General features: G+C 69.6%; 95 protein-coding genes, 2 tRNA genes and 4 pseudogenes (2 of these 101 cut by a window edge). 52 read left to right on the top strand and 49 right to left on the bottom strand.

Translation table 11 applies throughout. From position 1 onward, the window contains the following. From kdpE to ACQ859_RS21020, 5 genes are all read left to right on the top strand, one after another. Nucleotides 1-161 carry the 3' end of a two-component system response regulator KdpE gene (gene kdpE, locus ACQ859_RS21040; protein WP_431262598.1) on the top strand. The gene continues 547 nt to the left of window position 1, outside the view, so 161 of the gene's 708 nt are visible here — the last part of the coding sequence; its start codon lies off the left edge, out of view; its stop codon occupies nt 159-161. Between the two features lie 120 nt (nt 162-281). Continuing rightward, nucleotides 282-554 carry a hypothetical protein gene (locus tag ACQ859_RS21035; RefSeq protein WP_431262597.1) on the top strand — a complete coding sequence of 91 codons (273 nt, stop codon included), beginning with the start codon at nt 282-284 and terminating at the stop codon, nt 552-554. Continuing rightward, nucleotides 551-1483, top strand: coding sequence for a TIGR03571 family LLM class oxidoreductase (locus ACQ859_RS21030; RefSeq protein ID WP_431262596.1), 933 nt, complete (start codon nt 551-553; stop codon nt 1481-1483). Before ACQ859_RS21035 ends, ACQ859_RS21030 begins: the two co-directional genes overlap by 4 nt. A 499-nt stretch (nt 1484-1982) precedes the next feature. Next, on the top strand, nt 1983-2963 hold the full coding sequence (locus ACQ859_RS21025) for an RNA ligase family protein (protein ID WP_431262595.1): 981 nt from the start codon (nt 1983-1985) through the stop codon (nt 2961-2963). Between the two features lie 26 nt (nt 2964-2989). After that, entirely contained in the window at nt 2990-4132 is a 1143-nt protein-coding gene (locus tag ACQ859_RS21020; RefSeq protein ID WP_431266616.1) for an AAA family ATPase, read from the top strand. On the opposite strand, the gene ACQ859_RS21015 is transcribed toward ACQ859_RS21020, so the two are convergent. The 4 genes from ACQ859_RS21015 to ACQ859_RS21000 all read right to left on the bottom strand — a co-directional run bounded on the left by ACQ859_RS21015 (nt 4114) and on the right by ACQ859_RS21000 (nt 7665). Beyond that, nucleotides 4114-4845, bottom strand: a complete 732-nt coding sequence (locus ACQ859_RS21015) for a glutamine amidotransferase (RefSeq protein WP_431262594.1) — start codon at nt 4843-4845, stop codon at nt 4114-4116. The genes ACQ859_RS21020 and ACQ859_RS21015 overlap by 19 nt on opposite strands. A 148-nt stretch (nt 4846-4993) precedes the next feature. Then, nucleotides 4994-5503, bottom strand: coding sequence for a hypothetical protein (locus ACQ859_RS21010; RefSeq protein ID WP_431262593.1), 510 nt, complete (start codon nt 5501-5503; stop codon nt 4994-4996). A 146-nt stretch (nt 5504-5649) separates the two neighbouring features. Next, nucleotides 5650-6798, bottom strand: coding sequence for a serine hydrolase domain-containing protein (locus ACQ859_RS21005; RefSeq protein WP_431262592.1), 1149 nt, complete (start codon nt 6796-6798; stop codon nt 5650-5652). A gap of 147 nt (nt 6799-6945) precedes the next feature. Beyond that, on the bottom strand, nt 6946-7665 hold the full coding sequence (locus tag ACQ859_RS21000; protein ID WP_431266615.1) for a type 1 glutamine amidotransferase: 720 nt from the start codon (nt 7663-7665) through the stop codon (nt 6946-6948). Between the two features lie 132 nt (nt 7666-7797). Here ACQ859_RS21000 and ACQ859_RS20995 point away from each other — a divergent pair, with 132 nt between their 5' ends. From ACQ859_RS20995 to clpB, 5 genes and pseudogenes are all read left to right on the top strand, one after another. Further along, nucleotides 7798-8310, top strand: coding sequence for a molybdenum cofactor biosynthesis protein MoaE (locus ACQ859_RS20995; protein ID WP_431262591.1), 513 nt, complete (start codon nt 7798-7800; stop codon nt 8308-8310). After that, nucleotides 8307-8687 carry a fluoride efflux transporter CrcB gene (gene crcB / locus ACQ859_RS20990; protein ID WP_431262590.1) on the top strand — a complete coding sequence of 127 codons (381 nt, stop codon included), beginning with the start codon at nt 8307-8309 and terminating at the stop codon, nt 8685-8687. Before ACQ859_RS20995 ends, crcB begins: the two co-directional genes overlap by 4 nt. Nucleotides 8688-8763: 76 nt before the next feature. Next, nucleotides 8764-9102 (top strand): annotated as a pseudogene (locus tag ACQ859_RS20985) (LD-carboxypeptidase); the annotation flags it as partial. A 21-nt stretch (nt 9103-9123) separates the two neighbouring features. Next, nucleotides 9124-9693 (top strand): hypothetical protein, encoded by a 570-nt coding sequence (locus ACQ859_RS20980; protein WP_431266614.1) that lies wholly within the window; start codon nt 9124-9126, stop codon nt 9691-9693. 86 nt (nt 9694-9779) lie between these two features. After that, on the top strand, nt 9780-12392 hold the full coding sequence (clpB, locus tag ACQ859_RS20975; protein WP_431262589.1) for an ATP-dependent chaperone ClpB: 2613 nt from the start codon (nt 9780-9782) through the stop codon (nt 12390-12392). Nucleotides 12393-12434: 42 nt separating this feature from the next. On the opposite strand, the gene ACQ859_RS20970 is transcribed toward clpB, so the two are convergent. Both ACQ859_RS20970 and ACQ859_RS20965 read right to left on the bottom strand, forming a co-directional pair. Beyond that, complete coding sequence (locus tag ACQ859_RS20970) at nt 12435-13145, bottom strand: DUF599 domain-containing protein (protein ID WP_431262588.1); 711 nt, start codon at nt 13143-13145, stop codon at nt 12435-12437. 38 nt (nt 13146-13183) lie between these two features. Continuing rightward, the gene (locus ACQ859_RS20965) at nt 13184-13906 is read right to left on the bottom strand and encodes a pirin family protein (protein WP_431262587.1); all 723 of its coding nucleotides are present in this window, start codon (nt 13904-13906) and stop codon (nt 13184-13186) included. A 133-nt stretch (nt 13907-14039) separates the two neighbouring features. Between ACQ859_RS20965 and ACQ859_RS20960 the strand changes: the two genes are divergently transcribed. The 4 genes and pseudogenes from ACQ859_RS20960 to ACQ859_RS20945 all read left to right on the top strand — a co-directional run bounded on the left by ACQ859_RS20960 (nt 14040) and on the right by ACQ859_RS20945 (nt 16738). Next, the gene (locus ACQ859_RS20960) at nt 14040-15002 is read left to right on the top strand and encodes a LysR family transcriptional regulator (protein WP_431262586.1); all 963 of its coding nucleotides are present in this window, start codon (nt 14040-14042) and stop codon (nt 15000-15002) included. Next, nucleotides 14999-15904 (top strand): tRNA glutamyl-Q(34) synthetase GluQRS, encoded by a 906-nt coding sequence (gene gluQRS / locus ACQ859_RS20955; protein WP_431262585.1) that lies wholly within the window; start codon nt 14999-15001, stop codon nt 15902-15904. The genes ACQ859_RS20960 and gluQRS overlap by 4 nt, the downstream gene beginning before the upstream one ends. A 108-nt stretch (nt 15905-16012) precedes the next feature. Continuing rightward, nucleotides 16013-16357: pseudogene (locus ACQ859_RS20950) on the top strand (FKBP-type peptidyl-prolyl cis-trans isomerase); the annotation flags it as partial. Continuing rightward, nucleotides 16331-16738 carry an FKBP-type peptidyl-prolyl cis-trans isomerase gene (locus ACQ859_RS20945; protein WP_431266613.1) on the top strand — a complete coding sequence of 136 codons (408 nt, stop codon included), beginning with the start codon at nt 16331-16333 and terminating at the stop codon, nt 16736-16738. The pseudogene ACQ859_RS20950 and the gene ACQ859_RS20945, both read left to right, overlap by 27 nt. 428 nt (nt 16739-17166) lie before the next feature. On the opposite strand, the gene ACQ859_RS20940 is transcribed toward ACQ859_RS20945, so the two are convergent. The 6 genes and pseudogenes from ACQ859_RS20940 to ACQ859_RS20915 form a co-directional block, all read right to left on the bottom strand. Continuing rightward, complete coding sequence (locus ACQ859_RS20940) at nt 17167-17412, bottom strand: hypothetical protein (protein ID WP_431262584.1); 246 nt, start codon at nt 17410-17412, stop codon at nt 17167-17169. A 30-nt stretch (nt 17413-17442) separates the two neighbouring features. Further along, nucleotides 17443-17649: pseudogene (locus tag ACQ859_RS20935) on the bottom strand (transposase domain-containing protein); the annotation flags it as partial. 190 nt (nt 17650-17839) lie between these two features. Beyond that, a complete protein-coding gene (gene mnmH / locus ACQ859_RS20930) occupies nt 17840-18907 on the bottom strand; it encodes a tRNA 2-selenouridine(34) synthase MnmH (protein WP_431262583.1) in 1068 nt (355 codons plus the stop codon). Between the two features lie 35 nt (nt 18908-18942). After that, nucleotides 18943-21597 (bottom strand): [protein-PII] uridylyltransferase, encoded by a 2655-nt coding sequence (locus ACQ859_RS20925; RefSeq protein ID WP_431262582.1) that lies wholly within the window; start codon nt 21595-21597, stop codon nt 18943-18945. A 16-nt stretch (nt 21598-21613) separates the two neighbouring features. Next, a complete protein-coding gene (map, locus tag ACQ859_RS20920; RefSeq protein WP_431256685.1) occupies nt 21614-22432 on the bottom strand; it encodes a type I methionyl aminopeptidase in 819 nt (272 codons plus the stop codon). Nucleotides 22433-22532: 100 nt separating this feature from the next. Continuing rightward, nucleotides 22533-23360 carry an undecaprenyl-diphosphate phosphatase gene (locus ACQ859_RS20915; protein WP_431262581.1) on the bottom strand — a complete coding sequence of 276 codons (828 nt, stop codon included), beginning with the start codon at nt 23358-23360 and terminating at the stop codon, nt 22533-22535. 343 nt (nt 23361-23703) lie between these two features. Between ACQ859_RS20915 and ACQ859_RS20910 the strand changes: the two genes are divergently transcribed. The 6 genes from ACQ859_RS20910 (at nt 23704) to ACQ859_RS20885 (ending at nt 29028) form a co-directional block, all read left to right on the top strand. Continuing rightward, nucleotides 23704-24408: a TetR/AcrR family transcriptional regulator gene (locus tag ACQ859_RS20910; RefSeq protein WP_431262580.1), complete on the top strand. Its 705-nt coding sequence runs from the start codon at nt 23704-23706 to the stop codon at nt 24406-24408. 82 nt (nt 24409-24490) lie between these two features. Further along, on the top strand, nt 24491-25144 hold the full coding sequence (locus ACQ859_RS20905) for a protein-L-isoaspartate O-methyltransferase family protein (protein ID WP_431262579.1): 654 nt from the start codon (nt 24491-24493) through the stop codon (nt 25142-25144). Between the two features lie 236 nt (nt 25145-25380). Continuing rightward, nucleotides 25381-26751, top strand: a complete 1371-nt coding sequence (locus ACQ859_RS20900) for a TolC family outer membrane protein (protein ID WP_431262578.1) — start codon at nt 25381-25383, stop codon at nt 26749-26751. 97 nt (nt 26752-26848) lie between these two features. Continuing rightward, the gene (gene yaaA / locus ACQ859_RS20895) at nt 26849-27634 is read left to right on the top strand and encodes a peroxide stress protein YaaA (RefSeq protein WP_431262577.1); all 786 of its coding nucleotides are present in this window, start codon (nt 26849-26851) and stop codon (nt 27632-27634) included. Nucleotides 27635-27738: 104 nt separating this feature from the next. Further along, nucleotides 27739-28611, top strand: coding sequence for a 2OG-Fe(II) oxygenase (locus tag ACQ859_RS20890; protein ID WP_431262576.1), 873 nt, complete (start codon nt 27739-27741; stop codon nt 28609-28611). A gap of 87 nt (nt 28612-28698) precedes the next feature. Then, the gene (locus ACQ859_RS20885; RefSeq protein ID WP_431262575.1) at nt 28699-29028 is read left to right on the top strand and encodes a hypothetical protein; all 330 of its coding nucleotides are present in this window, start codon (nt 28699-28701) and stop codon (nt 29026-29028) included. 99 nt (nt 29029-29127) lie between these two features. Here ACQ859_RS20885 and efp read toward each other — a convergent pair whose 3' ends face one another. Beyond that, nucleotides 29128-29682, bottom strand: coding sequence for an elongation factor P (efp, locus tag ACQ859_RS20880; protein WP_088383725.1), 555 nt, complete (start codon nt 29680-29682; stop codon nt 29128-29130). 191 nt (nt 29683-29873) lie between these two features. Beyond that, on the bottom strand, nt 29874-30947 hold the full coding sequence (earP, locus tag ACQ859_RS20875) for an elongation factor P maturation arginine rhamnosyltransferase EarP (RefSeq protein ID WP_431262574.1): 1074 nt from the start codon (nt 30945-30947) through the stop codon (nt 29874-29876). Nucleotides 30948-31188: 241 nt separating this feature from the next. Here earP and uvrC point away from each other — a divergent pair, with 241 nt between their 5' ends. From uvrC to ACQ859_RS20840, 7 genes are all read left to right on the top strand, one after another. After that, entirely contained in the window at nt 31189-33126 is a 1938-nt protein-coding gene (gene uvrC / locus ACQ859_RS20870) for an excinuclease ABC subunit UvrC (RefSeq protein ID WP_431266612.1), read from the top strand. Between the two features lie 27 nt (nt 33127-33153). Next, on the top strand, nt 33154-33729 hold the full coding sequence (locus ACQ859_RS20865) for a hypothetical protein (RefSeq protein WP_431262573.1): 576 nt from the start codon (nt 33154-33156) through the stop codon (nt 33727-33729). Nucleotides 33730-33777: 48 nt separating this feature from the next. After that, a complete protein-coding gene (gene pgsA, locus ACQ859_RS20860) occupies nt 33778-34344 on the top strand; it encodes a CDP-diacylglycerol--glycerol-3-phosphate 3-phosphatidyltransferase (RefSeq protein WP_431256694.1) in 567 nt (188 codons plus the stop codon). Nucleotides 34345-34604: 260 nt separating this feature from the next. Continuing rightward, nucleotides 34605-34877, top strand: a complete 273-nt coding sequence (locus tag ACQ859_RS20855) for an HU family DNA-binding protein (protein ID WP_067270581.1) — start codon at nt 34605-34607, stop codon at nt 34875-34877. Between the two features lie 20 nt (nt 34878-34897). Next, nucleotides 34898-34973 (top strand) — tRNA-Val (locus ACQ859_RS20850). Between the two features lie 129 nt (nt 34974-35102). After that, nucleotides 35103-37016 carry a peptidylprolyl isomerase gene (locus ACQ859_RS20845; protein WP_431262572.1) on the top strand — a complete coding sequence of 638 codons (1914 nt, stop codon included), beginning with the start codon at nt 35103-35105 and terminating at the stop codon, nt 37014-37016. Between the two features lie 116 nt (nt 37017-37132). Further along, nucleotides 37133-37208, top strand: a tRNA-His gene (locus ACQ859_RS20840). Between the two features lie 94 nt (nt 37209-37302). Here ACQ859_RS20840 and ACQ859_RS20835 read toward each other — a convergent pair. Next, nucleotides 37303-38160 (bottom strand): sensor histidine kinase, encoded by an 858-nt coding sequence (locus ACQ859_RS20835; RefSeq protein WP_431262571.1) that lies wholly within the window; start codon nt 38158-38160, stop codon nt 37303-37305. Nucleotides 38161-38247: 87 nt separating this feature from the next. After that, nucleotides 38248-38970, bottom strand: coding sequence for a Crp/Fnr family transcriptional regulator (locus tag ACQ859_RS20830; protein ID WP_431262570.1), 723 nt, complete (start codon nt 38968-38970; stop codon nt 38248-38250). A 224-nt stretch (nt 38971-39194) separates the two neighbouring features. On the opposite strand from ACQ859_RS20830, the gene ACQ859_RS20825 reads away from it, so the two are divergent. Next, on the top strand, nt 39195-41642 hold the full coding sequence (locus ACQ859_RS20825; protein WP_431262569.1) for a catalase: 2448 nt from the start codon (nt 39195-39197) through the stop codon (nt 41640-41642). Here ACQ859_RS20825 and ACQ859_RS20820 read toward each other — a convergent pair. From ACQ859_RS20820 to ACQ859_RS20810, 3 genes are all read right to left on the bottom strand, one after another. After that, nucleotides 41632-42213: a PEP-CTERM sorting domain-containing protein gene (locus tag ACQ859_RS20820; protein ID WP_431262568.1), complete on the bottom strand. Its 582-nt coding sequence runs from the start codon at nt 42211-42213 to the stop codon at nt 41632-41634. The two genes, ACQ859_RS20825 and ACQ859_RS20820, sit on opposite strands and share 11 nt — an antisense overlap. 11 nt (nt 42214-42224) lie before the next feature. Continuing rightward, nucleotides 42225-45803 (bottom strand): alpha-1,6-glucosidase domain-containing protein, encoded by a 3579-nt coding sequence (locus tag ACQ859_RS20815; RefSeq protein WP_431262567.1) that lies wholly within the window; start codon nt 45801-45803, stop codon nt 42225-42227. A gap of 204 nt (nt 45804-46007) precedes the next feature. Further along, nucleotides 46008-46907, bottom strand: coding sequence for a helix-turn-helix transcriptional regulator (locus ACQ859_RS20810; RefSeq protein ID WP_431262566.1), 900 nt, complete (start codon nt 46905-46907; stop codon nt 46008-46010). Nucleotides 46908-47003: 96 nt separating this feature from the next. Between ACQ859_RS20810 and ACQ859_RS20805 the strand changes: the two genes are divergently transcribed. The 3 genes from ACQ859_RS20805 to ACQ859_RS20795 all read left to right on the top strand — a co-directional run bounded on the left by ACQ859_RS20805 (nt 47004) and on the right by ACQ859_RS20795 (nt 51052). Then, nucleotides 47004-47537, top strand: a complete 534-nt coding sequence (locus ACQ859_RS20805) for a hypothetical protein (protein ID WP_431262565.1) — start codon at nt 47004-47006, stop codon at nt 47535-47537. Next, nucleotides 47534-49282: a tetratricopeptide repeat protein gene (locus ACQ859_RS20800; RefSeq protein WP_431262564.1), complete on the top strand. Its 1749-nt coding sequence runs from the start codon at nt 47534-47536 to the stop codon at nt 49280-49282. Before ACQ859_RS20805 ends, ACQ859_RS20800 begins: the two co-directional genes overlap by 4 nt. Before the next feature lie 81 nt (nt 49283-49363). Beyond that, on the top strand, nt 49364-51052 hold the full coding sequence (locus tag ACQ859_RS20795) for an ATP-binding protein (RefSeq protein WP_431262563.1): 1689 nt from the start codon (nt 49364-49366) through the stop codon (nt 51050-51052). A gap of 3 nt (nt 51053-51055) precedes the next feature. Here ACQ859_RS20795 and ACQ859_RS20790 read toward each other — a convergent pair whose 3' ends face one another. Both ACQ859_RS20790 and ACQ859_RS20785 read right to left on the bottom strand, forming a co-directional pair. After that, nucleotides 51056-53305, bottom strand: coding sequence for a TonB-dependent siderophore receptor (locus ACQ859_RS20790; RefSeq protein WP_431262562.1), 2250 nt, complete (start codon nt 53303-53305; stop codon nt 51056-51058). 479 nt (nt 53306-53784) lie between these two features. Beyond that, nucleotides 53785-54396 (bottom strand): cysteine dioxygenase, encoded by a 612-nt coding sequence (locus ACQ859_RS20785; RefSeq protein WP_431262561.1) that lies wholly within the window; start codon nt 54394-54396, stop codon nt 53785-53787. Between the two features lie 153 nt (nt 54397-54549). Between ACQ859_RS20785 and ACQ859_RS20780 the strand changes: the two genes are divergently transcribed. After that, the gene (locus ACQ859_RS20780; protein ID WP_431262560.1) at nt 54550-55635 is read left to right on the top strand and encodes an LLM class flavin-dependent oxidoreductase; all 1086 of its coding nucleotides are present in this window, start codon (nt 54550-54552) and stop codon (nt 55633-55635) included. A gap of 37 nt (nt 55636-55672) precedes the next feature. Next, nucleotides 55673-56629, top strand: a complete 957-nt coding sequence (locus ACQ859_RS20775; protein WP_431262559.1) for an ABC transporter substrate-binding protein — start codon at nt 55673-55675, stop codon at nt 56627-56629. On the opposite strand, the gene ACQ859_RS20770 is transcribed toward ACQ859_RS20775, so the two are convergent. Further along, complete coding sequence (locus tag ACQ859_RS20770; RefSeq protein ID WP_431262558.1) at nt 56616-57509, bottom strand: SDR family oxidoreductase; 894 nt, start codon at nt 57507-57509, stop codon at nt 56616-56618. The two genes, ACQ859_RS20775 and ACQ859_RS20770, sit on opposite strands and share 14 nt — an antisense overlap. Nucleotides 57510-57657: 148 nt before the next feature. On the opposite strand from ACQ859_RS20770, the gene ACQ859_RS20765 reads away from it, so the two are divergent. Next, entirely contained in the window at nt 57658-58551 is an 894-nt protein-coding gene (locus tag ACQ859_RS20765) for a LysR family transcriptional regulator (protein WP_431262557.1), read from the top strand. A 6-nt stretch (nt 58552-58557) separates the two neighbouring features. On the opposite strand, the gene ACQ859_RS20760 is transcribed toward ACQ859_RS20765, so the two are convergent. Continuing rightward, entirely contained in the window at nt 58558-58782 is a 225-nt protein-coding gene (locus tag ACQ859_RS20760) for a hypothetical protein (protein WP_431262556.1), read from the bottom strand. 155 nt (nt 58783-58937) lie between these two features. Beyond that, the gene (locus ACQ859_RS20755) at nt 58938-59630 is read right to left on the bottom strand and encodes an aspartate/glutamate racemase family protein (RefSeq protein WP_431262555.1); all 693 of its coding nucleotides are present in this window, start codon (nt 59628-59630) and stop codon (nt 58938-58940) included. A 128-nt stretch (nt 59631-59758) separates the two neighbouring features. On the opposite strand from ACQ859_RS20755, the gene ACQ859_RS20750 reads away from it, so the two are divergent. The 5 genes from ACQ859_RS20750 (at nt 59759) to ACQ859_RS20730 (ending at nt 62142) form a co-directional block, all read left to right on the top strand. Next, nucleotides 59759-60373 carry a hypothetical protein gene (locus ACQ859_RS20750; RefSeq protein WP_431262554.1) on the top strand — a complete coding sequence of 205 codons (615 nt, stop codon included), beginning with the start codon at nt 59759-59761 and terminating at the stop codon, nt 60371-60373. After that, complete coding sequence (locus tag ACQ859_RS20745) at nt 60363-60677, top strand: hypothetical protein (RefSeq protein WP_431262553.1); 315 nt, start codon at nt 60363-60365, stop codon at nt 60675-60677. Before ACQ859_RS20750 ends, ACQ859_RS20745 begins: the two co-directional genes overlap by 11 nt. Continuing rightward, entirely contained in the window at nt 60674-61342 is a 669-nt protein-coding gene (locus tag ACQ859_RS20740; RefSeq protein ID WP_431262552.1) for a hypothetical protein, read from the top strand. The genes ACQ859_RS20745 and ACQ859_RS20740 overlap by 4 nt, the downstream gene beginning before the upstream one ends. A 34-nt stretch (nt 61343-61376) precedes the next feature. Continuing rightward, nucleotides 61377-61766, top strand: a complete 390-nt coding sequence (locus ACQ859_RS20735) for a hypothetical protein (protein WP_431262551.1) — start codon at nt 61377-61379, stop codon at nt 61764-61766. A gap of 100 nt (nt 61767-61866) precedes the next feature. Continuing rightward, the gene (locus tag ACQ859_RS20730; protein WP_431262550.1) at nt 61867-62142 is read left to right on the top strand and encodes a hypothetical protein; all 276 of its coding nucleotides are present in this window, start codon (nt 61867-61869) and stop codon (nt 62140-62142) included. Nucleotides 62143-62449: 307 nt separating this feature from the next. Here the strand turns inward: ACQ859_RS20730 and ACQ859_RS20725 are convergent, their stop codons facing one another. Further along, nucleotides 62450-64606 (bottom strand): TonB-dependent siderophore receptor, encoded by a 2157-nt coding sequence (locus ACQ859_RS20725; RefSeq protein WP_431262549.1) that lies wholly within the window; start codon nt 64604-64606, stop codon nt 62450-62452. Between the two features lie 415 nt (nt 64607-65021). Here ACQ859_RS20725 and ACQ859_RS20720 point away from each other — a divergent pair, with 415 nt between their 5' ends. The 5 genes from ACQ859_RS20720 to ACQ859_RS20700 all read left to right on the top strand — a co-directional run bounded on the left by ACQ859_RS20720 (nt 65022) and on the right by ACQ859_RS20700 (nt 74266). Next, nucleotides 65022-67214 (top strand): TonB-dependent receptor, encoded by a 2193-nt coding sequence (locus ACQ859_RS20720; RefSeq protein ID WP_431262548.1) that lies wholly within the window; start codon nt 65022-65024, stop codon nt 67212-67214. Between the two features lie 275 nt (nt 67215-67489). Further along, nucleotides 67490-68764 carry a tetratricopeptide repeat protein gene (locus tag ACQ859_RS20715; RefSeq protein ID WP_431262547.1) on the top strand — a complete coding sequence of 425 codons (1275 nt, stop codon included), beginning with the start codon at nt 67490-67492 and terminating at the stop codon, nt 68762-68764. Nucleotides 68765-68778: 14 nt separating this feature from the next. Further along, the gene (locus ACQ859_RS20710; protein WP_431262546.1) at nt 68779-71520 is read left to right on the top strand and encodes an ABC transporter substrate-binding protein; all 2742 of its coding nucleotides are present in this window, start codon (nt 68779-68781) and stop codon (nt 71518-71520) included. Next, nucleotides 71517-72485 carry an ABC transporter permease gene (locus ACQ859_RS20705; protein WP_431262545.1) on the top strand — a complete coding sequence of 323 codons (969 nt, stop codon included), beginning with the start codon at nt 71517-71519 and terminating at the stop codon, nt 72483-72485. The genes ACQ859_RS20710 and ACQ859_RS20705 overlap by 4 nt, the downstream gene beginning before the upstream one ends. After that, entirely contained in the window at nt 72482-74266 is a 1785-nt protein-coding gene (locus ACQ859_RS20700) for a dipeptide ABC transporter ATP-binding protein (protein WP_431262544.1), read from the top strand. Before ACQ859_RS20705 ends, ACQ859_RS20700 begins: the two co-directional genes overlap by 4 nt. Here ACQ859_RS20700 and ACQ859_RS20695 read toward each other — a convergent pair. Then, nucleotides 74224-74511, bottom strand: coding sequence for a YMGG-like glycine zipper-containing protein (locus ACQ859_RS20695; RefSeq protein WP_431262543.1), 288 nt, complete (start codon nt 74509-74511; stop codon nt 74224-74226). The genes ACQ859_RS20700 and ACQ859_RS20695 overlap by 43 nt on opposite strands. Before the next feature lie 294 nt (nt 74512-74805). Between ACQ859_RS20695 and ACQ859_RS20690 the strand changes: the two genes are divergently transcribed. Together ACQ859_RS20690 and ACQ859_RS20685 are read left to right on the top strand one after the other, a co-directional pair. Further along, entirely contained in the window at nt 74806-76191 is a 1386-nt protein-coding gene (locus ACQ859_RS20690) for a hypothetical protein (protein ID WP_431262542.1), read from the top strand. Between the two features lie 23 nt (nt 76192-76214). Continuing rightward, nucleotides 76215-76838, top strand: a complete 624-nt coding sequence (locus ACQ859_RS20685; RefSeq protein ID WP_431262541.1) for a hypothetical protein — start codon at nt 76215-76217, stop codon at nt 76836-76838. Nucleotides 76839-76881: 43 nt separating this feature from the next. On the opposite strand, the gene ACQ859_RS20680 is transcribed toward ACQ859_RS20685, so the two are convergent. The 5 genes from ACQ859_RS20680 to ACQ859_RS20660 all read right to left on the bottom strand — a co-directional run bounded on the left by ACQ859_RS20680 (nt 76882) and on the right by ACQ859_RS20660 (nt 82406). Then, nucleotides 76882-77043, bottom strand: a complete 162-nt coding sequence (locus ACQ859_RS20680) for a hypothetical protein (RefSeq protein WP_431262540.1) — start codon at nt 77041-77043, stop codon at nt 76882-76884. A gap of 77 nt (nt 77044-77120) precedes the next feature. Then, complete coding sequence (locus ACQ859_RS20675; protein ID WP_431262539.1) at nt 77121-78083, bottom strand: alpha/beta fold hydrolase; 963 nt, start codon at nt 78081-78083, stop codon at nt 77121-77123. A gap of 122 nt (nt 78084-78205) precedes the next feature. Continuing rightward, a complete protein-coding gene (locus ACQ859_RS20670; protein ID WP_431262538.1) occupies nt 78206-79684 on the bottom strand; it encodes a chitosanase in 1479 nt (492 codons plus the stop codon). Nucleotides 79685-79884: 200 nt separating this feature from the next. Continuing rightward, nucleotides 79885-81288: a carbohydrate-binding protein gene (locus ACQ859_RS20665; RefSeq protein ID WP_431262537.1), complete on the bottom strand. Its 1404-nt coding sequence runs from the start codon at nt 81286-81288 to the stop codon at nt 79885-79887. After that, the gene (locus ACQ859_RS20660) at nt 81210-82406 is read right to left on the bottom strand and encodes a chitinase (protein WP_431262536.1); all 1197 of its coding nucleotides are present in this window, start codon (nt 82404-82406) and stop codon (nt 81210-81212) included. The genes ACQ859_RS20665 and ACQ859_RS20660 overlap by 79 nt, the downstream gene beginning before the upstream one ends. 520 nt (nt 82407-82926) lie before the next feature. Between ACQ859_RS20660 and ACQ859_RS20655 the strand changes: the two genes are divergently transcribed. Then, complete coding sequence (locus tag ACQ859_RS20655) at nt 82927-85116, top strand: hypothetical protein (protein ID WP_431262535.1); 2190 nt, start codon at nt 82927-82929, stop codon at nt 85114-85116. A 224-nt stretch (nt 85117-85340) separates the two neighbouring features. Here ACQ859_RS20655 and ACQ859_RS20650 read toward each other — a convergent pair whose 3' ends face one another. After that, nucleotides 85341-85793, bottom strand: coding sequence for a MarR family winged helix-turn-helix transcriptional regulator (locus ACQ859_RS20650; RefSeq protein WP_431262534.1), 453 nt, complete (start codon nt 85791-85793; stop codon nt 85341-85343). Nucleotides 85794-85870: 77 nt separating this feature from the next. Between ACQ859_RS20650 and ACQ859_RS20645 the strand changes: the two genes are divergently transcribed. Beyond that, complete coding sequence (locus tag ACQ859_RS20645; RefSeq protein WP_431262533.1) at nt 85871-87430, top strand: FAD-dependent oxidoreductase; 1560 nt, start codon at nt 85871-85873, stop codon at nt 87428-87430. A gap of 62 nt (nt 87431-87492) precedes the next feature. Here ACQ859_RS20645 and ACQ859_RS20640 read toward each other — a convergent pair whose 3' ends face one another. Beyond that, nucleotides 87493-89586 (bottom strand): TonB-dependent siderophore receptor, encoded by a 2094-nt coding sequence (locus ACQ859_RS20640; protein ID WP_431262532.1) that lies wholly within the window; start codon nt 89584-89586, stop codon nt 87493-87495. A gap of 177 nt (nt 89587-89763) precedes the next feature. Between ACQ859_RS20640 and ACQ859_RS20635 the strand changes: the two are divergent. The 3 genes and pseudogenes from ACQ859_RS20635 (at nt 89764) to ACQ859_RS20625 (ending at nt 91333) form a co-directional block, all read left to right on the top strand. Continuing rightward, nucleotides 89764-90461, top strand: a pseudogene (locus tag ACQ859_RS20635) (helix-turn-helix transcriptional regulator). 48 nt (nt 90462-90509) lie between these two features. Then, a complete protein-coding gene (locus ACQ859_RS20630; protein ID WP_431262531.1) occupies nt 90510-90881 on the top strand; it encodes a VOC family protein in 372 nt (123 codons plus the stop codon). Then, complete coding sequence (locus tag ACQ859_RS20625) at nt 90878-91333, top strand: EVE domain-containing protein (protein ID WP_431262530.1); 456 nt, start codon at nt 90878-90880, stop codon at nt 91331-91333. The genes ACQ859_RS20630 and ACQ859_RS20625 overlap by 4 nt, the downstream gene beginning before the upstream one ends. Nucleotides 91334-91363: 30 nt before the next feature. On the opposite strand, the gene ACQ859_RS20620 is transcribed toward ACQ859_RS20625, so the two are convergent. From ACQ859_RS20620 to ACQ859_RS20545, 16 genes are all read right to left on the bottom strand, one after another. Then, nucleotides 91364-94792: an eCIS core domain-containing protein gene (locus ACQ859_RS20620; RefSeq protein WP_431262529.1), complete on the bottom strand. Its 3429-nt coding sequence runs from the start codon at nt 94790-94792 to the stop codon at nt 91364-91366. 5 nt (nt 94793-94797) lie between these two features. Then, the gene (locus ACQ859_RS20615) at nt 94798-96222 is read right to left on the bottom strand and encodes an ATP-binding protein (protein ID WP_431262528.1); all 1425 of its coding nucleotides are present in this window, start codon (nt 96220-96222) and stop codon (nt 94798-94800) included. Then, entirely contained in the window at nt 96206-98143 is a 1938-nt protein-coding gene (locus ACQ859_RS20610; RefSeq protein ID WP_431262527.1) for a contractile injection system tape measure protein, read from the bottom strand. The genes ACQ859_RS20615 and ACQ859_RS20610 overlap by 17 nt, the downstream gene beginning before the upstream one ends. Next, nucleotides 98136-100886 (bottom strand): hypothetical protein, encoded by a 2751-nt coding sequence (locus ACQ859_RS20605; RefSeq protein ID WP_431262526.1) that lies wholly within the window; start codon nt 100884-100886, stop codon nt 98136-98138. Before ACQ859_RS20605 ends, ACQ859_RS20610 begins: the two co-directional genes overlap by 8 nt. After that, entirely contained in the window at nt 100883-101683 is an 801-nt protein-coding gene (locus ACQ859_RS20600) for a hypothetical protein (protein WP_431262525.1), read from the bottom strand. Before ACQ859_RS20600 ends, ACQ859_RS20605 begins: the two co-directional genes overlap by 4 nt. A gap of 88 nt (nt 101684-101771) precedes the next feature. Beyond that, nucleotides 101772-105611, bottom strand: a complete 3840-nt coding sequence (locus ACQ859_RS20595; RefSeq protein WP_431262524.1) for a hypothetical protein — start codon at nt 105609-105611, stop codon at nt 101772-101774. After that, nucleotides 105608-106105 carry a GPW/gp25 family protein gene (locus ACQ859_RS20590; RefSeq protein ID WP_431262523.1) on the bottom strand — a complete coding sequence of 166 codons (498 nt, stop codon included), beginning with the start codon at nt 106103-106105 and terminating at the stop codon, nt 105608-105610. Before ACQ859_RS20590 ends, ACQ859_RS20595 begins: the two co-directional genes overlap by 4 nt. 1 nt (nt 106106) lies before the next feature. Beyond that, complete coding sequence (locus ACQ859_RS20585; protein WP_431262522.1) at nt 106107-106406, bottom strand: PAAR domain-containing protein; 300 nt, start codon at nt 106404-106406, stop codon at nt 106107-106109. A gap of 19 nt (nt 106407-106425) precedes the next feature. After that, nucleotides 106426-108219 (bottom strand): type VI secretion system tip protein VgrG, encoded by a 1794-nt coding sequence (gene vgrG, locus ACQ859_RS20580; RefSeq protein WP_431262521.1) that lies wholly within the window; start codon nt 108217-108219, stop codon nt 106426-106428. Nucleotides 108220-108243: 24 nt separating this feature from the next. Next, nucleotides 108244-108975: a CIS tube protein gene (locus tag ACQ859_RS20575; protein WP_431262520.1), complete on the bottom strand. Its 732-nt coding sequence runs from the start codon at nt 108973-108975 to the stop codon at nt 108244-108246. Nucleotide 108976: 1 nt separating this feature from the next. Further along, the gene (locus ACQ859_RS20570; protein ID WP_157521954.1) at nt 108977-109144 is read right to left on the bottom strand and encodes a DUF5908 family protein; all 168 of its coding nucleotides are present in this window, start codon (nt 109142-109144) and stop codon (nt 108977-108979) included. Nucleotides 109145-109154: 10 nt separating this feature from the next. Beyond that, entirely contained in the window at nt 109155-109682 is a 528-nt protein-coding gene (locus ACQ859_RS20565) for a phage tail protein (RefSeq protein WP_431262519.1), read from the bottom strand. A 52-nt stretch (nt 109683-109734) separates the two neighbouring features. Beyond that, the gene (locus ACQ859_RS20560) at nt 109735-110160 is read right to left on the bottom strand and encodes a phage tail protein (protein ID WP_431262518.1); all 426 of its coding nucleotides are present in this window, start codon (nt 110158-110160) and stop codon (nt 109735-109737) included. A 137-nt stretch (nt 110161-110297) separates the two neighbouring features. Then, the gene (locus ACQ859_RS20555; RefSeq protein WP_431262517.1) at nt 110298-111914 is read right to left on the bottom strand and encodes a phage tail sheath family protein; all 1617 of its coding nucleotides are present in this window, start codon (nt 111912-111914) and stop codon (nt 110298-110300) included. A gap of 18 nt (nt 111915-111932) precedes the next feature. Further along, on the bottom strand, nt 111933-112832 hold the full coding sequence (locus ACQ859_RS20550) for a hypothetical protein (protein WP_431262516.1): 900 nt from the start codon (nt 112830-112832) through the stop codon (nt 111933-111935). Between the two features lie 16 nt (nt 112833-112848). Further along, the gene (locus ACQ859_RS20545; RefSeq protein WP_431262515.1) at nt 112849-113421 is read right to left on the bottom strand and encodes a DUF4255 domain-containing protein; all 573 of its coding nucleotides are present in this window, start codon (nt 113419-113421) and stop codon (nt 112849-112851) included. Nucleotides 113422-113701: 280 nt separating this feature from the next. On the opposite strand from ACQ859_RS20545, the gene ACQ859_RS20540 reads away from it, so the two are divergent. Further along, nucleotides 113702-114830, top strand: partial view of a winged helix-turn-helix domain-containing protein gene (locus ACQ859_RS20540; RefSeq protein WP_431262514.1) — the beginning only. The gene runs 2477 nt beyond the window's last position; only the first 1129 of its 3606 coding nucleotides appear in the window; its start codon is at nt 113702-113704; the stop codon falls past the right edge of the window.

Genomic DNA, 114830 nt, shown 5'->3' with positions numbered 1-114830 from the left:
ACCGCCAGTTGCTGAAGGCGGTGTGGGGGCCGTCGCAGGTCGAGCAGAACCATTACCTGCGCGTCTACATGGGCAACCTGCGCCAGAAGCTCGAGGCCGAACCGGCCAGTCCGAAGCACCTGCTGACGGAGACCGGGGTGGGGTATCGGCTGATGCCCTGACCGGCGCCATGCCCGTGTCCCGCGCACGATGTCCGCATGGCCTGTAGCATTGGCCGCACGCCCGCATCGGGGCGCCGACCCGACCCCTCCGGTCGACACCGCTCAACAAGGAGACATCTCATGATTCAGCAGGCCCAGGTCGAACTCGCCAAGACCTTCTTCGAACAGTCGAAGAAGGCGTTCGAACAGAACTACGCCGCGTGGAGCACGGTGCTCGCCTCGCAGAAGGCGATCCTGGAATCGATGCGTGCCGGAGGCGCGCCCTTCGAGGTCGCCGCCGACCAGTTCCAGAAGCTGATCGACTTCCACGAGCAGCAGTTCCGCGTCACCACCGACTTCATGACCAAGCTGCAGGCGGACTACGCGAAGGTGGTGCAGCAGAAGACCAAGTGAGACCGGTCTTCCAGCCCGGCCGGCTCACGGTCGGGCTGATGACGCCCGCGACGTCCGCCGAGGTCCGGCCCGATCGGATGGCCGACGTCGGCGAGGCGCTCGAGCTGGCCGCGCTCGCGGACCGGCTCGGTTTCGCGGCGCTGTGGACGCGCGACGTTCCGTTGATGGTGCCGCAGGGCAGCGACAACACCGCCAGCGCGCTCGATGATCCTTTCCTGTGGCTGGGCGCCCTGGCCGGTGCGACGCGCGAGATCGCCGTCGGCACCGCCGCCATCGTGCTGCCGTTGCGGCATCCGCTGCATGTGGCGAAGGCCGCGCTGTCGCTGGACCGGCTCAGCGGCGGGCGCTTCATCCTCGGCATGGGATCGGGGGACCGGCCCGCAGAGTTCGCGGCCTTCGGCGAAGACCTGGACCATCGCGCGGAGACCTTCCGCAGCCGCTGGGCGATCGTGCGCGCGGCGCTGTCGCCCGACGCCGACGAACGTGCCGCGGTGATCGAGGCGACCGGGGGCTTCCCCGTCCTGCCGGCGCCGTCGCGGCGCATCCCGATGATCGTCGTGGGTTCGGCCCGGCAGTCGCTGCAGTGGACCGCGACGCATGCCGATGCGTGGGCGACCTACCACCGCGAGGAGGCGCGGCAGGAAGGCCGCATCGAGCTGTGGCAGCGCGCGCTCGAACAGAAGGGCGTCGGCGCGAAACCGTTCGTGCAGTCGGTGCAGCTCGAACTGCTCGCCGATCCGGCCGCCGCGTCGGAGCCGCTCGAACTGGGCCTGCGCACAGGACGCCACGCGCTCATCGCCTACCTGCGTCGCCTGCAGGCGATGGGCGTGGCCCATGTGCTGTTCAACCTCGGACGAGGACGGCCGGCACGCGAGGTGATCGAGGAGTTGGGCGAGGACGTGTTGACGCGACTCGCGGACAACGATTGAACCGGGGCGCCGCGTCGGGCGTTGCATCGCATCTCGTCGTGTCGCCGACGTGTTGTGGCGTGGCACCGGGCGGCGCGTCCCCTGTCCGGGTGTCGGATCGAGGCATCAGTGCCGTTCCTCATGGGTTGACGCTGTCGAAGCCGCGATGGAAGAATCGCGCCCACGCCGGACGGCTCCGTCCGCGCGCTCCAACCTCTTTCCTGTCCGGAGGTGCCCCGATGAAGACCCGTACGTCCATCCACTGCTGATTGCCGACGACTGCTTCCCTGCAGCATCGTGTCGGCGCCGTCTGCGCCCGCGAAGGCTGCGGCACCGGTTCCTGACGCCCCCGACGCCTGCCATGAGGCCGGTGGCGCACGACACCTCCCGCGACTTCCCCCAGCGACTCCGCCCGGTCCCTCGGACCGGCGGCGACTCGACCGCGCCTGCGACACGTCCGTCGGTTCCCTGACTCCACCAGGACCCGCCCGCGCCAACAACGCGGCGGGTGACGGACCTCATGCATTTGCAATCCCTGCCGCTGCTGCGCTATCCGCGCACGGCGCACCTCGCGGGCAGCCGCCTGCAGGCGGGCGACTCCGCCCATGACCAGATGCCGCTCGCGGCGCTCGACGGCTGTCACGTCGTCATCGAGGAGAAACTCGACGGCGCCAATGCCGGCCTCTCGTTCAGCGACGGCGGCGACCTGCTGCTGCAATCGCGCGGCCACTACCTGATCGGCGGGTTCGGCGAGCGCCAGTTCAACCCGATGAAGATCTGGGCGCTGGCGCACGAGCATCGGCTGATCGAGCGCCTCGAGGACCGCTACGTCCTCTACGGCGAGTGGGCCTACGCCAAGCACAGCGTCTGGTACGACCGGCTGCCGCATTACTTCAACGAGTTCGACGTCTACGACCGCGTGACCGCGCGCTTCCTGTCGACGCCGCGTCGCCAGGCGCTGCTCGCGGGCTCGCCGGTGTTGCCGGTGCCCGTGCTCTACGCGGGACCGATGCCGACCGATCCGAAGCTGCTCTGGGCGTTGGTGGCGCGCTCGCTGGCGAAGTCGACCGGGTGGCGCGAGGCCTTCGAGGCCGCGACGCGGCGCGAATCGCTGCCGCTGGACCTGTGCTGGAAGCAGACCGACAAGGCCGACCAGTCCGAAGGCCTCTACCTGAAGGTCGAGGACGACGAGCAGGTGCTCGGCCGGTTCAAGCTGGTGAGGCCGTCCTTCACGCAGACCATCCTCGACAGCGAGAGCCACCATGCCCGCCGGCCGATCCTGCCGAACGCGCTGGCGCCGGGCGCGGATCTCTTCGCCGAGCGGCCCACGGTGACGTGGAGCGATCTCGGCCTGGAGACGATCACGTCGCTGACGGCGTTGAAGGCATTGGCGGCGTCGCGTGGCGCGTCACGCGAGGCGGGGCGCGATGCGTCACGCGATGCCCGACGAGATGCCCGACGCGACGCCCCACGCGGCGATCACGACCACCGATGTCCCTGAAGAGGACGGAGGAGAGAACCATGAACATGCAATGGAAAGACATCCAGGCCCTGGTGCCCGAAGCGGGCCGGTCCGCGGACTTCGCGGCCTGCCTGGCCGCGTTCCCGGTGCTGGAACTGGCGAAGACCACGCCGCAGGATCCGCGTTATCACGCCGAGGGTGACGTCTGGACGCACACGATGATGGTGATCGAGGAACTGCTCGCCTTGCCTGACTATCAGGCCGCGAGCCGCGCCGACCAGGCGGTGCTGTTCCTGGCCGCGCTGCTCCACGACGTGTCCAAGCACGCGACGACGGTGATCGATCCGGTGACCGGCGCCATCGGCCAGCCGGGCCACTCCCGCATGGGCGCGATCGACGCGCGCGTGCTGCTGTGGGATGCCGGCATACCGTTCGAGCAGCGCGAGGCCGTGTGCCGTCTGATCGCCGTGCACCAGGTGCCGTTCTTCGCGCTGGCCGATTCGAAGCGCGGCCTGTCGCCCGAGTTCATCGTGCGCGAGCTGTCCTGCCGGCTGAGCCTGCCGCTGCTGGCGGCGCTGGCCGAGGCGGACATGCGCGGCCGCGTCTGCCAGGACCGCGACCGGGTGCTCGATCACATCGAGCTGTTCCGGGAACTGGCGCGGGAGGAGGGCTGCTACGGCCAGCCGCGGGCGTTCGCGGACGCGCACACGCGGGTCAGCTACTTCCGCGGCGCGGACGTGCATCCCGACTACGCGCTGTTCCAGGAGCCCGGCGCCCGCGTGACGGTGATGTGCGGCCTGCCCGCGTCAGGCAAGGACACGTGGGTGGCGGCGCATCGGCGCGATCAACCGGTGGTGTCCTTCGACGATGCCCGCGCGGCGCTCGGACTCAGGCACGGGCAGAACGAAGGCAAGGTCGCGCACGCGGCGGTGGACAAGGCGAAGGCGCTGCTGCGCGAGCGCGCACCGTTCGTGTGGAACGCGACCCACCTGAGCCAGCAGATGCGGGACAAGACGCTGGACCTGCTCTTCGCCTACGGCGCGGAGGTGGAGATCGTCTACCTGGAGCGTCCGCGCGCGGAGCTGCTGCGTCGCAACGACCGGCGCGACACGTCCTTGTCCAACAGCGCGCTGCAAGGGATGCTGCGCAAGTGGGAACTGCCGGTGCCGACGGAGGCGCACACGGTGCGTTACTGCCCGGCGGATTGAGGCCAGCCCGCCATCCAGCGGTCGACGACCGCGCCCAGCGCCGCACGCAGCCCCGCGCCGTGCGCGGCGGCGTCGCGGCGCAGCGTGTCGAGCGGCACGCGGGCCTGCGCGAGTTCGCCCGAGTGGCCGATCAGCCACTGCTCCAGGCGCGCGGGGTCGCTCTCCAGGTGGAACTGGAGCGCGAGCGCGAAGCCGTCGATCGCGAAGGCCTGGTTCGGGCAGAGCGGCGTCGTTGCGAGCGTCGTGGCGCCGTCGGGGATCTCGAACTGGTCGCCGTGCCAATGCAGCACTGGCTGCCCGCCAGCGAGCGGCGCCAGCGCGGAGTCGCGGCCAGCGCCGGTGAGCGTGAGCGGCGCGAAGCCGATCTCCTTCTTGCCGTGCGCCATCGGCCGCACGGCGGCACCGAGCGCCCGCGCCATCAACTGCGCGCCGAGACAGACGCCCAGCAGCGGCCGACGCGACACGAGGCGGCGGCGGATGAGCGCGAGCTCGTCGTTCAGATACGGATAGAGCGCATCGTCGTACGCGCCGATCGGGCCGCCGAGCACGACCAGCAGATCGACCGCCTCGAGGTCCACGTCGCGCAGGTCGTCGACGCCGGCGTCCAGCGTGATGAAGCGATCGACGCCGCGCTCCGCCAGCACGGGCCGCAGCAGGCCGAGGTCTTCGAAAGCCAGGTGGCGTACGGCGAGGACGGTCTTGGGCGTGGGCATCGGCGGGGCGCGTCGGGCGCGCGAGCGGGTGGGAACCCGCGCAGTATCGGCGTCCGCCACGCCCGTTGCCGATACGGACGCATCCGATCGTCCAATCGACGCATCCCATCGTCCAGCATCGGACCGGCTCAAGCCGACTCAAGCCGGCTCAGGCAGGATGAGGCAGCCGTCCCGACGCCGACCCCTTGCGGATGCGCCAGGCCTGCACGGCCATGAGGATCAGGAAGAGCAGGAACACGACGCCGATCGCCTTCTGCAGCGCCGGGTCGTCGGGGCCGGTGAACAGCGGAGCGCCGACGGGCACGCGGGTGAAGGTCTCGTTCAGGCCGGGGATCATGTGGCAGAACAGCGTGAAGCTGTAGCCCAGAGTTTCCGCGTACGGCGAGAGGCCGCCGAGGAAACGCGTCCGATGGGCCGCGACGGCGATGGCCAGCGCGACGAGCGTGACGATCGCCAGCACGTGCGCGATGTTGAAGCCGCCGTGGCGGAAGATGCCGAAGGCCGTCAGGCAGGTGGCGACGGTGCACCACAGGTAGGTGCGGCCGAGGGTCGACTGGCCGTCGATGCGGCCGGTGCGGACGATCAGGGCGTAGCCGGCCACGAGGGCGACGAGCGCGAACGCCGTATGCACGGCGCCAAGAAGGGTCAGACCGAACATGCGTGCTCCTTGCTGGGCCGCGTTGCCGCGGCGGGCTGGAGCGCGGCGCGCCCCTCCAGGCACGTTAGGGGGTGGGCCGGGGCGCGCGCATCGGTCGGATGGGGGAGGGGCGGGGGTGGGATTTCCCGGATTCATCCCAGGATCCGTCAGCGCCCGCAATGCGGGGCCAGCAGGCCGGGTGGCCCGCTGTCGATCCCGCGGGGCGCCGGGTGCGCGATCGCGTCGCGCAGCAGGCGGGTCAGGATCTCCTGCGAGCGCCGTTGGCCGTAGCCCCGGCCATAGGCCTGCGAGGTGATCGCGACGACCATGCGGAGGCTGGGGACGACGTAGATCTTGTTGCCGCCGTTGCCGGACGCGAACCAGACCGGCACGCGGAAGTCGTCGACCGGCAGCGACTTGAAATACCAGAGCCGCCCGTACTCGTCGGCAGAGGGATCCGTGGCGGCGATCGGCACGCGGGGGCGCAGCATCGCCTCGATGCCGCCGGCGCTGACGATGCGGCGTCCGCGGTACTCGCCGCCGCAACGCACCATCTCGCCGATCGTCGCCAGCGATCGCGTGCTCAGCCACAGGTTGCCCTGGCCCTTGGTGTGGCCGGCCCCGTCCTTGTTCCAGCGCCAGGCGGTGATGCCGAGCGGCTCGAACAGGGCCCGGCCGGCGAAGTCGCCCAGGTCCGCACCGGTCGCCTTGCCGACGACGATGCCGGCGGCATAGGCCGTCAGCGAGTTGTAGCGGTAGGTCGCTCCCGGCGCGTCCTTGCGCGGCGTCGAGAGCAGGAAGGCGACGGGGTCCGCCGACTCGTCCATGCGGTCCTCGGTGCCGGGCGAGGCGGGGTCTTCGTCGTCCGCCGCGAGGCCGGAACGCATCGTCAGCAGGTCGTCGATCGTCGCCGCGCCAAGCGCGGCTTGAGCGGCCTCGGGCCAGTACTTGCGCACCGGGTCCGAGGCGCTGGCGATCGCGCCGCGATCCATGGCGATCGTCGCCAGCAGCGCGGTCACGCTCTTGCCGGCGGAGCGGATGTCGTTGAGCGAGGCCGCGGTGGCGCCGTTGTAATAGCGCTCGGCGGCGACGCGTCCGTCGCGCAGCACGACGACGCCTTGCAGCGTCTTGTCCTGGTCCTGGTCCCAGGCGGCCAGCGGCGACGCGACGTCATTGGCCCCAGGCGCCGGGGTCGAGGCCGTGGGGGACGTCGGGGTCGAGGTCGGTGCCTGGCAGGCGACGAGCATGGCGGCGATCACGCCGATGGCGATGGCTGCCAGCGGACGGTACCAACGGACGAGGCGGGTCTGGGCCATGACGAAAGACTCCGAAGCGCGGCGGCGACGTCTCAGCGTCGCATACCGGCCAGGCAGGCGCGGAAAGTCACGCTGCCTTGCATCGCTGCACGCGGCCGCACGCCAGGGGCCGCCGCCTCATGCCACCTCACGCCACCTCGTGCCACCTCACGCCGCCCGTGCGCGGCCGAAGACCGGCGGCCGATCCAACTGCCCGATCCAATGGTGGTAGACGCTGGTGGCGGCGCCGCGCAGGCGCGCGAGGCGCTCGGGCAGGGCGGCCAGGATCTCGTCCTCGCTCTGCACCGTCACGCCGCGACCGCGTCGCAGTTCCTCGCGTCCGTGCGCGCACCAGTCGCGCAGGCCCTGCTCGGTCACTTCCAGGTGGCTCTGGAGCCCGATGTGCGGTCCCAGCGCGAACCCCTTGTTCAGGCAGTTCGAGCCGAACAGCGTCCGTGTCGCGCCGGCCGGGATCTGGAAGCTGTCGTAGTGCCAGTTGAAGCTCAGCAGCCGGTCCTCGCCGCCGAACAGGCCGCGCGCGGCCGGCGTGATCCACAGCTCGCGCCAGCCGATGTCGGGACGCGGATTCCGGGCCACGCCGGCACCCATCGCGCGCGCCAGCTGCTGCGCACCGAAGCAATGGCCGAGGATGGGCCGGCTGAGCCGCAGCGCATCGATCAGCAATGCCTGCTCCGCCCGGATCCAGGGCGTGCCGTCGTTGACGCCGTGGTCGCTGCCCAGCAGCACCAGGCCGCTGAACGCGCCCGCCGTCCGCGGCAGGGTGTCGCCCAGGTCGGGCCGCAGCAGATGCACCGGCACGTCGTGCGCGCGCAGGCACTGGAGGAGGTAACCCGGACCCTGTGCGGGTTCATGTTGAAGGATCAACACCGGTCTCATGCGAGGGGGCGCGGATCACGCGCCGTTGTTGCGAGGCCTCCAGCGTAGGGAGACGCGCATCAAGGTCGGGGCAAGACCCGGCCCTCCGGTATCAAGAATCCATCAAGGGCGTGAAGCGCGGCGATGCCAGAATGTCGCGATGAACTTGCCCGCCTCGCGCGCCCCCGCGTCTCCGTCCAGACCGCTGACTTCGACCTCAGCGCCGAGACGCTGGCGCTGCGCGCGGAAGACGGCGGCATCGGCGCCGTCGTGAGCTTCGTCGGCACGGTGCGCGACGGCGCGGACGGCACGCCCGTGTCGCTGATGGAGCTCGAGCACTATCCCGGCATGACCGAGGCCGCCATCGAGGCCATGATCGACGAGGCCTTCCGGCGCTTCGAGATCCGTGGCGCCCGCGTCGTCCATCGCGTCGGCGCGCTGCGGCCGCGCGACCAGATCGTGCTGGTGCTCGTGAGCTCGCGCCATCGCGGCCAGGCCTTCCAGGCCTGCGAGTTCCTGATGGATTACTTGAAGACGCAGGCGCCGTTCTGGAAGAAAGAACACGGACCGGACGGCGCCCGCTGGGTGGACGCGCGTGTCGCCGACGACGAGGCGCTCGCGCGATGGGGGATCAACGTGGAGGGGAACGGTCGATGAGCTGGATGCAGGTGGCGGCGGTGTCCGTCGGAGCCTCGGGAGGCGCGCTCGCGCGCTGGGGCGCGGGGTCGATGTTGAACGCGAAGTGGCAGGGTTTCCCGCTCGGCACGCTGGCCGTCAACCTCGTCGGCGGCTTCCTCATCGGCATGGCGCTGGAATGGTTTGGCCGTTATCCCAGCGACATGCTGAAACTGCTGCTGGTCACCGGCTTCCTCGGCGGGCTCACGACCTTTTCTTCCTTCTCCGGTGAATCGCTGTCGCTGCTGCAGCGCGGCGAATTCCTGATGGCGCTGTCGCACTCGGCGGCACATGTGATGGGCTCGCTGGCCGCCGCCGCCGCGGGGCTCAAGGTCATGCAGATGCTGACGTCGGCATGAGCGGAATGAGCGGCATGGCGGACTCGCCGATCCGCTTCCCCGGCCGCTCCGTGCCGGTGACGTCGTCGCGGTCGTCGCGCCGTCGTCCGGCGTGAAGCCGGCGATGCATGAACGCCTGGACGCCGCGCTGTGGATGCTGCGGCGCCAGGGATTCATCGTCCGCGAGGGGCGTTCGCTGCGGCAGCAGGTCCAAGGCGCGAGCGCGAGTGCCGCCGAACGCGCGGCAGAGTTGATGGAGGTGCTGCTCGATCCGGAGGTGGCCGCCGTGATCCCGCCCTGGGGCGGCGAGCTGGCGATCGAGGTGCTGGGACAACTGGACTTCGAGCGGCTCCGGGAGGCGCCGCCCAAGTGGTTCAGCGGCTTCTCCGACCTGTCGACGATCCAGGTGCCCTTGCTGCTGAGTGCCGGCTGGGCGTCGCTGCACGGGCCCAACCTGATGCAGCTGGGGGACACGGCCCTGGACGCGGTGTCGAAACGGATCTTCGAACTGTGGTTCGCCGAAGGCGGCGCGCCGTTCGAGCAGGACCCGGCGCCGGGCACGGTGTCGCGACGGCTGGATGGCGGCGTCGAGCCCCTCTCGATCGAGGGCTGTCTGGTCGGTGGTTGCCTCGACTCGCTGTCGCGGCTGGCCGGTGCGAGGGTGGCCGACGTCGCCGCCTGGCGTGCCGCGATGGGGGACGACGAGCGGCCGCTCTGGTTCTTCGAGGTCGCCGAGCTGCCACCCTTCGAACTGGCTCGCGCGCTGCACGGCCTGCGGCTGGCGGGCTGGTTCGACGGCGCCGCCGGCATCCTCTTCGGCCGCAGCGCGGTGGCCAAGGAGATCGCGTCGGGCGGTGACTTCACGGAAGAACACGCGCTGCAACGGGCGCTCGGCGACCTGCCGTGCCCGGTGCTGCTGGACCTCGACATCGGCCACGTCGGCCCTCAATGGACCATCGTCCAAGGCGCGCTCGGCCGCATCGACTGGCAGCCCGGCCACGCGACCCTGAGCCAGTTCCTCGCATGAAGTGAATGGGCGCGCCGCTTGCCGAAGTTTTCTCTTGAAAAATAGGGACACATTCCCACTTGGGGTCGCAACGGAGGTTTTTACCCATGCGAGTCGACAAGCTCACCACCCGATTCCAAGAAGCGCTGGCCGAGGCCCAAAGCCTGGCGGTGACGCGCGACAACCCCTACATCGAGCCCGCCCACGTCCTGGGCGCCATGCTGGCGCAGGACGACGGCCCGAAGGCGCTGCTGGAGCGCGCCGGCGTCAAGGTGCCCGCCCTCAAGGGCGCGCTGGACGGCATCGTCGGCGGCCTGCCGCAGGTGCAGGGCGAGGGCCAGCAGGTCCAGCCCAGCCGCGACCTGGTCAGCCTGCTGCAGAACGCCGAAAAGGAAGCCTCCAAGCGCGGCGACCACTTCATCGCCAGCGAGATGTTCCTGCTGGCGCTGGCCGACGCGAAGACCGACCTGGCCGGTGTCGTGCGCGGCCACGGCCTGACCCGCAAGGCGCTGGAGACCGCGGTCGAAGCCGTGCGCGGCGGCCAGAAGGTCGACAGCCAGGAATCCGAAGGCCAGCGCGAGTCGCTGAAGAAGTACACCCTGGACCTGACCGAGCGCGCCCGCGCCGGCAAGCTGGACCCGGTGATCGGTCGCGACGACGAAATCCGCCGCGCCATCCAGGTGCTGCAGCGGCGCACCAAGAACAACCCCGTGCTCATCGGCGAGCCGGGCGTCGGCAAGACCGCCATCGTCGAAGGCCTGGCGCAGCGCATCGTCAACGAGGAAGTGCCCGAAAGCCTCAAGGGCAAGCGGGTGCTGTCGCTGGACATGGCCGGCCTGCTCGCGGGCGCCAAGTTCCGCGGTGAATTCGAGGAACGCCTGAAGTCCGTGCTCAAGGAAGTCGCCGCCGACGAAGGCCGCATCATCCTGTTCATCGACGAGATCCACACCATGGTCGGCGCCGGCAAGGCCGAAGGCGCCATCGACGCCGGCAACATGCTCAAGCCCGCGCTGGCGCGCGGCGAGCTGCACTGCATCGGCGCGACCACGCTGGAGGAATACCGCAAGTACGTCGAGAAGGACGCCGCGCTGGAGCGCCGCTTCCAGAAGGTGCTGGTCGACGAACCCACCGTCGAGGCCACCATCGCCATCCTGCGCGGCCTGCAGGAGAAGTACGAGGTCCACCACGGCGTCGAGATCACCGACCCGGCCATCGTCGCCGCGGCCGAGCTCTCGCACCGCTACATCACCGACCGCTTCCTGCCCGACAAGGCCATCGACCTGATCGACGAGGCCGCGGCCAAGATCAAGATCGAGATCGACTCCAAGCCCGAGGCGATGGACCGCCTCGACCGCCGCATGATCCAGCTCAAGATCGAGCGCGAGGCCGTGCGCAAGGAGACCGACGAGGGCTCCCAGCGCCGTTTCGCCCTGATCGAGGAAGAGCTGCTCAAGCTCCAGCGCGAGTACAACGACCTGGAAGAGATCTGGACCTCCGAGAAGGCCCAGGCCCAGGGCTCCGCGCACGTCAAGGAAGAGATCGACCGCATCAAGTTCCAGATCGAGGAACTCAAGCGCAAGGGCGACTTCAACAAGGTCGCCGAGCTGCAGTACGGCAAGCTGCCCGACCTGGAGAAGCGCCTCAACGAGGCGCAGGCCAAGGAGATGGGCAAGGCCAAGGACAAGACCCAGCCGCAGCTGCTGCGCACCATGGTCGGCGCGGAGGAGATCGCCGAGGTGGTCGCCCGCGCGACCGGCATCCCGGTGGCCAAGCTGATGCAGGGCGAGCGCGACAAGCTGCTGCAGATGGAAGACAAGCTGCATGAGCGCGTCGTCGGCCAGGACGAGGCCATCGTCGCGGTCGCGGATGCGATCCGGCGCTCGCGCGCCGGGCTGTCCGATCCGGACAAGCCGCTGGGCAGCTTCCTGTTCCTGGGCCCGACCGGCGTCGGCAAGACCGAGCTGTGCAAGGCGCTGGCGGGCTTCCTGTTCGACAGCGAAGACCACATGATCCGCATCGACATGAGCGAGTTCATGGAGAAGCACTCGGTGAGCCGGCTGATCGGCGCGCCTCCGGGTTACGTCGGCTACGACGAGGGCGGCTACCTGACCGAGGCGGTGCGCCGCAAGCCCTACAGCGTGCTGCTGCTCGACGAGGTCGAGAAGGCCCACCCGGACGTGTTCAACGTGCTGCTGCAGGTGCTGGACGACGGTCGGCTGACCGACGGCCAGGGGCGCACGGTCGACTTCAAGAACTGCGTGATCGTGATGACGTCCAACCTGGGCTCGCAGCACATCATGGCGCTGCAGGGCGAGCCCGACGAGGTCATCCGCGACGCGGTCTGGGGCGAGGTCAAGGCGCACTTCCGGCCGGAGTTCCTCAACCGCATCGACGAGACGGTGATCTTCCATGCGCTGGGCGCGGACCACATCAAGTCGATCGCGAAGATCCAGTTGCGTCAGCTCGAACAGCGCCTGGACAAGCTGGAGATGAAGCTCGACGTCAGCGACGAGGCGCTCGACGAGTTGGCCAAGGTCGGCTTCGATCCGGTCTTCGGGGCGCGGCCGCTCAAGCGCGCGATCCAGCAGCGGATCGAGAACCCGCTGTCCAAGCTGATCCTGCAGGGGCGCTTCGGTCCGAAGGACGTGATCCCGGTGAGCGTCGAGACCTCACCCGGCGGCGAACCCGGCGAGTTCTCCTTCGGCAGGGTGGTGCACTGACGTCACGGAGCGCCGCGCCGGTCGGATGACCCGCGCGGCGCTTCAGGCGCGCAGTTTCTCGAGGACCTCGGAGCGGAACTCGCGCTGGTACAGCACGTAGACGACGCCGACGGCGGCCAGCATCAGCGCCCACGGCGAGAAGAACCAGCCCACCACCGGGAAGGCGAGGTAATAGCCGCGCAGGCCGTCGTTGAAGGCCTCGGCCGCCATGCCGACGACGGCACCGGCGCGGTCGGCGAATTCCTCGCGCGCTTCGGACCCCAGTTGCGCGAACTGGACCGCCTCCGGCGCTGAAGCGACCAGCAGCGCGCCGAAGGTGTACTGCCGCATGCTCCAGGTGAAGCGGAAGAAGGCGTACACGAAGATGGCGGTCAGCAGCGCGAGCTTGATGTCGAACACCAGCGTGCTGGTCTTGACCGCGAACGGCAGCCCCAGCACCAGCGCGCTGGTCTGCTCGCTGGTGCCCAGCGCGGCCAGCAGGCCGCCGATGATCAGGATGGTGGTGGAGGCGAAGAAGGACGGGCTCGACAGCAGCGCCTGGCTGACCGCGCCGTCCAGCACCCGCATGTCGCGGTAGGTCAGCTGAAGCATCCACTGCCGGCGCACCCGGTTGGTGATGGCCAGCAGCGAACCCTGCCCGTCGGCATGGCGCTTGGAGAACTCGGCGTAGCCGATCCAGGTCACGAAGAACAGGCCCAGCGCGGCCCAGTCGAGCGGCGGCAACGCGGCCAGCAGGGGTCGAAGCGATTGCATCGGGCGAGTGTAGGGCGGGCTCGCGCCCGCCCGTGGACTCACACCGGCAGATCGAACACCAGGACCTCGGCGTCCTGGCCGGCCTCGATCGCGATACCCGGCTCCTTGGCGAGCTGGAGCGCGTCGCCGGCGCCCAGCGCTTCGCCGTTCACGGTCGCCTGGCCGCGCACGACATGCACGTAGGCGATCCGGTCCGCCGCGAGCGGCAGCTCGGCGCGTTCATCGCCGTTGAACAGTCCGGCGTACAGCCGCGCATCCTGGTGGATGGACACCGAGTCCTGCGCGCCGTCGGGCGAGGCCACCAGACGCAGCTGGCCGCGCTTGTCGGCGTCGGCGAAATGCTTCTGCTCGTAGCCCGGCTCCACGCCCTGACGGTCCGGCATGATCCAGATCTGCAGGAAGTGGGTCTGACCGTCCTTCGAGTGGTTGAACTCGCTGTGACGGACGCCGGTGCCCGCGCTCATGCGCTGCACGTCGCCTGGACGGATCACGCCCGCGTTGGCGCCGCCCGGCGTGCCGTTGCCCATGCTGTCCTGGTGCGCCAGCTCGCCGCTCAGGACGTAGCTGATGATCTCCATGTCGCGGTGGCCGTGCGTGCCGAAGCCGGTGCCGCCGGCGATGCGGTCCTCGTTGATCACGCGCAGCGGTCCGAAGCCCATCCGGCGCGGGTTGTGATAGTCCGCGAACGAGAAGCTGTGGAAGCTCTTCAGCCAGCCGTGGTCGGCATAGCCGCGATCCGAGGACTTGATGACTTCACGCATGTTGATGCTCCTTCTGTGGCCGGCCCCCGGTGTGGTGGAGAGGGCCTGCTGGTTGGCGATGGACTCACTGTAGGGAAGCAGGCCTCTCCCGAGGGGGAGGGGCTTGAAGCCAGCGTTCAAATAAGATGAAGGGATGGCTCAACAAGACAAACGCCGGGTGCTGACGCCGGAAGCGCTGGCGATGATGGACAGCATCGCGCGCAGCGGCAGCTTCGCCGCGGCGGCGCGGGAGATGGGGAAGGTGCCGTCGGCGCTGACCTACTCGGTGCGCCAGCTCGAGGACGCGCTGGACGTGCTGCTGTTCGACCGCAGTTCGCGCCAGGCGGTGCTGACGGCCGCGGGGCACGAGTTGCTGACCGAAGGGCGTCGGCTGCTCCAGGAGATGGACGCCGTCGCCAACCGCGTCAAGCGTGTCGCCACGGGGTGGGAGAGCGAACTCACCATCGCCTTCGACGATGCGATCGCGCGGCGCGCGATCTTCGACCTGATGGAGGCCTTCTACCTGCAGGCCGAGGACGGCAAGCCGCCGCCGACGCGCCTGAAGCTGCGCACCGAGGTGCTCGCCGGCACCTGGGAGGCACTGATCTCCGGCCAGGCGGACCTGGCGATCGGCACCAGCGCGCAGCCGCCGGGGAGCTCGGTCGTGTGCGAGGTGCTGGGGCCGATGGAGATGGTGTTCTGCGTCGCGCCGCATCACCCGCTGGCGGGATTCGAGGGGGTGTTGACCTCGGCCGACATCGCCCGCCATCGCATCGTCGCGGTGGCGGACACGGCGCGCAGCCTCGCGCCGATGACCGTCGGCGTGGTGCCCGGGCAGGAGGTGCTGACGGTGCCGTCGATGGCGATCAAGCTCGAGGCGATGCTGCGCGGCCTGGGCGTGGGCTCGCTGCCGACGCCGATGGTGCGGCGGCACGTGGACGCGGGGCGGCTGGTCCAGAAGGAGACCTTCCAGGGCCGGCGGATCTCGCCGATGCACTACGCCTGGCGCAACACCGGCCATCGTCCGGCCAAGGCGCTGGCCTGGTGGCTGGACCGGCTCAGGAACGAGACGACGCGGCGCTCGCTGATCGAGCAGCACGAAGGATTGCTGCTGTGATCCAGCCGCGGCGGGGCTACATCGGCCGGTTCGCGCCGTCGCCCACGGGGCCGCTGCATGAGGGGTCGCTGGTCGCGGCGCTGGCGAGCTGGCTCGACGCGCGGGCGCATGGCGGGCGCTGGCTGATCCGGATCGAGGATGTCGACCGGCCGCGCTGTCCGGCCGGCGCCGATGCGGTGGTGCTGTCGCAGCTCGCGCAGGTGCGGCTGCTGCCGGACGAGCCGCCGATCTGGCAATCCCGCCGCGACGCGGCCTACCGGGCCGCGCTCGATCAACTGATCGCCGCGGGCTGGGCCTATCCGTGCGGGTGCTCGCGCAAGGACATCGCCGAGGCGATCGCCGCCCGCGGCGGCCAGCGGGAGCGGCATGGGGAGCTCATCTATCCGGGCACCTGCCGTCACGGCCTGCACGGCAAGCCCGCGCGGGCGTGGCGGCTGCGCAGCACCTCGACCGTCGACGGCGACGCGCCGCTGCGCATCGACTGGCGCGATCGACGGCTCGGCGCGCAGTCGCAGGACCTGACGGACGAGGTCGGCGACGTCATCCTCCTGCGCGCGGACGGCCTCTGGGCCTATCAGCTCGCGGTCGTCGTCGACGACGCCTGGCAGGGCATCACCGATGTCGTCCGCGGCGAGGACCTCGCCGACAACACGCCCCGGCAGATCCGGCTGCAGGAATTGCTCGGCCTGCCGCAGCCGCGCTACCTGCACACACCGCTGGTGCTCGGCGACAACGGCGAGAAGCTGTCCAAGCAGAACGGCGCCCAGGCCCTGGACCTGGGCGACCCGCTTGCCGCATTGCGACGCGCCGGCACCCGTCTCGGGTTGTCGGCCCTGGAGGCGCGGACGATGCCCGAGTGGCTCGAACACGCCGTGGTGGCGTGGCGTGTACGCCTGCCCTGATCCGTCCCCGGCCCGCCCAAGGCCGGGCCCGGAGCCCTCGGCGGCTGGCATGATCACGCCTTTGCATTTCGGGATGTCACCGGCATCCCCCTTTCAAGGAACTCCCCGATGAAGACGACCGACAGCGGCCTGCAATACGACGACACCACCCCCGGCACCGGCGCCACCGCCAAGGCCGGCCAGGACGTGAAGGTGCATTACACCGGCTGGCTCTTCAAGGACGGCGAGAAGGGCACCAAGTTCGACTCCAGCAAGGACCGCGGCGAGCCGTTCGAGTTCGAACTCGACGGCGGCATGGTCATCAAGGGCTGGGACGAAGGCGTCCAGGGCATGCAGGTGGGCGGCACGCGCGTGCTCGTCATCCCGCCGCAGCTCGGCTACGGCGCACGCGGCGCGGGCGGCGTGATCCCGCCGAATGCGACGCTGATGTTCGAGGTGGAACTGCTGGGCGTGTCCGTCGGCGCTGAAGCCATCGAACTCAACCAGCTCTCCACCACCGCCAGCGGCCTGCAGTTCGAGGACGTCAAGGAAGGCGAGGGCGCCGTCGCCGAAGCCGGCAAGCGCGTCACCGTCCACTACACCGGATGGCTCTACAAGGACGGTCAGCGCGGTCGCAAGTTCGACTCGTCCAAGGACCGCCGCGATCCGTTCCGCTTCCACCTCGGCGCGGGTGAAGTCATCAAGGGCTGGGATGAAGGCGTCCAAGGGATGAAGGTCGGCGGCACCCGATTCCTCGTCATCCCGTCGGAGCTGGGCTATGGCGCTTACGGCGCCGGCGGCGTCATTCCGCCGCATGCGACGCTGCTGTTCGAAGTGGAGTTGCTGGCTGTCTGAGCCAGGGCTTTCTTCCGCTCCCTGCAGCCCGCCGGGTCTCGGCCCGGCGGCCGAGTTCCTTTGTCAGCCGACAAAGGAACCAAAACGGCTCTGACGACGCTCATATGCGCTCGCTGGGTGGCCGTCGTCGCTCGTCACTGCGCTCCGAGACTCCTCGGACGATGCCCTCAAACGGCCACCACCGAAGTCCTCGCACCGCCTCTCTCTACAGGCTTGCTCGCTTCGCTCGTCGCGCCAGCCACTCAACGCGGTTCGCGCCGGCCTCTCACGCTCGCCCCTAGCGGGGTCTCGCAGCAGAGGGCTTCGGTGCCTTGTCGCGGCCGCGTATCGCGATCCAGTACTCGTCCCAGACATCCAGGTCGACCGTTGGTCGTTGCATCGAGGCGCCCCGCGCATCGTCAGCGTCCAGCCGAGCCAGCTCGCGCTCGCTAATTTGATGCAGCGGCTTCAACCCAGATGATCTGATGAGGATGATGCTCTTCGATTGTGCCGATGGCATCGCTGACCAGAAGCCGGTCGCCAAGCTCGTAGATGAACCGGCTCAGGTTCGGTTGCTTCAGCGTAGCGTAGTCAGCTTCGGTGATCGCGTCGCTGCCGCACCAAACGGCGTCATCCGCTTTGGCGGCACGAAGGGCATCGGCCAGACCGGTAGGCGTGATCGCAAGGAAGACCATTTGAATGTGCAGCTGGCGAAGTGGCGCTGACTACACAGTTTGCCACCGGTGCGGCAGCAACTCGTGGATGCGACTGGCCGGCTGCGTCGGCAGCCTGGTCAGCACGTCCTTCAAGTAGACCAAGGCAATCTTGGCTGCGAGACCCCGGTAGGGGCGAGCGGGCAGGGCCGTTGCGGACCACGTTGAGTGGCTGGCGCGACGAGCGGAGCGAGCAAGCCTGTAGAGAGAGGCGGTGCGAGGACTCCGGTGGTGGTCGTTTGAGGGCATCGTCCGAGGAGTCTCGGAGCGCAGTGACGAGCGACGAATGCTGGGCAGCGAGCGTATATGAGCGTCGTCAGAGCCGTTTTGGTTCCTTTGTCGGCGGACAAAGGGACTCGGCTGCCGGGCCGAGTCCCGGCGGGGTCTCACGCGGTGAGACGACTTGTATTCATGAGCGACCCAACCCCATGACTTCCTGAGCGGCCTTGCTGGTTTCTTCGCTGCTTCCGTTGGGCAGCGTGACGTGTGGTGCGTCGATCAGTTTCGGGAACTGGTTGGTTAGCGAGCGTTCATACCCGGGGTCGTAGTGCTCGCGCATGAGTTCCCCGAAGACCTCTGTCCACTGTCCGGCGAGGGCCAGGGCTTGCCACCGTCCCACGCGTTCCCGGCCGCGGAGCGTGACGAGTCCGCTGATGAGCGCGTTGAACTGCTCGGGTTGATCCTTGAAGTGGGCGTAGTCCTCGAGCAGCAATTGCACGCGTCCCGCCTCGGCCATGTCGATCCACACGCATCGTCCGTGCTGCCGCAATCGCAGATGCAAGGGTTCGGGCAGCTGGATGCCGCCGATCTTGCGGCTTTCGCTCTCGACGTACACGGGTCGGGCCGGATCGAGCGTCACCATCGCCTGCCAGAGCGCGGTGTCGAACGCTTTCTGGCTCGGCTGAGGCCGATCGGGGAGGGCGCCCAGCACCGAGCCGCGATGTCGTGCCAGCGCCTCGAGGTCGAGCACCTGCTCGCCCGCGGCGGCGAGCGCCTGCAGCAGCCGGGTCTTGCCGGATCCGGTCCGTCCGCACAGCACGACGAAGTCGAACCGCGCCGGCTGCTCCGCCAGGGTCTTGATGACTTCGCCCCGGAACGCCTTGTAGCCGCCGACCAGCTGCAGCGACTTGAACCCGATCTGGTTCAGGAACCAGTTCATCGCGCCGGACCGCTGGCCGCCGCGCCAGCAATAGACCAGCGGCCGCCAATGCTTCTGCATCAGCGGGCGGTTCGCATCGAGGTGGTTGGCAATGTTGCGCGCGACGATGGCCGCGCCGAGCTTGCGCGCCTCCAGCGGATCCTGGCGGTAGAGCGTGCCGACGATGCGGCGCTCCTCGTCGTCGAGAACTGGCCAGTTCAGCGCGCCGGGCAGATGGTCCTCGGCGAACTCCCCGGGGGAACGCACGTCGATCACGGTGCTGAACCCGTCGAGCCGCGCGAAGGCCTCGGCCGACGGTATCACGTGGTACTGACTCATGGCGCCGTCATGGTGCTGGCGCAGTCATCGTGCCATCACTGCACGGACAGGGCGTCCAGCAGCTCGGTCTCGATCTGCAGCTGCATGCGGCTCTGCTGCAGTGCCGCGCCGTCGAGCAGGAAGGTGTCTTCGACGCGCTCGCCGAGCGTCGAGACCTTGGCGAGCTGCAGGTTGATCCCGTGTCTCGCCAACACCCGCGCGATGGCGTACAGCAGGCCGGCGCGGTCGGTGGCGCTGACGGACAGCAGCCAGCGCTGCGCGCGTTCGTCCGGCCGCAGCGCGATGCGCGGGGTGAAGGGGAAGCTCTTCACGCGGCGCGAGAGCCGACCCTTGCGCGGCTCCGGCAGCGGCCCCTGCGCGACGAGCGCCTGGCCGAGCTTGGACTCGACCAGCGCCGTGAGGTCGCGGTGATGCAGGTCCAGTTCCGGCGCGATGACCTGGAAGGTGTCCAGCGCATAGCCGGTACGGGTCGTGTGGACCTTGGCGTCCAGGATGTTGAAACCGGCGCCGTCGAAGTAGCCGCAGATCCGCGCGAACAGGTCCTGCAGGTCCTTCGCGTACACCAGCACCTGCAGGCCTTCGCCGACCGGCGACGGCCGCGCGTGCACCACGGGCACGGTGCTCTCGACATGCCGCCACAGCGCCCGCGCATGCCACGCCAGGTCCGGCGCGTCGTGCCGAGCGAAGTAGCTCAGGTCCAGCGTCTTCCACAACGCGTCCTCGGTGCCCGGCAGCTGCGCCTTCAGCGCCAGCTCCTGCCGGGCCTCCTGCTTGCGCGCCTCGATCTCCGCGGCCATGTTCAGCTTCGCGCCGCCGAGCGCGCGCAGCGTCAGCCGGTACAGGTCCTCGAGCAGCTTGCCCTTCCAGGCGTTCCAGACCTTGGGGCCGGTGCCGCGGATGTCGGCCACCGTCAGCAGGTAGAGCGCCGTCAGCGTGCGCTCGTCCTTCACCTTCTGGGCGAAGTGCTGGATGACCTCCGGATCGGACAGGTCCTCCTTCTGCGCGACGCGCGACATCGTCAGGTGGTGCTCGACCAGGAACACGACCAGCGCGGCATCGGCCTTGGGCAGGCCGTGCGCGCGGCAGAAGCGTTTCGCTTCGGTCGCGCCGAGGTCGGAGTGGTCGCCGCCCCGGCCCTTGGCGATGTCATGGAAGAGCGCCGCGACGTAGAGCGCCGACGGCCGGTCGAATTGCGCCGCCAGCTGCGAGCAGAACGGGTACTCGTGCGTGTGCTCGGGGATGAAGAAGCGCCGGATGTTGCGCAGCACCATGAGGATGTGCTGGTCCACCGTGTAGACGTGGAACAGGTCGTGCTGCATCTGCCCGACGATGCGCCGGAACACCCACAGGTAACGCCCCAGCACCGAGGTCTGGTTCATCAGGCGGAAGGCGTGCGTCTGTCCCTGCGGCTCGTCGAGGATGCGCATGAACATCGCGCGGTTGGCCGGATCGCGCCGGAACGCGCTGTTCATCAGGCCGCGCGCGTTGTAGAGCGCGCGCAGCGTCTTCGCCGACAGGCCCTTGATGCCGGGCGTCTGCTGGTAGATCAGGAAGGTCTCGAGGATCGCGTGCGGCTCGCGCTCGTAGAGATCGTCGCTCGCGATCTCCAGCATGCCGCTGCGCTCCAGGAACCGCGCGTTCACCGGGCGCAGCTCGTTGTCGCGGGTGCCGTTGATCTGCTCTTCCAGGTTGAGCAGCGTGATCTGGTTGAGCTGGGTGACCGCCTTGGCCGCCCAGTAGTAGCGGCGCATCAGCTTCTCGGGGGCGCGCAGCGAGCGTGTCGACTCGTAGCCGAAGCGCTCCGCCACCGAGGTCTGCAGGTCGAAGACCAGCCGGTCCTCGCGCCGCTTCGCCGCCAGGTGCAGCTGGCAGCGGATGCTCTTGAGCACGCCCTCGTTGCGCTGGAGCTGGCGGGCCTCGAAGGGCGTGATCAGTCCCTTGACCGCCAGCTGGGGCCAGGTCTTGCCCAATCCGGCACCGCGCGCGATCCAGATCAGCACCTGCAGGTCGCGCAGGCCGCCGGGGCTTTCCTTGATGTTGGGCTCGAGGGCGTAAGGCGTCTCTTCGTACTTCGTGTGGCGCTGGCGCATTTCCAGCGTCTTGGCACGCATGAAGGCACGCGCATCGACGGCCGCGCGGAAAGCCTGGTCGAAGCGCTTCACCAGCGGCCTGGCGCCCGCCAGCCAGCGCGACTCCAGCAGCGCGGTCTGGATGGTGACGTCGCCGGCGGCCTCGTCCAGGCATTCCTTGACCGAGCGCACCGAGGAGCCGATCTCCAGGCCGATGTCCCAGCAGGCGGTGATGAAGGCCTCGATCGCGTGCTTGAGCGGTCCGGGCTGGTCGGGCGTGACGCCGTCGGGGAGCGCGTCGGGCAGCAGCAGCAGGACGTCCACGTCCGAATGCGGGAACAGCTCGCCGCGCCCGTAGCCGCCGACCGCGACCAGTGCCGCCTCGGGCGCCGCCGCGGCGATGCCCGATTGCGTCCACAAGGCCTGCAGCGTTCCGTCGACGTGTTTCGCCAGCAGGCGCATCAGTCGCGTGGCCGCGGAGACGCTGGCCTTGGCGGCCGCGAAGTCCTCCAGCAACTGCTGCTTGCCGGCCTTGAAGTGCTGGCGCAAGTCCGCGACCGACAGCGCGTCAGGCGGAACCGGGGGCGAAGCGCCCACCTCGCCGGGCGTCCTGGCGTTCATGGGCGGTCCGCGCGGATCAGGCCGGCACGGCCTGGGGCAGGGCGAAGGCGGGCGGCGGCGGCGTGCCGGCCGACTGCGTGAGGATCTCGAAGCCGGTCTCGGTGACCAGCACCGTGTGCTCCCACTGCGCCGACAGCGAGCGGTCCTTGGTGACGATGGTCCAGCCGTCGCCCATCTCGCGGATCTCGCGCCGGCCGGCGTTGATCATCGGCTCGATCGTGAAGACCATGCCGGGCACCAGCTCCTCGAGGGTGCCGGGGCGGCCGTAGTGCAGCACCTGGGGCTCCTCATGGAACTTCTGGCCGATGCCGTGGCCGCAGAACTCGCGCACGACGCTGAAGCCGGCGTTCTCGGCGAAGGTCTGGATCGAGTGGCCGATGTCGCCCAGGCGCGCGCCGGGCTTGACCTTCTGGATGCCCTTCCACATCGCCTCGTAGGTGAAGGCGCACAGCCGCTTGGCCGCGATCGAGCCCTCGCCGACGACGAACATGCGGCTCGTGTCGCCGTGCCAGCCGTCCTTGATGACGGTGACGTCGATGTTGACGATGTCGCCGTTCTTCAGCGGACGGTCGTTCGGGATGCCGTGGCAGACCTGATGGTTGATCGAGGTGCAGATCGACTTCGGGTAGGGCGTGTAGCCCGGCGGCTGGTAGTTCAGCGGGGCGGGGATGCCCTGCTGCACGTTCACGATGTAGTCGTGGGCCAGCTTGTCGAGGTGCTCGGTGCTGACGCCCGGCTTGACGTGCGGGGTCAGCATGTCCAGCACCTCGGACGCCAGACGCCCGGCGATGCGCATGGCGTCGATGTCGGCGCCGGTCTTGATCGTGATGGTCATAGGGGTGCCATTTTAGGCGCTTGGCCATCCCCGCGCAGGGGAAGCGTTCGCCCTCCCGAGGGAACGCTCCGGAGGGGCCCTCCGCGGAGGGCCCGAAGGGTCAGTCCGCCCAGACGATGACGCCGGTGTAGGCGGTGACCAGCACCACGATGCCGAAGGCGATGCGGTACCAGGCGAACGGCACGAAGCTGTGGCTGGCGATGTACTTCAGCAGCCAACGCACGCAGATCCAGGCGCTGACGAAGGAGAAGAACAGGCCCACCGCGAACAGCGGGATGTCGCCGGTCGACAGCACCGAGCGCTCCTTGTACAGGCTGTACAGGCCGGCACCGATCAGCGTCGGGATGGCCAGGAAGAAGCTGAAATCGGTGGCGGCCTTGCGCGACAGGCCCAGCAGCATGCCGCCGATGATGGTCGCGCCGGAGCGGCTGGTGCCCGGCACCATCGCCAGGCACTGGACGAAGCCGACCTTCAGCGCGTCCATCGGCGACATCTGGTCGACGTCCTGGATGCGCACCGCGGTCTGCTGGCGGCGTTCCGCCCACAGGATGATGAAGCCGCCGATGATGAAGGTGCTCGCCACCACGACGGGGGTGAACAGGTGTTCCTTGATCACCTTGCCGAACAGCAGGCCCAGGATGACCGCCGGCAGGAAGCCGATCGCCACGTTCAGCACGAAGCGGCGCGCGCGCACGTCGCTGCCCAGGCCGGCGGCGGTCTCGCGCAGGCGCTGCCAGTAGACGATGATCACCGCCAGGATCGCCCCGGTCTGGATCGCGATGTCGAACACCTTGCCCCGCGCATCCTCGAAACCGCCGAGCAGCGCGCCCGTCAGGATCAGGTGGCCGGTCGAGGAGATCGGCAGGAATTCGGTCAGGCCTTCGACGATCCCCATGATCGCGGCCTTGATCAGCAGCACAGTGTCCAAACTACGACTCCAGAATGCCGCCTCGCTCGGGGGTGGAGGCGGGTCGGCGGGGATCATAGCCGCGGCCCGGGCCGGGTTTGCGGCAGTGCAGCACCCGGATGGGCGGTCCCGGCGTGAGAGGCGCGTGAAGGCCTTCAGTCCCTCTTAAAGGGCTCCGTGCCAGGCCTTGCGCGGGAAGGGCGGCGCTTGACCGGTCTGAAAGCTCGCCGCTACATTACTGACCGGTTAGTCAGTTAATTTTCTGGCTGCCTGAGCCGTTCGCCGACCCCGCGCGCTGTGCGCGCCCTCACCCCAACCCTCTCCCGCAAGCGGGAGAGGGAGCAAGACGTCCCGTTCCGTCACCATGCCTCGCGCTTCCGCCAAGACCGCCGCCCCGGCGCCATCGTCCGCCCGACAGCGGCGGAAAGAGGCGCGGCCGCAGGAACTGCTGGAGGCGGCGCTGTCGCTGTTCGTCGAGAAGGGCTTCGCTGCCACCCGGTCGGAGGAGGTCGCCGCCAAGGCGGGGGTGTCCAAGGGGACGCTGTACCTCTACTACCCCTCGAAGGAGGAACTCTTCAAGGCGGTGGTGCGCGAGTCCATCGGCACCAAGATCGCCGAAGGCGTCTCCGAGCTGGGCAAGCACCAGGGCTCGATGGCCGAGCTGCTGACCTGGATGCTGTGGAGCTGGTGGGAGCGCATGGGGCTCACCCCGGCCGGCGGCATCCACAAGATCATGATGAGCGAGGCCGGCAACTTCCCGCAGCTGGCCGCGTTCTACAACGACGAGGTCATCGAGCCCAGCTGCGCGCTGCTGGCCGAGGTCGTCCGCCGGGGCATCGCCTCCGGGGAGTTCCGTGACGTGGACCCCGATGCCTGCGTGATGGTGCTGATCGGTCCGGTGCTGCATCTGGTGCTGCATCAGCACTCGATCGGCAAGGCGGGCGCGGTGCACGATCACAAGCCCGAACCCGAGGTGGTGCTCAAGCTGCAGCTCGAGCTGATGTTCGAGGGACTCCTCAACCGCCCGCGTCCCCCATCCGATCCGGCCGCCCCCCGGCCGGCCGCCTAGAATACCGCCCGCATTCCCGACCGCTTCCGGATCGCATTCCCGACCGAGTTTGGCGCGCCGTGCGGCGCCAGAGGACCAGAACATGAATTTCGAACAAGCCCGCTTCAACATGATCGAACAGCAGATCCGCCCGTGGGATGTGCTGGACACCTCGGTGCTGGGCCTGCTGGCCGTGGTCAAGCGCGAGGACTTCGTGCCGGCCGCCTACCGCAACGTGGCCTTCACCGACGTCGAGCTGCCGCTGGCCCATGGCCGCAAGATGCTGCCGCCCCGGGTCGAGGCCCGCTGGATGCAGGAGCTGCAGATCGAGCGCCACGAGAAGGTGCTGGAGATCGGCACCGGCGCCGGCTACATGGCCGCGCTGCTGGGCCACAAGGCGCAGCAGGTCTTCAGCGTGGAGCAGGACGCGCAGCTGGTGGTCGCCGCCCGCGACGCGCTGCGCCGCAACGGCGTGCTGAACGTGACCGTGGTCGAGGGCGACGGCGCCAAGGGCCTGCCGGCCGAAGGCCCGTTCGACGTGATCCTGCTGTCGGGCTCGGTCGCGCAGGTGCCGCAGGCGCTGCTGGACCAGCTCAAGGTCGGCGGCCGCATGGGCGTGATCGTCGGCGAGGAGCCCGCGATGACCGCGCGCATCATCACCCGCACCGGCGAGCGCGAGTTCGCGACGAAGAACCTGTTCGAGACGGTCGTCCAACGCCTGGACGGCTTCGACACGGGCTCGCACTTCACCTTCTGAGGCGCCTGCCGTCCGTCGCGCGTATTTGCCGTCGAAGGGGGCGAAGACTGCAAGTCGTCGCATTTCTTTCGAGGGAAGTGGGGGAGGTGATCTATAACCTCGCCCGCGGCACCCGGGTCGGATCGGAGGCGATCGACCCGCCGGTGCCGAGGTACTGAATCCCGTCCGCGGCCTGGCCGCGGCCGGTCCGCAGTTGGATCGATCCGAAGAACATCACATCGACACGAGGATGCCTCATGGCCGCTGAACGCCGTCCGTCTCCGATCTCCCGCCTGCCGCGGGTCACGCTCCTGGCCGCGGCGCTCGCCTTCGCGGCGGGCGCGGCCCAGGCGCAGAGCCTGCAAGAGCTGTACGACGCGGCCCGTGCCTACGACGCGACCTTCCTCGCCGCGCGCGCGGTGGCGGATTCGGCGCAGTACCGCTACGGACAGGCGCAGGCGCTGGCGCGTCCGAGCGTGGGCCTGGGCGTCGGCGCGACACGCAACGAGGTCGACCTGCCGGCGATCCCCAACGGCCAGGGCGGCTCGGTGAATACTGGCTGGCAGGGCAACACGGTCAGCAACGCCGGACTGAGCGCGAAGTACGCGGTCTTCAACCGGCCGAATGCCGGCAGCATCGAGCAGGCCCGCCTGGGCGTCGATGTCGCCCAGTCCGACCTGGCGTCGGCGGAGCAGGACCTGATCGTCCGCGTGGCGCAGGCCTACTTCGATGTGCTGGGCGCCAAGGACACGCTGTCGACCTCCAGCGCCAACAAGGCCGCGATCGCGGAGCAGCTGGCCTCGGCCAAGCGCAACTTCGAGGTCGGCACCGCCACCATCACCGATACCCGTGAAGCGCAGGCGCGGTATGACCTGGCGACCGCGCAGGAACTGGCGGCCGACAACGACCTGCGCGTCAAGCGCGTGACGCTGGACCAGCTGGTGGGCCGTGTCGGCGTCGAGCCGCGTCCGCTGGCGGTGCCGGTGGCGCTGCCGCCGGTGGCGCCGTCCACGGTGGAACCCTGGGTCACCCAGGCCGAGGACGGCCATCCCGCCATCCGCAAGGCGCAGCTGGGCCTGGACATCGCCAAGATCGAGATCGATCGCGCGCAGGGCGCCCGCTGGCCCACCGTCGACCTGAACGCCTCGCTGGGCGTGCAGCGCCAGACCGGCGAGGGCGTCAGCTACACCGGCAACACGAAGCAGGGCTCGCTGGGCGTCTCGGTGAACCTGCCGGTCTACACCGGCGGACAGATCACCAACCGCATCAAGGAGACGATGTCGCTGGAGGAGAAGTCCCGCAACGACCTCAACTTCGCCCGCCGCAGTGTCGAGGAGAGCACCAAGCGCGCCTTCTTCGGCGTGCAGTCGCTGCAGGCGCAGGTGAAGGCGTACGAAGCGGCCGAGTCGTCCTCGAAGCTGGCGCTGGAAGCGACGCAGCTCGGCTACAAGGTCGGCGTGCGCGTCAACCTGGACGTGCTCAACGCGCAGACGCAGCTCTACACGACGCAGCGCGACCTGGCCAAGGCCCGCTACGACGTGCTGGTCAACAGCCTCAAGCTGCGTCAGGCCTCCGGGCAGCTCCGCCCCGAGGATGTGACGGCGATCAACACGCTGCTCGCGAAGTAAGCGGGCCGCCTCGGACAAGAGCCGCCTCCGGGCGGCTTTCGTCCATCCGGGTCACTGGTGACAGGTCTTGCGCGTCCGACGCGCGACAATCCGCCCCATGCTTTTCGTGATCTCCCCCGCGAAGTCCCTGGACTACGACACCCCCACGCCGGACGCCGTCGCCGCGCTCGCGAGCCGTCCCCAGTTCGTGCCGCAATCGGCCGAACTGATCGAGATCCTCAAGACCCGGTCGCCCGCCGACATCGGCGGCCTGATGGACATCTCCGAAGCGCTGGCGACCTTGAACGTCGCCCGCTATCACGCGTGGTCCTCGCGCTTCACCGACAAGAACAGCAAGCCCGCGGTGCTCGCCTTCAACGGCGACGTGTACGACGGCCTGCAGGCTTCGACGCTGTCGCTGGACGACCTGCAGTGGGCGCAGCGCCACCTGGCGATCCTGTCGGGCCTGTACGGCGTGCTGCGCCCGCTGGACCGGCTCCAGCCCTACCGGCTGGAGATGGGCACGGCGCTGAGGAACGACAAGGGCGGCAACCTCTACGCCTACTGGGGCGACACGATCGCCGAGCATCTGAACGCGCAGAGCGCGCAACTGCAGTCGCCGGTGATCGTGAACCTGGCGTCGCAGGAGTACTTCAAGGCGGCCGCCCGCAAGGTGCTGAAGCCGCGCGTCATCGAGTGCCAGTTCGAGGACTGGAAGAATGGCCGCTACAAGATCATCAGCTTCTTCGCCAAGCGCGCCCGCGGCCTGATGGCGCGGCATGCGATCCAGCATCGCATCGGCACGCCGGCGGGATTGCAGGACTTCGCCGTCGACGGCTACGCCTACGCGCCCGAGGCGAGCGAGCCGGAGCGGCTGGTCTTCCGACGCCGTATCGCGGAGTGAGGTCCGGAGGTCGGCGACGAATGCGCAGCCAAGCGTAAGCGGCGACCGGTTTCCGGCACACCGGGATACAGGCAGAACCTCCTCAGTTTGATACCGTTGCGGATATGAGTAACTCGCAATACCTCACGCCGGAGCTGCGCGACTGGGTCGCCACGCAACTGCGCAATGGCATTACGCGCGACGCGCTGTACCAGGCCATGCTCACCAGCGGCTGGCAGCCCGAGATGGCGCAGCAGGCCCTGGCCGAGCATCAGGGGGCCGAAGCGCCGTTCGAGGCGCCGCTGACCTTGCCCCAGATCCAGGAGCGCGCGGTCGAGCCGGGCTCCCTGCCGGAGCCTGACCTCAACGAGCAGCGCAGCGTCCTGCTGCCCGACGGCCATCGGGTCGAGATCCTGATGGCGCTGCAGCGGCCGCGGGTGATCGTGTTCGGCAACCTGCTGTCCGAGCAGGAGTGCGACGCGATCGTGTCGAACGCGGGGCAGCGCCTGGCGAGATCGGAGACCGTCGCCTCGCAGCGCGAGGGCAGCGAGATCAATGCCGCCCGCACCAGCGAGGGCATGTTCTTCGAGCGTGGCGAGAACGAGGTCGTCGCCCGCATCGAGCGCCGCATCGCCACGCTGCTGAACTGGCCGTTGCGCAACGGCGAGGGCCTGCAGGTGCTGCGCTACCGCGCCGGCGCCGAATACCAGCCGCACTACGACTATTTCGATCCGCGCCACGCCAGCAGCAAGGCGATCCTGGAGCGGGGCGGCCAGCGGGTCGCCACCATCGTGATGTACCTGAACACGCCGCCCCGTGGCGGCGCGACGGTCTTCCCGGACATCAAGCTCGACGTGATGGCCCAGAAGGGCAACGCGGTCTTCTTCAGCTACGACCGTCCGGATCCCGCGACGCTGACGCTGCACGGCGGCGCGCCGGTCGTCGAAGGCGAGAAATGGGTGGCCACGAAATGGTTACGTCAGGGCGAGTTCGTTTGACGCGGTCTTGACCGGCCGCCCGCTAGACTCCCGTTCATCATCACGAGCGCCGGCCCGGGTCGGCGCGTCCCGAAGAAGGAAAACCACATGAAGTCGTTGATCGCCGCCCTGGGTACCGCACTGCTGACCACGCTCGCACAGGCGCAGACCCAGCCGCAGCCGCCCGCCACGGCGCCGATCCCGGCCGCGCACGCCGACATGGCGGCGCCGGCCAGCCCGGTCGCGAAGCCCGCCAAGTCCGGCGGCAAGCAGAAGGCTGCCGGCAAGACGGCGAAGCAGGGCGGCAAGCATGCCGCGGCCAAGAAGTCCGGCGCGAAGAAGAAGCCCGCGCAGCACGCCGCCTCGGGCAAGTCCGGATCGAAGAAGGTGGCCAACGCCAAGCCGAAGAAGAGCAAGCAGCGCCACACCGCGGCTTGAGACCGGAAGCCCTGAAAGCAAAAAGCAGCCCGCGGGCTGCTTTTTCGTTGGTGCACGGCGCCCGAAGGCCCGTGCCACTCGCAGGCGTCTTGGATCGCCTTAGACGCGCTTGCGGTACTCGTGGGTACGCGTGTCGATTTCGATGTTGTCGCCTTGCGCCACGAAGATGGGCACGGGGATCTCGAAACCGGTGGCGATCTTGGCGGGCTTCAGGACCTTGCCCGAGGTGTCGCCCTTGACGGCCGGCTCGGTCCAGGTCACTTCACGCACGACGCTGGTCGGCAGTTCCACGGAGATGGCCTTGCCGTCGTAGAACACCACTTCCACTTCCATGCTGTCCTGCAGGTAGTTGATGGCGTCGCCCATGTTCTCGGCTTCCACCTCGAACTGGTTGTACTCGGTGTCCATGAACACATACATCGGATCGGCGAAGTACGTGTAGGTGCACTCCTTCTTCTCCAGGATGATCTGGTCCATCTTGTCGTCGGCCTTGAAGACGACTTCGGTGCCCGAGTTGTTCAGCAGGCTCTTCAGCTTCATGCGCACGGTGGCGGCATTGCGGCCACCGCGGCTGTATTCGGTCTTCAGCACGACCATGGGGTCCTTGCCGTGCATGATCACGTTGCCGGCGCGAATTTCTTGAGCGATCTTCATGATGATTCCGGGAGATTGGGTCCGGGCACAGTCATCTGGATGCTTGGAGATCCGAACTGTTCCGGCGGTGTGAGCGTCCTGTATCGGCATCCCGCCGCCTGAAGGCCTGCCTGTCGGCGTGCCTGAAGACGTACTGGGGAGCCGCGCAGTCAGAACGCGGAAAAGCCGCGCATTCTAGCTCGAAAGGCCCCTCACGCGCCACCCGGCCGCCCGGCAGCGGCCTGGAGGCGGGCGGTGAGATCCGTCTGGGCGGCCAATCCGGCGCGCCAGGCGCGGGCGTGCGCGGCGGCGGCGGGCAGGTCGCGCAGCGCGCCGGCGGCGTCCGGCGTCCATGGCGCCAGACCGTTCCAGGCGCGGGAGAGCGCGCCCCAGCGTGCGCGCAGCGGCGCGGGCGCATCCGCCATCGATTGGGCGAGGAAGGCCTCCAGCTTCGGCCCGTGCGCGCCGTCGTCCTGGAAGTAGATCTGCCAGAGCATCGGCCGGCCGGCCCACTGCGCGCGGACGAACGAATCCTCGCCACGCACGAGGTTCAGGTCGCAGGACCACAGCAGGCGGTCGTAATCGTCCTGGCTGAGATGGGGCAGGGCGATCGCGCGTTGGCCGGCCCGCAGCAGCGGCGGCAGTTCCGCCTGCGGCGCGCCCGGGCACAGCAGGATCAGCCAGCCTGGGCCGAGCGCTTCCAGGAACTCCGCCAGGGGTGCGTGCGGGTAGGCGAACAGGCTGAGCACGCGTTCGCCGGGTGCCGGCGCCCAGCCGCGTGCGGCCAGCCATGCGCCGCCATCGTGGGCGTCGGCGGCGTCGACCAGGCCAGGCTCGCGCAGCAAGCCGCCGGTGCGCTCATTGAAGCCGGGATAGAAGAAGCGTTTCTCCAGTCCCGCCCCGGGGCCGGAAAACTGGGGCGAGCGCAACCCGTGGCTGCGCTCGACGTAGCTTTCCGCGCTGAGGTATTCGAGGTTGATCCACGCGGGCTTCACCGCGCGTGCGGCCATCGCCGCGACGAAGGCCTCCGGCAGGTCGCAGCCGAAGGTCTCGACGACGACATCGCCCGGTTCCGCCCGCACGCTGTCATCCCAGGGGCGGCACGCCAGACCATCGACGGGACCGGGCTGCATCCACGCCAGCGGCGACAGATCGTCGCTCCATAGCCGCGCCTGAACGCCGCGCTGCGCGAGGTCGCGCGCCAGGCGCAGGCACACGCCGAGGTCCCCGTAGTTGTCGATGACGCGGCAGAAGATGTCCCACGTCGGCCTGTCAGGAGTCTGCATGTCGGACGAGGGTTCGGCGGGGAGTCGGGCATGGCCGGATTATCCGGCGGCACAATCGCGCCCCATGAGCACGACCCCCGCCGGCGCCAGCGAAGTGCCGGAACCGATCCCCGATCCGTCCCTCGCCCCCGCCGCGTCCGAGGCGCCTGTTGCCCCCGCCGCGCCGGCCGCCTCCGCGGCCGAGCAGTGGAACACCCAGTCCGCCGCCATCGAGGCCGCCGAGTCGCGCCGTGTCGCCGACATGGAGCGCGCCGCGCGCGAGGGCCGCGACCGCCTGCTGGCCGAAGTGCTGGCGCTGCCGGCGCTGCCCGGCGTCTACCGCTACTTCGATGCGCAGGACCATGTGCTCTACGTCGGCAAGGCGAAGAACCTGAAGCGGCGCGTCTCGAGCTATTTCCAGAAGGACCACGGCGGCACGCGCATGGGCATGATGATCGCGCGCATCGCGCGGCTGGAGACCACGGTGGTGCGCACCGAGGCCGAGGCGCTGCTGCTCGAGAACAACCTGATCAAGGCACTCAATCCGCGGTTCAACATCCTGTTCCGCGACGACAAGAGCTACCCCTACATGCGGCTGTCCGGCCATGCCTGGCCGCGCATCAGCTACTACCGCGGCGCGGTCGACCGGCGGCATCGCTACTTCGGCCCGTTCCCGAGCGCCTGGGCGGTGAAGGAATCGATCCAGCTGATCCAGAAGGTCTTCCAGCTGCGGACCTGCGAGGACACCGTCTTCAACAACCGCAGCCGGCCCTGCCTGCTGCACCAGATCCATCGCTGCACCGCGCCCTGCGTGCCCGAGGGGCAGAACGACGACTACCGCCGCAACGTCAGCAACGCGGAGCGCTTCCTGCTCGGCGAGACGCAGGAGGTGATGGACGCGCTGCAGGCGCAGATGATGACCCACGCCGAGCGCTTCGAGTACGAGCAGGCGGCGGGCATCCGCAACCAGATCACCGCGCTGTCGAAGGTGCTGCAGCAGCAGGCCGTCGACGAGAACAGCGCGACCGGGCGCGACCGCGACGTCGACATCCTGGCGGTGAAGCTGCAGGGCGGACGCGCCTGCGTGAACCTGGCGATGGTGCGGGGCGGACGGCATCTGGGCGACCGGGCCTACTTCCCCAAGCACGTCGACGATGCGACCGCCGTCCAGTTGCTGGACGACGAGGAGCTGACGCCGGTCGACGGCGAGGGCGGCACTGCCCGCGTCGAGCCGCCGAGTCCGGAGCGCCTGGTGCTGGAAGCCTTCATCGCGCAGCACTACCTGGAGATGGCGGTGCCGTCGCTGCTGGTGCTGTCGGAGGCGGTCGACCCAGCGCTGGCCGAGGCGCTGAGCGCGCAGGCCGGCTACCGCGTCACGACGCAGGCGCAGCCGCGCGGCCAGCGCCGCATCTGGCAGGAGATGTGCGTCAAGGGCGCGGAGATCGCGCTGGCGCGGCTGCTGTCGGAAGAGGGCTCGCAGCAGGCGCGCACCCGCGCGCTGATCGACGCGCTGGACCTCAGCGTCACCGAGCTCGACAAGTTCCGCATCGAGTGCTTCGACATCAGCCACACGGCCGGTGAGGCGACGCAGGCGTCTTGCGTGGTCTTCGAGGGCCACCAGATGCAGAGCGCGCAGTACCGGCGCTTCAACATCGAGGGCATCACCGGCGGCGACGACTACGCGGCCATGCGCCAGGTCCTGACACGCCGTTACAGCAAGATGGCCGAGGCCGCCCAGAATGGCACCGGACGGATGCCGGACCTGGTGCTGGTGGACGGCGGCAAGGGCCAGGTGTCGATGGCGCGCGAGGTCTTCGAGGAACTCGGCGTGGACCTGGGCCTGATCGTCGGCGTCGAGAAGGGCGAAGGGCGCAAGGTCGGCCTCGAGGAGCTCGTCTTCGCCGACGGCCGGGAGAAGGTCTACCTCGGCCGCGATTCGGCGGCGCTGATGCTGGTCGCGCAGATCCGGGACGAGGCCCACCGCTTCGCCATCACCGGCATGCGGGCCAAGCGCGCGTCGATCCGCACCGGCGGTTCGCGCCTGGAGGACGTGCCCGGCGTGGGTCCGAAGAAGCGGGCGCAGCTGCTGCAGCGCTTCGGCGGCGTGCGCGGCGTGGCCGGCGCGAGCGTCGAGGAGCTCTGCAGCGTCAAGGGCATCTCGCGCGAGCTCGCCGAAGAAATCTATCGCGCGCTGCATTGAACGGCGCGCGGCTTGTTGGGAACAGACATGACATCGATCGATCGAACTTCCGGGTGCCGTTCCTGGGGCCTGGCGTTGCGCTGGAGCGGCAAGCTGGCACTCGCGCTGTCGCTGGCGGCCTGCGGCTCGCCGACGCAGCGCCAGCCGGACCGTCCTCCGGTGCAGGACGCCCCGCGCGCGCCCAGCGCGCCGGTCGCCACCCCCGTCGCTCCGGGCGGTCCGGTGCCGACCTCGCCGGCGGTGCGCCGCGGCCTGCCGCTGCCGGCGCCGCACGCGGTCAGCTCGCACGACGACCTGCGCCGCCAGGCCGCGCAGCGGATGGTCGCCGCCAATCCGGACGGCACCTACATGGGCGAGGTGCCGCCAGAACTGTTGGCCATTCCCGTGCTGGAGGTCGAACTCAACCAGGACGGCTCGATCAAGCACATCCGCGTGCTGCGCAAGCCGACCCAGGCCGAGGACACGATCGAGGTCGCCATCGCGGCGGTGCGCCGCGCCGCGCCGTTCGGCGACGTGAGCCGGCTGCCCAAGCCCTGGAAGTTCGTCGAGGTCTTCCTGTTCGACGACGACCGGCGCTTCAAGCCGCGCACCCTGGACGATTAAGCGAAAGCCGACGGTTCCGCGCCTGGAAACGTGGGCACAATGCCGCCCATGTTCTGGACGCTGCCAACCCTGCTGACCTGGGCCCGCATCGTGGCCATCCCGCTGATCGTCGGGGTGTTCCACCTGCAGATGTCGCCCGCCCATCAAAACCTGCTGGCCACCGTCCTGTTCATCACGGTCGCGTTGACCGACTGGGCGGACGGCTACCTGGCGCGCAAGCTCAACCAGACCTCGTCCTTCGGCGCCTTCCTGGACCCGGTGGCCGACAAGTTCCTGGTCTGCGCGGCGTTGCTGGTGCTGCTGGAGCAGCAGCGCGTCGACGCGCTGGTCGCGCTGGTCATCGTCGGGCGCGAGATCGCGATCTCCGCGCTGCGCGAGTGGATGGCGCAGATCGGCGCCTCGCGCTCGGTGGCGGTGCACGTGCTGGGCAAGCTCAAGACGACGGTCCAGATGGTGGCGATCCCCTTCCTGCTGTTCGACGGCAAGGTGTTCGACCTCATCAACACGCGCATCTGGGGCACCTGGCTGATCTACCTGGCCGCCGTGCTCACCATCTGGTCGATGGTCTACTACCTGCAGAAGGCGCTGCCCGAGATCCGGGCCAAGGCGCGTTGAGCCGGCCACGGCCGGGCCTTCGCCGCCGTTCAATCAGCCCTTCAACCCGCGCTTTCACCGGACGTGGCGCCGGCCACCTTGAAACAGCGTGTGAAGTGTGCGTGCGGATGCGGGTTTCAAGCGGGGCGCTGTCCCCTGGGCGACGGTCGGACCACCCCTGGTATCGGGACTTCCCCTTGTCTGAGCCGCCGGGCAAAGCGTCTAGAATCCGCTTCCCGCGCCGTTCGGGCGGCCTGGCAAACCAATGAGGGGGTACCTTCGTGAACAAGTCCGAATTGATCGAGCACATCGCCAAGCAGGCGGACATTTCCAAGGCGGCCGCGGGGCGCGCATTGGAAGCCGTGATCGGCGGTGTGAAGACCACGCTCAAGAAGAACGGCACCGTGTCGCTGGTGGGCTTCGGCACCTTCAGCGTCACGAAGAGAGCGGCCCGCACCGGGCGCAATCCGCGCACGAACGAGGCGATCAAGATCAAGTCGGCGAAGGTGCCGAAGTTCCGTCCGGGCAAGGCCCTCAAGGACGCGGTGAACTGAACCGGGACCAGAAGAATTCCGGGCGCTTAGCTCAGTTGGTAGAGCACCTCCCTTACACGGAGATTGTCGGCGGTTCGAGCCCGTCAGCGCCCACCAGAAAACCGAGGCAGGTCCACGTCATCCGTGGACTAGAATGCCGCGGCCCAAAGGCGAACCCCGGTTCGCCTTTGTCGTATCTGATGACGAGCCTTTGAAGCGCGTCCTAAAAGAGACCTGAGGTTGTTGATGTTCGATTTCGTACGCAAGCACACGCGGCTGTTCCAGTTCATCCTGCTGATCCTGATCGTGCCGTCCTTCGTGCTGGTCGGCGTGGAGGGCTACAGCCGCTTCATGGAAGGTGGCAACACGGCGGTGGCCTCCGTCGACGGCCACAAGATCACGCAGGCTGAATGGGACGACGCCCAGAAGAAGCAGGTCGAGCGCATGCGCGCCGAGGCGCCGACGATGGACCCCAAGGTCTTCGACTCGCCGGAAGTGCGCAAGGACGTGCTCGAGAACCTGCTGCGCGAGCGCGTGCTCGCCGCCGTGGTGGCCGACGAGCATCGCACCATCAGCAACGACCAGCTGCTCGAGCTGATCCGCACGGATCCGCAGCTCGCTCCGCTGCGCGACGTGGAGACGGCCAAGCGCATCGCCGCGCAGCAGGGCCTGACGGTGGACGGCCTGCTGCAGAGCGTCCGCCAGAGCCTGCAGATCAACGGCGTGCTGGGTCCGATCGCGCAGAGCGCGCTGCCCACGCAGTCGAGCGCCAACCTGGCCTTCGACGCGCTGCTGCAGCAGCGTGAGCTGCAGTTCCAGACCTTCGCCGCGAAGGACTTCGCCGCGACGCTGACGCCCAAGGACGCCGACCTCGAGGCCTACTACAAGGACCCGAAGGTCGCCGCGAAGTTCCAACTGCCGGAGAGCGCGGACATCGAGTACGTGGTGCTGGACGCCGGCGCCCTGGCGGCCGGCGTGACCGTCAATGCCGACGACGTGCAGAAGTACTACGACGAGAACAAGGCGCGCTTCACCTCCGATGAAGAGCGTCGCGCCAGCCACATCCTGATCAAGGCCGGCGGCGACATGGCGGCGGCGGACAAGGCCAAGGCGAAGGCCAAGGCCGACGAGCTGCTGGCCGAGGCGCGCAAGAACCCGGCCGGCTTCGCCGAACTGGCGAAGAAGAACTCCGAGGATCCCGGTTCGGCCACCAACGGCGGCGACCTGGACTTCTTCGGCAAGGGCGCGATGGTCAAGCCGTTCGAGGACGCGGTCTACGCGCTGAAGAAGGGCGAGATCAGCAACGTGGTCCAGTCCGACTTCGGTTATCACATCATCATGCTGACCGACGTGCGCGGCGGCCAGGTGCGTCCGTTCGAGACGGTCAAGGCCGGCATCGAAGCCGACCTGCGCCGTCAGCTGGCGCAGAAGCGTTACACCGAGCAGGCGGACAGCTTCAGCGACATGGTCTACAGCGATGCGGATTCGCTGAAGCCGGCGGCGGACAAGTTCAAGCTGACGATCCAGAAGGCGACCGTGCAACGCAAGGCCGCGGCGGACGCGACCGGCGTGCTGGCCTCGCCGAAGCTGCTGGAAGCGGTGTTCGCGGCGGACTCGCTGAAGGACAAGCACAACACGGCGGCGGTCGAGGCGGGCGGCAATCAGATGGTGTCGGCGCGCGTCATCGCCTACAAGCCGGCGCGCGTGCCGCCGCTGGCCGAGGTCAAGCCGCTGCTGACGATGGCCTGGGTGCAGGACCACGCGGCGCAGGCCGCGAAGAAGGCGGGCGAAGCCCGTCTGGCCGAACTGCAGAAGGGCGGCGACGCCAAGGGCCTGGGCGAGGCGCTGACCGTGTCGCGCGCCAAGCCGGGCACGCTGCCGCAGAAGGCGCTGGACCAGGTCCTGCGCGCGGATGCCTCGAAGCTGCCGGCCTATGTCGGCGTGGACGCGGGCAACGGCGACTACCTGGTCGTCAAGATCGACAAGATCCTGCCGCGCGATCCGGCGCTGATCGATCCGAAGCGTGCGGCGGAGCAATACGCGCGTGCCTGGAGCACGGCCGAGATGGCCGGCTACTACAACGTGCTCAAGGCCGAGTACAAGGCGGCGATCAAGCCGGCGGTGCTGAAGGCGACGGCTGCCTCGGCGCCGGCGAACTGATCGCGGCGTTGAGGAGAATGGGCGGCACTCGCGCGATTCCAGCTATTTGCAAAAGAATCGCAGAAAGTGCTTCCCACAGAGGAGAAAAGTGGCCATAATCTAAGGCTTCTCCAGTGGTGGCTATAGCTCAGTTGGTAGAGTCCCAGATTGTGATTCTGGTTGTCGTGGGTTCGAGTCCCATTAGCCACCCCACCAAATAAGAAACGCCCGCAAGACGCAAGTCATGCGGGCGTTTTGCATTGGGGGTTTTGCATCGGCGCTTGTGCAGAGCCTGCCGGGTCGATCCTCAGATCGCTTGCGGCGCTTGCGGCGCTTGCGGCGCTTGCGGCGCTTGCGGCGCTTGCTGCGCTTGCCAGACTGGCAGCGTGAGGCAGAACTCGCTTCCCCGATCCTGGCCTTCGCTGTGGGCCGTGATCGAGCCGTCATGCAGTTCCGCGATGGCCCGGGCCAGCGAGAGCCCCAGTCCGAGGCCGTGGTACCCCGTGTCGAGCGGACGTCGGCCCTGCACGTACGGCTCGAAGATGCGCCCCATCTGTTCCACGCTGATCCCCTGACCGTTGTCTTTCACGTGCACCACGCAGTGCGTGGCGGAGGTGACGGTCCACAGTTCGATGCAGCCCTCCGCGGGGGTGTACCGGGTGGCGTTCGCGAGCAGATTGCCGACCACTTGCGACAGCCTCGTGCCGTCGCCGCGAACCTGGATCGCCGTCCCCGGCAGAAGGGCCATCAGCCGGTGCCGCTTCAGGTCGCGTCCGGGTCGCGTGGCTTCCAAGGCGTTCGACAGGAACTCCCGCGCGGGGACCGGCACCCGCTGGACCGTCAAGGTGTGGCGAGAGACCAGTGCGTGATCCAGGAGGTCCTCCACCAGACGCTGACAGGTGTCGAGCTGGCGTTCGATGACGGCGCGCTCCGCCGTGTCGCTCGGACTCGCCCTCACGTTGAGTACCCGCAACGCGGAGCCGATCGCCGCGAGCGGATCCCGCAGCTCATGCGCGACGAGGGCCAGGACGTCGCTGCGCCGCTGCTCGGACGCCTGCAGCGCGCGGGCGCCGAATTTCAGGGCCTGATCGAGCGGCGCGCCGGGCGCCATTCCCCCGCCCTGGCCATGTCCGTCGGGCGCCGTGAATTTCTGGAAGCGTGGCATCGCGGATCCTGGAGGCGGGGAGGGGCCTCACGCTGATCGTCCGGCCTGGCACCGTCTGTGCGACGGCGTACCAACGGCCGCCGTCGCTCAGATTTCAGGGACAGGCGGCGCCGACAGCAGCCGGTCGTATTCTTTCCTGACGACGGCGTAGCACTCGCAGGTGCGCCGTTCCAGCCCGGGACGGTCCAGCACCGTGATGTGACCGCGCCGATAGCGGATGAGCCCCGCGTCCTGCAGGTGGCCGGCGGCCGTGGTCACGCCTTCACGGCGCACGCCGAGCATGTTGGCGATCAGCTCCTGGGTCATGACGAGGTCGTCGCCGCGGTGACGGTCCAGGCTCAGCAGCAGCCAGCGGCACAGCTGCTGATCCAGCGAGTGATGGCGGTTGCACACCGCCGTCTGCGACATCTGCGTCAGCAGCGCCTGCGTGTAGCGCAGCAGCTGCATCACCCGGCCTGCGCGGTTGAATTCCGCCAGCATCAGGTCGGATCGCAAACGCAGCAGACGGCCTGCGCTTTGCACGACGCCGCGGCTCGGCGTCGTCTGACCGCCCATGAACAACGACACGCCCAGCACGCCTTCGAAGCCCACGACGGAGATCTCTGCAGACCCGCCGTCCTCCAGCACGTAGAGCAGGGACACGATGCAGGTCGTGGGAAAGCAGACGTGGGTCAGAGGTCCGCCGGGCTCGTAGAGCACTTCGCCCAGCGGCGCCTCCATCGATTCCAGGTGGGGGAGCCACCGGGCGAGCTCGTCCTGCGACAACGCGGCGAGGAGCTGGTTCGCGCGCGCCGACTCCATGGTCACCATGGGCGCTCCCTTGCGGCGTTGGACCGTCGATCGAGTTTAGGAATGGCCCAACGGACCGCTATCCGGTGAAGCCCCTTGCCAAGCCGCTTGTGGGACGGACCCGGCCACGCGGTCCCTGGCAATGCGGGGTCCTGCGGACACAGCCGTCGTGGCGTGGTCGCGCGGCGGGAGCGCTTCCTGCCACTCCTTCCCGTCGAGCTTTCTGCCTAACCACGAGGACGATCATGGCCAAGTCTCCGAATCCGCCCGCCTCGCCATCCCGCAAGGGATCGGCCGCCAGCAAGACCTCGGGCGATGCGGGCCCCAAGGCTGCAGCGCGCAACACCGACAGCGCGCCCGTTCGCGCAGTGTCCGGCGATGGCGGCGATCTCGCACTCAAGCAGGCCGCCGAAACGAACGCACTCGCGACGGCGGTCCCCTTCAACGCCAACAAGCCGGCCGAACACGGCTTCGATGAAGGCGTGCATCCACAGCCCGGCGTGACCGTCGAGGCGCCATCGCGCCTGCCGTCGGCCAGCACGCTCTCCGAAGCGCAGACCAACGGCAAGGTCGGCACGCAGGCGCCGGAAGGGCGCAACGCCACGATCGCGCCGCTGGACCGCGTGCGCGTCGATTCCTCGGGCCAGGCGCTGACGACCAACCAGGGCGTGCGCATCGCCGACAACCAGAACTCGCTGAAGGCCGGCCCGCGTGGCCCGGTGCTGCTCGAGGACTTCATCCTCCGCGAGAAGATCACCCACTTCGACCACGAGCGCATCCCCGAGCGCATCGTGCATGCGCGCGGTTCCGCCGCGCACGGCTTCTTCGAGTGCTACGACGCCATCACCGACCTCACCAAGGCGGCGCCGTTCAAGGAAGCGGGCAAGCAGACGCCTGTGTTCGTGCGCTTCTCCACCGTGCAGGGCGGCGGTGGCAGCAAGGACACGGCGCGCGACGTGCGCGGCTTTGCCGTCAAGTTCTACACCGACGAAGGCAACTGGGACCTGGTCGGCAACAACATCCCGGTGTTCTTCATCCAGGACGCGATGAAGTTCCCCGACCTGGTCCACGCGGTGAAGCCCGAGCCGCATCACCATATGCCCGAGGCCGCGAGCGCGCACGACACCTTCTGGGACTTCGTCTCGCTGATGCCCGAGTCCACGCACATGCTGATGTGGGTGATGAGCGATCGCGGGATCCCGCGCTCGTACGCGACCATGCAGGGCTTTGGTGTGCACACCTACCGCTTCGTCAACGAGGCGGGGGAGAGCGTGTTCGTGAAGTTCCACTGGACGCCCAAGGCCGGCACGCACTCGCTGGTCTGGGACGAGGCGGTGAAGATCTCCGGCGCCGATCCGGACTACCACCGGCGCGACCTGTGGGAGCGCATCGAATCGGGTGCCTTCCCCGAGTACGAGCTCGGCGTGCAGGTCTTCACCGAGGAACAGGCGGACGCGTTCAGCTTCGACATCCTCGATGCGACCAAGCTCATTCCCGAAGAACTGGTGCCGGTGCGCCCGATCGGCCGCATGGTGCTCAACCGCAACCCGGACAATTTCTTCGCCGAGACGGAGCAGGTCGCGTATTGCACCGCACATGTGATCCCGGGCATCGACTTCAGCAACGACCCGCTGCTGGCCGGGCGCATCCACTCCTACGTGGACACGCAGATCACCCGCCTCGGGGGTCCCAACTTCCACGAGATCCCGATCAACGCGCCGATCGCGCAGGTCCACAACAACCAGCGCGACGGCGCCCATCGGCAGGCGATCCCGCGCGGGCGCGTGTCCTACGAGCCGAACTCGCTGGGGGGCGGCTGTCCGTTCCAGGCGGGGGCGGCGCAGGGCTTCACCTCCGTCGCGGCGCGCCAGCGCGGCTCGGACGAACAGGCCAAGGTGCGCGCCAAGCCCGAACTCTTCGCCGAGCACTACAACCAGGCGCGTCTGTTCTTCGAGAGCCAGTCGCCGGCCGAGCAGGCCCACATCGCCGCGGCCTTCCGTTTCGAACTCAGCAAGGTGACGGTGCCCGCGATCCGCGAGCGCATGCTGTCCTCGCTGCGGAACGCGTCGGAAGAACTGGCGGCAAAGGTCGCCGACGGCCTGAACATGCCCTTGCCGCCGCCGATGCCCTTGGCCATCGAGAACGCGCCCGATCCGGAGGTGCGCAAGTCGCCGTCGCTGTCACTGCTGGCGCGGCCAGGCGACGGCTCGATCGCCGGCCGCAAGGTGGTGATCCTGGTGGCCGACGGCGTGGTCGGACAGGGGGCCAAGGACGTCCATGCCGCACTGCTCGCGCAAGGCGCCGTGCCGCGCTTCGCGGCGCCGCGCATCGGACCGGTGAAGTCGGCCGACGGCGTGATGATCGAGGCGGACGTGTCGCTGGAGAACGAACCCGGCTTCCTGTTCGACGCGCTGGTCGTGCCGGACGGCGAGGAAGCGATCCGCGCCCTCGGCCGTGACGCCCACGTCTATGAGTTCGTCCGCGACCAGTTCCGGCATTGCAAGCCCATCCTGGCGCTGGGCGCGGGCGTCTCGCTGCTGCGCGCGGCGGGTCTCGAACCTGCGGTGGAGCCCGACGTCATGACGCCGGGCCTGTTCACCGGCGATTCTGCGGAGAAGGGCGCCAAGTCGCTCATCGAGGCCCTGGCGACTCACCGGCACTTCGAGCGCGAGACCGACCCGCCTAAGGTGTAGGCCGGGCCCGGCGCGCCCGCACGGCCAGGACAAGGCCAAGCCCGAGCAGTGCCAGCGCCGCGCTCGCGGGCTCCGGCACGGCCGAGGCGGCCGTCACGTCGAACGTGAGGGTCCCGCGCTGCCATTCCCCTTCGGCGACGCCGGGCGCGAAGTCCTTGAACGCCTCGCTGAACTCCAGTCGCAGCAGGCCGTCGGCGCCGACGCTCAGGCCGAACGCGCCGAGGTCGAGCGAGCCGCTGTAGCTGCCGACGCCGCTGGCGAAGTCGGCACCGCCCGGCGCGAAGGTGACGAGGTCGAGCCCGCTCGATCCGCCGAAGCTGACCTGCATCTCCGACAGCACGCTCGGCGCGAAGGCCTCCAGGTCGAGCGACCACGACAGCGAATTCAGCACGGCGTTCGCGCCGACATCGATGAACCACATGGTATTGCCGGCTTCGCCTTGCAGGTTGATGCTCTGCGCACCGGCGACGTCGATGACGATGGGTGCGGCTAGCGCGGGCGCGCTCGCGAGACCCAGCAGGGCGGAGGCAGCCAGGACGGACGCTGCGGCGAAGTGAGGGATTCTCTTCATGACGTCGGCTTTCAATGGGAGGCAGAGGCGGTTGTGGTGGCGGGAGCGGAGGCGGGGACGACGAACACGACCGCCGTGCGCGCCGGCACGGTGAAGCGGCCGGAGGTGCGATCGAAGGCGGCCTGGCGGGCGCGCGTGTCGGCGGCGCCCGGCGCGGTGTGCACTGGATGCAGCGTCAGCGCATGCCCCGCCAGCGATGGCAGCGTCAGGTCTTTGGCGGTCTTGTCGACGTTGATCAGATAGACCAGCTCGGCGAAGTTGGCGCCTGGATACCCGGCGCCATCGAGCCTGCCGACCAGCACCGTCGCTTCCTGCGAGGAGCCCGTGTTCAGGAACGTCAGCCGCGCCTTGATGTCCTCGGCCGTGCGCAGGCGCAGCAGTGTCGAGCTCTTGCGAATGCGCAGCAGGTCGCGGAAGGCGTCGCGGGTCCACGCGATGTCGGCGGCCGAGGGCTTGATCAGCGTGTTCGCCAGCAGCGGCTTCGCGTACGGCCAGTTGTCCGCGTTGTCGCGCGAGGGCGGCAGGCCGACGCCGAAGTTGTTGTCCGCGTAGGTCCAGTCCAGGCGGTTGAACCAGTCGCCGCTGTCGTAGCTGTTGCGGTCCAGCGACTTGCTGCGCAGCGTGTCCGCGCCGGCGTGGAAGTAGGCCACGCCCTGGCTGAACGCGTTGATCGCGCTGGCCAGGATCTGCACGCGGGCGCGGTCCTCGCGGCTGGTGCCGACGGGCAGGCGGAAGGCGTTGTTGTCGAACAGGGTCAGGTTGTCGTGGTTCTCCACGTAATTGACGACCTCGCCCGGCTCCAGCACCCAGCCGGCCGGAATGCCGCCGACGTCGATCTGCTCCAGGCGCAGCGTGGCGTCCCAGCTCGTCTGCATCTGGAAGCTGCGGATCGAGCCCGCCAGCGACGCGCGGAGGCGGTCGGCCTGCCACATCAGCTCGCCGCGCGACTGGCCGCTGTTGTGGCCGTTGTTGTCGTAGAAGAAGCCGTTCACGTAGCCCTGGCTGGCCAGCAGCGCTTCGCCCGAATCGCAGCAGCCACCGCCACGCACCGCGTCGCGGATCAGCGGATTGAAGCTGCCGATGCCCGAGCCGTTCAGCGACAGCATCTCTGCCTGCACGAAGCGCGCGCCGTTCGCGACCTCGCCGAAGTTCCAGCCCTCGCCGACGATCTGCACCTGGCGGCCGGCGGCCTGCTGGACGCGCGCCTTCAGCGCCTCGATGACCGCGCGCGGGTGGTGGCCCATGATGTCGAAGCGCAGCGAGCTGATGCGGTAGTCCCGCGTCCACGTGACCGCCGAATCGATCATCAGCTTGGCCATCATGAGGTTCTCTGAGGCGGTGTTCTCGCAGCAGGTGGAGCGCTCGATGCCGCCGGCGGCGTTGTAGCGGAAGTAGTAGTTGGGCACGACCTTGTCGAGCACCGAGGTGGCGTTCTGCCCCGACGAGGTGGTGTGGTTGTAGACCAGGTCCATGCCGACGCGCAGGCCGGCGGCGTTGAGCGCCTGCACCATGCGTCGGAACTCGACGACGCGCGCGAGCGGGTCGTTCGCGTTGCTCGAGTAGCTGCCTTCCGGCGTCGAGAAGTGCTGCGGGTCGTAGCCCCAGTTGAAGCAGTCGATGCCGGCCGTGGCGGCCACGGCGGCCTGCTGCGACTCGCCGTCCGGCGCGCCGGAAGGCGAGGGCGTCACGCATCCCTTCTCGTTGACGGTGGCGAAGTCGAACACCGGCAGCAGATGGACGTCGGTCAGACCCGCGGCGGCGAGGGCGCCCAGGTGGCGCATGCCGTTGGAGCCGGACTCGGCGAAGGCCAGGTACTTGCCGCGTCGCGCGGCGGGCACGGTCGCGTCGTTGATCGAGAAGTCGCGGACGTGCAGCTCGTAGATGCTCAGGTCCGACGGCGCCGACACGGTGGCGGGCGGCGCTCCGGCATCCCAGCCCGCGGGCTTGGTCGCGGCGGACTGCAGGTCCATCACCACGCTCTGCTGGCCGCCGAGCGTCACGCCCAGCGAGTAGGGATCGGCGACGAGGTTGCGCACCAGGCCCACGCCCTTCACGAAGACCTGGACCTGGTAGCGGTAGGTGGCACCTTGCAGGCTGCCAGCCTTGCTGAGGCGCCAGACGCCGGTCGCGGCATCGCGCGTCATCGGCTCGGTGGTCGTGCGGGTGAGCGTCGAGCCGGCGATCGGCGTCGTGAGCACGAGGGCCACGTCTTGCGCGGTCGGTGCCCACAGCTTGAAGGAGGTCGATCCGTTGGCGACGACGGCGCCGAGGTCCGGCACCTCGTTGGCGGCGGCGTAGAGATCATCGAGCGCACCGGCGATCTGCGCGGTCGTCGCGTTCTGGACGCGGCCGTCAGCGTCCTCCTGCACGAGCACGAGTTGCCGCTGATGCAGCGACGGCAGCCGCGCGACATCGCCCGCGCGGACGCTGAAGACCGCGCCGTTGCCGACGTACTTGAAGCGCAGCGCATCGGCCGGCGGCACGGTGCCGGTGAACGGGTCCAGCGTGACGAAGCCGTCGGCGCCGCTGACCGGCGCGTTGGCGGCGACGCTGATCTGGCCGGTCGCCGAGTGGTAGAGGCGGACGGTGCCGGTGGCGCTGATGCGCGGCCACTTCACCAGCGTCTTGTTGAGCCACACGGCGCGCGCGTCGGTGCTGGACACCTGGCGCAGGTCTGGCGACGCGGTGTAGACCGTCGCATCGCGCTCGACCAGCCAGACGTGGCCGACCTGGTTCTGGATCGTCAGCGCGGAGAACTCGACGCGGACGTTGTTGTCGCGGCCGTCCTTGTCGTTCTCGTTGGGCGGCATGCCGTGGACGATGAACTCCAGCCCCTTGCGGCTGGCGTCGCCTTGCGGATTGAGCACGGGGATGTCGAAGACGACCTCGTCCGCTCCCGCCGCGTATCCCGGCATCGCACTGAAGGCGACGGGCTGGTTCCAGTTGTCGATCGTGACGCCGCCCGGTAGCGCCGCGGCGTTCAGGCCGCTGCCGTTCCACAGGTGCAGACCCCAGGCGCTGTAGGCGCCGTCGAAGCGCTTGTAGTGCACGCGCACCGTCGTGATGTCGGGCGTGGCCAGCTGCAGCGGGTTGCCCGGGTAGGTGGTGCCGTCGCCTTGGAGGCGCCAGACTTCGTTCGCGCCGGCCTGCAGCACGAGGCTCTGGTCCGCGCCGCCGTTGTCCTTGTTGTCGCCGTTGTGGAAGAGGAAGCCCACGGTGCCGCTCGTGGCGGCGAGCGGCACGTCGTAGTAGACGCCGAAGTCGTCGCTGCCCGCAGCGTTCCAGCCTTCGTTCCAGTTGGGGCTCTTCGCGGCGTTCCAGGTGTGGATCTGCCAGCCCGCGTGATTGCCGTCGGCGCGGCGGTAATGGACGCGCAGCGAGGTCGCCGGAGCGTCAGGTGTTGCCACCGCGGCGACTCGCGCGCGGGTGGACGGCGGTGTCGCGCCCGTCGGTACTTCGGCGATCAGCGCGACGCCGTTCTCGTCGACGGCCGCCCCGCTGGTACCGGCCTTCTGCGCGAGTCCGGCCTCGCCGCCGCCGCCGCACGCGGAGAGCAGCCCGCTCAGGCCCATCGCTAAGCCGAGCGTCAACGCGCCCGCCACCCGTCGCGCCGTGCGCGACCACCCGTCAGCCCCTGCCTGCATGTCCGTGCCCTCCTCAAAGGTGGCCGGATGCTAAGGAAGTAAAACTACATCATGTGACCGTGAAATCCCGGAGTCGAACTACATGTCGGGGCTTCATGGGACAAGGCAGGGGCGGGATTCAGGTGGCATTCGGGTGAAAAAGCCACGACTTCAGCTTGTCGTGTGTAGTTTTGCTTCATTCCTGAGCGCTCGGGGAGAACAGCCGAACTCCCGCCGGAAGGCGCGGTTGAAGTTCGACAGATCGGCCCAGCCGCTGTCGTAGGCGACGTCGGTCACCGGGCGGCGGGTGTCGCGCAACAGGTGCAGCGCATGCATCAGGCGCTGGCGGATCAGGTACTGGTGCGGCGTGACGCCGATGGCCTGCCGGAACACGCGCAGCAGATGGAAGGGGCTCAGGCCGGCGGTGGCCGCGACGTCGTCGAGCGTGATCGCCTCGGCGCTGCGGGTCTCGATGCAATGGGCCGCCGCGCGAGCGCGCTCATCCTGCCGGGGCAGAGGCGCGGGCGCCTCGTCGTCGCCCAGCGCGCGGCGCACCTGGGCCACGATGGCCAGTGCCGCCTCTTCGAGCGCGAAGCCTTCTTCCCCGCCGTCGTCCAGCCCGCGGAAGAGTCCCGCCACGCGCGGCAACGGCGGCAGGCAGGCATGGGTGAAACGTTCAGCCCCCAGCGTGCCGTCGAGCATCGCCGTGGACATCGACAGCACCGTGCAGTCGTCGCCCGTGCCGTCGCTGTCCTCGTGCGAGCAGGCGTAGCCGTCGCCGGCGTTGCCCAACATCAGCCAGCCGGGGCCGAGCACCGCGCCGCCGGTGCGCGTCCGGTAGGTGAAGCGGCCGCGGTCGACCAGCGTGATGGAGAAGTGCCGGTGCTCCTCTTCGATGGGCCGCTCGCCGCGAGCGGCCCGGCACTGGCAGTGCGCCAGGCGCAAGCCGGTGCCCGACTGCAACGGGCGGTAGCGGCGGTCGTGGGCGACGGTTTCATCGATGGCGCTACCGACGGCCTCATCGAGGGCGTCATCGAGCGTGCCGACGAGGGCAGGGTGGCGCAGCGGCATGGACGGGATGCTAAGGAGCGCCAGCTCCAGAGCCTGTCAGCAGGCATCGCAGTTTTTGCCAAGTTTTCTGGGCAAGGCCTCCCTAGGCTTGCCCGCATGAAACACCTCAGCAAGTCCTTCGTCGCCGCGCTCAGCAGTGCGACGTTCTTCGTCGTTGCGCCGGCGCTCGCCGCCGATCACCTCGACACGCCGACCGTCATCGCCGATCCCGCGGCGGACATCGGCGATCTCTACGCCTGGACCTCCTCGGACGGCAGGCGTCTGACCCTCGTCATGGACATCGTGGGCAAGCGCTTCTCCGATCAGGTCCAGTATGTCTTCCACGTCGACAGCGGCCAGCGCTACGGCGCCACGACGGTCGGGACGCGCCTGCTCTGCCAGTTCGATGCGGCCGGCGTCGTCCGGTGCTGGGCCGGGCGCGAGGACGGCGTGCAGGGCGACGCCGGCGCTTCGGCCGGTCTGACCAGCCGGAGCGGGCGACTGCGCGTCTTCGCCGGCCAGCGGGACGATCCCTACTTCAACAACGTGCGTGGCACGCGCGCCGCGCTCAATGCGGCCGCGGAGGCCGTCCGGGCCGGTCAGGCGCCGTCGGACGCAAGCGGCTTCCCCGCTTCGACGGGAAGACGGTGACGCGCATCGCCGCGCTGTGGGGCCAGACCGAAGGCGGCCCGGCGCGCAACTTCCTCGCTGGCTGGACGACCTCGGCGCTGGTCGTGTCGGTGGATCTGGCGCTCGTGAACGCCGGCGGACCGATGCTGGCGGTCTGGGGACGCACGGAGCGCCGCCAGGCGGTGCCGACTGCGGATGCGGGACCACCACCGCCCGGCGCGCCGATCGATCGGATGGGCCGCGCGCTGACCGGCAACGCGCTGCTGGCCACGATCGGCACGGACGAGACGGCGAACAGGCTGAAGGAGGCCTACAACCGCGCGGGCCCCGCCGACTGGCAGGACTTCGCCCCGGAGATCGGCCGCAACCTCGCGCTGTACGACGGCTTCGACGGCGTGGCCGGCAACCAGTGGCTGGCGGAGGCGAAGGAGGCCTCGCCGGGACGCTACCGGCGCCTGGCTGCACTCCTGGCCGACGACCGCCTCTGGGTGGACAGCCGCCAGACGCGATGCGAGGTCTATCTGGCGGTGGAACGCCGCGCCGCCGGCGCAGTGGCCCCGCCCGACTGCGGCGGTCGCACGCCGTTGGTCAACGTCAACGCCGTGTTCCGCTCGCTGCTGATCCGCGGCACGCCGGACGTGGCCGACGACGGCGTCACGAAGGACGATCACACGCATTCCACGGTGGAATTCCCGTTCCTCGCCGCGCCAGCCGCGCCTCCGACTCCGACGCCGACGCCGACGCCGACGCCGACAGCGGCCGCGACGCAGGGGGCGATCGCGGTGGCCAACCTCGATCACCTGATCCATCAGCACGGCGCGGACCCGGCGGCGTTGGAGTTCTCGCTGATGCGTCTGCAGTTCCTGGCCGACTATCGGGTGCTCGACCGCGCGGCCGCGCTGGCGGCATCATCGACAGTCGACGCGGCTGGCGATGCCGTCGGCCGCCTGCGGCAGGCGCGCGCGCTCACGACCCTGCATCGCTTCGCGCAGGCGGAGCGGGTCCTCGATGCCGCCCGCGCCACGCCGATCCAGCGCGCTGCGTTGCTCGTCGCGACGGGGCGGGCGGGTCAAGCCTTGCCTGCGCTGAGAAACGAGGCCGCGCGCAGCCCGGACTTCGCCAGTCTCAGCGCCCTGGCCCGCGCCGAGGCCGGCGTCGGTCGCCTCGAAGAAGCCGACCGGCACTACGCCCAGGCGCTGACGATGCTGGACACGACGTGGCCGTTTCCCGCAGCGGCCATCGCATTCGCGCGGGGGCTGATGTGGGCGGAGCAGGGCGGCGACCCGGTGCGGGGCGCGGCCTTCTACGAAGAAGCGCTGCGACTGCTGCCCGACTATGCGGCGGCCGGCATCCACCTCGCCGAGCTGGAGCTGGCCCGCGGCGACGACGCTTCGGCGCAGTCGCGGCTCATGCGCGTGGTCCAAGCCGGTGAAGAGCCCGAGGCCCTCGCGCTGCTCGGCGAACTGCATCTTCGACAAGGCGAGACTGCGCGGGGTCGCGAGGAGATCGACCGCGCGAAGCGCCGCTACGAGGCGCTGCTGGCCCGTCACCCGCAGGCGTTCGCCGATCACGCCGCCGAGTTCTACCTCGGTGCGGGTCGCGATGCGCGCCGCGCATGGGCCCTGGCCCAGGCCAACCTGCGCGAACGCCCGACACGCCGCGCCTACCTGCTGGCGATCCGCGCCGCCGAGGCCCTGGCACTGACGCGCGAGGCCGCGTCGCTGCGCGCACGCAGGGACGCCCGCCACGCGCCCCATGCGGCATGACCCGCAGACGCGGCGCCGCACCCGGCTGCGATACTGCGCCGTCCCCTTCGCTCCGGAAGGGCCCAGCTCCAGCCGCCCGCCATGACCGACGACCCGCGCCATCCTCCCGATCTCCCCGCCCCGGCGGCGACCTCCGAGGCGGCCGCCGACGCGGCATCACGGCCCGAGCCCGACGATCTAGCCCAGTTCAGGACGCTGTTCGAGCGCATGGACGAGGGGTACTGCGTCATCGAGTTCATCGACGGCCCGCACGGTCCGCTGAGCGACTACGTGCACGTGCTCGCCAATCCGGCCTACTACGCCAACGCCGGCATCGCCGACGTCGTCGGCCAGAAGGTGCGCGAGATGGTGCCTGCCGAAGCCGACGCCTGGGTCGAGGTCTACCGCAAGGTGCTGCTGACGGGCGAGCCGGTGCGCTTCGAACGCGAACTCGAGCGGACCGGGCGCTACCTCGAGCTGTCCGCCTTCCGCATCGATCCGGTCGAGCGCCGGCAGGTGGCGGTGCTGTTCCAGGATGTCACCCGTCGTCATCGCGCCGACCAGGAACTGCGCGAGCTCAACGACACGCTCGAGCGCCGCGTCCAGGAGGAAGTCGACCAGCGCCTGCGCACCGAGGAGGCGCTGCGCCAGTCGCAGAAGATGGAGGCCGTGGGTCAGCTGACCGGCGGCATCGCGCACGACTTCAACAACATGCTGGCAGTGGTGGTCAGCTCGCTCGACCTGCTGGCGCGGAAGTTCCTCAAGGACGACCCGCTCGCGATGCGCTACGTCGACGCCGCGCGCAACGGCACGCAGCGCGCGGCGCAGCTGACACAGCGGCTGCTCGCGTTCTCGCGCCAGCAGCCGCTGCGGCCCGAGGCGCTCAACGCCAACCGGCTGGTCGCCGGCATGTCGGACCTGCTGCGCCATTCGATCGGCGGCGCCATCGCGCTCGAGGCGGTGCAGGCCGGCGGCCTGTGGCGCACGCATGCGGACCCGAACCAGCTGGAGAGCGCGATCCTCAACCTGGCGGTCAATGCGCGCGACGCGATGCCCGACGGCGGGCGCCTGACCATCGAGACCGCGAACGCCCACCTCGACGAACGCTACGTCGCCGAGCAGGTGGGCGTACTGCCGGGCCAGTACGTGATGGTCGCGGTGACCGACACCGGCAGCGGCATGACGCCGGACGTGCTGACACGGGCTTTCGACCCGTTCTTCACGACCAAGGAAGTGGGTCGCGGCACGGGACTGGGGCTCAGCCAGGTCTACGGCTTCGTCAAGCAGTCGGGCGGCCACGTCAAGATCTACTCCGAGATCGGCCAGGGCACGACGGTGAAGATCTACCTGCCGCGCCTGCTCAACGACCAGGAGGAAGAGATCGAGTCGCAGCGCGTCCCGCTGGTGTCCGCGTCGCAGGGCCAGGAGACGGTGCTGGTGGTCGAGGACGAGCCCGCCGTGCGCGCGTCCTCCGTCGATGCGTTGACGGAGCTCGGCTATCGCGTGCTCGAGGCCGACGGCGGCGAGGCGGCGCTGAAGCTGCTCGACGCGCATCCCGAGATCGCGCTGGTGTTCGCCGACGTCGTGATGCCCGGCATGAACGGCCGCAAGCTCGCCGACGAGGCGCGCCGGCGCCGGCCGGGATTGCGGGTGCTGTTCACGACCGGCTACTCGCGCAACGCGGTCGTGCACAACGGCGTGCTCGATCCCGGCGTGGACCTGCTGGGCAAGCCGTTCACGCTGGACGAGCTGGCCGTGGCGGTCCGCGCGGTGCTGGACCGCGCGGATTGAGGCTCAGAACCGGTAGGTCGCGTTGACCGACACCGCGCGCGGCGCGCCCCAGGTGTAGGTCGAGTACCAGCTGAAGATCGTGTAGTACTTCTTGTCGAAGAGGTTGGTCACGTTGACCGAGGCGGACAGGTTCTTGTTGAACTCGTAGCTCGCCATCGCGTCGAAGATCCAGTAGCCGTCGACGGTGTGCTTCATCGTGCCGCCGCTGGGCGTGGCGATGTCGCCCCAGGTCTTGTCCTGCCAGCGAGCGCCGCCGCCCACGCGCAGGCCGTTCAATGCGCCACCGAAGGCGCCATCGAGCTTGTGCGTCGTGTACAGGCTGAACTGGTTGGCTGGCGTGAGCGTCGTGACCCGCGTGCCCTGCTGCCTGGACACGCTATTCGTGTAGCCCGCCTGCAGCTGCCAGCTCGGCGTGATCTGGCCGGAGATCTCGAACTCCACGCCCTTGGTCTTGATGCCGTCGGCCGCGCGGTAGGCGACGCCGCCGGTGGGTGTCTTGCCGCCGGTCTCGATCGCGAAGTTGTCCTGCTGCAGCTGGAAGTAGGCCGCCGATGCGTTGAGGCGGCCGTTCAGCCACGAGGCCTTCACGCCGGCCTCGTAGTTCTTGCCGCGAAGCGGATCCAGCGTGCGGCCGGCTTCGTCCTGCGAGGACTGCGGCGTGAAGATGTCGGTGTAGCTCGCGTAGAGCGCGTACTCGCGGGTCAGGTCCCAGACCGCGCCGAGGTAGGGCACGAACACGCCGGACTCGTCCAGTCCCTGCGCCTTGTTGCGGTACGCGGACCAGCGGCCGCCGGTGATCAGCTTCAGGTCGGCGGGCAGGTTCCAGCGCGCGGCTGCATACAGGCCGCGCTCGCGCGTCGTCTCGTCGTTGGCGAAGTCGGGGGTGCTGTGCCACACCGGCTCGGGCACCTGACCGTTCCACTGGTAGTAGTTGGGCACGTTCACGTCATAGCCGTCGGCGAGGTAGTAGCCGTCGTTCTTCCATTGGCGGCGGGCCAGGCTGCCGCCCACCACGAGTTCATGCTTGCGGCCGCCCAGCGTGAAGGGACCGGTGGCGTAGACGTCGGCGGCATCGCTGGTCGTCTTGCCGATGTACTGGCCGATCCACATCGACACGCCGGCGCCGGTGGCCGGGTTGGGGAAGCCCGAGGCGCCCGCGCCGAGGTTGGCGTCGTAGCCGTTGATCTGGTGGTTCAGCTGCAGCTTGGCGACCCAGCCGCTGTCGAAGTTGTGCTCCAGCGTCGCGAAGCCGGTGCGGGTGTACTGCTCCCAGCGGCTCCAGGTCGCGCCGTTGTTGAACGAGCGCGGCCGGTCGTTGAACTCGCCCAGCGAATTCAGCAGCGGGATGCCGCCCCAGCTCGAGCCCTTGGGCTTGCTGTCGAGGTAGTCGAAGCCGACGGTGAGCAGCGTGTCGGGGGTCAGGTCGGCCTCGACGATGCCGTAGAGCACCGTGGTCTTGCGCTCGTAGTGGTCGACCTGCGACTGCCGGTCGGTGTAGGCGGCGACGCCGCGGGCGCGAATGCTGCCGCTCTCGTTGAGCGCGCCGCCGGCGTCGACCTCGCTGCGCCACGTGCCCCAGCTTCCGATGCCGGCCGAGGCGTGACCGCGGAACTCCCGCGTCGGCTTCTTGCGGATCAGGTTGATGGTCGCGCCGGGCGAGCCGTTGCCGGTGAGCAGGCCGGTCGCGCCCTTGAGGACTTCCACGCGGTCGTAGATCGAGGTGTCGCTGAGCGTGTTGCCGGCGGAGTACGACGAGTCGCGCGTCATCGGCACGCCGTCGTACTGGAAGTTCTGGACCGCGAAGCCGCGCGAGTAGTACTCGGTGCGTTCGCTGTCGTAGGTGACGATGCTGATGCCCGGGGTCTGGGCCATCACGTCGTCGATGGAGGTGAGGTTGAAGTCGTCCATCTTCTGGCGCGTGATCACGCTGATGGACTGCGGCGTCTCCTTGGGCGACAGCACCAGGCGCGTGGCCGTGGCGATCGTGCCGGAGGCGTAGGAGCCGGACTTCTCGGTGATCTCGCCGAGGCGGTTGGCGTTGACGGTGACCGCGGGCAGCGCGACGTCCGCCGTGGCGGCGGAGGCCGCGGAAGCTGCGGGGGCCGCGGCCTTGGCCTGCGCTTCGGCGCTGGCGGGATGGCTCTGCGCCAGGATCGGCGTCGAGATCAGCAGGCCGGCGCCGGACAGGGCAACGGCGAGCAAAGGCAGAGCGGGGCGGGACAAGCCGCGCGAGGACCGGAGCGTGGTGGACATGGCAGGGCGTCTCCTGCCGCGGCCCTCGGCGAGGAGGGCATCACGTCGGCCTGTGCCGCGGAGATCTAGGGTGGGGAATAAGACATGGTCGAGCGGACCGCGAGTTGTTGATAATAATTCTCAATTGAGAAGTTTCTCATTTGAGTTGGTCGCGTATTCGCACGGAAGCGCATCCAGTCGCACGGATACGTCAGTTGACTGCCCCGTCTGCTGGCCCTCACCCCCACCCTCTCCCGCAAGCGGGCGAGGGAGCCCGACCGAGGTCCGCGTAGGCGCGTCACCGCAAGCGGCAGAGGCAGAGGCAGAGGCAGAGGAAGAGGCAGAGGCAGAGGAAGAGGAAGAGGCAGAGGAAGAGGAAGAGGAAGAGGAAGAGGAAGAGGAAGAGGAAGCAAGAGGCGCCAGCGCCGCGAGTCGAGCCGGTGGGACTCCCTCGCCCGCTTGCGGGAGAGGGTGGGGGTGAGGGCCAGCGGCCTCGGCAGTCAGGCCAGCGCCGAGTACCCCGACACGAAGCGATGCGGCGTGCCATCGGCGTCGTAGGTCGACCGCTCGATGCGGCCGATGTCGGCGCCGTAGATGTGGATGCTGATCGAGGCCTGACCCTCGACCGCGTTGTGGACGCGGTGGATGTCCCCGAGCCGCGGCGAGACCGCCTCCACCTGACCCGGCGACAAGCGCACCGGCGGCCCGTCTGGCACGAGCTCGTGCGGCCCCGTGAAGCGGTAGCTCTGCGAGTCCTCCGCGCCGCGCAGCATGCCGATCAGACCCCAGACGGTGTGATCGTGGATGGGCGTGGCCTGGCCCGGTCCCCAGACGAAGGACACGACGGAGAAGCGCCCCTGCGCGTCGACGTGCAGCGGGTACTGCCGATAGCGATCGGCGCCCGGACGCGCGTGGGTCGACGGCAGCCAGTCGTCGCGTGCGACGAGTTCGGCGAGCAGCGGGCGCAACGCCTTCAGCAGTTCCGACTCGCGCGGATGCCGATCGAGCAGATCCTCGGCGCGCTCGATGAAGCGGGCCAGCGGCGCCGGCACGGCGGTGTCCGCGGACGTGGCGTCGCGGACCTCGCGGACCTCCACCTCGAGCTGTGGCATGTCTGTTCCCCTCATCAGTCTGGGCGAGTGTGAGCTCGGCCCCGGCGGCCGTGAATCCTGCAATCCGAGCATGGAAAGTCGGATTCGTTCTTTGCGGGTCGCCGCGCGGATCTCTACGGTCTGGGCCTGTCCGACCAACGCAGGGCCACGAGCATGAGCATCCAATTCATCGGCATGATCCAGTCGCAGAAGACCTCCGAGATCCACCCGGCCAGCGGGCCGGCCGTCGAACCGGACTACGTGACCGCCTTCGCCCAGGCGCACGAGGCGGCGGGCTTCGACCGCATCCTGGTGCCGCACCATTCGACCGGCCCCAGCGCGCAGCTGACGATCGCCCACGCGGCGGCGCACACCTCGCGCATCGGCTTCCTGCTGGCGCATCGGCCCGGCTTCGTCGCGCCGACGCTCGCCGCGCGGGAGCTGGCGACGCTCGACCAGTTCACCGGCGGCCGGCTGGCGGTGCATGTGATCTCCGGCGGCTCGGACGCCGAGCAGCGCCGCGATGGCGACTACCTCGACCACGACCAGCGCTACGAGCGCACCGAGGAATACGTCGGCCTGCTGCGTCGCCTCTGGATCAGCGACCAGCCCTTCGACCACGAGGGCACGCATTACCGCTTCGACGGCGGCTTCAGCGAGGTCAAGCCGCGTCAGCAGCCGCATATCCCGGTGTTCTTCGGCGGCGCATCCGACGCAGCGCTGCCGGTGGCGGGCAGGCACGCGGACGTCTACGCGCTGTGGGGCGAGTCGCTGGAGCAGACCGCCGACCTGACGCGGCGCGTGCGCGCGGAGGCGGCACGCCACGGGCGGAGCATCGGGTTCTCCGTGTCCTTCCGGCCGATCCTCGCGGACACCGAGGAGGCGGCCTGGGCACGTGCGGAGCGCATCCTCGAGGACACGCGCCGGCTGCGCGTCGCCGCCGGCTACAGCCGCGGCGGCCCGCAGCAGAGCGAGGGCGCGCGGCGCCTGCTCGCCGCGGCGGAGAAGGGCAGCCGCGTCGACAAGCGGCTGTGGACCGAGATCGCGCGCGAAACCGGCGCACGCCACAACAGCACCGCGCTGGTCGGCACGCCGGAGCAGGTGGCCGAGGCGCTGCTCGACTACTACGACCTGGGCGTCACGACCTTCCTGATCCGCGGATTCGATCCCTTGGAAGACGCCGTCGATTACGGCCGCGAGCTGATCCCGCGCACACGCGCCCTGGTCGAGCGGCGGTTGGCGCAGCGCCGGGCGGCTTGATCCCGGCTCGCATTTCCTTCTCCGATTCGAGGACCGCATGAGTTCCCATTCCAACGATCCCTTGCGCCGTCGCGTGCTGACCCAGGGCGCCGCGATCGCGGCGCTGACGGCCATTCCCTACGTGCGCTCCGTGCGCGCACAAGGCCGCGTGGTGGTGAAGGCCGGCGACCAGAAGGGCAACCTGCGCGCGCTGCTGGAAGCGGCGGATGAACTGCGCCAACTGCCCTACGACATCCAGTGGAGCGAGTTCCCCGCCGCCGCGCCGCTGGCCGAGGCGCTCAACGCGGAGGCCGTCGACTTCGGCCCGATCGGCGACGCGCCGCTGCTGTTCGCGATCGCCGCGGGCACGCGCATCAAGGCCTTCGCGGTGAACCGCTCCGATGCCTACGGCACGGCGGTGCTGGTGCGGCCGGACTCGCCGTTCAAGACGGCGGCCGACCTCAAGGGCAAGTCCATCGGCACGAACCGCGGCTCGATCGGGCATTTCATCGCGCTGAAGGCGCTCGCCTCGGCGGGCTTGAAGCCGGACGACGCGCAGGTCCGCTTCCTGCCGCCGGCCGAGGCGAAGCTCGCGTTGACGCAAGGCTCGCTCGATGCGTGGGCCACGTGGGAGCCGTACACCGCGCTGGCGGAAACGGCCGGCCATGCGCGCGTGCTGGTGAGCGGGCGAGGGCAGTGGTCGGGGCTGAGCTTCCTGGCGGCAACCGACAAGGCGCTCGCGACCAAGCGCGACGCGCTGGCCGACCTGGCGCAACGCGTGAAGCGCGCGCAGGCCTGGTCCTACCAGCATGTGCCGGAGTTCTCCGCGACGCTGGCGCGGATCATCGGCATCCCCGTCGAGGCCGCGCGTCTGCAGTTCGAGCGCCGCGCCACGCGCTGGATCGCGCTCGACGACCAGGTGCTCGCGGATCAGCAGCGGAGCGCCGATTTCTATCTGCAGGTGGGTCTGCTGAAGCAGCGGTTGGATGTGAAACCGACCATCACGCTGGTCTAGCGTCGACCGCGGTCCTGCTGGCAGGCTTCGACGGGAGTCCAGCCAACTCGCTGTCCGTGAAGTCCGCCGACAGGGCGACCGCCCGCTGTGCTTCCAACGCCGAGAGGCGGCTCGACAGGGCCTGCCTGACGTTCGCGTACGAGTCCGCGCCCAGCACCAGACGTCGGGGCAGGGGCTCGCGACGATCGACCATCTCCAGCATCGCCGTCGTCATCCGGTCGGGGTCGCCCTTGATGACCCAGCTGCCGTCGAGCCCGTCGCGCAGCTGCTGCACCGGGGTGTCCTGGTAGGCCGGCGTGGGCGCCGTCTTCACGAGATTGACGCCGAAGTCGGTGCGGGCCGGTCCGGGCTCCACGAGGGTGATCTCGATGCCGAAGCCGGCGACCTCCTGGCACACAGCCTCGACGAAACCTTCCACGCCCCACTTGGTCGCGTGGTAGAGGCTGAAGCCGGGATAGGCGCACTGACCGCCTTCGCTCGAGATCTGCAGGAGTCGTCCGCCGCCTTGCGCGCGCAGATGCGGCAGCGCCGAGCGGATCAGCGCGATGGCGCCGATGAGGTTCACGTCGATGATGTCCCGCAGCTGGCGGTCATCCGTTTCCTCCGCGGCGCCGAAGACGCCGTAGCCCGCATTGCTGACCAGGACGTCGATGTGTCCCGCGCGTTCGAAGGCGTCGTCCACGGCGGCGCGGACGGCGGCCGGATCCTTGAGGTCGAGGCCGACGATCCGCAGACGCTGCGGATGCCGCTCTCGCAGATCTGGGAGGGCGTCGCCGTTGCGGCTCGTGCCGATGACGTGATCGCCGCGCGACAGGGCCTTCTCGGCCAGCAGACGACCGATGCCGCTGGACACGCCGGTGATGAACCAGGTCTTGCTCATGCGTCGTTCCTGAAAGAATGGGAGGGCTTTCAGCGTAGGTCCGAGCGTCCCGCGCATTGGCACGTCCTCCCGAACAGGCTGATGAAATCCGGCCATCAATCCCGCCGATCGCCTCGTCCGCCGATCCCGCCTTGGAGTCCTCCGCGACATGCCCCGTCCTTCCTTCAACGACCTGAACGCGTTCGTCCTGGTGGCGACGCATCGCAGCTTCCGGCGTGCCGCGGAAGAAGCCGGCGTGGCGCCTTCCACGCTCAGCCATGCGATGAAGACGCTGGAGGAAAGCCTGGGCGTGCGGCTCCTCAACCGGACCACGCGCAGCGTCGCGCTGACCGAGGCCGGCGAGCGGCTCTTCGCGCGGCTGACGCCCGTCCTGGAGGACGTGGACGCCGCGCTGGCGGAGGCGTCGGCCACGCGCGGCGTGCCCGCGGGCACCGTGCGCATCAATGCGCCGGAGACGGCGGCCTGGATCCTGGTGCGGGAGGTCGTGCCGTGGGTGCTGGACCGGTTCATCGACGTCTCGGTGGACCTGGTCACCGAGGGCCGCTTCGTGGACATCGTCGAGGCCGGCTTCGATGCCGGCGTGCGGCTGGGCGAAACGGTGCCGCAGGACATGGTGGCGGTGAGATTCGGCGGCGACATCCGCTTCGTGGCCGTCGCATCGCCGAACTACCTGAAGCGGGCGGGCCCGCCGAAGTCACCGGAGGACCTGCAGCGTCACGCCGGCATCCGGCACCGGATGCCGAGCGGCAAGCTGTACCGCTGGGAGTTCGAGCGCGGTGGCGAGAAGGTCACGATCGATGTGCCGGGTCGCCTGACCTTGAACAGCATTGCGCTGATGGTGGAGGCGGCGCTCGAGGACCGCGGCATCGCGTATGTGCCGGCGCCCGCGGTGGCGCCGTATCTCCGCAGCGGACGGCTGGAGGTGGTGCTGGACGACTGGTGTCCGCCGGGGCCGGGTCTTGTCCTGTACTACCCGGGCCACCGGCAGGTGCCGTCGGCGCTGCAGGCGTTCATCGAGGTCCTGCGGGAGCGGCTGCCTTAGGTTGCCTCAGGGGCAGCGCGGATCGGGGCGCTGGCGCTCGTTCCTGCGGGACTGCGGTCTGGCCCTGCCGTTCCACGCCAACGCGGCGCTGCAGGCGAGCAGCAGCGCCGACCCCAGGAAGTTGCCCAGCGCCTCTTCCGGCTGCGACGGATGGAGTTCCCAACCCACCCGTGCATTCCAGACGGCGATCCCCGCGACGGCCACCGCCGCCGCCCAGTGCGCGACTCGCATCCCGACTCCTCGTTCTTGTCAGGAAATCGTAGCCGGTAATGTTCGGTAGCGAACATAGGGAATAGCACCGGCGCGTTGCGGCTCCCCGGATCAGGGGTGGGGCAAGGCCTCCGCGTTGTTCGGGGCGTAGAACGAGTGCCCCCACCAAGCCTCGGCTAGGGCGCCAGTGCCAGCTCGATCGCCGACTCGCAGTGGATCAGCGTCGTGTCGAAGACGGGCACGGAGACGTTGCCGGCGTTGAGCAGCATCCCGACCTCGGTGCAGCCGAGGATCATGCAGTCGGCCCCGCTGTCCACCAGACGGCGCGCGACGTCCTCGAACCGGGTGCGGCTGTGATCCGTCGTGATGTCCTTGCACAGCTCGTCGTAGATGATGCGATGCACGTCCGCCCGATCGGCATCGCCGGGAATCACGGGGCGGAGCCCGGTCGCCTGGAGGCGGTCCACGTAGAACGCCTGTTCCATCGTGAATGCCGTGGCGATCAGGCCCGGGGCCGTGAGCGACGACTGCCTGATCCGATCCGCGGTGGCATCCGCGATGTGCAGCAGGGGAATGCCGACGCCGCCCATCATCTGATCAGCCAGCTTGTGCATCGTGTTGGTCGCCAGGACGATGAAGTCCGCGCCGCCGCGTTCCAGCGCCTTGGCCTCCGCGTTCAGGATCTCGCCGGCTTCCTCCCATCGCCCCTTGGCCTGCAACTGCTCGATCCTCGCGAAATCGAGGGACCGGATGAGCAGCTCCGGCGAGTGCAGGCCGCCGAGACGCCGACGTGTGATCTCGCACATCTGGCGGTAGTAGGTCTGCGTCGAGGCGGCGGACATGCCGCCGAGGATTCCGATGAGCTTCATGACATCCGGATCGATGGTTGCTGAGGTTGGTCGGAGGTCAGCGTAGCACCCGGACTCAGAACGGCAGCTCGGCAATGCATGCAATCTACTAGTTGGTAGATAATGCGGTCAAGCTACGAGGGATCCCCATGACCGGTATCCGATCACTTCCATCGACGCCTTATGTTCCGCCGACCGCCGCTAGGCCGGGCAACAACGCGCTCTCGGGCGCGGCCACGGCGGACTTCCCGACCGTGATGAGGGATCACCACCAGAAGCTCCTGGCGCCGGCGGAATCGGCGAAGTCGGCTGCGAAGCCGGAACTCCTCGCGGCGATGTCTCGCCGGCCGGACATCGAAGCGATGATCGAGCGGCAGCATGCGGCGCGTAGGACGGCATCGCGAACCAAGGGTGCCGCCGTGTCGTGTGTCGAGGATGACGAGGGGGACGATGACGGTGTCGTTCCCTGCGGCGAGCGCGACGGCGATCCGATCGCCGGGCGAGTCGATCTCTGCGGGAACGGTCCTGCGCACGTCGTGCCGCTCGAATGCGCACCGAAGGGCGCGGTGCAGTTGATGACCTTGGTCACGAGCCCGGTCGTCTGGCATCCGCTGATCGCCGCCCAAGCCGCCACGTCGTCGAGTCGCGCTCAGCCGCGGCGCAGACGCAGGGCTGCCACCGAAGTGCCCGTCGCATCTCGGACCCGTGAGCGCGACGCGCAGGAAAGCGGAGAGATCGATACGATGGACGACCATGCGTTCTAGCGTTTCCATCCAAGTCTCCCGCTTCGTCGATGACCACCCGCCGGGCTTCGTCGAGTGCGTGCTGGTCGACGCATTCGGGAAAGCGCACGTCTTCATCGAGAAGGTGTCGGTCATCACGACCGAAAACCTCGTGTCGACGAGCAGTTATCCCTGTCCTGGCACCGTCGATTGCGAAGTGGTGGCCGAATGGACGGATGACAAGGGACGGGCGCTCACGCGGATCAACACCGAACGTCCCTGGGGTGTCGAATCCGCCGAAGGACTGACCGAGTTCGTGGTGTCGACGTCGGAGCTGCGAGCGTGAGAACCCTGCAATGGGTCCTGGCCATCGGGCTGACGGTCTCGGGAGTTGCATCGTTCGCGGCGGATCCGATGGGAGCCCCTGCTCGAGCGGGCAAGGCGCTCACGGCGGTGGACCGCTGCATGAAGCAACACAGGGTGTCGACTTGCCGTGTCTTCTACGTACGCACTGACGACGTCCTGGTCCATTCGGAGCCTCGTGAAGAGAGCGAGGTCGTTGCTCGACTCCCGGGCGCGCGCGGAGTGTTGATTGACTGGAAGTCCACACGCGAGGCACCCAAGGGCTGGGTGAGCTATGAGCGGGACGACCATGGCGGGCACGGATGGATCCAAGCCAAGGATGTGGCCGGCGTCCTGGATTTCCGACGCGTGGTCGGCTGCTGGCCCGTGAGGCACTTCTGGGACGAGGTGGGCGACTCCCGATTCGAGATTTACACGACGGTCGACGGGCTGGGCAGGAGCTCGACGCCTGACGGCCCGCGAACCGAAGTCTGGTTCACGGACAGCCTGATCCTTTTCGATTCCAGGCTGCGCGCCGGCGCGGATGTGTTCCATTACGACACGGAGACCGGGAAGCTCCGGAACGGCTACGGCTTCAAGGACAGCGGCATCGAGCATGTCGACGACGCGGATCCGGAAGCGTGCAAGGGCGGACTGAAGTTGCGGTGAATCCAGAAAGTAGGAAATGAGAAGAATGCACCGGATGATCCATGGCCTGGCTTGCCTGCTCGGGTTGCTGCCGCTTCATGCGTCGGCCCAGTACGCAGCGATGGAGGGCGATTACGCCTCTCCTTTGATCTCGTTGAAGGTCATCGTTCTGGACAGGAAGGGCACCGCGGCGGCGAGTCTCACGGTGGTGTCCGGCGCCTGCTCAGGCTCCATTGCCGGTGTTGGCACGTTCACTGCAAGAACGCTGCAGTTTTCCTCTCACACGAAAGAGGAAGGCGGCGAAGCCTGCCGGGTCTCTGCCCAGTTCGACAAGCTCGGAAGGCAGGTCACCATCACCGACAACGGGCAATGCTCAGTGTTCATGGGCGCCAGCTGCGAATGGAACGGACAGACCGCCAGGAAAGTGCCGGAGCGCAAACGGTGATCACGTTGGAAGCCCTCAACGAGCGAAATGATCACGATGATTGAGCTCGCCGGAAAATCCCTCCTGAGGTGGCGCTGTGCCCGATATTTCCGGAGCTGAAATGAGCGCTTTGAATCAACAGTTCTTGAAGGATCTTGAGCAGTACTGGCACTGTGAGGTCCGTGACGCGAGTTCGGGCGTCGACCTGCTCAAGGCGTTGAGCCATCCGGGACACTTGATCAACGCAGAGGAATTTCAAGAATGCTTGGAGTCCGCCATCGAGCAACGGAACATCAATGTGACCGACTATCAGTCGGTCACCGGTCTCGATCTTGAGACTGCGGACCAAGTCGCCGAGGATCTGAGAGGTCTTCGGAGAATGATGCACGGAACCTGATTGAGGAGCAGGGCGCCGGCTTGATTCGCTGTGCATTCATGTCGGTTGATGCCGATGCATCGGCATCATTGAGGGGCAACGTGTAGTCGGTGCTTTGACTACCGAGTCCGCTGGCCCTCACTCCCGCCCTCTCCCGCAAGCGGGAGAGGGAGTGAGAGTGCACCGCGCTGACCGGATGGATCCTTCGCTCGCATGAGGGAGCGAACGCAAGAAGTGCCGCCGCTACGAGTAGAGCCGGTCGGACTCCCTCTCCCGCTTGCGGGAGAGGGCGGGGGTGAGGGCCGGCAGCCTCACGCAGGAACCGACCTCAGAGCTCGATCTTCGCGTTCACCCCCAGCGTCCGCGGCGCTCCGACGAAGGTGTAGCCCGACGCCAGGAATCCCCAGTAGCTGCGGTTGAACACGTTGTCCACCCCCGCGCGCAGTGTCACCGGATGGCTGGAGACTCGCGTCTGATAGCTCACGCCCAGGTTCACCAGCGAGTAGCTCGGGAGCCGGTACTTGTTGTTGGCATCCGCGGTGAGGCCGTCGAAGTAGTGCACTTCAGCGTTCGCGCTCAAGCCGTCAACACCTGGCACCTTCTGCGTGACGCCCACGGACGCCTGCCACTTCGGAATGCCTTCCAGCCGGTTGCCCTCCAGGCTCGGATCCGTCCTGCGGTAGCTGCCCGTCGTGTACGCCGCGCTGGCGGTCACGCGGGTGCCCGTGTCCACATTGACGTAACCGTTGAGCTCCGCCCCACGCAGCCGCACCTGCCCGTTGGACACGTAGTAGTTCTGCGCGTTCGCGTACTCCGCGCCGCGGTCGATCTCGAACAGCGCGCCCGTCACGCCCCAGACGCGGCCGTCGTGCTTCGCGCCCACCTCGTACTGCTTACTCTTCAGCGGTGCCAGCACCTCGTCGGCGTTCGCGTAGGTCGTGCCCACCGTGCTGCCTTGTTCGAGCGCTTCCACATAGCTCGCATACACCAGCGTGTCCGCGCGCGGACGGAACATCACCGCCACCGTCGGCGTGACCGGCGTCTTCTTGTACTGATTCGTCACCGCGCCCGCGGTGTTGTACGAGGTCTGGTCGTAGTCCGAGTAGCGCAGGCCCAGCAGCACCGACCACTGGTCCGAGAACGCCACCGTGTCGCTGGCGAAGACCGCCTTCTGCGCCGAGTGGTAGTTGTGATACTGCAGCGAGTCGTCGTAGCTGCCGTTCCACGGCAGCGGCGTGATCGGCTGGTAGAGGTTCTCATCGCCGATCGGCGTGTACAGCGACTTCGGCACCGTCTGCTTGTTCAAGCCCTGCCAGGCGAGACCCGCCGTGACCTGGTGCTGGAGGCCGGCCGTCGAGAAGCTGCCCTCGATCAAGGCTTGCGCCTGCTCGTAGGTCGCCGCGCCTTGCGCCTTGTTCAGGTAGACCGTGTAGTCGCCGGCCTCGTTGAGCAGGCCCATCCACTGGCCCGAGTAGCGGCGGCGATCCTGGCTGCGGCTGACGTCCACCTTGGCCGTCCACGTGGGATCGATCTTCCACTGCAGGCCCGTGGACACGAAGAACACGTTGGAGTTGAAGAAGGTCGTGTCGTGCGCGTTCAGGTCCTTGCGGCCGCTCGGCGCCTTCGGGATCTGCGTGCCGGTGAAGTCGTCCAGGAAGAAGTCCTGCACGCCGCCCCGGACCCGCCGCGATTGATAGATCGCGTCCGCCGTCCAGGTCAGCGACGAGGTGAGCCTCGTGTCCACCGACACCGAACCCGAGTTGCGCTCCACATGCGCGCCGTTGTAGGTCTCGCCCTGTTCGTGCGTGAGGTTCAGGCGGTAGCCGTAACGGTTGTCGTCGCCGACGCGGCCGCCGGCGTCGACGTGCTCGCTGAAGACGCCATCCGAGCGGTAACCCACGTCGAAGCTCAGCAGCGGCTTGTCGGTTGGTTTCTTGGTGACGAAGTTGATGATGCCGCCCGGCGCGCCGAAGCCGTACATGAAGCCGGACGACCCCTTGAGCAGCTGCACCGAATCGAAGGTCTCGATCGGTAGCTCGACCGTGGTCATGAAGAACGGCAGGCCGTTGATCTTGTAGCCGTTGTAATCGTCCAGCGGAATGCCGCGCACGTTGATCGAATACGCGTTGAACGAGTAGGTGTCGCCCAGCGACATCACCGAGGCGTCGTTGGCGAAGACCTTGCCCAGCGACTTCACCTGGCGGGCGTCGAGGTCCTCCGCGTCGACCTGGCGGGTGGAGAAGGGCGTCTCCAGTTCAGACCTGGCACCGAGCGCGCCAGCGCCCAGCGAGCGCGTGCGCGTGCCTTGCACCGTGACGGTGGACAGCGCCGTGCCGGCGCTGCTGCCGGTCCCTGCGGTGCTGCCGGCATCGGACGCGTTCTGGGTGCCCGCCGCGGCGTCCGCATGGGACTGGGCCGAGGCGCTGCCGATCGCGCCGACCGTGCCCGCCAGCAAGGTGGCGACCGCGAGGGAAACTGCTTTCAAATGGAGTTGCATTATTCTCAGGCGTTAATAATTCGTGAATATGTGCGAATACTGCAAAATGCTTTGCGGCTCACGTTTGACTCTATTCAGACGCCTGCAAATCCAGAGAAACCTTTCGGCGTATCGATATTCGATGGCGGCGCATCCAGATGCGCTAGCCCAGAGGGAAACGAGCCGCACAGCGCCCATCGCGGCGTCTTGTGCGCATATCGATGCGCCGATTCCTTCGTCGCCCTGAAACCCCGGGATTCATAAAGTCGCCGCTGGCCCGGAAATACAACGGCCAGCTTCGGCGCCCGCCACGGATGTGCAGGACTTGCCGAGGCCAGATCAACAAATGAGAACGATCGGGATCGATATGCAAGTGGGTACGCGAGTGGGTGTGCGACTGGGTGGGCGAGCTGAATTGAAAGCGGTGTCCGCAGCCGTGCTGGCCGTGCTGGCCGTCCTGGGCGGCTCGGCGATGGCGCAGAACGCGCCGGCCGCCGCCGCTTCGGCGGCCACGCTGGACCGGGTCGAGGTGACCGCGCAGCGCCGCGTCGAATCGGCGCAGGAGGTGGGCGTGGCGGTGAGCGTGCTGTCCGGCGACGAGCTGCGCGCCAAGGGCATTACCAGCGTCAACAAGCTGCAGAACGAAATCCCCAGCCTGGAGATCGAGCCCGCCTTCGGCAGCGGCCAGCCGCAGTTCCGCATCCGCGGCATCGGTTTCCAGGATTACGGCAGCAACAACTCCTCGCCGGTCGGCGTCTACCTGGACGAGGTGTCCTTCGCCTTCCCGGTGCAGACGCAGGGCCTGCTGTTCGACCTCGAACGCGTCGAGGTGCTGCGCGGACCGCAGGGCACGCTCTACGGCAAGAACACGACCGGCGGCGCGATCAACTTCGTTTCGAAGGCGCCGACGAAGCAGACCGAGTTCGGCGGCTCCGTCGGCATCGGCTCTTTCGGCGCGAAGACGGCGCAGGGCTTCGTGTCCGGCGCGCTGAGCGACACGGTGCGCGGCCGGCTGTCCGTCGCCACCGAACAGGACGGCGGCTGGCAGCGCAACCGCGCCACCGGCGAGAAGCTCGGCGACAAGAACATCAGCGCGCTGCGTGGTCAGCTCGAATGGGACGTGACCCGCGATCTCACCGCGAAGCTGAGCATCAACCACAACGTCGACAAGTCCGATGTCCAGGGGCTCACCCTCTTCACCGCGCGACCCACGTACGGCTTCGCCGCCGACACGAACCGCCGCTCGACCGGCTGGGGCTTCGCGAGCGACTTCGCCGCGCTGGTCGGCGAATCGGCCGACGCCAAGCCGCACAAGGACAACAGCGCCACCAACGTCGCGCTGACCCTGAACTGGGACCTGGGCGCCACGCAGCTGACCAGCATCACCGCGCATCAGCGCTTCGACCGCAAGGAGCTGGCCGACTGGGACGACACCGAGATCAACCACTCGGACGTGTTCTGGAAGGACAAGGCCACCACGCTGAGCCAGGAATTGCGGCTCGCATCGAAAGGCACGGGCCGCTTCAACTGGGTCGGCGGCGTGTACGCCTCGCGCGAGAAGCTCAGCGAGGACTGGACCACCGACTTCCGCCGCGACTACGGCCTGATCACGCGCACCCGCTACGACCAGACGGGCCGCACCTGGGCCGTCTTCGGGCAGGTGGACCAGGCCTTGAGCAGCGACCTGAAGCTGGTCGCCGGCCTGCGCCAGGAGCATGAGAAGCGCGCCATCGACGACTTCAGCACCAACACCACGCCGGTCGTCCCCGGCCTCGGCGTCAACGGGGCGGCGCAGTCGCTCTCCAAGGACAACACCTCGGGCAAGCTGGCGCTGGAGTACACGCCCGCACAGGGGCAACTGCTCTACGGCTCGATCAGCCGCGGCGTGAAGTCCGGTGGCATCACCGCGCACAACACCTTCAACACGCTGGCGCTGGAACCCTTCCAGCCGGAGAAGCTGCTGGCCTTCGAGCTCGGCTACAAGGCCGACCTGAGCCGCAGCCTGCGCGTCAACACGGCGATCTTCCACTACGACTACCGCGACCAGCAGTTCCAGGACGTGACGACCACGGCCACCGGCGCGCTGGTCGGCAAGATCATCAACATCGACAAGTCCAAGGTCGATGGCGGCGAGGTCGAGCTGCAGTGGCGCCCGCTGGCCGGGCTGACGATCGGGCAGGCGCTGGGCTACAAGCACGCGAAGTTCGACCGTTTCAATTCGCCGCTGCTCGGCGACCTGTCCGGGCACGACCAGTTCCTGCCGAAGGTCAGCTATGGCGGCAACGTCGCCTATGCCTGGACGGCGGCCAGCTTCGACTGGCGCGTCGCGGCCGACTACAGCTATCACGCGAAGTACCCGTCGTGGCTGAACCTGCTCAACGTCGACGGCGGCAAGACCTACGACATCCCGAGCTACTGGCTCGCCAACGCGCGGGTGGAGGTGGCGCCGGTGAGCTCGCCGTGGTCGCTGCAGCTCGGCGTGCAGAACCTGTTCGACAAGCAGTACGACCTGACGCGCAACTTCTTCGGCAACCGGCCGAGCACGAAGGATGACCTGAACGTGGCCGCCGCAGGCGCGCCGAGGACAGTGACACTCACCCTAATCTACAACTACTGATCCGCCGCGCCCCCGCTTCGGGTGCAGGGCGTCGTTGCAAATCCTCGCCATAGCGCTGCTATGGCTCCGGTTTGCGCCTAGCCCTGCACCCGAATCGGGGCCGCGGCCATTGCTCTTGGGAGGGCTGTCATGCTGCTGAACGACGAGTTGGGGAATCCGTTCCGCGCCGCATCCGCGGACGTGAGCGCAGGGATCAACGATTTCATCGGGGGCTGCTCGCCTACGAGTCGCGCGCCGAAGGCATCCTGGCGGCCGCGCAGGCGCATCCGGACGCGGTGCTGGCGCAGGTCTATGCAGGCTGGTTGTGGATGTTCCTGGAATCGCCGCAGGGACCGCCGCAGGCACGACCGTTCCTGGAGGCCGCAGAGCGGGCGCTGCGTGATCAGCCGTCCGTCGCCGCCACCGGATCGCCGGACGCGCGCGCGGCGGCGGAACGGGAATCCCGGCATGTCCAGTTGCTCGCGCACTGGGTCGCCGGCGACGTGCCCGCCGTGCAGCGAGAAGCGGATGCGTTGATCGAGCGCTTTCCGCGCGATCTGCTCGCGGTGAAGTTGCGTCAGTACGTCGCGTTCAACCGCGGCGACTCGCCGGCGATGCTGCGCGCGATCCTGCGCGTGCTGCCGCACCATGCGGAGAACGCGTATGCCCATGGCATGGCCGCGTTTGCGTACGAGCAGTGCCACCTGCTCGACGAGGCCGAGGCGGCGGCGCGGCGCGCACTGGCGTTGCGCTTGAATGAACGCGAACCGTGGGCGCAGCATGCGCTCGCGCATGTGCTGCTGACGCAGGGCCGGATCGAGGAGGGCACCCGCCTGCTCGAGGACTGGCGCGCCGGCTGGACCGGCCTGAACTCGTTCATGGCCACGCACCTGGCCTGGCATCTGGCGCTGTTCTACCTCGCGCGCGGACGCGACGCGGAGGCGCTCGCGCTCTACGACGGCGCGGTGTGGGGCGTGTCGACCAGCTACTCGCAGGACCAGGCCGGCGCGGTCCAGCTGCTGGCGAGGTTGGAGTGGTGCGGCGTGGACGTGGGCCACCGCTGGTCGGAGCTGGCCGGCTTCATCGCCGCGCGCGGCATCGACACGGTCGAGCCCTTCCTGACGCTGCTGTATCTCTACGGACTCGCCCGCGCCGCGCGGCCGGAGGCGGATGCACTGCTGGCGGCGGTGCGGGAGGCCGACCAGGGCCGCCGCGCCGTGTGGGCCGACATCGTCTGGCCCGCGGCGATCGGGCTGGTCGCGCATGCGCGCGGCGAGCCGGAGCGGGCCTGGCATCCCTTGAGCCAGGCGCTGCCGGGGCTCGTCCACATCGGCGGCAGCCACGCGCAGCGGGATCTCTTCGCGCTGCTGCATGTCGATGCCGCCACGCACGCCGGGGCGCTGGTCGACGCGCAACAGGCGCTGGAATCCAGGCGACGGGTCGATCCGGACGAGGTGGCGATCAACCGCCGGATCGCCGATCTCTACCGCCAGCTCGATCTGCCCACGCTGGCGGATGAGGCACGACGGCGCGTGGCGCGCGTGACAGCGGAAACGGGACGGCACGCATGACGATGGGAGAGTGGATGACTGCGGCGTTCCGACAGCGGGCGCCGCGGAGAGGCGCGCTGCCGAGCCTGCTGGTCGCGCTGGCTGGCGCATTCCTCTGCGCTGTCTCCGGTGCATTCTCGGGTGCGCTCGCGGCGACGTCCGCCGATCGCGAACTCCGCATCGCGATGCAGCTGGAGCCGCCGATCCTCGACCCCACGTCCAGCGCCGCCGCCCCGATCGGCGAGCTGGTCTACGGCAATGTCTTCGAGGGCCTGCTCACGTTGGGTGAGGACGGTCAACCGAAGCCCCGCCTGGCCGCCAGCTGGGAGGTGCTGGACGGCGGCCTGCATTACCGCTTCCAGCTGCGCGACGGCGTGCGCTTCCACGACGGCACGGTCTTCGATGCGGGCGTCGCGAAGTTCGCGATCGACCGCGCGCGTGCGCCGGATTCGCTCAATCCGCAACGCACGTCGCTGGCCGCGATCACACGGGTGGTCGCGAGCAGTCCGCGGGTGCTCGATGTCTGGCTGCGCGAGCGCTCGGGCCGCCTGCCGATCGCGCTGTCGAGCGCCGCGCTGGTGATGGTGGCGCCCGCCACCGCGGGCAACAACCGCACGGCGCCCGTCGGCACCGGCGCGTGGCGCTTCGAGCAATGGCGGCGCGGTGACTCGGTCACGCTGCGTCGCAATGCCGACTACTGGGGCGCGGCAGCCACATCAACGTCAGCCTCTGCATCGGCATCGGCATCGGCATCGGCATCGGCATCGTCAGTGGCATCGTCAGTGGCACCCGAGCGGGTCACGACCCCGAACCCGAGCCTGGGGCGCCTGCGCTTCCGTTTCATCGCCGATCCGACGGCGGCGTACGCGGCGCTGATGGCCGGTGACGTCGACCTGTTCTCCAACTTCCCGTCGCCGGAGAACCTCGCGCAGTTCCGCGTGGACCGTCGCTTCGCGGTGGAGATCGGCAGCAGCGAGGGCGAAACGATCCTCGCCTTCAACCACCGGAACCCGCTGCTGGCGCAGCTCGCCGTGCGGCGCGCGATCTCCCATGCGATCGACCGGAAGTCGCTGATCGACGGCGCGATGTTCGGCTACGGCGAGCCGATCGGCAGCCATTTCCCGCCGCGCAACGCCGCCTACGTGGACCTGACTGCGGCGTCGAACTTCGACCCGGCGCGCGCACGGGCCGTGCTCGCCGAGGCGGGCATCGCGCCGGCCACGATCCCGCCGCTGCGGATGAAGCTGCCGCCGACCTCCTACGCGCGGCGCAGCGGGGAAATCCTCGCGGCGCAGCTCGCGGCGATCGGCCTGCGGGTGCAGATCCAGAACCTTGAATGGGCGCAGTGGCTGGATCAGGTCTTCACGCGGCACGACTTCGACCTGACCGTCATCGTCCATGCGGAGCCGCAGGACTACGACATCTACGGTCGCGAGGACTACTACTTCGGCTACCGCAGCCCCGCCTATCAGGCGCTGCTGCGCGCGCTGGACGCGACCACCGATCCGGTGGCGCAGCGCGAGCAGCTCCAGGCCATCCAGCGCCGGCTCAGCGATGACGCGGTCAACGGCTTCCTGTTCCAGTACCCCCGCCTGCTGGTGCGTCGCGCGGACCTGCAGGGGCTCGCCATCAGCGGCATCGGCAACGTGGAGTTCGGGCGGGCGTACTTCGACGGCACCGGCGCGCGCGGAGCGGGTGATGCCGCCGTGGAAGGCGGCTCAGGCGCCGGCTCGACCGGTGCACGGTGGCCCTTCCTGGCCGTCGGCCTCTTCGGCGCAGCGCTGGCGGCGGTGTGGCTGGCGTGGGTCGGCCGGCGTTGTGATCCCGGCTGGTTGGCCGCGCGCGGCGTGAGCCTTGCATTGACGCTGGTGCTGGCGAGCTTTGTCGTCTTCGCGCTCGTGCAGTTGGCGCCGGGCGATCCGGCGCGACAGATCCTCGGGCTGCAGGCCGACGAGGCGACGGTCGCGCAGCTGCGGCAGCAGCTCGGCCTCGACGCGCCGTGGCCGGATCGCTACCTCGGCTGGGTGTCAGGCGTGCTGCGCGGCGACTTCGGCGACAGCATCACCTACCGCGTGCCGGTCGCCGGTCTGCTGCGGGAGCGTCTGCCGTTGAGCGTGCCGCTGGCGCTCTACGCGCTGCTGCTGGCGGTCGCGATCGCGGCGCCCGCGGGGCTGGGCGCCGCATGGCGGCCAGGCAGCCGGCTGGATCGGGCGATCGACCGGCTCAGCCAGCTCGGACTCGCCGTGCCCAACTTCTGGCTCGGCCTGCTGCTGAGCCTGGTCTTCGCCGTGGGGCTGCGCTGGGTGCCTGCCGGCGGCTTCGACGGCTGGGGTCAGGGCTTGTCCGCCGGACTGGCGGCGCTGACCTTGCCGGCGATCGCGCTGGCGTTGCCGCAGGCGGCCATCCTGGCGCGCGTGCTGCGCGGCAGCCTGCTGGACCTCGGCGGCGAGGACTTCCTGCGCACCGCGCGCGCCAAGGGCGCCGGCGACTGGCGCGTGCTGTGGCGCCACGCGCTGCCCAACGCGGCGCTGCCGCTGCTCACGCTGCTGGGTCTGCAGCTGTCCTTCCTGCTGGCGGGGGCCGTGATCATCGAGAACGTGTTCTTCCTGCCCGGTCTGGGCCGCCTGCTCTTCCAGGCGGTCGCGCAGCGCGACCTCGTGCTGGTGCAGAGCGTGGTGCTGCTGCTGGTCGCGACAGTGGTGCTGCTGTCCTTCATCGTCGACCTCAGCGGCCGTGCCGCCGATCCGCGCCTGGCGCGCGAGGGAGGCCGATCATGAACGCGCGTTCTCCTGATGCGGCGGGAGCCGGCTCGGGCAACCGTCCAGAAACGCATCTGGACCGCCATCAGGGGCATCGGCTCGGTGGGCGGCTGCTCAGCGGTCTCGTGCTGAGCGCCGTGCTGTCCGCGCTGGCGTTGCTGTCGCTGTGGTGGACGCCGTGGGACCCCGCGGCGATGGACCTGCCCGCGCGTCTGCAGGGGCCGTCGCTGGCGCACTGGCTCGGGACCGACTCGCTCGGCCGCGACGTGCTGTCTCAGCTGATGCGCGGCGGCGCGACCTCGCTCGGCGTCTCGCTGGTGGCCGTGGCGCTGGGCGCCGGCGTCGGCGTGCCGCTGGGCCTGTGGGCGGCGGCGCGAGGCGGCGTGGTCGACGAGCTGCTGATGCGCGGCAACGACCTGGTCTTCGCCTTCCCGTCGCTGCTGCTGGCGGTGCTGTTGAGCACGGCGCTCGGCCCCGGCGCGATCAACGCGATCCTGGCGGTGGGCGTGTTCAACATCCCGGTCTTCGCGCGCCTGACGCGCGGCGCGGCGCTGCCGCTGTGGCAACGCGAGTTCACGCTGGCCGCGCGCGTGGCCGGGAAGGGCGCCTGGCGCATCTCGATCGAGCACGTGCTGCCCAACCTCGCCGGGCTGCTGCTGGTGCAGCTGAGCATCCAGCTGGCGCTCGGCCTGCTGGCGGAGACGGGGCTGTCCTACCTCGGCCTGGGCACGCAGCCGCCGCAGCCCAGCTGGGGCCGCATGCTGGCCGACGCGCAGACGCTCACGGCGCTGGCGCCGACGCTGGCGGTGTTCCCCGGTCTGGCGGTGGCGCTGTCGGCGCTGGCCTTCCAGCTCCTGGGCGACGGGCTGCGTGAATGGCTGAACCCGCGATCTGCCCGATCCCAACCGTCCGCTCACACGGATCAGCGGGGCCGACCGGACCCACCGGGTGGGCCGGATCGATCGAACTGGACTTTCCCATGACGGCCACGCTTTCATCGCCTCGTTCTCCGACCCTCCCGCCGCCGGCCGCCACGCTGCTGCGCGTCCGCGATCTATCACTGCAGGCCGGTGAACGCCGCCTGCTGTTCGTGCCGGAGCTGGATCTGGCCGCGGGCGAGATCGTGGGTCTCGTCGGCGAATCCGGCTCCGGCAAGTCGTTGACGGCGTTGGCGTTGCTGGGACTGCTGCCGCCGGAGCTCTCGCGGCGCGGTGCCTTGCAGTTGGAGGGCAGGGACCTCGGCGCGCTCGACGAAGCCGGCTGGCGGCGCGTGCGAGGCGCTCGCGTGGGGCTGGTGTTCCAGGAGCCGATGACGGCGCTGAATCCGTTGATGCCGATCGGCGCCCAGATCGAGGAAGCGCTGCGCCTGCACGGCCGCGGCAACGCCGCCGAGCGGTGCGCGGAGGTGGACCGGCTGCTGGAGCGCGTCGGCCTGACATCGGCCGACGTCGATGCGCGCCGTTATCCGCATGAGCTGTCCGGCGGGCAGCGGCAGCGCGTGGCCATCGCGATCGCGGTGGCCTGCCGGCCCCGGTTGCTGATCGCCGATGAACCCACGACGGCGCTGGATGTCCGGAGCCAGGCGCAGATCCTCGATCTGTTGCGGCGCCTGGTGCGAGAGGACGGTTGCGGGCTGCTGCTGATCACGCACGATCTCGGCGTCGTCGCGGAGATGGCGGATCGACTCGTCGTGCTGCGGCACGGCGAGGTGCAGGAGCAGGGGTCGCTGCTTCAACTGCTCGATCCGCCGCGCCATCCCTACACGCGGGCGCTGGTCGAGCAATCACGGTTGAGGCCGGCGCGACCCCGTGAATCGACGCCGCTGGGGGAAGGGACTGCCGAGGTCGCTGGCCCTCACCCCCACCCTCTCTCGCAAGCGGGAGAGGGGGCAAGTCCGGCGGTGATCGGCGCGAGCGGCGGGCGCGGCGAGGCCGTCGCGCCCTTGCTCTCGTTGCGCGAGATCGTCTGCGATTACCCGGCTGCCGATCGCAGCTTCTTCCGGCCCCGTCGGCGCGTCCGGGCCGTTGATCGCGTGAGCCTCGAGATCCTCCCCGGCGAGCGCGTCGGGCTGGTCGGGGAGTCCGGCAGCGGCAAGTCCACGCTGCTGCGCACGGTGCTCGGCCTGCAGCGTCCGGTGTCGGGCGAAGTCCGGCTGGCCGGCGAGCGCTTCACCGGCGCGGAGACGGCGCTGAGGCGCCGCGTGCAGATCGTGTTCCAGGATCCCTACGGTAGCTTCGATCCGCGCTGGCGCGTGGAGCGCCTGCTCGCGGAGCCCCTGCATCTGTTGCGGCCTGCGCTCAGCGAGGTGCAGGCGCGGGAGCGTGCCGTCCACCTGCTGGAGCAGGTGGGGCTGGATGCCGGCGCGCTGCGGCGCTTCCCGCATGAATTCTCAGGCGGGCAGCGTCAGCGGCTCGCCATCGCGCGCGCGCTGATGGTCAAGCCGGAACTGCTGGTGCTGGACGAGGCGGTCTCGGCGCTGGACGTGTCCCTGCGCGCGCAAGTACTGGCGCTGCTGGAGCGTCTGTGCCGCGAGCGCGGCGTGGCCACGTTGTTCGTCACGCACGACCTCGCGGTCGTGCGCGCCGTGACGGACCGCGTCCTGGTGCTGCAACACGGCCGCGTGGTGGAGCAGGGCGCGACGGCGGACCTCTTCGCCGCGCCGCAGCACGCCTACACGCAGGCGCTGCTGGCGGCAGCGCCGCACCTGGACCGGGCGCTGGCTCAGCGGACCGCGTGCCGTCGTCCGTCGCCGTCGACCCAATAGCGGCCGCCGTTGCCGTCCGAATAGACCTCGCGCTCCTTGCCGTCGACCATCAGCCGTCCGATGACGGCGCCTGCGACCGCGCCGACCACGGCACCGGTCACGGCGCTGCCGCCGGCCACGGCACCGACGACGGCGCCGCCGACGGCGCCCACGCCCGCGTTCTTCACGTCACTGGTGGCGCAACCGACCGTCATGGCGGCACAGGTGGCGATCAATGCGGCATTCCTGATCAACGAAGCAGTCATGGGGAACCTCAACGATGTTGGTGGATGACCCTGCATGGCAAGCGCTGTGCCTTGTGCCCGCTCGGGCAAGGTGCGTCGTGGCGACGCCTATCCCCACGGCAGGCCCCTGAACGAGGTCTTAACGGTGTCGATGTCAAAAGAGGGAGGACCGTTTCACGGCCGCGACATGAAGCGAAATATTCAGCGCCAGCGTCACTGAATGGGCGATCTCCGCCTCCTATACTCGCGCCCGAAAAAACCGGAGCGGTCCCGTCGATGGATCGCCGAGCAGATGTCTTTCACGGGGGAGTACCCATGTTTTCCTTGAAGCACAAGAACGCGGCCGTGCTGGCCGCGGTGTCGGTCCTCGTCGCGGCATGCGGCGGCGGCGGTAGCGACGCGGGCACGCCGCTGGTGGCGACGTCCACGAATTCGTCCGGGAACACGTCGACGAACAACACGTCGAACAACGCGTCCCCCAGCACGCCCGCCAAGGTCGATGCGCCCGTCATCCGCACGCAGCCGGCGAATGCGGCGGTGCTGACCGATGCCACAGCCACGTTCTCGGTCGTGGCCACCGGGACGGGTCTCGCCTACCAGTGGAAGAAGAACGGCGCGGTCATCGCGGGCGCCACGTCCGCCTCGTACCAGACACCGGCGGCCACCTACACGGACAACGGCGCGCAGTACAGCGTCGTGGTGACGAACGCCGGCGGATCGAGCATCAGCTCGGCGGCGCAACTGACGTTGAAAGCGGGACCCAACCAGCAGGCGTTCGAGCAGCTGATCCTGACGCCCAGCGCCGGCAGCTATCAGTTGCACTGGAACCTGAATCCCACGGGGGCGCAGACCAGCGGCATCCACTTCGTCACTTCTGACTTCGCCGTGCTGGCGGTGTCGCCGCTGACGAACGGCCCGCAGACCAATGCCCAGAGCGCCGCTCACAACCTGACGACGACACTGGCGCTGCCCACCGCATCGTCGCCGACGCGCGTTCTCAGGAACGGCGCCGTCGTCGTCGTGGGGCCGACGAGCAAGGTGAGCTATCTGGGCGGCGACGTGCGCGTCGACACGCTCGCTGCGGACGGCGTCACCGTCGCGTTCTCCGAGATCCGCAGCAAGTACGAGACCGTGGCGCTGACGGGCACCATCGCCTCGACACCCGCGGACTTCGCGCACTTCCACAACGCGATCTACTCGAACGCCGGTGTCCTGGATGCGGCAGCGACCTATGCCACCGGCGCGAGCTACATCAAGTTCGAGCAGAACAACAAGGTCGACCGCTACAACGTCTTCGACTGCACGACGGCGACGGCGGGGGTCGCGGTCACGCCGTGCCGCGTCAACACGACGCTGGCCGATGCGATGACGGCCGGCATCCAGTCCAACAGCGACGGCACCACCTACCGCCTGGCCGACGGTGCCATCCGTACGGTCGACGGCGTGTCGATCTGGGTCGCGGCCAACGCGCGTCCGACGTCGGCGACGCTGAGCGCGACGGTGCAGTACCGCATCTATTTCGAGCTCAACGGCAACGTCTACACCGGCGCGCTGATCAAGGACGGCACGCTGCTGGGCAACGGCTCCTACGTGTCGAATCCCAGCGGCGCCACGCTCGTGGACCGGCTCACCTTCCTGACCTACGACATCCGCATGAACAAGGCCGCGCATGACAGCATCGCGGCGGCGATGAAGATCTGATGGGGTCGCACTCGGCGCCGACCTTGAGCGGCTGGCGCCGCGTGCTGCGGGGGATCGTCCTCTTCTGGCTGGCGATCGCCCTGCTGCTTCCCTTGCTCCTGTTTCCCGTCGCGTCGTTCTGGACGCCGCCGGCGCATTTCTTCCAGGCGCTTCCCGGTCTTGGCGTCGTGGCCGAGACCTTGCGCTGGCTGATTTATCTCGGTGGTGCCGCGGCTGTCTTCGGGGTGCTGTTCCCGTTGCCCATCGGGGATCCGATGACCGGGTCCCAGCGCTTCTTCGGCATTCTTCTCGTGGTGGCCCTGTCGTTGGTGGCCCCGCTCGGTTGGCGGCACGGCTATCTCCCGCTCGCAGCCACGGCGAGGGGCGGTACGGAGCAAGTGCTTCCGGGCCGCATCGTCCTGGTGAGGCCGTGCTGTGCCAGAGGCGCCTGGATGCTGGAAGAACTGGAGCTCGGCTTCGAGCTGCAGGGAGAGGCGGGAACGAGACACCTGGCGCGATTCGACAACAAGGATCCATCCAAGCATTGGAGCGAGTACGACGAGTTCCGCCATTGGCATCCCAAGGTCGGCGACGAGGTGCTCGTCACCGTCAAGCGGAATCTGCTTGGACGATCGGTGGTGTGGATCGCGCCGGCGGCGGCCCGATAGCCTGTCACCGACGGAGCGCGAGCCGAGGCCGCGCGATCCGGTCTCAGCAGCCGATCGACGTCAGGTACGTCGTCGGCGCGTTCTTTCCGGGCCAGGCCTGGCTCGACGGCACCAGCGCCACGTTCGACGAGTTCGACCCGCCGACATGGAACAGGAAGTCCGGTCGCCCGTCGCCGTCGAAATCCCCGATGGCATCGATCCGCACCTCCCAGCCGTAGCCGCCGAGGCCGTACTCGTAAGCGCATGAGCATTCGCCGGGTGTGCACCAACGGGCGACTCAGCTCACCGCTGCGCCGCCAGGAATTCCCCGACATCCTTCGCCGACCGCTCCGGGATCTCCCGCTGCGGCAGATGCCCGACGTCCGGATAGACGATCAGCTTCGCGCCCGGGATCGCCGCGGCGAAACGGCGCGAATGCTCGACCGGGATCAACGGGTCGTCGTCGCCGTGCAGGACCAGCGTCGGCGCCTTCACGGCCGCGAGCCTCTCCGCCGTCGCCGTCGCATGGCTCGCCGGCGGAGCCGACATCAGGACGTCCCGATGGCCCGGATAGCGCTGGTAGCGCGCCCAGCGGTCGATCACCGCGTCGGTGATCAGCGCCTTGTCATGGACCTGCGCGGTCAGGCCCTGCTTGATCAGCGGCCGGTTGTCGATGCTGGCCAGCAAGTCCCGACCCCACTGGTATTGCAGCAGTCGGAAGGCGAGCGACGGGCTCGCGCCGGTCGCCTCGCTGGGCCAGCCGGCCGCGGACACCAGCACCAGCGCCTGCACGCGCTCCGGCGCCGCCAGCGCGAGCTTCCACGCCACGCCGCCGCCCATCGAGTTGCCCGCCACGGCGAAGCGCTTCGCGCCGATCTTGTCGGCGAAGCCGAGCACGATCGTCGTGAGCGCGTTGCCGTCCAGGATGAATCCGGCCGGCGCGGCTGTCAGGCCGTGGCCGGGCAGGTCCAGGCTGATGACGCGCCACTGGTCGCGCAGCACCGGCGACCAGCCCTCCCAGGTCGCATAGGAGTCGCCGTAACCATGCAGGAGCAGCAGCACCGGCGCATCGGCCGCCCCCTCGTCGCGGTAGTGCAGTCTCAGGCCGGGGCCGACCTCGACATGGCGCTCATTCGGCGTCTGGAACTCGCGTTCCAGCTGCTCGGCGGGCAGGTCGGGCGCACGCAGCGACCACCAGGCGATCGCCACGAGCGCGACCAGCGCCAGCAGCAGGACCAGGACGGCGTAGGACAGGATCTTCAGCAAGGCGGCAACTCCAGTAGGAGGCGAGAGCCTAACCACCTGCGTGCCCATCGCGCCACCGCCCCTTGGACGCATGCCGCATATGCAGATGCGGACCGCGTCCTTGGGACGGTGTCAGACGGCGATCACTTGATCGAGAAGCTGTCCCCGTAGACCTTCCAGTTCAGCGGCGTCTTCAGGTCCAGGTTCCCGGCCTTGAGCCACACGCGCTGCGCGGTCTCGACGCGGGTGACGTCGCTGTGCGCCTCCTCGGTCTTCATCGCCGCCACGCGGGCATCGAGGAACGCGTTGAGGTAGGTGGTCTCGTTCCCGCCCTGCGCCGGCGTCTTCGCCTTGGCCATCGCCGCCTTGCGGATGCCGCCGAAGCTCACGCCGCTGTTGCCGGGGCCGTGCATCACGATCGCGTCGTAGTAGATGAACTGGCCGAGCGCCTTCAGCCCGTCGCTCTTGGCCTGCTGCACCGACGGGTTGAAGTAGACGCGGTCACGCTCGTGATCCTGCGCCTGCTGGAACAGCGTGTCGCCCGCGGCCGTCTTCCAGTCGCCCTGGAAGTTGGGATCGAGGCCCGCATGCGAGTCGCTGCCGTTGACCGAGCGCAGCGCGTTCAGGTACTTCGCCAGCACGTTGTCCGGCTTGACCGAGTTGTAGTACTGGACCAGCTCCAGCATGTCGCCGGTGCCCGAGCAGAAGCCGATGATGCCGGCCGTGTAGCCGCGACCGTCGCGGATGTCCTGGATGTAGCGGTACTGCGCCTTCCAGTCCAGCGACGAGTTCTCCGCGCTGGAGACGATCTGCATCGCAATGTCCTTGACCTTCGGGTCGGACAGGCCGGCCGATGGCGCCGGAGCGGGCGCAGGTGCGGGAGCGGGGGCCGGCGCGGGGGCCGGTGAAGGCGCCGGTGCCGGCGAAGGGGCCGGGGCCGGCGACGGAGCGGGCGCCGGGGCGCCGACCGCCTTCAGCTTCCAGCGCTGGTTCGCGCCGCCCGTGCAGTCCCACTGCTGGATCGCGCCGCCGGCGGCGGTCGAATGGTCCTTCACGTCGACGCACTTGCCGCTGTGGCGCGCCTTCAGCGTGTAGCCGTCGGCCGACGGCGCGACGAGGAAACGCTGGTTGTCGGTCGGCGCCGTCGCCCATTGCTGGATCAGCGCGCCGTTGCCGGTGGAGACGTCGGTCACGTCCAGCGACTTGCCGCTGGCCACGTTGACCAGGCGGTAGCTGCCGCCGGTATCGGCGCGCAGCTCGAAGCGCTGCGAGGTCGAGGTGCCGCAGCGGTTCTGCTGCAGCTTCGTGCCGTTGGCGCCGACGTTGCCGGCGATGTCCAGGCACAGGCCGGACTCGCCGGATTCGATGGTGTAGATCCCGGCCGCCACGGTGACCGCACCGGCGGCGAACGCGCGTGCGTCCGGCGCGTTCTCGCTGGCGGCGGCGTCGGCGGCCGAGGCCGCGTCCGCGGCGGACTGCGCGAAGACGCTCTTGCCCGAGTCGTCGCCGCCTCCGCCGCCGCAGGCGGTCAGGCAGGCGCTGGCGACTGCCAGCAGCGCGGGCGTGGTCAGGAAGCTCGAAACACGCGGGGGCCGCGGAGCGGCGGGGAAGCGTTGGTTCATGGCGGAGGTTCCGGAAAAGGGGGAGAGGTGCCGGCAGGACCCGCCGCGTCGCCGCGGGCGCGGTGCTCGGGTTCGGCGGACAGGTCCTGCCGGCGGGGGTGGCGCGCGTCGGGCGACGCGCGCCGGGTCGGGCGTACCGGATGGGCGCGCCCGGGGTGCGGATCGGACGACGCCCCGAGGGGCGCGTCATCCCCGCGGACTTACTTCCACTCGGAAGACTGCAGCAGCGGATCGACCGTCAGGCCGAAGCTCGAGCCGACCTTCTGGCCGACGGTGCCGGGCGTTGCCAGCGGCGCGGAGCCGCAGGTGCCGCCGCCCGTCTTGATGATGGCCCACAGCATCGCGCCGTCCCGCGCGTTGCGGTTGGACGCGGTCCCGTTCAGCACCGCGTTGGTGTAGCGCTGCACCGAGTACGGCTGGTTGAGGTTGGCGCCGTACTGGCTCTTCAGGTTGCGCGAGCCGACGCACTGCGCGTCGCCGTCGTTGACCACCAGCAGGCCGCCGGCCCAGCCTTCAGGCGCGGGTTCCAGGCCGATGGACACGATGGTCTTGGCCGGGAACAGCGAGCGGTAGTCGTTGTACGCGGTCACGCCGTCGTAGTTCTCGAAGCGCGCGTCGTAGCTCATCACGTTGACCATGTCGAGCATGTTGGCCACGGCCGGGAACTTGCGCACCACCGCGCGCTCGCGACCGGCGTTGCCGCCCCAGAACGACAGCCGGCCCGAGCAGGAGGCGTCGGCCGAGGTCGCCGAGGTGCAGTCCGCGCCCGTCGACCAGCCGGCCAGCGTCAGCACGCGGCCGTTGCCGGCGATGTCCACCGCGCGGCGCAGCGCCTTGATGACGTTGGCGTAGCGGTCGACGTCGCCGTCGGTCTCGTAGTCCACGTCCAGGCCGTCGAAGCCGAGCTCGGTCTGGATCTTGGCCAGCGCGTTGATCGTCGGTCCGTTGCCGGCCGCGCCTTCCGCGGCGAGCGTGCCCCAGTTGTTGTAGGTCGCGCCGCCGACGGCCAGGATGACCTTCTGGTTGCGCTGGTGCAGCACGTCGATCGCGGCCTTGATGTCACGCGGCGTCGCGTTGAAGTTGATGCCGGTGCCCGAGAAGGTGTTGGCCGACAGCCCCGCCCACGAGAAGGCCGGATCCGCGAAGGACACCATCACATGGGTGTAGGTGGCCGGCGTGCGCGCGAACTTGCTGGCCTTGTAGACGTCGTTGGCCGACTTGCCGGTGGCGTCGAACCAGTTGTCGCTCCAGGTCGGGTAGTAGCCGACATAGACGCGGCGCGTCTGCGTGGCCTTCAGCGCTTCGGGCAGCGTCAGCGCGCCGCCGGGCGAGGGGGCCGGCGCGGGGCTCGGCGACGGGGCCGGCGAGGGCGAAGGGGCCGGAGAAGGCGAGGGTGCCGGAGACGGCGAAGGCGCCGGCGTCGGTGCGGGCGCAGGGGCCGGCGAGCCGCAGCTGCCCGAGGTCGGCGTCCACAGCGACGGCGTCGAGGCCGGGTTCCAGCCGGTGCCGACCCAGGCGGTGTGGGTCACCAGCGCCTTGTAGGTCTTGCCCTGGTAGCTGACGACCTGGCCGGCGGTGAAGGTCTTGCCTTCGGCCCAGGCCACGCAGGTGCCGGGGTTCGGCGCCGGAGCCGGCGAGGGGCTGGGTGCGGGGCTCGGGCTCGGCGCCGGCGTGGGCGTCGGCGAGGGGCGGGAGCCGGCGGCTGCGGCGCCGGCGGCGGAGTGGTCGTGCCGCTCTTCGCCGCGGCGAAGGCCTGCCAGTACTCGAAGTCGCGCGTGTTGGCGCGGCTGTATTCGCCCAGGGCGCCGTTGCCGACGCGGTCGCGTTGCGCGGCCCAGTAGGACAGCAGGCCCACGCCCTTCTGCTTGGCGAAGTTGGCCACCGTCACGGCATCGGCCGGGGTGAAGGTCTCGGACGCCACGTCGTTCTGGCCGATCATCGGCGTGATGCCGATCATGGCCCACAGCTGCGCGTCGGTCTTGGCCGGGTACAGCGACTTCAGCTGCGCCACGGTCTGGGTGGCGGCGGAGATGGCCAGGTCGCCCATCTTCTTGCCGCCGCTGTAGTAGCTGCCGTAGTCCATCGTCATCAGGTTGACGATGCTGATCTTCACGCCCGACTGCGACGCGCCGCGCAACAGGTCGACCGCTTCGCGCTGCAGGCCGCCGGTGTCGTTGGCGTTGACGTAGGGCACCACCGGCAGCGTGAACGAGGTGGTCAGGTCCGGGTAGATCGACTGCAGCTGCAGGATCGCGGCGTTGCGCACGCCGTTCAGGCGGGTGTCGCCGAGCTGGCCGCCCTCGATGTCCCAGTCGATGGAGCGCGTGCCGTTGGCGTCGATCAGGCGGCGCAGCTGCGCCACCAGGTCGTTCACCGAGCAGGTCGATTCCAGGTAGGTGCCGTTGGCGCCGCCGAAGGAGAGGATCACGCGGCCGCCGGACTTGATGTAGGCCTTGATGTCGGCCTGGAAGCTCGGGTTGCTGATCGTCGTTTCCAGACCGCCGCCGACCGTGCAGCCGCCACCGGAGACGCCGAAGGCGAGGGTCACCGCGTCGATGCCGGCCTTGGACTTGGCTTCGCTCAGCGTCTTGATGTTGTAGCTGCCGCTGCCGAAGCCCCACGTGAAGAAGTAGGGCGCGACGATCGTGCCCGCCTGGGCCTGCGATCCAGCGGCCAGCAGCGCGGCGGCCAGCGCCACCGCCTTGATTTGTCCATAACGCATGTGAATCCACTCCTGCGAATGCCGCGCGCACCGGTGGAAGTGCGGGGCTTGTTGTTCTCTATAAAACCACCATGAGACCAGCGGCGAAATGTAGAAAACTCAGGAATGGATGGCTGTGACAAGCAGTATGTCGAGGCGGTATCGGACTGTGTCGAATACTGCAAAAACCCGCGCGACGGTCACTTTCCCCGCGCCGGGTGAAACAGGAAGGAGGGACGCCGGCACCTGAACGGTGCACTTGCGCCGATGAACGGCGGAAGTCCTTGATGTGTAAGGGATTGAAGACCGCCCGACGAACGGCAAAGCAGGGCTGCCGCAGTGTGGCGGAATCTTCTACCTCTTTAGGGGCCAGTACTGACAGGTTTGAAAACATTTGTGCGGACGCGCGGTCCGACGACAACCTTGTCTCCCCTGGGGACAGGGTATGCCGGGGTGGCGGCCGGAAACAGCCGGACACGGAATCAGTATTCGAGTGGTATTTCAGATTCCTAGACTCGCGGCACTTTCAAGGAGAGATGTCATGGCATGGAATGAAGGACGGGCGTGGCCGATCCACGCATTGGTGGCGGCGGGCTGGATCGCCGCGCTGACGCTGGCGGCGGAGGGCGCGGAAGCCGCCACGCTGCGCGCGGCGGCCAACAACAACTTCGTGAGCGCGACGGCGACCGGCACCTCGTACCTGACCGCGACCGCGGGCGCGGCCCAGAGCTGGGAACAGTTCGACGTGGTCAACAACGGCAACGGCACGGTGTCGTTCCGCGCGCGCATCAGCGGAAACTTCGTCTCCGCCGACATCGGCCTGGCCGCGCCCAACACGAGCCGCCTGATCGCCAACCGGCGCACCGCCGACGCGTGGGAGCAGTTCACCGTGGTGCCGCAATCCAACGGCACGGTGGCGCTGCGCTCGGCGGCCAACGGGCTGTACGTCTCGGCCGATCTGAACCTGGGCGGCGTGCTCGTGGCCAACCGCAACGCGGTCCAGGCCTGGGAACAGTTCGTCCTCGCCGACCAGCCGACGACACCGCCGACCAACCCGCCGCCGACCACCGGCACGCCGCCGGACTTCGGCGCCAGCGTGCACATCGTCAGCCCGACGACGCCCAACCTGCAGGGCGTGATCGACGGCATCTACAACGCGCAGCAGCCCAACCACTTCGGGCCGCGCCGCGACGCCATCCTGCTGACGCCGGGCACCTACAACAACCTGCGCATCCCGGTCGGCTTCTACACGCAGGTGCTGGGCCTGGGCAGCCATCCGGACCAGGTCCACGTCAACGGTGACCTGCGCTCCAACGCCTTCCTCGGCGGCGACAACGCGACGCAGAACTTCTGGCGCGGCGCCGAGAACTTCTCGGTCACACCCAGCCTGGGCATCGGCAACAACACGATGCAATGGGCGGTCTCGCAGGCGATCCCGTTCCGGCGCATGCACGTGCGCGGCAACATCAAGCTGAACCAGAACAGCGGCTGGTCCAGCGGCGGCTGGTTCTCCGACGTGCTGGTGGACGGGCAGGTGAACTCCGCCAGCCAGCAGCAATGGATCTCGCGCAACAGCCAGTGGGGCAGCTGGACGGGCTCCAACTGGAACATGGTGTTCGTCGGCGTGCCCAACGCGCCGGCGGGCAGCTTCCCGACCGCGGGCCAGCGCTACACCAAGATCGCGCAGACGCCGGTGATCCGCGAGAAGCCCTTCCTCTTCATCGACACCGACGGCGGCTACGCGGTGCGCGTGCCGTCGCTGCGCCAGAACAGCAGCGGCATCTCCTGGAACAACGGCGGCGCCACGCCGGGCCGCACGGTGCCGATCGGGCAGTTCTACATCGCCAAGCCGGGCGACACGGCGGCTGCGATGAACACGCAGCTGGCGGCCGGCAAGCACCTGCTGTTCACCCCTGGCACCTATGTGCTGACGCAGCCGCTGCGGGTCAACAACCCGGACACGGTGGTCCTGGGCATCGGCTTCCCGACGCTGCGCTCGGACAACGGCCAGCCGCTGATGCAGACGGCGGACGTGGACGGACTGACGATCTCCGGCCTGTTCTTCGACGCGGGCGCGACGGAATCCGGCGTGCTGCTCGAGGTCGGCCCGAACGGCGCCGCCGCCAACCACGCGGCCAACCCGACGGTGCTGCACGACCTGTTCTTCCGCATCGGCGGCGCGGCGGCGGGCAAGGTCCGCATCGCGCTGAGCGTGAACGCGAACAACACCATCGTCGACCACACCTGGCTCTGGCGCGCCGACCACGGCGCCGGCGTGGGCTGGACGCAGAACCCGTCGGAGAACGGCCTCTGGGTCAACGGCAACGACGTGACCATGTACGGCCTGTTCGTCGAGCACTTCCAGAAACACCAGGTGGTCTGGAACGGCAACGGCGGCCGCGTCTACTTCTACCAGTCGGAGATCCCGTACGACCCGCAGAGCCAGGCCGGCTGGAACAGCCCGACGGGCCGCGGCTGGGCCTCGTACAAGGTGGCCGACAACGTCACCAGCCATGAGGCCTGGGGCCTGGGTGTCTACAGCGTGTTCACCAACGGCGGCATCCTGCTGGACCGCGCGATCGAGGCGCCGGTCAACGGCAACGTGCGTTTCCACAACATGATCTCGGTCTGCCTGGGCGGCAACGGCGGCATCGTGCACGTGATCAACAACACCGGCGCGCAGACCGGCTGCAATGCGTCGTTCACGCCGACGGTGACGAACTTCCCTTGAGTCGTCGCCTGCGTGGGGATCTTGTGGGCTGCAGCGTCCGCTGGCCCTCACCCCCATCCTCTCCCGCAAGCGGGAGAGGGAGTGAGAGTGCGCCGAGCTGACCGTATGACTCCCTCTCCCGCTTGCGGGAGAGGGCGGGGTGAGGGCCAGCGGCCTCGGCAGTCAACGACAGCCGGCAGACGCCCGCAGGACGCAAGACCTGCGGGCGTCGTGCTTTCCGGGCGTCACGGCGCGTCGGTCGCACCTTCCAGCGCATCGACGAACTTCGTCATCAGACGCACGAGGTCGTCGAGCTCTTCCTTGCTCCACTCGCCGAAGATCTCCCGGCCCATGCGCTGGCGCGCCGTGTCGATGCGATCCGTCATGGCCTGACCCTCGGCGGTGACGACGGCCTCGCGCACGCGGCTGTCCTGCGCGCTCTTCTGGCGGCTGACCAGGTTCAGGGATTCCAGCTTCGCCACCTGGCGGCTCACCGTCGTGTAGTCGCGTCCCACGCGCTCCGACAGGTCGACGACGCCGATCGGCCCCAGACGCTCGATGCCCACGAGCAGCGGGAACAGCGCCCGGTCCAGCATCACCCCGGCTTCCTCGATCAGGCGCTCGTCGTTGCGCGGGCGGTTCATCACGCTCGCGATGCGGATCAGCGCGCCGTGCAAGGCCTTCAGTTGGGTCGACATATGTGCATCTTGCACATTTTTTCGAGCCGGCATACCATCCCTTCAGTTATGTGCAAACTACACTCAATTGGAGCGACATGAACGGATCCATTCTCCCAGGGACCACGCAGGTCCTCATCGTCGGCGCCGGCGCGGCGGGCTTGACGCTCGCCATCGACCTCGCGCGTCGGGGTGTCGATTTTCAGCTGATCGAACAGGCGTCCCGGCCCTTCCACGGCTCGCGGGGCAAAGGCATCCAGCCGCGCACGCAGGAGGTGCTGGAGGACCTCGGCCTGCTGGACCGGCTGGTGGCGACCGGCGGTCCGTATCCGCCGCAGCGTCACCATGCCGCGGATGGCAGCTTTGCCGAGACGGCCTTCGAGACCTCGCCGCCGACCCCGGCCGAGCCGCACCAGATGGCGCTGATGGTGCCGCAGTTCCTGACCGAGGCCGCCATGCGTGAGCGGCTGGCGGAACTCGGCCATGCGCCGCGTCACGGCTGCGCGCTGGTGGATGTCGAGCAGGACGAGGAGGGCGTCACCGCGCGCGTGGCCATCGGGGCCGGCGAGACCGGCGGGGCCACGCACGGCGACGGCCTTCGGCAGGAGAGGATCCGGGCGCGCTACCTCGTCGGCGCCGATGGCGGCCGCAGCGACGTGCGCAAGCAGCTGGGCATCGACTTCCCGGGCAGGACACTCGGCGTTCGCGCCGTCGTGGCGGACGTGACCCTCAGCGGACTGCCGCGCGACGCGTGGCACCAGTTCAACGACGGATCGATGGAACGGCAGCTCGCGCTCTGCCCGCTGGCGGGGACGGCGTTGTTCCAGCTGCAGGCGCCGGTGCCGCTGGAAGGCGAGATCGACCTCGGCATCGATGGCCTCAACGCAATGGTGAGGGACCGCGCCGGCCGCGACGACATCCGCATCGAGTCGGTGTCCTGGGCCTCCGCCTACAACATGAACGCGCGCCTGGCGGATCGCTATCGGGTCGGCCGTGTCTTCCTCGTCGGCGACGCGGCGCACATCCATCCGCCGACCGGCGGTCAGGGCCTCAACACCAGCGTGCAGGACGCCTACAACCTGGGATGGAAGTTGGGCGCCGTGCTGCGCGGCGCGCCGGACTCGCTGCTCGACACGTATGAGGAGGAGCGCCGACCGGTCGCCGAGGGCATGCTGAAACTGTCGACCCGCTTGCTCGATGCTGCCAAGCGCGGTGACAACCGCCGCGGGCGCGAGGTGCATCAGCTCGACATCGGCTACCCGCAGTCGTCGCTCGCGCTGGAAGCGCCGGCACGCGAGCGCGGCCCGCAGGCGGGCGATCGCGCGCCCGATGCGCGCCTGCGCGGCGCGGCGGGGCAGGGGACGCGGCTGTTCGAGTTGTTCAAGGGGCCGTACTGGACGCTGCTTGGGTATCGGGCGTCTCGGGCCTCGCTCGGTGCCGTGCCCGCGCGGGCCGGTCTACGCATCCTCTCGATCAGCGATGGCGGCGATGGCGGCGACCACGTCGACGGGCAGGGTGACTTCCGCGACGCGTATGCCCCGCAGGCCGGCGACTGGATCCTGGTGCGGCCCGACGGCTACATCGCCGCCATCGTCTCGGCGGCGCAGCTCGACGCGCTCGAGCGGTTCATGAACGCCTGCGGTCTGCCGCCTCCCTGATCGAAGCAAAAAAGACCCGGAACTCGGCCCGGGTCTTGAATTGCAGGAGCGTCAGGACTCGATCAGAGCTGGTAGTCCAGCGACACGCTGTAGGTGCGCGGCGCGCCATAGATGGCGCCGTAGGCCAGGCCGCCGATGTACTTCTTGTCGAACAGGTTGTTGACGTTGGCGCGCAGCGTGGCGGCCTTGGACAGCTCGTAGGACGCGAAGGCGTTCACCTTGACGTAGGCGCCTTGCTTGGCGCTGCCGATCTTGCTGACCTCGGACTGCCAGCGGCCGCCCAGGCCCACGCGCAAGGCCGGCAGCATCGGCACGAGGGTGTCCGCGCGGAAGTTCAGCGTGTGGCGCGGCACCCATTCGTAGATGTCGTTGCCGTCGGGCCCGGTCAGCATCAGGCGGGTGTAGCCCACCGTGACCTTCGCGTCCTTGCCGATGCGGCCGGTGGCCTCGACTTCCCAGCCCTTGGACTTCACGTCCTTGGGCTCGTACCAGCTCTGGCCGTTCTTCTCGCCGCCGACGAAGGTGCCGGCGAAGGTCGCCAGGCCCTCCTGCTTGGCGGTGAACACCGCCGCCGTCGTCAGCAGCGCCTTGTTCAGCCATTCCGCCTTCACGCCGGCCTCGGCGTTGACGCCCTTCATCGGCGCCAGGTAGATGCCGTTGATGTCGTACTGGTCCTGGTTCTGGAAGATGTTGGAGTACGACACGTAGGCCAGCAGGTCGGACGTGATGTCGTAGGTGAGGCCGAAGTAGGGGCTGGTCTTCTTCGTGTCCGGATACGCCTTGCCCGTGGCCGGATTGCCGTAGACCGACGAACCGGCCCGCGCCAGCCGCACGGCGTTGACGCCGACGATGGCCTTGAGCGAATCGGTCAGCGCGATGCGCGACGCCGCGTACAGGCGCGTCAGCGTCTGCTCGCCGCCTTCGCCGGCGGTGCGCGGGCCCCATTGCGGCTGCGTGTAGGCGTTGCCGTCGTACGGGAAGGCCGGCAGCGGATCCAGCATGTGGTCCAGCACGGCGTAGGTGTCGGTCTTGGTTTCCTGGTGCGAGCGGCTCAGGCCCACCAGCACGGTGTGCTCGCGGCCGAACAGGTTGAACTTGCCGTTCAGGTTGGCGTCCAGCACGTTGTTGTCCGAGCTGCCCTGGCTGCGGTACGGCCAGCCCACCAGTCCCGTGTTGTCCGGGTTCAGCACGCCGCTGTTGGAATAGGCGTACAGCAGGCGCGTCGCCTCGTTGCCGTGACGGACGTTGTAGGTGACCTTGGCTTCCCAGTCCTTGCCCAGCTGATGGGTGTACTCGGCGAAGGCGTTGTAGGACTTGGTGTCCCAGTAGGTCCACTTCTGCGAGGTCGACGAGCCCACCGGGAAGTCCGCCTGCGTGCCGTCCGAGCGCAGCAGCGTCAGCGAGCCCCACATCGGCGAATCCTGCTTCGCGTCCACCGCCGTGATGCCCACGGTCAGCACGCCGTTGGTGCCGATCTGGCCGTCCACGACGCCGTACACCGAGGTGCGCTGGTCCTTGAGGTCGCGCAGGTAGGAGTCCTTGTCCTCGCGCGCCACGACCAGCCGGCCCGCCCACGCACCGTCCTGCGTCAGCACCTTGTTGTAGTCCAGCGTCGCGCGCTTCAGGCCGTCGGAACCGAAGGTCACGCCGACCTCGCCGCCGTCCTCGTTCTTCGGACGCTTGCGGATGTAGTTGATCGTGCCCGAGGAGTTGCCCACGCCGGTCAGCAGGCCGTTGGCGCCGCGGATCAGCTCGATGCGCTCGAACAGGAAGGTGTCCTCGCGGCCGACGACCGTGCCCCAGGAGTTGGTCATCCCCAGGCCGTCGACCTGCGTCAGCTGGATCTCGAAGCCGCGGGCGTTGAAGGTCGCGCGGTTGGTCTCGTACTGCTCGACGTTGATGCCGGTGGCCAGCGCCAGCGCCTCGTTGCTGCCGGTCAGGCCGAAGTTGGCCATGTCTTCCTGGTCGATCGTGCTGATCGTCTGCGGCGTGTCCTTCACGTCCATCGGCAGGCCGGTCGCCCCCTTGGACACACGGTTCGCGCGCTTGCCGGTCACGGTGATCTTTTCGAGCGTGGCGTCCTGCGCATAAGCCAGATCGCCGATCGCGAGGGACACCGCCAGGGCGCACGCGGTCATCAGGAATTGCTGCTTCATCGATGGGTCCGAAAGAGGTAGAGGGTGACTTTCCGCCGGGACTCTAACGCAGGTGAGAGTGATTCGCATTAAGTGAAATGACAAAAACGAGTCATCTCGTGACACGCGTGGTAGCGATACCACGATCAAAGGGGGCGTTCGCCCGCCTATCCTCGCGCCCTCTCATGGAGGATTGCTGTGTCCCGTTCCGCCCGCCTGCTCGACCTGATCCAGATCCTGCGCCGCCACCGCCGCCCGGTCACCGGCGAGGCGCTCGCGACGACGCTGGACATCAGCCTGCGCACGCTCTACCGCGACATCGCGACGCTGCAGGCGCAGGGCGCGCGCATCGATGGCGCGCCGGGACTGGGTTACGTGCTGCGCGAGGGATTCGTGCTGCCGCCGCTGATGTTCTCGGTCGACGAGGTCGAGGCGCTCGTGCTCGGCTCGCGCTGGGTGGCCAGCCGCGACGATGCGCGCCTGGCCGCCGCGGCGCGCGACGCGCTGGCGAAGATCTCGGCCGTGCTCCCCCGGCCCTGCGGCGGGACATGGACGACACGGCGCTGCTCGTCGGCCCCTCGGATCCGCCGGTGGTCGACCGCGGCGTGATGGCGCTGATGCGTCAGGCGATCCGCCAGGAACACAAGCTGCGCATCGGCTATCGCGACCTCAAGGGCAAGGACAGCGAGCGCACGGTCTGGCCCTTCGCCCTGGGCTTCTTCGACCGGGTGCAGGTGCTCGTGGCCTGGTGCGAGCTGCGCGAGGAGATCCGCAGCTTCCGCACCGACCGCGTGAGCGCGCCGGTGCTGATCGAGGAGCGCTATCCGCAGCGAAAGGCCGCCTTGCTGAAGGCCTGGCGGGAACGCGAGGGCATAGTGGCCACTGACGGAAATTGACAGACCGGGTTCCTAGCATCCGCTGCATCAACCCAACCGGACCCTGTCATGAGCCACCCCCACTTCCTCCTCCTGTACGTCGCCAGCCCGGCCGAGAGCAGCGCCTTCTACACGCGGCTGCTCGGCAAGCCGCCCGTCGAGAGTTCGCCCACCTTCGCGATGTTCGCGCTCGACTCGGGCGTGATGCTGGGCCTGTGGGCGTCGGCGGGCGTCGAACCCGCCGCCACGCCGGCGGGCGGCAGCGAACTGGCCTTCGCGGTCCAGGACGCGGTGGCCGTCGATGCGCGCTTCGAGGCCTGGCAGGCCCTCGGCATGCCCATCCTGCAGACGCCGTCGACGATGGATTTCGGCTACACCTTCACCGCGACCGATCCCGACGGCCACCGCCTGCGCGTGTTCTCGCCGGGAGCGCGGGGATGAGCGGCCTGTTCGGCGAAGCGGGCGGCCGGCCGCCTCGCGCGTGGATCGCCGTGGCGTCGGCCGAGCACGTGCGGCGCGGCCGCGCCGAGGGCTTCATGCAGGTCTGCCACGGCAAGGTCGCGCCGTTGCGCCGGGTCCGGCCGGGCGACCGGGTGGTCTATTACTCGCCCGCGACGCAGATGGGCGGCAAGGACCGGCTCCAAAGCTTCACCGCCCTGGGCACGGTGCGCGACGGCGACGCCTACGAGGTCGACATGGGCGGCGGCTTCCGCCCGTTCCGGCGGGATGTCGACTGGCAGCCGTCCATTCGGGAGACACCGATCCAACCGCTGCTGGATCGACTCGCCTTCACGGCCGGCAAGACGAACTGGGGCGCCGCGTTCCGCTTCGGATTGCTGGAGATCGCCTCGGACGACATGGGCCTGATCGCCAGCGAGATGGCGCAGCGGTGAGCCTCGGACCGCCGGGTCGCGGCGGTCCGTTCACCCGTCCCGCCCGATGCTCAGCGCCTTGTCTCCCATCCGGTCCGCCTCCGACTCCAACCCGACGTCGTCGTTGATGTCGACGCCCTGCATCTGCATCGTCGGGTGCACGCGGCCCTCGCGCTGCTGCACGACGTGCCAGGCCTCGTGCGGGAGGTGCGCTTCCTGACCCGGCCCGAGGTGGATGTCGTTCCCCTGCGCATAGGCCAGCGCGTTGAGCTGCGCCGGCTGCGACGAGTTCCGGTGCACCCGCACGTCGGACAGGTCCGACCCGGACAGCGATTCGATGCCGGCCTTCAGGCCGTCGGGCATGCCCGTCCGGTTCTCCTGGCGCTGCACAGGGGCCGCCTTGGCCTGCGCGGTCCCGAGCGCCTCGTCCTCCAGCGCACCGGTCTCGCGCTGGGCGACCTTGGCCTGCGCGGTGCCCAGGTCGTCATCCTCCAGACCGGTCTCGCGTTGCGCGACCGGCCCGAAGGTCGCATCGATGCGGCGACGTTGCGCGAGCTGCCGGGGCGATCCGTCCAGCGCGGCGGACAGCTCGCCGCCTTCCTGCTCACGCCGCTGCATCGCGGCGGCCGCGGGCGCATGCTCGAACGCGCCGCTGTCGTTGGTCGAGTCCTTCATCGGATGCTCCTCTCGTGATCGATCTGTCCATGCCGTGGCCGTGCCGTGCCCATGCCGTGCTCGTGCCGTGCTCGTGCCGTGCTCAGGGGCTTCCACCCGGGGCTTGAAGGTGACGATCAACCCGCCCACGATCAGGATCAGGACGATCACCACCAGCAGCGTATTCCCCGTGCGCAGCTGGTTCAGCGACGGGTCGCAGGAGAAGATCGCGCTGGCCACCGCGAGCGTGACCAGCGCGCCCGCCCACAGCACCATCAGGATCACGCGACCCATCCGCCGCACGCGGCAGTTCCAGCCGTAGAGCAGCAGCGTCGTGCCCACGATCACCAGCAGCGCCTCCAGCGCCAGCCGCAGCGGCATGCGCATCGGACAGACGATCTGGCAGAAGCGGGTGTCCTGGTCCAGGAAGGACCAGAAGCGGGCGTTGAGTTTGACCAGCACGCTCTCGCCCGCGCCGACGTCCGCCACCGGCACCGGCCAGAACGCGACGCCGCCGAAGGACCAGCCGATGTAGACCAGGTCCCGGTCCAGCGCGTCCTGCGCCGAGGGCGGCAGGTCCGCGGGCTTCCCGCCCGGATACACCAGCACCGGCATCATGCTGCCCAGCACCGCCATGCGGTCGGGGCCGGTCAGCTCGTCGGTGAAGTCGGTGCGGTTGCGCAGCTGCATCTTGTTGACGTCGGACCCCATGCCCAGCGGCGCCGGGAAACGCACCGTGATGTCGGTCTTGCCGGCGTAGTCCGGCGTGGACTTGTAGGACGCCGCCGCCGCGCCGCGTTCCTTGTAATCCCCCGACGCGCCGGTGCCGCGCTGTCGCTCCGCCTTCTTCATGACGGTCAGGAGGTTCCTGAAGCTGAACGCGGTCGACGACTCGCCCACCAGGTGCTGCGGGATCACCAGGTTGAGGTGGAAGGCGCGCGACGGCCGCGCCTGCATCGCCGTCAGCACGCGCTGCAGGTAGTCGAGGTAGAAGCGCTCGAACTCCGGCGAGGCCGCCTCGGCATCCGTCGGTTCGAAGAACACCGTCAGGCCGTCGTAGACATAGGCATGCTCGCGCCAGCCCGGCGGCAGCATCAGTTCCAGGTCGCCCTGCAGGTCGGAGTGGCGCAGGTCCAGCAACTCCGCGATCTTGGCCTCGGTGGCCTTGAGCATGCGCTCGCGGGCCTCGCCCGTCAGGCGCATCAGCACGTGGAAGTCGCGCCGGTACAGCACCAGGTCCAGCCCGACGCCGTACTGGTCCACGCGCCGCGCGAAGCCGCCGCCCGGGCTCTCGTAGCCGGTGGGCAGCAGGAAACCGCCGTTGTTGCGCAGGATCGCCCCCATGTACTGCAGCCGCGTGAACTTGTCGAAACGCACCGGGATGGGGGCGTTGCCGTCGCCGTGCATCCAGTAGGGCAGGAAGGCGAAGACGTCGTTCTCGATGTCGGGCAGGCTGCAGCCGCAGCCGTCGGGCGCCAGGTTCAGCACCTTCGCCTGCGACACGGGATGCTCGACGCCGGCGGCATCGGTGATCTCCTCGCGCAGCGTCGCGGGCATCAGCATCTCGAGGAAGGTGGTCACCGGCAGGCTGCCCGGCAGCGGCCGGGTGTCGGCCTTGTCCGTCGTGGCCGCCTTGCCGGGGCGGTCCGGACGATCCGGACGATCCGGACGATCCGGCGGGGGCGCGCGATCGCGGTCGGCCAGGTCCTGCACGCGCGGGCAGCGCTCGATCGCGGCCTTGTTCTGCTCCAGCGCCACCTCGTTCACATGGCGCAGGAAGTAGGTGCACTGCCGCGCCCGCAGCGAGTCCTGGAACACCGCGCGCGTCGGATGCTCCACGTCCTTCAACGGCATCAGCATCTCGCGCAGCTGGTCGAGCGTCGGGCCCATCACCGGCGGCTTCACCGCGAGGGCCTTCGGACCGGCGGCCTCGCCGTCGGCCGAGGGCTCGCCCGCGGCGGCCGCCGTCATCAGCGATTCGCCCGCCGAGGCCTCCGCGTTCTTGAAGATCGCCGCGAGCTTCTCCTCGGTCAGCACGTAGGTCATCGGCGGCGGCGGGTCGTCCGGCACCGTGAAGCTGGTCTGGTCCTCGGTGATGGTCCTCAGGGGATCCGGCGTGCGCGTCCTGGCGGACGCCGCGGAGCGACTCCTGGGCGCCGATGCCGCCACGGCGGGCGTTGCCGCCGCCGGCTTGGGATCGATGACGCGGATCTCGTACAGCGCCTGCTCGAGGTTCCGCGTCCGCGACGCGTCGGTCGCGGTGAGCAGGAACCGGAAGGTGCCGGTCTTCGTCGGCGTGCCGGCCAGCGCGCCGTCCTCCTCGACGAACATGCCGGGCGGCAGCTCGCCGTCGATCGTGATGCGGTACGGCGGCTTGCCGCCCCGCACCAGATCGCGCGCCTTGTACGCGCGGTTCAAGCGGCCCGACGGCAGCGGGATCGTCTGGTAGACCAGCCACATCGGATCGCGGCCGGCCGAGGCGCTGGCCGGCATGGACGGCGCGGACGGTGTCGGCGAGGGCAGGGCGGCTGAAGCGATCGGTTCCTCCGGGCGCGGCGGCAGGGCCCGGGGCGTCGCCACGTAGACCGTCGCGTCGGAGGCGGAGGACGCTGCGGAGACGGCAGAAGCCGGACGTGCCGACGGCGCCTGCGCGGCGGCATGCAGCACGAGGAACGCCGCCGCGAGCAGGGCGCCGCCGACGAACCAGCGCACGCGGGCGCAATGGCGGCAGGGCGTGGCGGGACGGCCGGCGTCGGGCGGGTCATCGGCCCACTCGTCGACGGACCACCGCCGGCGCAGGGCGTGGAAGAAGGGGCGAGTTCCCATGGTGGCTACACCGTCCGTCCTTCCTTGCGCAGTTCCTTGGCGATGCCGCGGCGCAGGTCGGCGGCCAGGATGCGATCGCGTCCGGCCTGCATCGCGTTGATCGCGCCGAAGCGCACCACGTTGGCGATCGCGCCGCCGGCCAGTTCATGGCGCTCGGCGAAGTCGGCCAGGTCCACGTCCACGTCCAGCCGCCCCGTGTGCCGCACCATGCCTTCCCACAGCCGCAGGCGCTGCTCCGCGTCCGGCATCGGGAAGTACACCGCCGACTGGAAGCGCCGTGCGAAGGCGTCGTCGATGTTGCCCTTGAGGTTGCTCGCCAGGATCACCGTGCCGGGGAAGTCCTCGACGCGCTGCAGCAGGTAGGACACCTCCTGGTTGGCGTGGCGGTCGTTGCTGCTCGAGGTCGCGGTCCGCTTGCCGAAGAGCGCGTCCGCCTCGTCGAAGAACAGGATCCAGCGCCGGTGCTGCGCCTGGTCGAACACCTGTGCGAGGTTCTTCTCGGTCTCGCCGATGTACTTGGACACCACCATGGACAGGTCGATCCGGTAGACGTCGGCGCCGACTTGGTCGCCGATCAGCGTCGCGGTCAGCGTCTTGCCCGTGCCGGGCGGTCCGAAGAACAGGCAGCGGTAGCCGGGCTTGAGCGCCTTGTCGAGCTGCCACTCGCGCATCAGCGTGTCGCCGTGGCGCGCCCAGGTGATGATGGCCTCGACCTCCTCCATCACGTCCGGGTCCAGCACCAGGTCGTCCCAGCCGAGCTTCGTCTCGATGAGCTTGGCGGGGAACTGCGTGCTGTAGTCGGGCTTGCGGGCTTCGCCGGTGCACAGCAGGTCCAGCGTGTCGGCGCCCGCCAGCAGTGCCGAGCCGTACCAGGGCTCGCCCGGCGCCTCATGCGCGAGCCGCACCAGTCCGAGCCGTCGCAGCGGCGCCGTCTCGTCGAGCATCTGCCGCAGCGCGAAACGGCGCGCCAGGTCCTCGCCCGCGATCAGGAAGGCCGCCGTCTCCACCGTCGGCAGGAAGCCGCCGTGGTGCCGGCCCTTCCAGCCGCCGAATTCGCAGAAGCCGCGGTCCAGGTTGCGGTTGCTGACGAAGAGCAGGTCCATCAGCTGTGGCCGCAGGTGCGGCGCGAGCGCCAGCGCGAGCACCAGACGCTCGGACGGGCCGAGCCCGCCTTCATGGATCAGGCGCGTGAGGTCGTCCTCCGGCCCGGCCCCCGCGCCGGCCGCCGCCCCGGGCTTCAGCGCCGGCAACGGCGGAGGCGCGGGCAGCCCGCCGCGATCCGTCGAGGACCGTGGCGAGGCGGCCGCGTCGTCCTGTGCGAAGTGCCCGGCCAGGCGCCGTTGCAGCACGCGGTCCAGCCAGTCCAGCTCGGCCTCCAGCGCGCGCGCATTGATCGCCGCGCGCGGCGACGGGTCAGCGCCATTCCACATGAATCACCCTTTCCATCCACGGGTGCCGCAAGGTCGCGTAGCCCCAGGGCAGTTGATCGATCAGCATGTCGAAGGGGCCCGGCACGACCGACAGCTGCCACGCGTCGTCGCGCCGCTCCAGGTGGCCGTCGCGACGCAGGAAGCTGCCCCGCAGTCCGTCGGGCGACGTCGTGCCCAGGATCCGCCAGTGCTGGATCACCGCGACGAGCAGGCCGTCGATCGCCTCGCGCTCGGCCTCGGACAGATCGATCAGGCGCGGCAGCGGCGCGTCCAGCGGCAGACCGCAGAGCAGCTTGTTCAGTGCGAGTTCCGGTTCCGGCGCGGCCGCGTGGCCGGTCGCGAGCGCCTGCAGCAGCAGCGCGGCGCGCGACGCCGCCTCCGGGCCGATGAAGGCACGGGTGTCCGCGAGGCCGAGCATCGAGAACAGCCGCGGCAGGTAGGGCGACACCAGCACCAGGCCCGCGTTGCCGACGGCGATCTGCTCCGCCGAGGGATCCATGCCGGGCGCCTCCGCGGCGATCGCCGACGTGCGCCGCTCGTCAGGCACCGACGCGTCAGGCGCCTTGCGCCACGGCAGCCGCAACACGTTCAGCGCGGCCGCCAGCACCGAGGTGGCCGCACGCACGGCCCGGTCATACCAACGCGCCGGCGGCTCCGCGCCGGCCGGCGTGTGGCGCTCCAGGTCCTCGCGGACGTCGGACTCGTAGCGCGCCGGATCGAAGCCCGTCGACGGATGACGCACCGCGTGGCCGAGCGTCGCCTGCCAGAGCCGGCGCCGGCGCGCCTCGACCGTCGCGCCGTCGGTCGTCGACGGCCCGGGGCGATGCGACGGGGCTCCCCGCCCCGCGGTGGAGGCGGGCGGCATCCCTGGCGCGGCGCCGCCGGGGCGGTCGCCCGGCACCTGGCCCGCCGCCGCGGCGGCGATCCATGCGGCGACGGCCTGGGCCGCGGGTTCGGTCATCCACAGGCTGAGCAGGCGCGGCAGCAGCGGCTCGGGCAGGGCCTGGACCAGCCGCTCGCGCGCGGTCGCCGTCTCGCCGACGCGCTGCAAGGTGGCGCGCAGCCAGTCCCGGTCCTCGCGCAGCAGCGGCGCCCACGCATGCGCGACGGTGTTCAGCGGATCGCTGCCGCTCGAGAAGGCCGCGCCCGCGTCCAGCGCCGCCAGCAACTGCGCCCGCAACAGCATCAGCGTGGCCGGTCGCGGGGCCACCGCATGGTCCATCGCCTGGCCCAGCACCGATTCCCACAGGGCCGCCCGCGTGCGGGGCGAGCGGCCGTCGCGGCGGGCCTGCGCGACGATGTCGAGCAGTCGCGCGGCGGCGGCGGGCTCGCCCGGCATGAAGGCGTGGACCAGCGTGCCCAGCAGGTCCTCGTCGAACTGCGCGGCCATCCGCTGCAGCAGCGCCGCGCGACCCGGCGCCGCGCGCAATGCGGCGACGAGCGCGCCGGCATCCTCGCGCAGGGCCTCCCGGGCCAGGCCGGCCGGATCGTCCCCGCGTCCCTGCCAGGGCAGCCGGCCATGTCGCAGGAAATGCAGCAGCGCGTCGCGCCGCGCCTGCGGTCGGGTGCTCACCCGCAGCCCGGTCGCGCGCCCGGACGCGCTGGTCGCGCCGGGGCCGCGCAGTTCCTCCAGCACGCGGCGCAGGCGCTCGCGCAGCAGGCGCGGCGCCTCGGTCTCCCAGTCCGCGGCGGCCAGCTCGCCGAGGTCGATCTCCAGCTCGTCCAGGCGCCAGTGTTCCTCCGGCGGGCAGCAGGCGTCGAAGACCTCGTCGATCACGCGCAGCAGCGGCCCCTGCACGCAGGCGACCAGGCGCGTCTCCGCCTCGCCCGGCGTGACGCCGAGGCCCAGGCCGGCACCGAAGTCCGCGTCGACGGTCATCCGTTCGACGAGGTGCGACGAGGCGTGGTCGGACTCACGCATGGCCTTGCACGACCGGCCCGTGGCCGTCGTCCTCTCCGCGCGGTCCCCGGCCGCCGCCCGCCATCGCCGGGTCGTCCTCGATCCCCAGGCGCTCGATCACGCGGCACGCGGTCTCGTCGGCCAGCGTGCGGGCCCGCTCGTCGTCCGCCGATGCCACCCACGCGAGGCGCGCCTCCAGCCAGGCGGCATAGGTGTCCTCGAAGCGCTGCATCGGTTCGGCGTCCAGCCAGACGCAGCGCAGGCTCAGGTGGGACGGGCAACTGATGCGCAGCGTCTCCTCCGCGAAGGTGCGGAACGCGGGCTGCGCGCTGCGCTGCGTCCATCCCGGCAGCACGACCGTCACGCGCAGGTGATGGAATTCCTTCGACAGTCCCAGCCGCGCATGCGAGGCCGCGTCCTGGCGCAGCGGCCGCAGCAGCACGTGCTCGACGACGTGCAGGCCTTCGCTCTCCTGGTCCAGGTGACGCAGGAACAGCCGCAAGCTGGCCGCGCCGCGTCGAGCGGCCGCGGCGTCGGGGAACTCGCCCAGCAGCCACCAGTGCTGGTGCTCGTCGGGTCCGAGGATGAGGCGTTGCGCCCCGCCGGGTCTGGGCATCAACCGGTAGCGCGCGCTGCGCTGTCCGGCGCGCAGCAGGCCCGCCGGCATCGGCAGCCGCAGCCAGGGCATGCGCTGCAGGTCTTCGCGCACCTGCGCGCGGTCGGCCGGCTGCACCGCGTGGCCGGCCGCGGCGGCGAGCCGCACCGCCTCGTCCTGGCCGTCGAGCAGCCAGGGCTGATGTCCGGCGCCGGGCCGGGCGACGAGGGTGAAGCGCTGCTCGCGCAGCGCGCGCGTCAGCGGCCGGTCGTGCCACTGCCTGAATCCGAGCAGCAGGCTGGCGCGGCGCTGCAGCCCGCCGCAGTTGTCCGGCACGTCCCACGACGGCCGGCCGGGATCGAAGCCGCCCGCGCGGTCGCGCGTCAACGGCACGATGTCGCGCAGCCAGGTGGCCTTGTTCTCCAGCAGCAGGGTCTCGGCTTCCTCGGGGCTGAGGTGGCCGAGGAACTGTCGCATCGAGTTCTGCGTGTAGGTCTCGCCGTGCAGCGCCAGCAGATGGTCGAGCGCGCGGTTCTTGCGCCGTGCCGAGCGGTCGAAGGGGCGGTACACCGCCTCGGCCACCACCTCGGGCGGATGCTGGTAGAGCTGGTCGAGTCCCGGCACCGCGTCGGCGCCGATCATCTGCGACCACAGGCCCTGGCGCGCGCCCGGCGCGACGGAGAACAGCTCGCGCAGGTGCTGCAGCTGGGCCAGGCCTTGCGCGATGGCCTGCTCCTGCATCACCAGGTAGGCCTTGAGCTGCCGGGCCCGAGCCTGCCGCTGCGGCGGCGCGGACGACGGCACGCCGTAGCGGCCCAGGCCGTAGATCGCGGGCAGGTGGTCCTGCACCGAGACATAGGTGTCGAGCCGGCGGTGCACGCCGCGCGGCAGCAGCTCGGCGGCGCGCGCGGCCTGCTCGGTGCGTCCGCGGGCCCGGTGCGAACGGCCGGCGGAGCGCAGGTCCTCCAGCCGTCGGCGCAGGTCGTTCCAGGCCACCGGCACCACGTTGCCGCGGCGGCGCACGCTGATCGTCGACGGCACGTCGCGATCGGGCAACCGCAGCGACAGCGCCCAGTCCGCGCCGCGCCATTCGACCGAACCGGCCGTCGCCTCGCGACCCTCGGCCCGCAGCGCGACCACGCGGGCGTCGACCACGCCGGGCACCGACAGCACCACCGTCGTGAGGTCCGAGAGGAAGAGCCGTTCCGCGGCGTCGCCCGCCTCGGGGGCGGGCGCGTCCTCGATGAAGCCGTTGTGCAGCGCGGGCCCGGTGTAGATGTGTTCCAGGGACCGGCCCTCGCGCAGCAGCTCGTCCAGCGTGCGCGAGACCGCCGCGCGCGCGATGTGCCGGGCGCAGCGGTCGTAGACCTCGGCCAGGATGTCGACGCCGTCGCGCGGACCGGCGATGTCGATGTCGGCGTGCAGGTCGCAGGGCACGTCGCGCATGCGGACGATGTCGGGATGCAGGTCCTCGCCGAGGTTGCGCCGTTCGAAGTAGGCCGCGCGCGCGGCGGCGATGCGCTCGGCGGCGGCGTCGTCGGAGAGGACGGCGGCGGTCCTCGTGCCGTTCGTGATGCCGTTCATGGTGCCGCTCGTCGCGCCAGTCCTCGTGCCGATCGACGCGCCGTCGGCCGACCGGTCCGCCTCCTGCGACAGCTTCAGCCGCAGCCGGTACAGGCCGGTGCCGGGCTCCGGCACCAGCGTCGCGTCGTCGAGGCCGGGCGCCGCGTCCAGCAGATGCCGCCGGTAATCCGCCGGCGTGGTCGGCCGGCAGGGGAAGACTTCCGCCGGCGGGTGCAGCGACAGGGCCTCGTAGTCGATCTCGCCGTTCGGGCCGGTCAGGTGGTCCGCGACCGGGAAGCCGGCGCGGTAGACGACATCGGTGAGCCCGAAGCACAGCTGCTCCAGCATCGTGATGCCGGGGTCGTGCAGGTTGTGGTCGGTCCAGGTGCCGCCGCTGAGCTTCTGCAGCATGTCGATGCCGCGCGCGCGCAGTCCGTCGAAGCCGACGTCGCGTTCCTCGTCGGTCGTGGGTGACAGCTTGGCCGGCGCCGACGACGTCGGCGACATCGGCGACATCGGCGTCGTCGATGCGACCGGACGCACGCCCGGACCGGGCAGGTCGGACGGAAACGCCGAAGGGCGTTGCGAGGCGGCGCCCGCGCTCACAGCGTGCCTCCGGTCATTTCAGGGTCGAACCACAGCTGCGACACCGAGGCCTGGATCACCTTGCCCTCGCCGTAATCGCACTGCGTGCGGATCTGCAACCGGTAGCTCGCGCGCCGGCCGTGGCCGCCGACCCAGCGCAGCTGGATCCGGTCGCAGCGGCGGCCGTACCAGGCGTGCTGGCTGCGGATGCGCTTGCGCGGTGACAGGAACTCGAGCCAGCCTGGCAGCGGGTTGTAGGTGTTCATCGCGATCGCATGCAGCATCGCGAAGCGCCCGCCGTCCTTCTGCCCGACGCCGGCCATCACCTCGAAGGCCTGGCAGCCGCTCAGCGGACCGGTTAGGTCGTGCCACTCGCCGTCGGCCTTGAGCGGATGGCCCGCGTCGTCCTCGCGGCGCAGGTCGCCGAGCCGGCCCGACGAGGCGACCACGCCCGCCACCTCCAGCGCCTGCCGCGGCCGGGCCGTGCCGATGCCGACGCGGCCTTCGGTGTCCAGCGCCAGCACCGGGTCCCGCGCGCCCGCGGCGCGGGCGTCGCCGTGATGGAACAGCAGCTGGTCGCGGTCGCCGCCGTAGGCCATGGACCAGATCGCCTCGCGGCCGCTCTGCTCGCGGTAGAAGCTGATCAGCGCGTCATGGCTGACCGGCGTCGACACCTCGAACCCGTTCTCCGGCGTCTTGCGGAAGCCCTCGTCGCTCATGTTGAGCATCGAGTCGATCAGGTCGCCGAAGTGGTCGCTGGTGGGCAGCCGACCTTCCTGGAAGAACTGCTTGAGCGTGTCGCGGTTGCGGGTCGTCATGGCGCGCCCCTGCCGATCACGAAGGCGGGCCCGGCATCCTGCCGGTCCGGACCTCCGCGGTCCGGGCTCCCGCGGTCCGGACCTCCAATCACGAAGGTGCTGCCGACCGCCAGCCGGTCGACGCCGGTCGCGCGAGGCGACACCGTCTCCGGAAAGCGGTCGACCGCGGTGAGGATGTGCTGCGGCATCGGCAACGCGATGCTCCACGGCAGCCGGGCGCGCGCATGGGCCGCGCCGGTCGCGGGGCGCGCGCCGTCCTGGCCGGGGGCTCGGCGCCCAGCGGCGCGCGGGCCGTGTCGGCCAGCGTGTAGACGTCGCGGTCGTCGCAGGCCACGGTGATCAGCGACAGCTGCGTCACGAAGCTCACGCCCTCTAGCGCGCGCAGCCGAGCCTCGAGGTCCTCGCTGCGCACCAGCCAGTCGAAGCGCGCGCCGTAGCCGTCGTCGAACCACGGCGACAGGTAATGGACGATGGCCTCGTTGACGCGGCGCAGCGTCGCGCCCTCGTGCGCGCCGCGCGTCAGGCCGAGCGTCGCGCGCAGCTGCAGCCGGTCGTAGGCGGGATTGCGGACCTGGAAGCGCGCGAAGGGCGAGCCGAGTCCGCCCAGCGCCGCCGTCATGCGCGCCAGATCGACCGCGTTGAAGCGCGGCGCGGCGCAGGCCAGCGCGGGCAGGTTGCGCGGCAGCGTCGGGATCACGACCGCCGTCACGACGCCGCTGCCGTCCAGCGCCGGCAGGCAGCGCGCCTTCAGCACGTCGGAGAAGCGCGAGAGCAGCAGCCGCTCCACGTCCCAGCCCAGCGAGGCGCGGCCCTTGTGCTGCAGCCGCTCGCCGGCGCGCGTGATCATGGCGCGTTCGTCCTCCTCGCGCTGCAGGCTGAAGGAGCGTCCGACCTGGGTCACCGAGGCCAGCCCCGGCAGCGTCGCCGACGGCCGCACGATGACGCCGTCGACCAGCGGCACCGGCGGCGCGGGCGGCGTGGTGCTGTTGCGCGGCGGCGGCGCGTCCGCATCGCCCGGCATCTGCCGGCGCAGCCGCAGCCCCTGCGTGCGCACGGACACGAGTCCGGCGAAGCGGTCGAACTCGGCGCTCGCGGACAGCCGCAGCCAGTACAGCCCGGCCGGCATCACGGTGTGGTCGGTGCTCATGTCGCGCGGCAGGTCCAGCGTCACGATGCCGGAGGTCAGGCAGCCGTGCGTCGTGTCGCCGAGCACGCGCGCCGGGGGCAGCGTCCGCCATTCGTCGTTGGCCAGCGTGGCCCATTGCACGCCCCATTGCGGGCCTGATTGCCCGCCGGGGGACCGGCCGCCGTTGAGCAGGCTGCGCGCCGAGGACTCGCGCAGCTGGAACAGCAGCGTCAGCACGCCGCCGGGGTCGCCGGTCGCCAGGCCGATGTAGAGGTTGCCGTCCGCGCCCAGGCGCGGCAGCAGGTCGTGTCCGCCGCCCGAGACCGCCGAGTACAGCGTCTGCAGGCCGAAGGGGTGGAGGTGGAACAGCCGCTCGCCGTCGACGCCTTCGGGCGGATCGTCGTCGCGGTCCAGCGCGATGACGCTGGCGGCCTCGTAGTTCAGCGTGATGCGCTCGATCATCGGCGTGTAGGGCGGATTCGGCAGCGGGCGCGGCCGCTTGGTGCGCGCGTTGGCGGCCACGGTCGAGGCCAGCTCGACCGGATAGGCCGCATGGCCGAAGGCCGCGCGCGGACCGCTGAGCTGCAGCCGGCACAGGCCGTTGCGGGGCATGGGCATCGTCGACCAGTCCTCCTCGGTGGCGCGGCTGAGCTTGCGCACCGAGCCGGCATCGATCTCGATGTGCTGCGCCGCGATCAGCTCGCCGGCCGGATCGGTGCCGGCGAACAGCGGCTGCTGGGCGGAGCGGTTGGCGCAGGGCTGCCACTGGCCGTCGCGCAGCCAGGCGATCTCGGTGCTGAAGCGGCCCTGGCGCAGCTCCTTGCCGGCGGCGCCGCCGTAACCGGCGTAGTGCGCGTCGAAGCCGCCCTGCTCGAGCGGCAGGCCGCCCCATTCGATGTCCAGCGACAGCCGGTCCAGCGTCTTGCGCGCCGCCTCGGGCGAGCCGACGACCAGGTAGGAGGACAGGCCCGGCAGCGGTCCGAAGGGCGCGAAGGCCTTCGTCGGATCGAGCGGGCCGAGGTTGTTGGCCAGGCGCACCTCGCGCACGCCGCGCACGCAGACGCGCAGTTCGACCTCGGCCAGCGGCAGCCGCGCGAGCAGCGAGTAGGGATAGAGCCGCCCCTGCGTCGCGACTTCCAGCCGCAGCACCGGCAGCCGCGTCGGCCATTCCGCGCCGTGCACGGCCGGATCGCAGCCGGTGATGGCCGGCGCGTCGGCGCGCAGCCGGATCAGCAGCGACAGGCCCGCGCCGGCGGCGCGGTCCAGGCGGCCCTCGACGGTCCACCAGCCGGTCGCCGTGCTCAGGCTCAGGCGGAACGCGCCCTGCAGCAGCCGGTCGAAGATCAGCGCGCGATGCGGCAGTCCCGAACCGTTGAACATCGCCGGCAGGCCTTCGCCGAGGAGGCGGTGGGCGGCGTTGCGCATCGAGACCCAGTCGCCGTCCGTCAGATCCCGGTGGTCCGCGTCCGGGCCATCGCCGCCGGCCAGCAGCCACTGCGGCACCAGGTTCCCGAAGGCTTCGCGGAAGGCCTCGGCGGTCCGGGCGCGCAGCACCGCGTCGCGCAGGCCGCGCAGGTCCGGCGCGGCACCGGACGAGGTCTGGCGCAGGATCACGCGGACCTCGCGCTCGCCCTCGCGCAGCAGGAGCAGCGGCGACGCGACGGCCAGGCCGATGCGCGCGTCCTCGGCGCCCGCGCCGCCGGCCGCGCCGAACAGCGGCCAGACGGTGCGGCCGTCCGCCACCGGCTGCGCGACCTTGGCGCGGGTGACGTAGTTCAGGTCGCGTTCGGGCGCGATCAGCCGGTCCCGTTCCAGCCGCAGCGTGCGCAGCGTCTCCACCCGTGCGTCGGTGACGGTCAGCGGTCCCTCGCTGACGAAACGCACCGGCCGTCCCGCCGCGTCCTTGCCGGCGTCGAAGGCCGTGCCGGGCGGCAGGTGCACGTCGCCGGGCGCGCGCAGATCGCGCTGGCAGGCGAGGTACACGGTGTCGGCGCGCGACGGCGCGGGATCGAAGCCCAGGCAGTCGCGGTAGTAGAACGCGGTGTGCCGGGCGGGGAAACGGTTGACCTCCCGCTGCGGCGTCTCGCAGACCTTCAGGAAGGCGACCAGCAACGCCGCCGCGGGCTCGTGGCTGGCCGTCGCGATGCTGTCGGGCAGCAGCTCGCGCGCCAGCCGCCGCACGTCGTCCACCGCGCTGAGGAAGGCGAAGAAGCGTTCGCGCAGCCGCTCGCGGTCCTCGCGCTCGGCGTCCGGATCGATCGCGGCCTCCTCGCCGATCGTGCGGTGCCACATGCGCGAGAGCTCGCGCTCCACGGGGCTGGGCGGGCGGGGCGCGGCCGGCCCGTCCACGGTGTCGCCGCCCTGCAGGAAGCGCCGCTCGACCCAGCGCAGGTCGGCCGCCAGCTGCTGGTCCACCAGCAGGTGGATGCGCTCGCGCAGCACGCGCGGCGCGGTGTCCGGGATGCCCGCCAGCGCGCGCCACCACAGGTCCAGCCAGCCGGCCAGGGTGAGCACCTGGCGCGCCAGGTGCGGCAGCGGCGCCGAGTCCACCTCGCGCCCGAAGCGCTGCTGCATCGGCCACGGATCGACCGCGGCGATGCGCGCCATCACCAGCGTCGGATCGGTGGCGAAGAGCGTGCTCCAGTCGCCGGCGTCATGGTCGTCCAGGTCGATGAAGCGCAGGTGGCGCGCCAGCTGCGCCGTCATCTCGACGCGCTGCTCGAAGTCCAGGTCGTCCGGGCGGAAGTAACCCGGCGCCAGGGCCATCGGGAAACGCTCGCGCTGTTCGGTGCCGGTGCTCATGCGATCCTGCTCCCCAGGACGTCGCCCGCCGGCCCGCGGCTGGCGGGCAGGTCGCCTCCTCGCGCGTCGCTTCCCGGCGCTTCGCCCAGCATCTGACCGTCACGCAGGTAGAGCGGGAACACGAAGTTGTAGCGGCTGTTGCTGCTGCGCAGCGTGTAGTCGAGCCGGATGCGCAGCACGCCGTCGTACAGCCCGGCGGTGTCGATGTCGATCGCGTTGAGCGCGATGCGCGCCTCGAAGAACAGGATGGCCTGCTGGATCAGGCTGCGGATCTCCGTCAGCGTGCTGTCGTTGATCGTCTCGAAGACCATGCGCCGCAGGCCGCAGCCATAGGTCGGGTGCATCACGCGTTCGCCGGGCGCGGTGGTCAGCAGGATGCGCAGGCTCTCCTCGACGTCGGTGACGCCGGAGACCATCACGCCGCCGCGGGTGCGCCGGTCGAAGGCCGGCGGGAAGGCCCAGCCGGTGCCGAGGAAGTCGTGTTCGGGCGCCATGTCAGCCCCCGATCAGCACGGTCGGCAGGCCGATCGCGATGTTGCCGCCGTGCGCGGTCGGATCGCCGACGCGCGCCGCCGGCTTGTGGCCGATCAGCACCGTGGTGGAGCCCATCACGATCGCGTCCGGCGGGCCGACGCAGGTCGCGTTGTCGCCCAGCACGGCGGCGGGCAGCGAGCCGATGAGCACGGTCGGCACGCCCGGGCCGATGACCGGGCCGCCCACGTGCGGGATCGGCGGCAGGCCGGGCGTGACCATGGGGCACACATGCAGGTCGGTGAGGCGGGCGGCGGGTGGCACGGGAGCTCCTTCCTCGGTCTCAATTGATCATGACCAGCGCGCCCTTGACCACGGTCTGACCCGAGGCCGAGAGTTCCGCGGAGGCGTTGCCCTTGGCGGAGAAGGCGATCTGCGCCTCGTTGGCGACGTTCAGGCCGGTGGTCTTGACGTCGGCCTTGGACGTGATCGACACCGCGCCGATCGCATCGAGCCTGATCTGTCCCTTGGCGGTGACGGTGATGTCCTTGGGGCTGTCGAGCGCGATGCCGGAGGGCTTGAGCTCGACCGTGTTGCCGTTCTGGTCCGCGAGCAGGATGGACTGGTCCTTGTCGCTCAGCACGATGCGGTTGTTGCCCGGCGTGGTGACGGTGATGACCTTGTCCTTCTCGTCGAACTCCAGCTTGTGCTTGCAGCGCGTGACGAAGGCCTTGGTGTCGTTGGGCGCGGCCAGCGCGTAGGGCGGCGTGCGGTTGCTGCTGTAGAGGCTGCCCAGGATGACCGGGTGCGAGGGGTCGCCGGCGAAGTAGCCCAGCACGACCTCGTCGCCGATCTCGGGCAGGAAGAACGCGCCGAAGCCGCTGCTGGCATGCGACTGCAGCAGCCGCGCCCAGACACCTTCGGTCTCGGCCTGCAGCACCGGCACCTTGACCTGGATGCGCTGCTCGCCGGCGGGATCGGCGTCCAGCTTCATCACCACGCCGACCTGCAGCCCCGGCACCGGCGGCAGCAGGCCGGCGGCCGGTTGCGCCGGCACGTCGGGCCGCGCGCTGAACCAGTCGGGATCGAGGCCGAAGTCGGCCTCGGTCGTCCAGGCGCCGTCCTCGATGTGGTGGCGCAGTCCGGTGATGTAGACCGAGCCGCTGAAGCGCTTGCCCACGCCCTGCAGGTCGATCAGCCCGCCGACCTTGGCCTTCGCGCTGCCCTGGAAGCTCAGGCGGCCGCGCAGCCGCGCGAGTCCCGACTTGAGCTGCTGCGCCTTCGCCCACTGCGTCAGCATGTCGCGCGACTGCGGCGCGCCGGCCTGCAGGCGGAAGCTCGCCAGGCCGATGACCTCCGACAGCGTGCTGGTGTCGAGGTCGCCCTGCGCCGGCAGCGCGGCCGGATCGGCGGCGGTGCCTTCGAGCGCGGCCTGCGCCTTCGGATCCCAGGACACCGCCATTGCGCTGCCGTACTGGTGGCGCGCGTCGACGTCGCCTTCGAACGAGATCAGGTCGATGCCGTAGGTCACCGACAGCGCCGCCTCGCCGGCGGCCGTCGGCGTGGCGACGGCGAGCGCACCGTCGTTGACCAGCACCAGCATGCCGTTGGCGTCCGCGCGCGTCAGCAGGAAGTCCCAGTCGCTGCAGAAGTGCTGCACCAGCTCGGGATGCGTGATCGCGGTCGCCTCGACGTCGGCGGACAGGCCGTGCGCGCCGGCCAGCGTGCTCATGATGTCGCTGTCGAGCTGGTCGATGTAGTTCACGTTGCGCCGGCCGATCGTCATCTTCACCGCCTTGTCGCGGCACTCGACGATCAGGCGCGCGTCGTTGTCGCCCTCGACCCGCAGGCCGTGGCGCACGACCAGGCCTTCGAAGATCGTCTCCTCCTGCAGGCCGTAGCCGGCCTGCACGGTCAACGCCGCGCCCGGCTTGAAGTGGGCCGCGTCGCTGAGCGGGAACTCGCGGTCCGGCATGTCGCCGTCGTTGAACACCAGCCGCGCGCTGGGCACGGTGTTGGCGGCGCGGCGCACCGTCACCGACATCAGGTCGGCGCTTTCGGGCAGGCGCTCGCCGTCGATCAGCACGCTGAGCGACACGACGCCGACGGTGTCCTGGAGCGGAGAGACGCCGGGCATGTCACTTCCCCACCGGTGGAAACTTCAGCACCGTCCCGGGGGGATGTTGCGGAAGTCGGTCAGGCCGTTGTAGCGGGCGACCTTCATGAAGGACGAGGAGTCCCCGTAGACCTGCTCGCAGAGCGCGCCCAGCGAGTCGTTCTTCTTCACCGTCACGGTGCGGGTCAGGTCGGAGGTGCTGGCGCGGCTGGTGACGCGGCGCTCCTCCTCCTTGCTCATCGCGCCGACGAAGGCCATGTCGACCTTGGCGCGCAGCGGATCGCCGCCCGGCTTGAACAGCGTGTACTGGGTCTTGAGCGACTCCAGCCGGCCGAAGAAGATCAGCGTGCCCCACAGCACGCGGACGTAGGGCGGCTCGGTGCGCAGGTCGATGTATTCGTAGACGACCTTGTTGAGCTGGGCCAGCTGGCCCTTCACGTCGGTCGGCTGGCCCGGCACGGCCGGGACCACTCCGGTGCTGTCGAGCACGATGGAGAAGTTGACGCGCTCGTCGTCGATGGCGCTGAACTTGGGCTCCACGCCGGGCGAGCCCTGCGACTTGGTCTTGTCGTAGCGGATGCCGAAGCTGTGGCTGAACTCGGACGGGTTGATCTGCGCCTGGAAGGTGACGTCCTTGTCGAGCTCGACCGTGCCGGTCTTGCTGAGGTTGTAGCGCGTCAGCAGCAGCCGGGTCAGCTGCGGCGAGGCGGACGTGCCGGACGCACCGGACGCGCCCGAGGCGGATGACGGGGAGGAGGCCGAAGCGGTGGTCGCCATCTCAGCGCTCCCGCTGCGCGCGCAGCCGGTCGGTCAGCCAGGCGCGGCATTCGGCGAGCAGCTGCTCGCGCAGCCGCTGCAGGTCCCGCGGCGCGATCGCGGGCGCGGGCGGCGCCGGGGCCGGCGTCACCTGCGAGCGGATCAGCAGTTGTCTGACTTCGATGCTCATGGGGTTCCCGTCACATCAACCGATTGGAGCCGGCGTAGGCCAGCTCGATGCGTTCGATCGCGACCTCGTTGCGGGTGGCCTGGAAGGCCTCCACCGACCACTTCACCGGATACGCGTTCTGCACCGCCCACACCCGCAGCGGGCCGCCTTGTTCGTCCAGCAGGAAGACGTGCAGCTGCTTGGGGAAGATCGGCTGCGCCAGCCCGCCTTCGAGCACCGACTGGCACCACAGCAGCAGCCGCGACTCCATCGTCGCGATGCCGCGCGAAAGCACCAGCTTCGGATGCTTCACCGCCTTGGGCAGCAGGTGCACGAAGGCGTTCTGGCCGCCCTCGACCACGCTCTCCGTCTCCATCTCCGGCCCGAGGCCGTTGACTTCGCGGAAGGCGCCGTCCGCGTCCTTCGCGTTGGCCCCGAAGGTCACCGCGAAGTGGAAGGCCGGGGGCGGGTAGAGCGCCTCCGCCTGCTTCCCCTGCGGTCCCTGGGAGGGCGGCGCCCCCGTCGCGCCGGCCGGCCGCGGGGCCGGCGCGCGGGTCACCCGCGCCGACGGTCGCGCCGCGGGCGGCAGCGGGGGAGCGGGGGGATGGCCATCAGGCGTTGGCGATGACGAGGCCTTCGTGCGCGATCACGATGGTCTCGATCGCCACCTCGTTGCCGGTGGACTTCAGGTCGGTGCTGGTGATCTTGGTCGGCCAGGCGTTGGTCAGGGTCCAGACCATGGTCGGCTTGCCGGCCTCGTCCAGGAGACTGATGGTCACCGGCTTGCGCTTGATGGTGTTCATCTTGATCTCGTTGAACCAGTCCCAGAACTTGTTGTCGCCCTTGAAGACGCCTTTCTTCATCGTGACGTCGCTGTACTTCTTCATGCCCGGCATCTTGAGCACCGAGAACGCAGGGCTGTCCCCGTGCCGGTACTCGATGGGCTGCGCTTCCACGTCCAGTCCGGAGACTTCCTGGAAGGACATCACCGCCGAGTCCCACTTCACTTCGAAGCGGAACTTGGGAAGGGGCCACACGGTGGCCGATTGCGCTGATCCGTCGTCTGCCATTGCCTGCCTCCACGAGGGTTATGAGGTCGGAAAATTGAGGGGCACGATGCCGCGCCGCGATCCGGGACCGCCCGCGATGCCGACGGCATCGGGGCCGTGGCCGGTCACGACTTCTGCATCTGCTGCTGGAAGGTGATCTCGATGAATTCGGCCGGGCGGCTGATGGCGACCAGGACGGTCACGCGCAGGATGCCTTCGAGGATGTCCTCGGGGGTCATCGTCTCGCCCAGGCCGACGTGCACGCTGAACGCGTCGTCGGGGACCGCGCCGGCCAGGCCGCCGCGCTTCCAGATCCCGGTGAGGAAGCTGGAGATCATGCTCTTGATGGTCACCCAGGTATTGGCCACGTTGGGCTCGAACACCATCGCCTTGGACGCCAGCCGGCAGGACTCCTCCAGCATGATCATCGTGCGGCGCACGTTGATGTAGCGCCAGTCCAGGCTGTTGCCGTCCAGCGTGCGCGCGCCCCAGACCAGCACGCCTTCGCCGATGAAGGACCGGATCGCGTTGATCGACTTGCCCTGCGTCGTGACGTTGAGGTCCTCCTGGTCCTCGTGCGAGATGGTCACCTCGGGCGAGACCACGCCGTTGAGGCTGACGTTGGCCGGCGCCTTCCAGACGCCGCGGCTGTTGTCGACCATGGTGTACACGCCGGCCATCGCGGCCGAGGGCGGCAGCAGGTTGAGCCGATTGCGCGCCTCGGTCATGACGGTGTTGTAGAGCGGGCTCATCGAGACCAGGCTCTTGTGCAGCAGCGACTTGTGGGTCTCCACCGCGACGGCGAGCGCGGCGGGCGTCAGCGCCTTCTGCTTCTCGAGGTCGGACTTGGTGGAGTTGTTCACCAGGTCGGTGACGTACTTGGTCCAGTCGTCGTCGGTCTTGACGATGTCGGCCACGGCCTGCGTCTGCTGCGCGGTGCGCGGCGGCATCGCGGGGTCGACGGCGTCGGGCAGCGACAGCTCCTTGCGCAGCAGCTGGGCCAGCAGCGCGGGGTTGGCGATGCGGGTGTAGTCCAGGTCCTTGTCCTGCACCACGGTCGTGTTGACCCAGGGGTAGTAGGCCGCGGCGAAGTCCAGGAAGTTGACGCCCAGGTCGTTGCGGAAGCCCTCGATCGGATCGCCGCCCGGGTCCTTGCGGTCCAGGTAGCCGTTCCAGACGTCGAGGAGGGCGATGCGGTTGCGCATGCGGCCGCCGCAGTGCTGCAGCATGGCCTGCTGCACCGCGACGCAGTCGGCGCGCTTGAGCAGCACCGCGTCGGGGATGACCAGCATGGTCGGCTCCTGCTCCTTGATCAGCGTGTCGATGCCGTCGGTGAGCGGCTGCGCCTCGACCAGGCCGCCGTAGTTGCCCACGGAGACGACGTAGCAGGGGCCGCCGCCGTTCTGGAAGAAATGCACCATGCCGTGGTACAGCAGGAAGCGGCCGCCGTCGGCGCCGTCGGCCTGCGTCAGCGCGTAGTCCTTGTCGTCGCCGCGGAAGTCCGAGCGCGTGTTGGCCGGCGCCTCGGCGATGGTCAGGTGCGGGTCGGGGCCGTGGCCGAAGTAGGTGTGGTACTCGGCCATCGAGCTGATGCGCCAGGGCTTGTTCAGCAGCGACTTGCCGCCGTTCTCGGCGCGCCGGGTGTAGCCGACGAAGGCGGGCACCGCGGTGGCCACCTCCACGACCGAGTTCGGAAACGCATTCTTCTCGACGATATAGACACCGGGTGTCTTCATAGCCATGGCGGCCTCCTCTGCGGGTTAGCGATGCACGTGGATCTCGGAGACGATCGCCGGTTGTCCGGCGATCGTTTCGCGGGCGAGCAGTTGCGCCGCTGCCGTGGGCAGGCGGCGGATCAGCACCTTGTCGTTGCCGCCGTTGCCGGCGCCCGCGCCGGTCGCGGTCCCGGTCCCGGAACCGCTCTCGAAGCGGCTGCGCAGCTGGAACCGGCGCGGCGAGCGCTGCGCCAGCGGCACCCGCTGGAGCGACCGGATCGCCAGCATCGGCGTGCCGTCGTCCAGGCGTTCGGCCACGGGCGGGGTGAATGCGGTCTCGCCGGCCAGGTCGACGACGGCGAGCGCGGGCTCGGTCCACTCCCCGAGCAGGCAGTACTTCCAGACCGTGGCCCGCGGCGCCGGCGGCCAGCGGTGGCGCACCGGCCAGGCGGCGGGATCGCGCGACGGCCCCTGCGCGGGCAGGCGGGACAGCGGCAGATGCAGCAGCGCGAAGGGCAGCACGCGGCGGTCGTGCGGCGTGAGCAGCGCGTGGACCTCCGGCGTGTCGAGGGCCTTGGGGCACGCGGCCATCATGACCGTCGGCGCGTCGTCCTGCGGCTCGACCCACAGCAGTTCACGCGGCCGGTCGGCGGCGTCCTCGGTGCCGCAGGCGAAGTCGTCGTCGGTGGCGAAGACGCGCCAGCTCAGCGCGGCGCGGTCATCGAAGGCACCGGAGCTGTCCTCGGCATCGGCACGCAGCCGGTCGATCGCCTCGGCCGGGCCGTGGATCCGCAGCGATCCGCCGTCGGCGCGCACCAGCGCGTCGGCGCGGCGCAGCCGCTCGGCGGTGGTGCCGGCGGGGACGAAACGCAGTCCGCGGCAGCGGCCGTCGGCGTAGTAGCCGTGCTCGACGTCCACCTGCAGCAACGGGAAGTAGGGACCCATCGTGTGCTCCCGCCGTTCAACCGTGGACGCCGGCCGCGGGCGTGCGCACCGACGGCAGTTGCGCGTCGGGCTTGCGGGCATCGATGGAGAGGAGGCGCACGCGGTAGAGCACCGACGGCACGTATCGGCCGCCGAGCACGCCCCACAGCGTGGCCAGGTCGTGCAGCCCCAGCGGCTCGATGTTCATCGTGAGCTTGTCGATGCGCGGGTCCAGGCCGGGCGTGTTCTGCGGGTCCAGCACCGGCGTGGCCTGGAAGCAGGCGATGGTGCTGCCGATCAGCTTGAGCGCTTCCGGATAGGTGCTGCCGCCGTAGTTGGCCGCGATCATCACCAGCAGGTTGAGCTGCACCGGCGGGGCGAAGCGGGCGATCCGGTCGCCGCTGCCCAGCATGTGCGCCGGCATGCCGGGCACGGCATCGCGCTCCAGGTTGACCAGGAAGGCGCAGAGCCGGTGCGAGGCGCCGGCGGCCGGGGCGCCGTCGGCCTCGTGCAGCGCGGTCACGGCCACGAGGTCCTCCGCCGACTGATGCGAGCGGCGCAGCACGGCGTTCAGGTGGCCGGCGATGTGGAGGAGGGCGGCGTCGATCATGGAGGCGGTCGGTGGGGGAGACGGAGACACCGGGGTGTCGATGCGTTGAACGATAGAAGCGCGGGTCCTCGCGTCCCATCCGACGGATGCCGATGTTGGACGCCGGCTTTTCGGAGATTCGGCTCGGCGTCCCTCGACGGACGACGCCGGGCCTCGGCGCAAGCCCGCGCTGTCCCCTGTCAAGCTGTCAACCCTTGCGGGGTGGAGATGCACACGCGCGAGGCCGCCGCTCCTAGACTCCGCGCTCACGGTCCGGAGAGGCCGGCACTGGAGGTGGAAGATGGATCCGAGCATCGAGGGAGGAACACCGCCCGCGGCCGCCGCGCGGTCGCGGCCGGACGCCGCCGGCGTGAAGGAGGGGAGCGCACCGCGCGGGGCGCAGGACGCGCGCTTGGCACGCGCGCCGGGCGAGCCGCTGAGCTTCCTGCTCGGCGACTGGATCGTGGACGTGCCCACGCGCCGGCTGCGACGGGATGACGAGACCGTGACGCTGGAGCCGCGCCCGATGGCGGTCCTGGCGGCGCTGTGCCGTCATCCCGGCGAGGTGGTGTCGGCCGAGTCGCTGCTGCAGGACTGCTGGCCGGAGGCCACGACGCTCGGCGACAACCCGGTGCACAAGGTCGTGGCCGGGCTGCGGCGCGCGCTGGGCGACAGCGCCACGACGCCGCGATACCTGGAGACGATCCGCAAGCAGGGCTACCGGCTGGTGGCGGCCATCGGCGTGCTGTCGGCGGAGGGGCCGCGCAGCCATGCGGGCGGCTGGCGCGGGCTGTCGCCGTTCCGCGGGCTGGAGCCTTTCGACGCCGCGCATGCGAGCGTGTTCTTCGGCCGCGACGACGCCGTCGCGGCGCTGCACCTGCGGATGACGCGGCAATGGCGGCTGGGCCACCCGCTGATGGTGCTGCTGGGACCGAGCGGGTCGGGCAAGACCTCGCTCGTGCAGGCCGGGCTGGTGCCGGCCTTGATGCGGCCGGCGCCGGACAGCGATCCGGGCGCGCCGCTGCTGCGCGTCAGCGCCGCGGCGCTGGTCGACCTCGGCGCGCTGGGCGGGCTGGATGCCTGGGCCGGCGTGGCGGGCGCGATGCTGGACTGGGAGTGCCAGGGCGTGCCGCTGCTGTCGGGCTACAGCATCGACACGCTGGCGGCAGACCTGCGCGAGGCCCCGGGCGAGGTGCTGCGTCAGCTCGCGATCGGGCTGGACACCACGCGCGCGCTGCGCGCCGGCGCGCAGGCGCCGCCGCTGCTGGTGCTGGACCGGCTCGAGGCGCTCTTCCAGGGCGACGACGGGGACCTGGGCGCATGGTTCGCGATGCTCGACCGCCTGGTGAGCAGCGCGCGGCTGGCGGTGCTGGCGATCTGCCGCAACGACTTCTACGCCGCGCTGGCGCGCTGGCCGGCGCTGATGCGGG

The sequence above is a fragment of the Roseateles chitinivorans genome (assembly GCF_050632235.1).
In the GTDB taxonomy this organism is placed as follows: Bacteria; Pseudomonadota; Gammaproteobacteria; order Burkholderiales; family Burkholderiaceae_C; genus Roseateles; species Roseateles chitinivorans_A.
Note: the sequence above shows the minus strand (reverse complement) of the source record. Positions and strands in the feature narration are given on the sequence as shown.

Bases quoted from the DNA above. Each gene is read 5' to 3' on its own strand.
- ACQ859_RS20980 (WP_431266614.1), top strand. From the start codon at position 9,124: ATGCAGCTGGGGGACACGGCCCTGGACGCGGTGTCGAAACGGATCTTC.
- ACQ859_RS20620 (WP_431262529.1), bottom strand. From the start codon at position 94,792: ATGGGAACTCGCCCCTTCTTCCACGCCCTGCGCCGGCGGTGGTCCGTC.
- ACQ859_RS20835 (WP_431262571.1), bottom strand. From the start codon at position 38,160: ATGCCACGCTTCCAGAAATTCACGGCGCCCGACGGACATGGCCAGGGC.
- ACQ859_RS20825 (WP_431262569.1), top strand. From the start codon at position 39,195: ATGGCCAAGTCTCCGAATCCGCCCGCCTCGCCATCCCGCAAGGGATCG.
- ACQ859_RS20640 (WP_431262532.1), bottom strand. From the start codon at position 89,586: ATGAAGCAGCAATTCCTGATGACCGCGTGCGCCCTGGCGGTGTCCCTC.
- ACQ859_RS20650 (WP_431262534.1), bottom strand. From the start codon at position 85,793: ATGTCGACCCAACTGAAGGCCTTGCACGGCGCGCTGATCCGCATCGCG.
- ACQ859_RS20595 (WP_431262524.1), bottom strand. From the start codon at position 105,611: ATGAGCACCGGCACCGAACAGCGCGAGCGTTTCCCGATGGCCCTGGCG.
- ACQ859_RS20775 (WP_431262559.1), top strand. From the start codon at position 55,673: ATGAGTTCCCATTCCAACGATCCCTTGCGCCGTCGCGTGCTGACCCAG.
- ACQ859_RS21025 (WP_431262595.1), top strand. From the start codon at position 1,983: ATGCATTTGCAATCCCTGCCGCTGCTGCGCTATCCGCGCACGGCGCAC.
- uvrC (WP_431266612.1), top strand. From the start codon at position 31,189: ATGGAGCGCGCCGCGCGCGAGGGCCGCGACCGCCTGCTGGCCGAAGTG.
- ACQ859_RS20730 (WP_431262550.1), top strand. From the start codon at position 61,867: ATGAGCGCTTTGAATCAACAGTTCTTGAAGGATCTTGAGCAGTACTGG.
- ACQ859_RS20970 (WP_431262588.1), bottom strand. From the start codon at position 13,145: ATGCAATCGCTTCGACCCCTGCTGGCCGCGTTGCCGCCGCTCGACTGG.
- ACQ859_RS20785 (WP_431262561.1), bottom strand. From the start codon at position 54,396: ATGCCACAGCTCGAGGTGGAGGTCCGCGAGGTCCGCGACGCCACGTCC.
- ACQ859_RS20645 (WP_431262533.1), top strand. From the start codon at position 85,871: ATGAACGGATCCATTCTCCCAGGGACCACGCAGGTCCTCATCGTCGGC.
- pgsA (WP_431256694.1), top strand. From the start codon at position 33,778: ATGTTCTGGACGCTGCCAACCCTGCTGACCTGGGCCCGCATCGTGGCC.
- ACQ859_RS20745 (WP_431262553.1), top strand. From the start codon at position 60,363: ATGCGTTCTAGCGTTTCCATCCAAGTCTCCCGCTTCGTCGATGACCAC.
- efp (WP_088383725.1), bottom strand. From the start codon at position 29,682: ATGAAGATCGCTCAAGAAATTCGCGCCGGCAACGTGATCATGCACGGC.
- ACQ859_RS20770 (WP_431262558.1), bottom strand. From the start codon at position 57,509: ATGAGCAAGACCTGGTTCATCACCGGCGTGTCCAGCGGCATCGGTCGT.
- ACQ859_RS20945 (WP_431266613.1), top strand. From the start codon at position 16,331: ATGTTCGAGGTGGAACTGCTGGGCGTGTCCGTCGGCGCTGAAGCCATC.
- ACQ859_RS20790 (WP_431262562.1), bottom strand. From the start codon at position 53,305: ATGTCCACCACGCTCCGGTCCTCGCGCGGCTTGTCCCGCCCCGCTCTG.
- ACQ859_RS20570 (WP_157521954.1), bottom strand. From the start codon at position 109,144: ATGAGCATCGAAGTCAGACAACTGCTGATCCGCTCGCAGGTGACGCCG.
- ACQ859_RS20625 (WP_431262530.1), top strand. From the start codon at position 90,878: ATGAGCGGCCTGTTCGGCGAAGCGGGCGGCCGGCCGCCTCGCGCGTGG.
- ACQ859_RS20830 (WP_431262570.1), bottom strand. From the start codon at position 38,970: ATGGTGACCATGGAGTCGGCGCGCGCGAACCAGCTCCTCGCCGCGTTG.
- ACQ859_RS20615 (WP_431262528.1), bottom strand. From the start codon at position 96,222: ATGTGGAATGGCGCTGACCCGTCGCCGCGCGCGGCGATCAATGCGCGC.
- ACQ859_RS20760 (WP_431262556.1), bottom strand. From the start codon at position 58,782: ATGCGAGTCGCGCACTGGGCGGCGGCGGTGGCCGTCGCGGGGATCGCC.
- vgrG (WP_431262521.1), bottom strand. From the start codon at position 108,219: ATGCCCGGCGTCTCTCCGCTCCAGGACACCGTCGGCGTCGTGTCGCTC.
- ACQ859_RS20820 (WP_431262568.1), bottom strand. From the start codon at position 42,213: ATGAAGAGAATCCCTCACTTCGCCGCAGCGTCCGTCCTGGCTGCCTCC.
- ACQ859_RS20610 (WP_431262527.1), bottom strand. From the start codon at position 98,143: ATGCGTGAGTCCGACCACGCCTCGTCGCACCTCGTCGAACGGATGACC.
- ACQ859_RS20655 (WP_431262535.1), top strand. From the start codon at position 82,927: ATGGCATGGAATGAAGGACGGGCGTGGCCGATCCACGCATTGGTGGCG.
- ACQ859_RS20765 (WP_431262557.1), top strand. From the start codon at position 57,658: ATGCCCCGTCCTTCCTTCAACGACCTGAACGCGTTCGTCCTGGTGGCG.
- ACQ859_RS20590 (WP_431262523.1), bottom strand. From the start codon at position 106,105: ATGGCGCCCGAACACGACTTCCTCGGCACCGGCTGGGCCTTCCCGCCG.
- ACQ859_RS21020 (WP_431266616.1), top strand. From the start codon at position 2,990: ATGCAATGGAAAGACATCCAGGCCCTGGTGCCCGAAGCGGGCCGGTCC.
- ACQ859_RS20700 (WP_431262544.1), top strand. From the start codon at position 72,482: ATGACGGCCACGCTTTCATCGCCTCGTTCTCCGACCCTCCCGCCGCCG.
- ACQ859_RS20965 (WP_431262587.1), bottom strand. From the start codon at position 13,906: ATGCGTGAAGTCATCAAGTCCTCGGATCGCGGCTATGCCGACCACGGC.
- map (WP_431256685.1), bottom strand. From the start codon at position 22,432: ATGACCATCACGATCAAGACCGGCGCCGACATCGACGCCATGCGCATC.
- ACQ859_RS20670 (WP_431262538.1), bottom strand. From the start codon at position 79,684: ATGAACCAACGCTTCCCCGCCGCTCCGCGGCCCCCGCGTGTTTCGAGC.
- ACQ859_RS20750 (WP_431262554.1), top strand. From the start codon at position 59,759: ATGACCGGTATCCGATCACTTCCATCGACGCCTTATGTTCCGCCGACC.
- ACQ859_RS20995 (WP_431262591.1), top strand. From the start codon at position 7,798: ATGCCAGAATGTCGCGATGAACTTGCCCGCCTCGCGCGCCCCCGCGTC.
- ACQ859_RS20660 (WP_431262536.1), bottom strand. From the start codon at position 82,406: ATGCGTTATGGACAAATCAAGGCGGTGGCGCTGGCCGCCGCGCTGCTG.
- ACQ859_RS20810 (WP_431262566.1), bottom strand. From the start codon at position 46,907: ATGCCGCTGCGCCACCCTGCCCTCGTCGGCACGCTCGATGACGCCCTC.
- ACQ859_RS20755 (WP_431262555.1), bottom strand. From the start codon at position 59,630: ATGAAGCTCATCGGAATCCTCGGCGGCATGTCCGCCGCCTCGACGCAG.
- ACQ859_RS20575 (WP_431262520.1), bottom strand. From the start codon at position 108,975: ATGGCGACCACCGCTTCGGCCTCCTCCCCGTCATCCGCCTCGGGCGCG.
- ACQ859_RS20630 (WP_431262531.1), top strand. From the start codon at position 90,510: ATGAGCCACCCCCACTTCCTCCTCCTGTACGTCGCCAGCCCGGCCGAG.
- ACQ859_RS20910 (WP_431262580.1), top strand. From the start codon at position 23,704: ATGCCTCGCGCTTCCGCCAAGACCGCCGCCCCGGCGCCATCGTCCGCC.
- ACQ859_RS20600 (WP_431262525.1), bottom strand. From the start codon at position 101,683: ATGACGACCCGCAACCGCGACACGCTCAAGCAGTTCTTCCAGGAAGGT.
- ACQ859_RS21010 (WP_431262593.1), bottom strand. From the start codon at position 5,503: ATGTTCGGTCTGACCCTTCTTGGCGCCGTGCATACGGCGTTCGCGCTC.
- ACQ859_RS20545 (WP_431262515.1), bottom strand. From the start codon at position 113,421: ATGATCGACGCCGCCCTCCTCCACATCGCCGGCCACCTGAACGCCGTG.
- ACQ859_RS20900 (WP_431262578.1), top strand. From the start codon at position 25,381: ATGGCCGCTGAACGCCGTCCGTCTCCGATCTCCCGCCTGCCGCGGGTC.
- ACQ859_RS20890 (WP_431262576.1), top strand. From the start codon at position 27,739: ATGAGTAACTCGCAATACCTCACGCCGGAGCTGCGCGACTGGGTCGCC.
- crcB (WP_431262590.1), top strand. From the start codon at position 8,307: ATGAGCTGGATGCAGGTGGCGGCGGTGTCCGTCGGAGCCTCGGGAGGC.
- ACQ859_RS20885 (WP_431262575.1), top strand. From the start codon at position 28,699: ATGAAGTCGTTGATCGCCGCCCTGGGTACCGCACTGCTGACCACGCTC.
- ACQ859_RS20795 (WP_431262563.1), top strand. From the start codon at position 49,364: ATGACCGACGACCCGCGCCATCCTCCCGATCTCCCCGCCCCGGCGGCG.
- ACQ859_RS20695 (WP_431262543.1), bottom strand. From the start codon at position 74,511: ATGACTGCTTCGTTGATCAGGAATGCCGCATTGATCGCCACCTGTGCC.
- ACQ859_RS20710 (WP_431262546.1), top strand. From the start codon at position 68,779: ATGACTGCGGCGTTCCGACAGCGGGCGCCGCGGAGAGGCGCGCTGCCG.
- ACQ859_RS21035 (WP_431262597.1), top strand. From the start codon at position 282: ATGATTCAGCAGGCCCAGGTCGAACTCGCCAAGACCTTCTTCGAACAG.
- ACQ859_RS20555 (WP_431262517.1), bottom strand. From the start codon at position 111,914: ATGGCTATGAAGACACCCGGTGTCTATATCGTCGAGAAGAATGCGTTT.
- ACQ859_RS20905 (WP_431262579.1), top strand. From the start codon at position 24,491: ATGAATTTCGAACAAGCCCGCTTCAACATGATCGAACAGCAGATCCGC.
- ACQ859_RS20960 (WP_431262586.1), top strand. From the start codon at position 14,040: ATGGCTCAACAAGACAAACGCCGGGTGCTGACGCCGGAAGCGCTGGCG.
- ACQ859_RS20735 (WP_431262551.1), top strand. From the start codon at position 61,377: ATGATCCATGGCCTGGCTTGCCTGCTCGGGTTGCTGCCGCTTCATGCG.
- ACQ859_RS20865 (WP_431262573.1), top strand. From the start codon at position 33,154: ATGACATCGATCGATCGAACTTCCGGGTGCCGTTCCTGGGGCCTGGCG.
- ACQ859_RS20845 (WP_431262572.1), top strand. From the start codon at position 35,103: ATGTTCGATTTCGTACGCAAGCACACGCGGCTGTTCCAGTTCATCCTG.
- yaaA (WP_431262577.1), top strand. From the start codon at position 26,849: ATGCTTTTCGTGATCTCCCCCGCGAAGTCCCTGGACTACGACACCCCC.
- clpB (WP_431262589.1), top strand. From the start codon at position 9,780: ATGCGAGTCGACAAGCTCACCACCCGATTCCAAGAAGCGCTGGCCGAG.
- mnmH (WP_431262583.1), bottom strand. From the start codon at position 18,907: ATGAGTCAGTACCACGTGATACCGTCGGCCGAGGCCTTCGCGCGGCTC.
- ACQ859_RS20925 (WP_431262582.1), bottom strand. From the start codon at position 21,597: ATGAACGCCAGGACGCCCGGCGAGGTGGGCGCTTCGCCCCCGGTTCCG.
- ACQ859_RS20780 (WP_431262560.1), top strand. From the start codon at position 54,550: ATGAGCATCCAATTCATCGGCATGATCCAGTCGCAGAAGACCTCCGAG.
- ACQ859_RS20550 (WP_431262516.1), bottom strand. From the start codon at position 112,832: ATGGGTCCCTACTTCCCGTTGCTGCAGGTGGACGTCGAGCACGGCTAC.
- ACQ859_RS21015 (WP_431262594.1), bottom strand. From the start codon at position 4,845: ATGCCCACGCCCAAGACCGTCCTCGCCGTACGCCACCTGGCTTTCGAA.
- earP (WP_431262574.1), bottom strand. From the start codon at position 30,947: ATGCAGACTCCTGACAGGCCGACGTGGGACATCTTCTGCCGCGTCATC.
- ACQ859_RS20705 (WP_431262545.1), top strand. From the start codon at position 71,517: ATGAACGCGCGTTCTCCTGATGCGGCGGGAGCCGGCTCGGGCAACCGT.
- ACQ859_RS20805 (WP_431262565.1), top strand. From the start codon at position 47,004: ATGAAACACCTCAGCAAGTCCTTCGTCGCCGCGCTCAGCAGTGCGACG.
- ACQ859_RS20690 (WP_431262542.1), top strand. From the start codon at position 74,806: ATGTTTTCCTTGAAGCACAAGAACGCGGCCGTGCTGGCCGCGGTGTCG.
- ACQ859_RS20940 (WP_431262584.1), bottom strand. From the start codon at position 17,412: ATGGTCTTCCTTGCGATCACGCCTACCGGTCTGGCCGATGCCCTTCGT.
- ACQ859_RS21005 (WP_431262592.1), bottom strand. From the start codon at position 6,798: ATGGCCCAGACCCGCCTCGTCCGTTGGTACCGTCCGCTGGCAGCCATC.